This is a genomic window from Prevotella multiformis DSM 16608 (assembly GCF_000191065.1).
In the GTDB taxonomy this organism is placed as follows: domain Bacteria; phylum Bacteroidota; class Bacteroidia; order Bacteroidales; family Bacteroidaceae; genus Prevotella; species Prevotella multiformis.
Genome location: NZ_GL872283.1, coordinates 1,506,484 through 1,587,934, shown reverse-complemented (window position 1 = coordinate 1,587,934; position 81,451 = coordinate 1,506,484). Strand labels below are relative to the sequence as shown.

General features: G+C 53.8%; 57 protein-coding genes and 1 tRNA gene. 39 read left to right on the top strand and 19 right to left on the bottom strand.

Translation table 11 applies throughout. The annotated features are described in order from the left end of the window. Nucleotides 1-82: 82 nt before the first annotated feature. A tRNA-Asn gene (locus HMPREF9141_RS11915) sits at nucleotides 83-156 on the bottom strand. Nucleotides 157-347: 191 nt separating this feature from the next. On the opposite strand from HMPREF9141_RS11915, the gene HMPREF9141_RS11910 reads away from it, so the two are divergent. From HMPREF9141_RS11910 to rnhB, 10 genes are all read left to right on the top strand, one after another. After that, nucleotides 348-2,096 (top strand): S41 family peptidase, encoded by a 1,749-nt coding sequence (locus tag HMPREF9141_RS11910; RefSeq protein ID WP_007369023.1) that lies wholly within the window; start codon nucleotides 348-350, stop codon nucleotides 2,094-2,096. Nucleotides 2,097-3,425: 1,329 nt separating this feature from the next. Beyond that, nucleotides 3,426-3,893, top strand: a complete 468-nt coding sequence (rimP, locus tag HMPREF9141_RS11900; RefSeq protein WP_040554896.1) for a ribosome assembly cofactor RimP — start codon at nucleotides 3,426-3,428, stop codon at nucleotides 3,891-3,893. Nucleotides 3,894-3,897: 4 nt separating this feature from the next. Further along, nucleotides 3,898-5,163, top strand: coding sequence for a transcription termination factor NusA (gene nusA / locus HMPREF9141_RS11895; protein WP_007369019.1), 1,266 nt, complete (start codon nucleotides 3,898-3,900; stop codon nucleotides 5,161-5,163). A 143-nt stretch (nucleotides 5,164-5,306) separates the two neighbouring features. Beyond that, nucleotides 5,307-8,189, top strand: coding sequence for a translation initiation factor IF-2 (gene infB, locus HMPREF9141_RS11890; protein WP_040554894.1), 2,883 nt, complete (start codon nucleotides 5,307-5,309; stop codon nucleotides 8,187-8,189). Nucleotides 8,190-8,321: 132 nt separating this feature from the next. Beyond that, a complete protein-coding gene (gene sufB / locus HMPREF9141_RS11885) occupies nucleotides 8,322-9,767 on the top strand; it encodes a Fe-S cluster assembly protein SufB (RefSeq protein ID WP_040554893.1) in 1,446 nt (481 codons plus the stop codon). An 18-nt stretch (nucleotides 9,768-9,785) separates the two neighbouring features. Then, complete coding sequence (locus tag HMPREF9141_RS11880) at nucleotides 9,786-10,190, top strand: hypothetical protein (protein ID WP_007369016.1); 405 nt, start codon at nucleotides 9,786-9,788, stop codon at nucleotides 10,188-10,190. Between the two features lie 12 nt (nucleotides 10,191-10,202). Further along, entirely contained in the window at nucleotides 10,203-10,961 is a 759-nt protein-coding gene (gene sufC, locus HMPREF9141_RS11875) for a Fe-S cluster assembly ATPase SufC (RefSeq protein ID WP_007369015.1), read from the top strand. Nucleotides 10,962-11,070: 109 nt separating this feature from the next. Then, nucleotides 11,071-12,414, top strand: coding sequence for a Fe-S cluster assembly protein SufD (gene sufD / locus HMPREF9141_RS11870; protein WP_007369014.1), 1,344 nt, complete (start codon nucleotides 11,071-11,073; stop codon nucleotides 12,412-12,414). Between the two features lie 81 nt (nucleotides 12,415-12,495). Beyond that, nucleotides 12,496-13,713, top strand: coding sequence for a cysteine desulfurase (locus HMPREF9141_RS11865; protein ID WP_007369013.1), 1,218 nt, complete (start codon nucleotides 12,496-12,498; stop codon nucleotides 13,711-13,713). Nucleotides 13,714-13,817: 104 nt separating this feature from the next. Further along, nucleotides 13,818-14,420 carry a ribonuclease HII gene (gene rnhB, locus HMPREF9141_RS11860; protein ID WP_007369012.1) on the top strand — a complete coding sequence of 201 codons (603 nt, stop codon included), beginning with the start codon at nucleotides 13,818-13,820 and terminating at the stop codon, nucleotides 14,418-14,420. A 60-nt stretch (nucleotides 14,421-14,480) separates the two neighbouring features. Here rnhB and HMPREF9141_RS11855 read toward each other — a convergent pair whose 3' ends face one another. Next, nucleotides 14,481-14,711 (bottom strand): hypothetical protein, encoded by a 231-nt coding sequence (locus HMPREF9141_RS11855; RefSeq protein ID WP_007369011.1) that lies wholly within the window; start codon nucleotides 14,709-14,711, stop codon nucleotides 14,481-14,483. Nucleotides 14,712-15,077: 366 nt separating this feature from the next. On the opposite strand from HMPREF9141_RS11855, the gene HMPREF9141_RS11850 reads away from it, so the two are divergent. The 5 genes from HMPREF9141_RS11850 (at nucleotide 15,078) to HMPREF9141_RS11830 (ending at nucleotide 23,352) form a co-directional block, all read left to right on the top strand. Beyond that, nucleotides 15,078-18,353 (top strand): SusC/RagA family TonB-linked outer membrane protein, encoded by a 3,276-nt coding sequence (locus tag HMPREF9141_RS11850; protein ID WP_007369010.1) that lies wholly within the window; start codon nucleotides 15,078-15,080, stop codon nucleotides 18,351-18,353. A 20-nt stretch (nucleotides 18,354-18,373) separates the two neighbouring features. Further along, on the top strand, nucleotides 18,374-20,044 hold the full coding sequence (locus HMPREF9141_RS11845) for a RagB/SusD family nutrient uptake outer membrane protein (protein ID WP_040554891.1): 1,671 nt from the start codon (nucleotides 18,374-18,376) through the stop codon (nucleotides 20,042-20,044). 29 nt (nucleotides 20,045-20,073) lie between these two features. Next, nucleotides 20,074-20,829 carry a hypothetical protein gene (locus HMPREF9141_RS11840; protein WP_007369008.1) on the top strand — a complete coding sequence of 252 codons (756 nt, stop codon included), beginning with the start codon at nucleotides 20,074-20,076 and terminating at the stop codon, nucleotides 20,827-20,829. A gap of 123 nt (nucleotides 20,830-20,952) precedes the next feature. Continuing rightward, nucleotides 20,953-21,885: a helix-turn-helix transcriptional regulator gene (locus HMPREF9141_RS11835; protein ID WP_007369007.1), complete on the top strand. Its 933-nt coding sequence runs from the start codon at nucleotides 20,953-20,955 to the stop codon at nucleotides 21,883-21,885. A 264-nt stretch (nucleotides 21,886-22,149) separates the two neighbouring features. Next, a complete protein-coding gene (locus HMPREF9141_RS11830) occupies nucleotides 22,150-23,352 on the top strand; it encodes an SGNH/GDSL hydrolase family protein (protein ID WP_007369006.1) in 1,203 nt (400 codons plus the stop codon). Between the two features lie 344 nt (nucleotides 23,353-23,696). On the opposite strand, the gene glsB is transcribed toward HMPREF9141_RS11830, so the two are convergent. Together glsB and glsA are read right to left on the bottom strand one after the other, a co-directional pair. Continuing rightward, on the bottom strand, nucleotides 23,697-24,689 hold the full coding sequence (gene glsB / locus HMPREF9141_RS11825; protein WP_040555117.1) for a glycine N(alpha)-acyltransferase GlsB: 993 nt from the start codon (nucleotides 24,687-24,689) through the stop codon (nucleotides 23,697-23,699). A 70-nt stretch (nucleotides 24,690-24,759) separates the two neighbouring features. Further along, nucleotides 24,760-25,608 carry a lyso-glycine lipid O-acyltransferase GlsA gene (gene glsA / locus HMPREF9141_RS11820; RefSeq protein ID WP_007369004.1) on the bottom strand — a complete coding sequence of 283 codons (849 nt, stop codon included), beginning with the start codon at nucleotides 25,606-25,608 and terminating at the stop codon, nucleotides 24,760-24,762. Nucleotides 25,609-25,861: 253 nt separating this feature from the next. On the opposite strand from glsA, the gene mraZ reads away from it, so the two are divergent. From mraZ to ftsZ, 13 genes are all read left to right on the top strand, one after another. After that, nucleotides 25,862-26,374: a division/cell wall cluster transcriptional repressor MraZ gene (mraZ, locus tag HMPREF9141_RS11815; protein WP_007369003.1), complete on the top strand. Its 513-nt coding sequence runs from the start codon at nucleotides 25,862-25,864 to the stop codon at nucleotides 26,372-26,374. Beyond that, nucleotides 26,371-27,315 carry a 16S rRNA (cytosine(1402)-N(4))-methyltransferase RsmH gene (gene rsmH, locus HMPREF9141_RS11810; RefSeq protein WP_007369002.1) on the top strand — a complete coding sequence of 315 codons (945 nt, stop codon included), beginning with the start codon at nucleotides 26,371-26,373 and terminating at the stop codon, nucleotides 27,313-27,315. The genes mraZ and rsmH overlap by 4 nt, the downstream gene beginning before the upstream one ends. Continuing rightward, complete coding sequence (locus tag HMPREF9141_RS11805) at nucleotides 27,308-27,946, top strand: FtsL-like putative cell division protein (protein WP_007369001.1); 639 nt, start codon at nucleotides 27,308-27,310, stop codon at nucleotides 27,944-27,946. Before rsmH ends, HMPREF9141_RS11805 begins: the two co-directional genes overlap by 8 nt. 3 nt (nucleotides 27,947-27,949) lie before the next feature. Next, on the top strand, nucleotides 27,950-30,109 hold the full coding sequence (locus HMPREF9141_RS11800; RefSeq protein WP_007369000.1) for a PASTA domain-containing penicillin-binding protein: 2,160 nt from the start codon (nucleotides 27,950-27,952) through the stop codon (nucleotides 30,107-30,109). 86 nt (nucleotides 30,110-30,195) lie between these two features. Next, complete coding sequence (locus HMPREF9141_RS11795; RefSeq protein WP_040555116.1) at nucleotides 30,196-31,650, top strand: UDP-N-acetylmuramoyl-L-alanyl-D-glutamate--2,6-diaminopimelate ligase; 1,455 nt, start codon at nucleotides 30,196-30,198, stop codon at nucleotides 31,648-31,650. Between the two features lie 176 nt (nucleotides 31,651-31,826). Beyond that, complete coding sequence (locus tag HMPREF9141_RS11790) at nucleotides 31,827-33,098, top strand: phospho-N-acetylmuramoyl-pentapeptide-transferase (RefSeq protein WP_007368998.1); 1,272 nt, start codon at nucleotides 31,827-31,829, stop codon at nucleotides 33,096-33,098. A gap of 195 nt (nucleotides 33,099-33,293) precedes the next feature. Continuing rightward, a complete protein-coding gene (gene murD, locus HMPREF9141_RS11785) occupies nucleotides 33,294-34,625 on the top strand; it encodes a UDP-N-acetylmuramoyl-L-alanine--D-glutamate ligase (RefSeq protein ID WP_040555115.1) in 1,332 nt (443 codons plus the stop codon). Nucleotides 34,626-34,682: 57 nt separating this feature from the next. Further along, complete coding sequence (locus HMPREF9141_RS11780) at nucleotides 34,683-35,972, top strand: FtsW/RodA/SpoVE family cell cycle protein (protein ID WP_007368996.1); 1,290 nt, start codon at nucleotides 34,683-34,685, stop codon at nucleotides 35,970-35,972. A gap of 85 nt (nucleotides 35,973-36,057) precedes the next feature. After that, nucleotides 36,058-37,164, top strand: coding sequence for an undecaprenyldiphospho-muramoylpentapeptide beta-N-acetylglucosaminyltransferase (gene murG, locus HMPREF9141_RS11775; protein WP_007368995.1), 1,107 nt, complete (start codon nucleotides 36,058-36,060; stop codon nucleotides 37,162-37,164). A 122-nt stretch (nucleotides 37,165-37,286) separates the two neighbouring features. Further along, nucleotides 37,287-38,663 carry a UDP-N-acetylmuramate--L-alanine ligase gene (murC, locus tag HMPREF9141_RS11770; RefSeq protein WP_007368994.1) on the top strand — a complete coding sequence of 459 codons (1,377 nt, stop codon included), beginning with the start codon at nucleotides 37,287-37,289 and terminating at the stop codon, nucleotides 38,661-38,663. 66 nt (nucleotides 38,664-38,729) lie between these two features. Then, nucleotides 38,730-39,668 (top strand): cell division protein FtsQ/DivIB, encoded by a 939-nt coding sequence (locus HMPREF9141_RS11765; protein WP_007368993.1) that lies wholly within the window; start codon nucleotides 38,730-38,732, stop codon nucleotides 39,666-39,668. A 52-nt stretch (nucleotides 39,669-39,720) separates the two neighbouring features. Then, nucleotides 39,721-41,169: a cell division protein FtsA gene (gene ftsA / locus HMPREF9141_RS11760; RefSeq protein ID WP_007368992.1), complete on the top strand. Its 1,449-nt coding sequence runs from the start codon at nucleotides 39,721-39,723 to the stop codon at nucleotides 41,167-41,169. Nucleotides 41,170-41,224: 55 nt separating this feature from the next. Then, nucleotides 41,225-42,550 carry a cell division protein FtsZ gene (gene ftsZ, locus HMPREF9141_RS11755; RefSeq protein ID WP_007368991.1) on the top strand — a complete coding sequence of 442 codons (1,326 nt, stop codon included), beginning with the start codon at nucleotides 41,225-41,227 and terminating at the stop codon, nucleotides 42,548-42,550. Nucleotides 42,551-42,714: 164 nt separating this feature from the next. On the opposite strand, the gene HMPREF9141_RS11750 is transcribed toward ftsZ, so the two are convergent. After that, nucleotides 42,715-43,749 carry a YeiH family protein gene (locus HMPREF9141_RS11750; protein WP_007368990.1) on the bottom strand — a complete coding sequence of 345 codons (1,035 nt, stop codon included), beginning with the start codon at nucleotides 43,747-43,749 and terminating at the stop codon, nucleotides 42,715-42,717. A 495-nt stretch (nucleotides 43,750-44,244) separates the two neighbouring features. After that, nucleotides 44,245-44,973 (bottom strand): DNA repair protein RecO, encoded by a 729-nt coding sequence (gene recO / locus HMPREF9141_RS11745; RefSeq protein ID WP_007368989.1) that lies wholly within the window; start codon nucleotides 44,971-44,973, stop codon nucleotides 44,245-44,247. Nucleotides 44,974-45,181: 208 nt separating this feature from the next. Here recO and rpsT point away from each other — a divergent pair, with 208 nt between their 5' ends. The 3 genes from rpsT to HMPREF9141_RS11730 all read left to right on the top strand — a co-directional run bounded on the left by rpsT (nucleotide 45,182) and on the right by HMPREF9141_RS11730 (nucleotide 49,013). Continuing rightward, nucleotides 45,182-45,436: a 30S ribosomal protein S20 gene (rpsT, locus tag HMPREF9141_RS11740; protein WP_007368988.1), complete on the top strand. Its 255-nt coding sequence runs from the start codon at nucleotides 45,182-45,184 to the stop codon at nucleotides 45,434-45,436. A gap of 372 nt (nucleotides 45,437-45,808) precedes the next feature. Then, nucleotides 45,809-47,782, top strand: a complete 1,974-nt coding sequence (gyrB, locus tag HMPREF9141_RS11735; protein ID WP_007368987.1) for a DNA topoisomerase (ATP-hydrolyzing) subunit B — start codon at nucleotides 45,809-45,811, stop codon at nucleotides 47,780-47,782. Between the two features lie 346 nt (nucleotides 47,783-48,128). Beyond that, nucleotides 48,129-49,013 (top strand): helix-turn-helix domain-containing protein, encoded by an 885-nt coding sequence (locus tag HMPREF9141_RS11730; protein ID WP_007368986.1) that lies wholly within the window; start codon nucleotides 48,129-48,131, stop codon nucleotides 49,011-49,013. 213 nt (nucleotides 49,014-49,226) lie between these two features. Here the strand turns inward: HMPREF9141_RS11730 and HMPREF9141_RS11725 are convergent, their stop codons facing one another. From HMPREF9141_RS11725 to HMPREF9141_RS11700, 6 genes are all read right to left on the bottom strand, one after another. After that, nucleotides 49,227-49,832, bottom strand: coding sequence for a DUF3109 family protein (locus HMPREF9141_RS11725; protein WP_007368985.1), 606 nt, complete (start codon nucleotides 49,830-49,832; stop codon nucleotides 49,227-49,229). 27 nt (nucleotides 49,833-49,859) lie between these two features. Continuing rightward, nucleotides 49,860-50,525 (bottom strand): uracil-DNA glycosylase, encoded by a 666-nt coding sequence (gene ung / locus HMPREF9141_RS11720; protein ID WP_007368984.1) that lies wholly within the window; start codon nucleotides 50,523-50,525, stop codon nucleotides 49,860-49,862. Between the two features lie 99 nt (nucleotides 50,526-50,624). Then, nucleotides 50,625-50,927: a hypothetical protein gene (locus HMPREF9141_RS11715; protein ID WP_007368983.1), complete on the bottom strand. Its 303-nt coding sequence runs from the start codon at nucleotides 50,925-50,927 to the stop codon at nucleotides 50,625-50,627. A gap of 580 nt (nucleotides 50,928-51,507) precedes the next feature. After that, nucleotides 51,508-52,089 (bottom strand): hypothetical protein, encoded by a 582-nt coding sequence (locus tag HMPREF9141_RS11710; RefSeq protein ID WP_007368981.1) that lies wholly within the window; start codon nucleotides 52,087-52,089, stop codon nucleotides 51,508-51,510. Between the two features lie 141 nt (nucleotides 52,090-52,230). Further along, a complete protein-coding gene (gpmI, locus tag HMPREF9141_RS11705; RefSeq protein WP_040554890.1) occupies nucleotides 52,231-53,748 on the bottom strand; it encodes a 2,3-bisphosphoglycerate-independent phosphoglycerate mutase in 1,518 nt (505 codons plus the stop codon). Between the two features lie 205 nt (nucleotides 53,749-53,953). Further along, nucleotides 53,954-54,481, bottom strand: a complete 528-nt coding sequence (locus HMPREF9141_RS11700; protein WP_007368979.1) for an energy transducer TonB — start codon at nucleotides 54,479-54,481, stop codon at nucleotides 53,954-53,956. A 318-nt stretch (nucleotides 54,482-54,799) separates the two neighbouring features. On the opposite strand from HMPREF9141_RS11700, the gene HMPREF9141_RS11695 reads away from it, so the two are divergent. Next, nucleotides 54,800-55,981 (top strand): hypothetical protein, encoded by a 1,182-nt coding sequence (locus tag HMPREF9141_RS11695; protein WP_007368976.1) that lies wholly within the window; start codon nucleotides 54,800-54,802, stop codon nucleotides 55,979-55,981. A gap of 448 nt (nucleotides 55,982-56,429) precedes the next feature. Here the strand turns inward: HMPREF9141_RS11695 and HMPREF9141_RS11690 are convergent, their stop codons facing one another. From HMPREF9141_RS11690 to bcp, 3 genes are all read right to left on the bottom strand, one after another. Beyond that, a complete protein-coding gene (locus tag HMPREF9141_RS11690; RefSeq protein ID WP_007368974.1) occupies nucleotides 56,430-58,619 on the bottom strand; it encodes a glutamine synthetase III family protein in 2,190 nt (729 codons plus the stop codon). A 667-nt stretch (nucleotides 58,620-59,286) separates the two neighbouring features. Then, complete coding sequence (locus HMPREF9141_RS11685; protein WP_040554888.1) at nucleotides 59,287-61,440, bottom strand: helix-turn-helix domain-containing protein; 2,154 nt, start codon at nucleotides 61,438-61,440, stop codon at nucleotides 59,287-59,289. Nucleotides 61,441-62,016: 576 nt separating this feature from the next. Continuing rightward, entirely contained in the window at nucleotides 62,017-62,475 is a 459-nt protein-coding gene (gene bcp / locus HMPREF9141_RS11675; protein WP_007368969.1) for a thioredoxin-dependent thiol peroxidase, read from the bottom strand. A gap of 1,170 nt (nucleotides 62,476-63,645) precedes the next feature. On the opposite strand from bcp, the gene HMPREF9141_RS11670 reads away from it, so the two are divergent. The 3 genes from HMPREF9141_RS11670 to HMPREF9141_RS11660 are packed head-to-tail and all read left to right on the top strand — an operon-like array spanning nucleotide 63,646 to nucleotide 67,813. Further along, a complete protein-coding gene (locus HMPREF9141_RS11670) occupies nucleotides 63,646-65,004 on the top strand; it encodes a DUF6080 domain-containing protein (RefSeq protein WP_007368965.1) in 1,359 nt (452 codons plus the stop codon). Then, nucleotides 64,998-66,431 (top strand): DUF6080 domain-containing protein, encoded by a 1,434-nt coding sequence (locus HMPREF9141_RS11665; RefSeq protein ID WP_007368964.1) that lies wholly within the window; start codon nucleotides 64,998-65,000, stop codon nucleotides 66,429-66,431. Before HMPREF9141_RS11670 ends, HMPREF9141_RS11665 begins: the two co-directional genes overlap by 7 nt. A gap of 17 nt (nucleotides 66,432-66,448) precedes the next feature. Next, entirely contained in the window at nucleotides 66,449-67,813 is a 1,365-nt protein-coding gene (locus HMPREF9141_RS11660; protein WP_007368963.1) for a DUF6080 domain-containing protein, read from the top strand. 173 nt (nucleotides 67,814-67,986) lie between these two features. Here the strand turns inward: HMPREF9141_RS11660 and HMPREF9141_RS11655 are convergent, their stop codons facing one another. Genes HMPREF9141_RS11655 through HMPREF9141_RS11645 form a run of 3 tightly spaced genes read right to left on the bottom strand, consistent with a single transcriptional unit; the run spans nucleotide 67,987 to nucleotide 70,899 of the window. Continuing rightward, the gene (locus tag HMPREF9141_RS11655) at nucleotides 67,987-68,814 is read right to left on the bottom strand and encodes a glycosyltransferase family 2 protein (protein ID WP_257009607.1); all 828 of its coding nucleotides are present in this window, start codon (nucleotides 68,812-68,814) and stop codon (nucleotides 67,987-67,989) included. Between the two features lie 18 nt (nucleotides 68,815-68,832). Beyond that, the gene (locus HMPREF9141_RS11650) at nucleotides 68,833-69,396 is read right to left on the bottom strand and encodes a serine acetyltransferase (RefSeq protein WP_007368961.1); all 564 of its coding nucleotides are present in this window, start codon (nucleotides 69,394-69,396) and stop codon (nucleotides 68,833-68,835) included. A gap of 60 nt (nucleotides 69,397-69,456) precedes the next feature. Then, complete coding sequence (locus HMPREF9141_RS11645; protein WP_040555110.1) at nucleotides 69,457-70,899, bottom strand: lipopolysaccharide biosynthesis protein; 1,443 nt, start codon at nucleotides 70,897-70,899, stop codon at nucleotides 69,457-69,459. A 717-nt stretch (nucleotides 70,900-71,616) separates the two neighbouring features. Between HMPREF9141_RS11645 and HMPREF9141_RS11640 the strand changes: the two genes are divergently transcribed. Beyond that, nucleotides 71,617-72,903 carry an AAA family ATPase gene (locus HMPREF9141_RS11640; protein WP_007368958.1) on the top strand — a complete coding sequence of 429 codons (1,287 nt, stop codon included), beginning with the start codon at nucleotides 71,617-71,619 and terminating at the stop codon, nucleotides 72,901-72,903. Nucleotide 72,904: 1 nt separating this feature from the next. Further along, nucleotides 72,905-73,564: an RloB family protein gene (locus HMPREF9141_RS11635; RefSeq protein WP_007368957.1), complete on the top strand. Its 660-nt coding sequence runs from the start codon at nucleotides 72,905-72,907 to the stop codon at nucleotides 73,562-73,564. A gap of 231 nt (nucleotides 73,565-73,795) precedes the next feature. Here the strand turns inward: HMPREF9141_RS11635 and HMPREF9141_RS11630 are convergent, their stop codons facing one another. Next, entirely contained in the window at nucleotides 73,796-75,823 is a 2,028-nt protein-coding gene (locus tag HMPREF9141_RS11630) for a M13 family metallopeptidase (RefSeq protein WP_007368956.1), read from the bottom strand. Between the two features lie 1,273 nt (nucleotides 75,824-77,096). On the opposite strand from HMPREF9141_RS11630, the gene HMPREF9141_RS11625 reads away from it, so the two are divergent. After that, nucleotides 77,097-80,462: a leucine-rich repeat domain-containing protein gene (locus HMPREF9141_RS11625; RefSeq protein WP_007368953.1), complete on the top strand. Its 3,366-nt coding sequence runs from the start codon at nucleotides 77,097-77,099 to the stop codon at nucleotides 80,460-80,462. A 25-nt stretch (nucleotides 80,463-80,487) separates the two neighbouring features. Then, entirely contained in the window at nucleotides 80,488-80,703 is a 216-nt protein-coding gene (locus HMPREF9141_RS11620) for a hypothetical protein (protein ID WP_040554884.1), read from the top strand. Nucleotides 80,704-81,451 lie beyond the last annotated feature (748 nt).

Genomic DNA, 81,451 nt, shown 5'->3' with positions numbered 1-81,451 from the left:
TTCTTTTCTACTGAGCCGGTATCTGCTGCTGTTGTGTCTGGAAACAAAAAAGAAGGAATCACTCTCGTAATTCCTTCTTGTGCGCTCCAGGATGGGCTTGAACCAACGACCCCCTGATTAACAGTCAGGTGCTCTAACCAACTGAGCTACTGAAGCATTTTCTGCTTGTTTCTTGTAAGCGGTTGCAAAGGTACTATGTTTCTCCGAACCTACCAAATGTTTTTGAAGAAAAATTCAATGAAACCGTATTTTTCTGTATTTTCCTGCCTCGCACGCAGTGTTTTCCATTATAATAGTGTACTTTTGCCGCATTGTAACCGCATTAAGTAACAAACAAACGACAAGCAATGAAAAAATTCTTCCTGGCATTCGGGCTCTGGCTTTGCGCTTGGGGCAGTACCGTGATGGCACAGAACCCTGCAGACAAGGAACATAACTTCAAGGTGGCGAAGAATCTCGAGACCTTTTCAGCCATCTATAAGTATCTTGACATGATGTATGTCGACACGCTGGATGCCGATGAGGTGGTCGGTAACGGCATCAATTATATGCTGCACTCACTCGACCCCTACACGGTCTATTACCCGGAGGAGAAGGTCAAGGACCTGGACCTGATGATTTCCGGGAAGTATGCCGGCATCGGTGCGCTGATCCGCTATAACTTCGCCCTGAAGAACGTCGTCATCGACGAGCCGTATGAGCACATGCCTGCTGCGGAAGTGGGGCTGAAGAAGGGAGACATTGTCCTTGCCATCGGCGACTCGACGATGGCGGGGAAGGATGTGGCTTACGTCAGCAGCCATCTGCGGGGTGATGCCGGGACGACATTCCTCCTGACCATTCGCCGGCCCTCCACGAACAAGAAGATGAAAATCAGGATTACACGCCGTGCCATCCAGCTCCCTGCCGTGCCCTATTATGGGGTGCAGGAAGGAGGGGTAGGGTATCTCGACCTGAACTCCTTTACGACCGACTGTTCGAAGGATGTCCGCCGCGCCTTCCTCGACATGAAGAAGCAGGGGATGACTTCGCTGGTCTTCGACCTGCGCAACAACGGCGGCGGCAGTCTGCAGGAGGCCATCAACATCGTCAATATGTTCGTGCCGAAAGGCCTTACCCTGGTGAAGACCGTGGGCAAGATGGAACGTGCGAACAAGGAATACAAGACGACCGTAGAACCCATCGACACCGTCATGCCTATCGTCGTGCTGGTCAACGGCGAGACGGCAAGCGCCAGCGAGATTACCAGCGGCAGCCTGCAGGATCTGGACCGTGCCGTCGTCCTCGGTACGCGCACCTATGGGAAGGGACTCGTGCAGGCCTCGATGAATCTCCCGTACAATGCCAGCCTCAAGCTGACGACCAGCAAGTATTACATTCCCAGCGGGCGGTGCATACAGGCCATCAACTACAAACACGCCAACGGCGGCTATACCGAGCATATACCCGACTCGCTGACGCACGTCTTCCATACGGCTGACGGGCGGGAGGTGCGCGACGGCGGCGGCATCAAGCCCGATGTGGAGGTGCTCCCCGACTCGCTGCCGAACATCGCTTTCTACCTCGCTTCGTCCGGACGCGACTCTACGGAGGTGATGTGGAACTGGGAACTGCAATACCTGAAGAAGCATCCTTCCATCGGGCCGGCAAAGACATTCGTCCTCTCCGATGCCGACTATGAGGACTTCAAGCAGACGGTGCTGAAGAGCGGATTCAAGTACGACCGTGAAAGCCGGAAATACCTGGAGAATCTCGTCAAGCTGGCCAGGTTCGAGGGATATTACGAAGATGCGAAACCCGAGTTTGACGCATTGGAAAAGAAGCTGAGTCACAACCTTGCCAAAGACCTCGACTACAACAGACAGACGCTGAAGAAACTGCTGACAAGCGACCTCGTATCGGCCTATTACTACCAACGCGGCTCGCTGGAGAACAGTCTGCAGTTTGACAAGCAGTGGAAAAAGGCTGTGGAGATTCTGCAGAACCCGGCGGAATACAGAAAGCTGCTGCAGCCGTCTGCGGACCGTCCGGTCGTGAAGGCGGAAACGGCAGCGGGGGCAACTGTCGACGCCAAGGCGAAGACCAAGGTGAAGTAAGGAGAAATCTCTTGGCGACCGGATGAGGCTTACAGGACTGTCAGGGCTTGTAAGCCTCATTTTTTCATTGTACCTTCTGGATTGCCATGGCGTACAGCCGCAGTCTTGCAGCCGTTGTCCTTTGTGACGGCAGGGAGGAGATGCCTGGGTGGCCGGCCCTCCTGCGAGGAGGATGCGACTTGCTTTCCTTCCGTTTCCGCCGTGCGGATGTTCAAGGCGGTATCGCCGCAGATTTTTCACGTGAAGAAGGGTGTGTCTTGTTGCTGTCCGGTAAACATCTGCCGTATAAACGGGTCATGCTCTCTTGCAATCCGTATGACTGTGACAGGAACGAGCCTGGCTTCCTGCCGATGTGCTGATACCTGACACCAGCCGTGTCAAGGGTCTGCACGGTTGCGGTCTGTCGCCCGGATGGAGACGGCTTGCAAGTAAAGACCAAAGGGCAGGGCGCTTTGTTGGATGAGGGGGGCTTGCTTTTCCGAAGCCAATGAGGGTGGAGCGGTGGAAAGGGGCCGCATGGCGAAATCATCAAAGGCATACTTCCACGGCTGTCCCTCTCCATGCCGAAGTCCTGTCTGGATCCCGTCTAAATCGCTTGTCAGCTGATAAAAAAGGTTCTTCCGTTGAATGCGTGGATTGGAAATAGGATAAAAGCTTATGCACTTGCATGGGATGACTGTCCAAAATCAGAGGGGCTTCAAAGGAGGCTAAACTGCAAAGTAAGATGCAGTAAAGGCGAATGGATACGAAGCCTGTCCATCAGCAGGTCTTTCCGTCTTCTACAAACAACTGATTCCCCTGTCATCGGTATTTGTAAACTGTTTTCATGCAGTCCAAAGCAACACATGCTCTTCTGGCTTCTGAAAGATGCCTGATTGACTTACAATCGGTGCTCTTTTAGAGCGTTACCAACGCCCTTTTGAGGTCCAATCAGGCACCTTTTTGAAACGGCTTGACAACCAATTGATTTACTGCTGGTTGCAGACTTGTTTTTTTGCACGTGTTTCCTATATCTGCTGATGATTTATCTGAAATTATGTAATGGTTTTTCAAAAGCCTGTCTGTGTTTTCAACCTGTTAAAATGAAAAGGCTCTTGTATCGGAGGAGGATAACAGGATAGACAGCTGACGGTCTTGGCTATGTTTTTGTTTAGTGATTAACTTCGGTTCTTCCGTTAAAGCTATGCGGAAAGCATCCACGCATTTAACGGAAGAACCATAAAAAAGCCGTAAAACATTTGGTGTATGACGAAAATAGTCGTAACTTTGCACACGTTCAGAGGAATGAGGGGCTTTCAACAGTCCCTCATTTTTCATATTAAAACGCTTATGATAGACAAAAACGTTGTAAAAAGTCTCGTTGACGAGTGGCTGGAAGGCAAGGAATACTTCCTGGTCGACATTCAAATCAGTCCCGACGACAAAATCGTCGTGGAGATCGACCATGCCGATGGGGTGTGGATTGAGGATTGCGTGGAGCTGAGCAGGTACATCGAGGACCGTCTCTCCCGGGATGAAGAGGACTACGAACTGGAGGTCGGCTCCGCCGGTCTGGGGCAGCCTTTCAAAGTGCCGCAGCAGTATCAGAACTTCATCGGAAAGGAAGTCGAGGTGCTGGATAAAGACGGAAAGAAAGTCAAAGGCGTATTGAAGAGCGTCGACGGCAACGACTTCGTTGTGGCCGTCAACGAAAAGGTACACGTGGAAGGCAAGAAGCGTCCGGTGAAGATGGACGTGGACCATGCGTACAAGATGGATGAAGTAAAATACACAAAATACATAATAAGTTTCAAGTAAAGCTATGGCAGCAAGAAAAACAGAAGAAGAGCGTCCGAACATGATCGAGACCTTCAAGGAGTTCAAGGACACCAAGAGCATCGATCGTACCACTCTGGTGAGCGTGCTGGAAGAGAGCTTCCGCAACGTGCTCGCCAAGATCTTCGGCAGCGACGAAAACTTCGACGTGATTGTGAACCCGGACAAGGGCGACTTCGAGATACACCGCAACCGTGTGGTCGTGGCTGACGGAGAGGTGGAAGACGAGAACAAGCAGATCAGCCTGACGGATGCACGCAAGATAGAAGACGACTACGAGGTAGGAGAGGACGTGAGCGAGGAGGTGGACTTCAACAAGTTCGGCCGCCGTGCCATTCTGAACCTGCGCCAGACACTGGCTTCCAAGATTCTTGAACTGGAGCACGACTCCTTGTACAATAAGTACAAGGACCGTGTCGGCCAGATCATCTCGGGCGAGGTCTACCAGACCTGGAAGCGTGAGGTGCTGCTCGTCGACGACGAGAACAACGAGCTGATCCTGCCCAAGGGCGAGCAGATCCCGCGCGACCAGTACCGCAAGGGCGAGACAGTCCGTGCGGTCATCCTGCGTGTGGACAACGAGAACAACAACCCGAAGATCATCCTCTCGCGCACGGCTCCGGAGTTCCTGGAGCGGCTGCTCGAGGCGGAAGTGCCGGAGATCAGCGACGGTCTGATTGCCATCCGCAAGATCGCCCGTATGCCGGGCGAGCGTGCCAAGATTGCCGTAGAGAGCTTCGACGACCGCATCGACCCGGTAGGAGCCTGTGTCGGTGTGCGCGGCAGTCGTGTCCACGGCATTGTCCGGGAACTCTGCAACGAGAATCTGGATGTCATCAACTGGACTGCCAATACGAAGCTGTTCATCCAGCGTGCCCTGTCTCCGGCAAAGGTCAGCAGCCTGAACGTCGACGAAGAGAACAAGAAGGCAGAAGTCTACCTGCAGCCGGAGGAGGTCAGTCTTGCCATCGGCCGCGGCGGCATGAACATCAAGCTGGCAAGCATGCTGACAGGTTATACCATCGATGTCTTCCGTGAACTGGACGAACAGAACGCCGAAGAGGATATCTATCTGGATGAGTTCTCTGACGAGATCGACCAGTGGGTCATCGATGCCATCAAGGGTATCGGGCTGGATACGGCACGGCAGGTGCTCAATGCCCCTCGGGAAATGCTGATAGAGAAGGCGGATCTGGAGGAAGAGACCGTAGACAACGTGTTGAGAGTATTGAAGTCAGAGTTTGAACAGTAAAAAGGTGATTGGTTGGTGGGTGATGGCTGTTGACTGAAAGCTAACGGGTGTGACTATTCAGCAACTCCATGTTCGGAACCCCTCTCTACCAAAAGGCATATCAACAATCAACAACCAACACCCAGCACCGTAAGATAAAGTTAATGAGCATCAGATTAAACAAAGCAATTCGAGAATTGAACATAGGACTCCAGACGGCAGTGGAGTTCCTGGAGAAGAAACAGGAGTTAGGCGAGGTGAAGAGCGACCTGAACTTCAAGCTGAGTGATGAGCAGTATCATGCACTCGTAGGAGCCTTCAAGAAGGACAAGGAGGTGAAGAAGGACGCTGCCAAGCTTTTCCAGAAGAAGCCGAAGGAGAAGAAGACTGCTGCGGACCACAGGGGCGAGACGCTTCTGAAGTCGGACAGACAGCAGTACACGCCAGTCGGAAAGATAGATCTCGACCAGCTGAACAGGCCGGCCGCCAAGTCATCTGCTGCTCCTGCTGAGAAGAAGGAAAGTCCTGCCCCGGCTGCTGCCGTAAGCCCTGTGCAGGAGAAGAAAGAGACTGCCGCCCCTGCTGCCGGTGATAAACCGGCGGAGAAGAAAGAGGAAACGAAAGCCGTTGCTGCGGAGAAGGAGCAACCAGCCGAGACCTCTCGGACAGGGAAACCGGCTGTCCCCCAGAATGATGATGCAAAGACGGTCGCCCCGGCTGCAAAGGTGGAGGGGAAGACAGAACCGGAGAAGGCGGCCGCTGATGCACCGGTTAATTCAGCGGCTGTGGAAGAGAAGAAGGAGAACGGCCTTTTCCTGACCAAGAACGAGAAGAAGATTCTGAATACGCCGAAGGTAAACGTCCTGGGCAAGATCGACCTCAGCACGCTCAACCAGAGCACCCGTCCGAAGAAGAAGAGCAAGGAAGAGCGGCGCAAGGAACGTGAAGAGAAGTCCGGTCAGGGCGGCGGCCAGGGCAAGAAGAAGCGTGTCCGTATCAGCAAGGAACGTGTCGACATCAATGCCGCAGCCAATCAGCAGCAGAACCAGAACGGCAAGAAGGGCGGGAACAAGAACGGCGGAAACACCGGCGGAAAGAACAGCGGCAAGAAGAGCCGCAACCGTAATCAGAAACCGTTGGAGGTGGATGACGAGGCGGTAGCACGCCAGGTAAAGGAGACACTCGCCCGGCTGACAAGCAAGAGCCAGAACAAGAAGGGGGCGAAATACCGCAAGGAAAAGCGTGATGCCGTCCAGGAACGCCTGAGTGCCGAGGCCAAGGCCGAGCGCAAGGAAAGCAAGACGCTGAAGCTGACAGAGTTCGTTACCGTTTCCGAACTGGCGACGATGATGAATGTCCCGGTGACGAAGGTCATCTCCACCTTGATGTCTGTCGGCATCATGGTTTCCATCAACCAGCGGCTGGATGCCGAGACCATCAACCTTGTTGCCGACGAGTTCGGCTTCAAGACGGAGTATGTCAGTGCCGAAGTGCAGGAGGCGGTCAGCGAAGAGGAGGATGATGAGAACGACCTCGTTCCGCGTGCTCCTATCGTGACTGTCATGGGCCATGTCGACCACGGCAAGACCTCTCTGCTCGACCATATCCGCAACACCAACGTGATAGCCGGTGAGGCCGGCGGCATTACCCAGCACATCGGTGCGTACAGCGTGACGCTGGAGAACGGCCGCAAGGTGACCTTCCTCGACACGCCGGGTCATGAGGCGTTCACAGCCATGCGTGCCCGCGGCGCACAGGTGACGGATATCGTGATTATCATCATCGCTGCCGACGACTCGGTCATGCCTACCACCAAGGAGGCGATCGCCCACGCACAGGCTGCCGGCGTGCCGATGGTGTTCGCCATCAACAAGATTGACAAGCCGGGAGCGAACCCGGACAAGATACGCGAGGACCTGTCGCAGATGAACCTGCTCGTGGAAGAGTGGGGCGGCAAGTACCAGTGCCAGGAGATCAGTGCCAAGAAGGGACTGGGCGTGAACGACCTGCTCGACAAGGTGCTGCTCGAGGCGGATATGCTCGACCTCAAGGCCAATCCTAACCGCAAGGCGACGGGTACGATCATCGAGTCGTCCCTCGACAAGGGGCGCGGCTATGTCAGTACGGTGCTCGTGTCAAACGGTACGCTGAAAGTGGGCGACAATGTCATCGCCGGCACTTCCTGGGGCCGCATCAAGGCCATGTTCAACGAGCGCAACCAGCGCATTGAGAGTGCCGGACCGGCGGAGCCGGCCATCATCCTCGGTCTGAACGGTGCGCCTACGGCCGGTGACACGTTCCACGTGATGGAGACCGAGCAGGAAGCACGCGAGATAGCCAACAAGCGTGAGCAGCTGCAGCGTGAGCAGGGCCTGCGTACACAGACCCGTCTTACTCTGTCGGATATTTCCCACCGCATCGCACGTGGAGAGTTCCATGAGATGAACATCATCGTGAAAGGTGATACGGACGGTTCTATCGAGGCTCTGTCTGATTCGTTCATCAAGCTGTCTACGGAGAAAGTCAAGGTAAATGTCATCAACAAGGCTGTCGGCCAGATTTCCGAAAACGATGTGATGCTGGCATCGGCTTCTGATGCGGTCATCGTCGGCTTCCAGGTACGCCCTTCGGCCGATGCACGCCGACTGGCCGACCGTGAGGGTGTCGAAATCAACACCTACTCCGTCATCTACGATGCGATCGATGATGTGAAGTCAGCCATGGTCGGTATGCTCGACAAGGTGAAGAAGGAGATTGTCACCGGTCAGGTGGAAGTCAAGCAGGTATTCAAGATTTCCAAAGTCGGGACTGTCGCCGGCGGTATGGTTACCGAGGGCAAGGTCCACAGCAAGGACAAGGGTCGTGTGGTCCGTGACGGTATTGTCGTCCACACTGCTCCGATCGATGCCCTGAAACGTTACAAAGACGATGTGAAGGAAGTCGCCACAGGACTTGAGTGCGGTATATCTCTTGTCAACTACAACGACCTGCAAGTAGGAGACATCATCGAGACCTTCACGGAGATTGAGGTTGAACAGAAACTGTAAGAATAAAGAAAGCCGTCTTTTCTCCATCCGAGGAGTGAAGACGGTTTTTTCTTTGCGGTAACAAATGTTGCTGCCGGGAAGGTGGCATACAATTTGTCTGCCCATACCATATATATTAGCATTGAATTACAAATGGATGAAAACAAGAATAATGAATTTGTAAAGAAGGTCGCAGAGCAGAAGTACGAGTTCGGCTTTACAACCGATGTACATACAGAGGTCATCCCGAAAGGACTGAACGAGGAGATTGTCCGGCTCATTTCGCAGAAGAAAGGGGAGCCGGAGTGGCTCCTCGATTTTCGTTTGAAGGCTTTCCACTACTGGGAGACGCTGCCCGTCCCTACATGGGGGCATCTGCATCTGCCCGAGCTGCACCTGCAGGACATCTCCTATTACGCCGACCCCTTGGCGAAGAAACCCAAGAACAAGGAGATGGATCCGGAGCTGGCAAAGACCTTCGACAAGCTGGGGATTCCGCTGGAGGAACGGCTCGCATTGAGCGGCACGGCAGTCGATGCCATCATGGACTCCGTGTCTGTAAAGACAACCTTCAAGAAGCAGCTGGCAGAGAAAGGAATCATCTTCTGCTCTATCGGCGAGGCCGTCAAGGAACATCCCGATCTGGTACGGCAGTACCTCGGAAGCGTCGTCCCCTATCGAGACAACTATTCCGCCGCACTGAACTCCGCCGTATTCAGCGACGGCTCCTTCGTGTATATTCCCAAGGGGGTCCGCTGTCCGATGGAACTCAGTTCGTACTTCCGCATCAATGCCATCAACACGGGGCAGTTTGAGCGCACGCTGATCGTAGCCGATGATGATGCCTATGTCAGCTATCTTGAGGGCTGTACGGCTCCGATGCGCGATGAAAACCAGCTGCATGCGGCGGTGGTGGAAATCGTCGTGAACAACAATGCCGAAGTGAAATACTCGACCGTCCAGAACTGGTATCCGGGCGATGAGAACGGAAAGGGAGGCGTTTTGAACCTCGTGACAAAGCGCGGCGAGCTGCGCGGCGTGAACTCCAAGCTGTCATGGACACAGGTTGAGACAGGCTCTGCCATCACCTGGAAATATCCGTCCTGCGTGCTGAAGGGCGACAACTCACAGGCCGAGTTCTATTCTGTCGCCGTGACGAACAACTATCAGGAAGCTGACACCGGTACGAAGATGATTCACATCGGCAAGAACACCAAGAGCACCATCATCTCGAAAGGCATCTCTGCCGGACACAGCCAGAACTCTTACCGCGGACTGGTCCGTGCGACGGCAAATGCAGAGAATGCCCGCAACTACTCGAGCTGTGACTCGCTTCTCCTGGGTTCAGACTGCGGTGCACATACCTTCCCTTACATGGATATCCACAACGATACGGCCATTGTGGAACATGAAGCGACAACATCAAAAATCAGTGAAGACCAGCTCTTCTACTGCAACCAGCGCGGCATTCCTACGGAGGATGCCGTCGGGCTGATTGTCAACGGCTATGCGAAGGATGTCCTCAACAAGCTCCCGATGGAGTTCGCCGTAGAGGCACAGAAACTCCTCTCCGTGACATTGGAAGGAACAGTAGGGTGATATAACAGAACGGACAATATGCGAAAAGTCATTCTCATCACGTCTGGCTTGCTGCTCGCGACAATGCTCCAGGCTCAGTCATGGCAGTTGAAGCCATGGCGGAAGTTTCTTATAGATGAACAGGTGAAGCGAGATACGACAAGTACTTGTCGGTCGGTAATGGGTAACGCCGTTGCACCGATGCCTTATGACCGTCGTCTTTTTCACACGGTAACGGGTTCAGGATTTATAAAGGATCCGCCTCCTTACAAGAAGAAGCCTAAGTCTTTCTTTGGTGGCAACGATACATCACCGTCGCTTTTCGATGAACAACGCGAGCGGGAGAGATCAGAGAGAATGGCTCGTGGCGACTATCACACATCCGACTTTTTAGCTGGTATGGTGTGTGACATCATTGACATTTTTATTTTGAAAAGTAAATAAAACAAAAACAATATGTTAGAAGTAAGAAACCTGCACGCAACGATTGCAGGTAAAGAAATATTAAAGGGCATCAACCTCACGGTGAAAGACGGTGAAGTGCATGCCATCATGGGACCTAACGGCTCGGGTAAGTCTACGCTCAGTGCCGTACTTACAGGTAATCCACTCTATGAAGTAACCGACGGCATGGCCGTCTTCAATGGAAAGAATCTCTTGGAGATGAAGCCGGAGGACCGTTCTCATGAAGGGCTCTTCCTCTCTTTCCAGTATCCGGTGGAGATTCCGGGAGTGAGCATGACCAACTTCATGAAGGCGGCCGTCAATGCCAAGCGTGCTTATCAGGGACTCGAACCGCTGAAGGCGGCCGAGTTCATGGTCCTTATGCGGGAGAAACGCCGGCTGGTGGGCATGGACTCCAACCTGTCCCGCCGCAGCGTGAACGAAGGCTTCTCAGGTGGTGAGAAGAAACGCAATGAAATCTTCCAGATGGCGATGCTCGAACCGAAGCTGAGCATCCTCGACGAGACCGACTCCGGCCTTGATGTTGACGCCATGCGTATCGTAGCGGAAGGGGTGAACAAGATGCATACAGATGAGACGTCCACCATCGTCATCACCCACTATGAGCGTCTGCTCGACATGATCAAACCGGATGTCGTCCATGTACTTTACAAGGGTCGTATTGTCAAGACGGCAGGTCCGGAGCTTGCCAAGGAAATTGAACAACGGGGCTACGACTGGATCAAGGAAGAGGTGGATGCCGGAGACTGAAAGGCTGCCGTTTATCTTGATTGTCCAGTCCGGCTGGAGTCCCTGTGAGTCATGGGGATTGTCTTATCCGCTATATCCAGCCGGCTGAAACGCCTAAAAAGAAACAACAATGCAAAGCGAAAAACAATATATAGACCTCTACAACGAGGCGCAGCAGATGATCAAGGATCACGCTGCACCCGTTCTCAATGAGGTGCGCGACAAGGCTTTCGAGGACTTCCGCCGGCTTGGCTTCCCTGACAGGAAAGTGGAACGCTACAAGTACACGGATATGCAGAAGCTCTTTGAACCGGACTATGGCCTGAATCTCAACCGCCTTGAGATTCCTGTCAATCCCTACGAGACTTTCAAGTGCGATGTTCCCAACCTCAGCACTTCCCTTTATTTCATTGTCAACGACCAGTTCTATGCCAAGGCGTTGCCGAAGACAAAACTCAATGACGGCATCATCGTCGACAGTCTGAACCGCATGGCGACAGAACATCCGGAACTGGTGCGGAAGTACTATGGCCGTATTGCCCACACAGAAGCCGATGCCGTAACGGCACTGAACACGATGCTGGCACAGGACGGACTCTTCATCTATGTGCCGAAGAACGTACAGATGGAACGCACCGTGCAGGTGGTCAACATCCTCCGTTCGGATGTCGACCTGATGGTCAACCGCCGTGTGCTCATTGTCCTCGAGGAAGGTGCGAAAGCACAGTTCCTCTTCTGCGACCATGCTGCCGACAACCGGAACTTCCTCGCCACACAGGTCATCGAGGCTTTCGTAGGCGACAATGCACGCCTGGAACTGAACTGTCTGGAAGAGACTCATGCGAAGAACACGCGGGTTTCCAACGTTTATATAGAGCAGCAGCGCAACTCCCGTGTCAGCCACAACGTCATCACGCTGCACAACGGTGTGACCCGCAACATGCTCGACCTTGTCTTCAAGGGTGAGGGCAGCGAGTGCTTCTGCAACGGCTGTGTGGTCGCAGACAAAAGCCAGCACGTGGACAACAACACGCTCATCGACCATCAAGTTCCCCACTGCACGAGCAACGAACTTTACAAATACGTTCTTGACGGAAATGCCGTCGGTGCCTTCGCCGGCCGTGTGCTTGTCCGCAAAGGCGCGCAGAAGACGCTCTCGCAGGAGAACAACCGTAACCTCTGCGCCAGCAGGACAAGCCGTATGTTCACCCAGCCGATGCTCGAAATCTATGCGGATGATGTACAGTGCAACCACGGATCGACCGTCGGACAGCTCAACGATGCCGCCCTCTTCTATATGCAGCAGCGCGGTATCGACCGCAAGGAAGCCAAGCTCCTTCTTGAGTTCGCCTTCGTCAACGAGGTCATTGACAAGATGGAGCTTGAGCCGTTGCGCGACCGCCTCCACCACCTGGTGGAGAAACGCTTCCGGGGCGAGCTGGACAAGTGCGAGGGCTGCACGATGTGTAAATAGTATGACATCGGGCTTATGGGGATATTTTGCCCCATAAGCCCGATTTGCCTGATAAGGCAGACAAGTCCAATACAAGAAAATATGTACGATATCAACAAAGTCCGGGATTCTTTCCCGATTCTCTCCCGCACGGTTTACGGCAAGCCGCTGGTTTATCTTGACAACGGCGCCACCACGCAGAAACCGCTCTGCGTGCTGGATGCCATGCGCGAGGAATACCTCAATGTGAATGCCAACGTACACCGTGGTGTACACTGGCTGTCGCAACAGGCAACCGACTTGCATGAGGCTGCACGTGAGACGGTACGGAAGTTCATCAACGCGCGTTCCGCAAATGAGGTCGTCTTTACCCGCGGGACGACGGAGAGCCTGAACCTCGTTGCCTCCAGCTTCACAGAGGGCTGCATGAAGGAAGGCGACGAGGTGATTGTCTCCACGATGGAACACCACTCCAACATCGTCCCCTGGCAGCTGCAGGCACAGCGCAGGGGGATTGTCCTGAAGGTGATCCCGATGACAGAAGAAGGCGTGCTGGACCTGGACGCATACCGAAAGCTCTTTACAGAGCGCACACGGCTTGTGAGCATTACCCATGTCAGCAATGTCCTCGGAACGGTCAATCCCGTCAAGGAGATGACACGCATTGCCCATGAACATGGCGTATCGGTCATGGTGGACGGCGCGCAGAGCGTACCCCATTTCGCCGTCGACGTACAGGAACTCGACTGCGACTTCCTCGCCTTCAGCGGGCACAAGGTCTACGGCCCGACGGGTGTCGGTGTGCTTTACGGCAAGGAGGCGTGGCTCGACAGGCTGCCGCCTTATCAGGGCGGCGGCGAGATGATCGGACACGTGAGCTTCGAGAAGACCACCTTTGAGCGGCCACCTTTGAAGTTCGAGGCCGGGACTCCTGACTATGTCGCCACACACGGACTAGCCAAAGCTCTCGACTATGTTTCTTCGCTGGGCATGGACAATATCCTTTCCCACGAACAGGATCTCACCCGGTATGCCCTCCGGCAGCTGCGTACCGTTGAGGGCATACACATCTACGGACACAGTAACGGCAGCGGTGATGCCGTCATCAGCTTCAATGTCGGCAATATCCATCCCATGGACCTCGGCACACTGCTCGACCAGCTCGGCATCGCCGTCCGCACGGGTCACCATTGTGCTCAGCCGCTGATGGACCGGCTTGGCGTCCTCGGTACTGTCCGGGCATCGTTCGGACTTTACAACACACGTGAGGAGGTCGATGCTTTGGTAGCCGGCATCAAGCGGGTTTCTGTAATGTTTTAGGGGGGGTAAGCGGTGATAGGCGATGATAGGCGTTTATAGGTTCTCATTAACGCTTATCATCGCCTATCACCGCCTACCCCTATCCCCCTTTATTCTTATCCTTTATGCTGAAAAATCATCATTATCAAGATCTTGTTGAAGCCGGCTGCGACGAAGCCGGGAGGGGCTGCCTTGCCGGAAGCGTTTATGCAGCAGCGGTCATCCTGCCGCCCGGCTACCGGAACTGCGAGCTGGACGACTCCAAGAAGCTGACCCCCGGAAAGCGTTATGCCCTCCGTGAAACCATTGAGCACGATGCCCTTGCCTGGGCTGTGGGAATCGTCACACCCGAGGAAATCGACAGGATCAACATCCTCAATGCTTCTTTCCTCGCCATGCACCGTGCGCTGGACCAGCTCAAAGTACGGCCGGAGGCAGTCATCGTGGACGGCAACCGCTTCACTCCCTACCGGAAGCTGCCCTTTGCCACCATCGTCAAGGGCGACGGTAAATATCTTTCCATAGCGGCGGCTTCCATCCTCGCCAAGACTTACCGGGATGATTATATGTGCTCACTGGCAGAAGAATATCCACAATACGACTGGCAGAAGAATATGGGCTATCCCACGAAGAAGCACCGGCAGGCGATCCGGGAGTACGGCATCACCCCTTATCACCGGAAAAGCTACAACCTGCTGGGCGACACGCAGCTGTCTTTCGACTTCTGATGCCGGAGGGAGAAAAAAGCCTCCTGCCGGGAGTGCCGTCCTTCAGGTCTGTACTTCTTGTCAGAACCCGGCGGCAGCCGGAATGGTCGGCAGCCGTCGGGAATGCGGTTCCCAGCCGTTGGGAATACGAGTCCCGGCCGCTGGGAATGCGATTCCCACACGGTTGGGAATGTCATTCCCGACGGCCGGATGCGGCAGGTCGGCCTGCGGGCAAGGACGGCGACCGTTGCCGCTCCTTCCCGATACTGTCGCCGGCCTCCCCCCTCTTCCGTCGTCCGCCTGTCTGTGCATGTTCCGTTCAGTGTGCCGCCTTCCGACTGTAAAGCGGATGGTGGCATTTGGTAGATGTCAGGTGGATTTATCTGTCAGATTGTACGGATGTGTATTACATACAATATAAAATGTTCGTGTTCACTTTTGAATGCGAACATTTTGCTTTCTGTGACGTTTCTTGTCTTTTTTCACGGCTGAACACTTAATTAATGTGAAAAAACAAAACTTATGTTTACATTCGTTTGGATGTTAAAAAAAACTATGTTAGCTTTGTAACCTGACGAGAATACCCTTCTTGCCGGAACCTGACGATTGGTTTTGTGAATTTTACCAGTTGCAATGAGACAAACAGAGTATATTTATTGTTAACAAAAAAGCGATTTTATGAAAAAAAGACTAACCATGTTTTTAGCCGTGTTCTTCCTCTGTATGGGAACAGCACTGGCGCAAACAGAGATTAGCGGAACCGTAATCTCTTCGGATGACGGGCAGCCCGTAGTCGGTGCGTCTATCCTCGTGGTAGGGACGCAGACGGGAACCGCGACGAACATAGACGGGCATTTCTCGTTGCCTGTCAAGGCTGGTTCTAAGATTACAGTGTCCTACATCGGCATGAAGACGCAGACGCTGACGGGTAAGGCACACATGAAAATCACGCTTGATCCGGACGGGAAGGTGATGGACGAGGTGATGGTCGTTGCCTTCGGTACGCAGTCCAAGGCCTCATTTGCCGGTTCTGCAGCCGTTGTCAATTCCGGTGACTTGAAAAAGAAGATTACTACCAATGTGGCTGATGCGCTCATCGGGTCGGTCCCGGGCTTGCAGCTGACAGGCGGATCCGGTGCTCCCGGTGCTGGAAATGCGAACATCCATATCCGTGGTATCGCTTCTCTTTATGCTTCTACAGATCCGTTGATCATCGTCGACGGTGCTCCTTATCCTGCTTCTCTGAGCAACATTCCGCAGGACGACATCGAGAGCGTTACCGTTCTGAAGGATGCCTCCTCTGCTGCTCTTTATGGTGCACGCGGTGCGGCAGGTGTCATACTGATTACAACGAAGAAAGGCAAAGGCAAGGCAAACATCAATGCTGAGATGAAGTGGGGTGCGACGAGCCGCAGTATTCAGGACTATGACGTGTTCACGGATCCCGGCGAGTTCATGGAGGCTTACTATTCACAGTTCTTCAACTATGCTTTCTACAAGCAGGGTATGACACGTGAACAGGCTAATAAGTGGGCGAATGATAACATGATCACCAATCGCAGCTTCGGATTGCAGTATAATCCATATACACTTCCCGCCGGTGAGAATCTTATCGGGCTTGATGGTAAGTTGAATCCGAAGGCGACCCTCGGACGCGCTTACGAATATAATGGTACAAAGTACTACCTCCAGCCGGATGACTGGAAGGATGAGGCATACCGCCATGGATTCCGTCAGGAGTATAACATCAATGTAAGTGGTGGTGATTCCAAGATGAGCTATTACTCGAGTGTAGGTTACCTGAAAGAGAAAGGTGTACTGGAGAACTCCGGATATGAGCGGTTTACGGCTCGGTTGAAGGCGGACTATCAGGCTACCAACTGGCTGCACCTCTTGGCAAATGCCGGATATGTGCATTCTGACCGTGAGTCGAATCCTAATCTGAGCGATACCAAGACCGATGCGGCTAACCTGGGTTATTTCACTCAGTATATTGCTCCTATCTATCCTGTCTACGTCCGTACACTGGATGCAAACGGTAATCCGGTGATTGCTACAGATCAATACGGTCACCCGAAATATGACTTCGGTGTGCCGGCAACAAACTATCCGGGCATCGGGGCCCGGCCTTTCCTCAGTACAGGTAACCCGCTGGGCGCGAACAGGTACAACAAGCAGAATACCATACTCGATCAGTTGCAGGGACAGTTCAACTTTGATGTTACGCTGACTCCGTGGCTGAAGTTCAATTCGATGAACTCCATCACCCTTTTACTGACGCGTTATTCTTTCTATGAGAATCCTTTTATCGGCGGTGCAGCTGCGGACAAGGGGCGCATTAATAAGGATGCCGGGGTCAGCTACCGTTGGAACTATGTCCAGACGTTGACGGGGCATAAGGCCTTCGGCCTGCATGATGTCCAGCTGATGGTAGGACATGAGTGGTATAAGTCTAATTATAACTATCTGGAAGCATTGGCTCGTGGTGGCTTCTCACCGGATATCAAGGAAATCAATGCGTTTGCAGATCGTTATGACAGCTATTCTTATCGTTCCATCTATAATGTGGAAGGATATTTTGCCAATTTGCTTTACAACTATGACCAGAAGTATTTCGCACAGGCTTCTTTCCGTCGTGATGCTTCCAGCCGCTTCGCAAAGAAAAACCGTTGGGGTAACTTCTGGAGCATTGGAGGAGCGTGGATTCTCAGCAAAGAAAAGTTCTTCCAGGATCTGAATGCCAAGTGGGTTGACAATCTGAAGTTTAAAGTCTCTATCGGACAGCAGGGTAACGATGGTATTCCTGATTTCAACTATGTCGACCGTTACAGCCTGGTACGTGGTGAGAAGTCGATGTTGCCTTCGTTCACTTCCATTGGCAATCCTGACATTACCTGGGAGACGACTACCAACTTCAACCTCGGTCTTGAATTTGCACTCTTCCAGAATCGTTTGAATGGTGAGTTCAACTGCTATACCAAGAAGACAACGGATATGCTTTTCTGGCTGGGTGTTCCGGAGAGTGTAGGTGTACGGGGTTACTATGGTAACATTGGAGACATCCGCAACTCAGGTGTCGAGTTTACGCTCGGCGGAGACATCATCCGTACGAAGAATATTGTATGGAGTGCTTCGGCGAATATTTCTCACAACCGTGCAAAGGCTTTGAAGCTCGACCCTACCAAGATTGCACAGTATGGCGGATTCTCACAGACGGATGTCAGTGCAGGATTCAATATCCCGATGTGGTACGCAGAAGGTCAACCACTCTACAATGGAATGATGGCTGATTATGCCGGTGTGAATGAAAAGGGACAGCCGCTTTACTGGGTTGACGAGGACATCTACAAGGAGTTCAAAGCCGGCAGGCTGTCAAACAGTAACAAGCCGGGAACGAAGCATTCTTTCACAACGACGGATTGGAGTGAGGCTACGAATTATACCCATGAGATGTTACCGGCTGCCAATGGCGGCTTCACTACGACACTGAGAGTTTACGATTTTGACCTCAATGCTACATTTGACTATCAGATCGGCGGTAAGATCTATGATTTCGGCTATGCTTCGCTGATGAATAATGTCAGGACAAAGGGAGACGGATCAAATCTGTCCAAGGATATATTGAAGTCTTGGACTCCAAACAATACTTCCACCGATATTCCACGTTTCATGTACACGGATCCTGACTTGAATGCACAGTCCACGCGTTTCCTTACGAGTGCGCGGTTCCTCAATTTCCAGTCGTTTACGGTCGGTTATACTGTTCCGGCAAAACTGGTCCGTAAGTTGATGCTGAGCAAAATCCGTCTTTATGTACAAGGACAGAACCTTTGCTTCTGGTCTGCCCGCAAGGGACTTGATCCCCGCTTCAGCTTCCAGGGAACATCTCACTCGGGTGTCAATTCCTATGCGCCTGTACGTACAGTCATGGGCGGTCTGCAGGTTTCTTTCTAATTAACAAAAAGAATATGACAATGAATAAGATTTTTTCAACAATACTCCTGGCGGCTTTAGGCACTTCTGTGCTTACGGGTTGTATCGAAGAGGTAGAGCCGCAGAGCAATGTCGCTTCACTGGATCAGGTGGCGAGAGCTCCGGGTGCCTTTGATAACATGGTCAGCGCACTGACAACGAACCTCAGCGGAAAGAGAACGTATTCTCCCCGCAGAAACAACGTGTGGGATTTCGGCTATACGGCGTTCTTCCTTACCCGTGATGTTGAAGGACAGGATGTCGTGCCGGCAGGTGCCAATAATCATATTACTGCCTGGTACAACAACGTCAAGTACCTGGCATCTGGTTATGCCGTTACCCAGTTCCCATGGACCTGCTACTATTCGTGGATTACTGACTGTAACAACGCCATTAAAAGTGCCGGTGCTTCGGGATATAAAGAACCCGAAAACGCAAAAAAGGCTGGTACAGGTATTGCTTATGCGATGCGCGCCATGTTCTATCTGGACTTGGTACGTATGTATGCGGCAAAACCTTATTCGGTTGATCCGAAAGCCTTGACAACGATTAAGGCTGATGAGTTGCGTACATTGCAGGAGGCTACTCATAGTGAGCGTATGACTTGGGAGGAAGCTTTCGATTTCATTCTGAAGGATCTTGACGCAGCAGAGAAGTATCTTGCGAACTATAAGAGATCGGACAAGTATACTCCTGATATCAGTGTCGTTTACGGCCTCAAGGCACGTACCTATCTTGAGAAGCAGGACTGGGCGAATGCCGAGAAGTATGCCAAGCTGGCACAGCAGGGCTACACGATGATGAGTGAAAGCGAGTTTTTGAGCCGTGACAATGGTTTCAACAAACCTAACAGTTCCTGGATGTTCGCTACACAGTTCCTTCCTACCGACCCCAATATCAAAGGGAATGACGGTGACGACTCCTGGGGATCTGTAATGATGATGGAAGGCGGATTCGACGGCGGATATGCCTCTTCATACGGTGGTGTGATGGTGATTGACCGTCATCTCTATTCTACGATTCCCAGTACGGATTTCCGTCGCAAGTGCTGGGTGGACTTCTCTTTGGACGGCATGAGCAAAGCGGCTGCCATCAACAAGCTGGGAGACTACTCTAATTATCCCGATCGCGTCTACAAGTCAGGGATGGAATACTCCAAATACGGTCTTGGCGGTTTGTCTTTGAAGTTCCGCAATGCAGCGGGGAAAGCTGATGTCAAGTACGATGCCTGGTGTGTATCAGTCCCTTTGATGCGTGTTGAGGAAATGAAGCTTATCGAGGCTGAAGCCGCAGGGATGCAGGATGAAGCACGTGGTAAGGCGTTGTTGGAAGCATTTGCCAAGACGCGAGACCCGCAGTATGTGTATGGCAAGCATACAGATGCTTATTACAATGTCAGTACGTCTCTTTTCCAGAACGAAGTCTGGTGGCAGCGCCGTGTAGAGCTTTGGGGTGAAGGTTTTGCTACTTTTGATATCAAACGTCTGAACAAGGGCATTATCCGCAGTTATGCTGGAACCAATCATCTTGAAAATGCGCGCTGGAATACGAAGGAACTGCCTAACTGGATGGTCTGGGCATTCGTGGGAACAGAGTCTGACAACAATGGAGGTATGACTCGTAATCCTGATCCGGTTCAGCCTGCCGCCGACTCTGATCCGTATGTTTTCTAAGCAATTGACGAATATAAAAGCAAAAGATTATGAAGAAATACATTAAGAGTTTACTGTTACTTGCCCTTGCCGCCGTTGTTTTTACGGGCTGTAAGGAAGAGTATGGCACAGAGCCGGGCAATGACGGCACACCCGTTGGAACGGTTTATCAATACAAAGTCGGAGATGGGTACAATGCCGATAACGACTGTCTCTTCCGTGTAGCGACCAATGCTGCTGTCAGTGAAGTATATTATCTGGCTGAACTGAAGTCGGCTAAGGAAGCACGTAAGATGACAGAAGGTGAATATGCCGACTATGTCGTTGCCAATGGAAAGAAAGTTGACGTGAAGCCTTCTGATTACAAGGATGTCTATGTTACGGACCTGCACGGACTTTATTCCATAACCGTTGTTGCGGTGAATGGTGGCACGAAGACTTCGCAGAGTATCGACTTCGAGGGGCTTGACTACAAGGCTTTTGGTACAGGAACATATACCTCGGAAATGTTCGGCAATATCGGTACCGTCAATGTCGAGTATTCAGAAGTGGGCAATCGCTACCGTATCAAGGATCTGTGGAAACAGGGACATGGCTTCTCTTTCAGCCCGAACGGAAGTAAGGTGACAGTCTATCCTTCTTCCATGGAGACGGGGGTTACTCATTCGAAGTATGGAATGATCAGTGCAACAGACCAGGGAAGTACTTATGACGAAGGGACAAAGACATTCACTTTCAATTTCAATTTCACGGTTGCTGCAGGCTCTTTCGGCCCAATGCAGGAGGTTCTGGTCTTGAACAAGTAAGGTTTGAAGACGAATGATATTGACTCTCTGTACAGGCTATATGCCTGTACAGAGAGTTTTTTCATGTTAAGACAATTAATGGCCTTCCGGTACGTTTAGTACTATACAGGATAAGTGTTATTTATGAGATTTGACAAACTAAAGAAGCAGTTAGGGCTGTTGATACTCTTGTCGGACGGTCGCAATTATACGGTGGACGAACTGTGCGAGAGGATGGAACTGTCACGGAGGAACTTCTATTATCTGCTTGACTTCATCAAGCACGCCGGCTTCATCGTCTTCAAGCATGAGGGGTTTTATCATATCGACCGCCGTTCGCCCTTCTTCACCCAGCTGCTGCAGGCCATCCAGTTCACGGACAATGATGTCAGGACGATCCATAGCCTGCTGACGATGGCTGGCGACAACAGCATGATGGTGAACCGGCTGCGGCGGAAGATAGAGAGTGCCTATGCCCTTTCCGTGTCTACCCACTCTTCCATCCGGCGGCAGGTGGACAGCAAGCTGAAAGTTCTCAGGAAAGCCATGGAACATAAGCGGATGGTGCGCCTGGTCGGCTATTCCAGTCCGCACAGCCATACCGTGAAGGACCGTATCGTCGAACCTTTCCTCCTGCTGCATGATGATCAGGATGTGCGGTGCTACGAACTGCTGTCCCATGAGAACAAGACCTTCAAGCTCTCCCGGATGGAGAGGGTGGAAGAGGTGGATGTCCCATGGCTGCATGAGGACCAGCACCGTCAGGTGTTTACCGATATATTCATGTTCTGCGGCGAGGACCGCCATCGGGTGAAGCTTCGGCTGGGACAGTTGTCGCACAATCTTTTCATAGAGGAGTATCCGCAGGGGGAATATCTTGTGACGCCTGACGGCGACGATACCTGGCTGCTGGACATAGAGGTCTGTGACTATCGGGGGCTGGGACGGTTTGTCCTTGGCCTGTTCAAGGATATTGAAATCGTAGAGGATGACGGGTTCAGGGAGTATATGAGAGAAGAGATAAGAAGCCTCACCCCCGGCCCCTCTCCGAATGGAGAGGGGAGTGGTCAGCGGTGAGGGAATGCTTAGCTGTTTTACATCACAGCCTATCCTCGTTTATCCTCGCTGATTGCCCATCTTCGCCTATCCCTGCTTATGCTCGCTTATCTCCGCCCATCCCTGCTTATGCTCGCTTATCTCCGCTTATCCCTATCTTCGTTTATCCACGTTTATCATCGCTTATCATCGCTTATGCCATTCCCGCTTATCCTCGCTTATGTCCATCCTCGCCTGCCACATCCCCTCCTTTGTAGGGGTTTGGGGAGGCCTTAGCCCTATTTAATGATTTATATGACAAAGAGACTTTTACAGCTACTGTTTTTGATTATCGGCCTGTCCGTCCATGCACAGCAACCGTGCTGGGTGGGGACATGGGCCTGTGCTCCGCAGACTGTCGACAAGACATTCATGCCTTACAACAACCAGATGAGCGACCGGTCAGTACGACAGATCGTGAAAGTCAGTATCGGCGGCAGTGTCATCCGTCTGCAGCTGAGCAACGAGCTTTCTTCGGAACCGCTTGAAATCACGAGCGTCTATATCGCAAGGGCTGGAGTCGGATCTGTCATCCGGCAACATTCGGCAAAGTACCTCCTGTTCGGCAAGAAGCGGCGAGTGACGGTTCCTGCCGGGAAGGCGGTCTTCTCGGATGCGTTGAAGTTTGCCCTGCATCCCTTGGAACGTGTCGCCATCACGGTCAACTACCTTAAAGCTCCGAAAGAGCCTACCGTCCACATGGGGTCGCGTACCACCTCCTATGTACTGAGAGGTGTGACGAATGCTCATACCGACTTTTCGACTGCTTTCAAGGAAGACCATTGGTTCAATATCACTGCCCTCGATGTACTGGATGCTACGGCCTCCAGCATAGCCATCCTTGGCAACAGCATCACGGACGGCAAGGGGAGCACCACCAATGCCCAGAACCGCTGGCCCGACTTCCTGTCGGCTGCATGGAACGGCAATGCCGCTTCCGGCAGTTCCAGGACCGGCAGGACGGGAGTCCTGAACCTCGGCATCGGAAACAACCGTATCCTCACCGTAGGTTTAGGGCAGCCCGGAAAGGATCGGTTCGACCGGGACATACTGGGACAGCGGGGACTTCGTGCAGTCGTCATCTTCGAGGCGATCAACGACATCGGCACATCGATGAATCCCGACGAGACGGCACGCCAGCTGATAGAGGCCTACCGCCAGATGGCAAGAAAGGCTCGTCTGCGCGGACTGAAGGTCTATATGGGGACGATAACACCGTTCAGAGGCTGTAAAGTCTATTTTACGGAAGCACGTGAGAAAGCACGGAAAACGGTGAATGAATGGATCAGAACAACACGTGAAATCGACGGTTTCATCGATTTTGATGCCCTCATGCGTGACCCTGCCGCCCCGGATCAGTTGCGGCGTGAATGGCATATCGGCGACTGGCTGCATCCCAATCCGGCCGGTTACAAGGAGATGGGGGAGTATGCGGCGAAGAAAATGTAAAGAAAGGACTGTACGGTGAAACCTGAGGGCATGCCCCCTTTGTGCGTCATTCCCCTTCAACGGGAGGTGGCGCATTGTCTTTGAAAGGCAAGTCTCCCTTTCCCCTCAATAAGTTATGCTGGTATTGGACAGTATAATCCCCTTTCTTCCGCAAAAGAAACATTTACCATCACGCTTTTGGGCAGCATAACGCCTCCCTCTGCACGTTTCCCTTTTCCGGCAACAGACGGTATGCTGTACCCTCACCGCACAACCGGGAAAAGGGCAGACCCATCCATCCGCAATGGATCAGTCTGCCCTTTCCGATTTCCTCAAAGCCTGCTGACGGCCTGCGCCGTCTGCCGCTATTGTTTTTCCTTGTAGATGACGTTGTTGGCTCCGCTGGTAAAGTTCAGTGCCTCAGGATGCTCGGCGACGAAACTCTCGATGTGCCGGATACGCTTCTCCTCAAAGATTTCATCGACGGCAATGAGGATGCCTGTCTCCTCCACATCGCCGAAACCATAATTGATGGCTGTTCCAAAGAGCTTCATCGTCGGCGAGAGATTCATGTAAGCGTTGACCAGAGGCGGGATGTTGTACCCCAGCTCACGGATTTCACGGTTCAGTATCTTGTAGTCTTCCTTGAAGTCCCTGCCTTTGAACAATGCGTCCAGTTCCGCCTCGGGAGTGTCGATTTTCAGCGGTTTGATCGGTAGAATGAGGTTGTCCTTGTCATCAAAATACTTCTTCAGGAAATAAAGGATCATGTCTCTTCCACGACGGATATAAGACGGGTACATCGTCATCTTCCCAAAGAAATACTTACAGTCAGGATTCAGGACCGTCAGTGCGCCGAGACCGTCCCAGAGGTTGTCGAGTGCGAAGATGCTCTTCGAGTTCCGCCTCACGTTCTGATATTCCAACGAGACGAACGAGCGTCCCAGCTCGACCGTGTAGGGAGCATATTCCTTCATGAACCTGTCAGAGAAACGGAACATGTGGCTCGTCGCCAGCACAGGCTGCCCGTCCGGTCCGGTTTCCCAGTCGCTTCCGAAAATGTAACGGTAGCCTCCGATGATTTCTTCCGCTTCCGGATTCCATACAATCAGCTGCCGGCAGCAGTTTTCCATCGTGTCGAACTCATCGATATCCATCGCCTTGCCCGTACCGCCCCCTGCCGTGCGGAACGCGATCTCACGCAGCCGGCCGATTTCCTTCATCACGTCGGGAGCGTTCTTTGCCGTCACTACGTAAATCTCGTTATGGCTCTTGTTGGTCATACGGAGCATCCTTTCAGGAGTCAGTTCCTTCTTGAGCAGCTCCTTACTGATGGGTTGGATGATTTCTTCTTCCATATTCTCTATCTGTTCTTTATGCTTTCTCTCTGTCGCTTCCGTCCGTCCGTCCTCCTCCAGTGTGCGGAGTCTATTTCCCCGCACCGGAACCTGCCATTTCGTACACCTTGTCCTCGACGAATTTCGCCCATTCCATCGGCGTCCGGCTTCTGTCGAAAGTCTGCCAGGGAATGGGTTTGCCGATCACGACCCGGAATGTTTTCCCAACGTTCCTGTACATTTCATCGACAAGGAAGAGCATGGCGATATTGATTTTCCGGACATACCGGTCGCTGAAATGCGCGATGCGGTAGAACCGTTCGGAGTTACGTCCTCCGAAGAAGATCGGCACCACGTCCCGATGATACTCCACGCTCTTGGTGATGAACGTCTTTTTCCATGCTATGTCGTGAATCCGTCCGTTGATTTTCCGGCTGTTCAGTCCGGCAGGAAACATCAGCATGTGGTTGTCGCTCCGGAAGCCTGCCTCCACCATGCGTGGGAAATCGCGGCTCTGCTTCCCAGTCTTGTTGATGCCGATGCACACCGGTTTCAGCCCTGGAAGATTCAGCAGCAGGTCGTTGACAAGATAGCGGAACTTGCCGTCGTAATGCCTGCCGATGATGGAGCCGAGCGCAACCCCGTCCTGTCCGCCGAGCGGATGGTTGGAGACGAAGGTGTAAAGCCTGCCGTCATCCTTGTCAGGGAGGTTCTCCAGCCCTTCCAGCTGCAGTGTCATGTCCAGATAGCGTACGCAGGCTTCCAGCCATTCCGTGCCCGACAGTCTGCGGTTCTCCCACAGAAACAGGTTCACCTCGTCCTCGTGGATGATGTGCTTCAGCCAGTTCACGGCAAAGCGGGGTACGAATTTCGCCTTCGCACCCATTTTGTCTTCCAGAATCCTGTCGATGTCTATGGTCTTTTCTGCTTCGCCGCCCATCTTCTCAAATGTCTTCTAATAATCTGCAAAAATAACGAAACGATTTGGAATAGCCCTCCTTTTTGCTGAAAAATATGTATCTGAACGGAAAAAAAGCAAGTAGCAGCTGCTTTAAAGAAGCATGACTTGGGAAATGAACCGTTAATTTTCACAAAAAAGGAGAGCACTCCTAAAAGTATGTGGGGAACGGTGGGGATATGTGGGGAAAAATGTGTAACTTTGAAGCCTGTTAGTGTTTTACAGAGAAGTACGCATGAGGTTTCTGGGAAATATCGAGGCAAAAACAGATGCAAAGGGCAGGGCTTTCCTGCCTGCGGTCTTCCGCAAGGTGCTGAACGCATCGGGCGAGGATTCGCTCGTCCTGCGCAAAGACATCTTCGAACCTTGTCTCGTGCTTTATCCCGAGTCGGTATGGAACGAGCGCATGGACACGCTCCGCAGGCGGCTGAGCCGCTGGAACCGGCGCGACCAGATGATTTACCGCCAGTACGTGACCGACGTGGAAATGATTACGCTGGACGGCAACGGGCGGTTCCTCATACCGAAACGCTACCTGAAACTGGCGAACATCGACCAGCAGGTCCGGTTCACGGGAATGGACGATTGCATTGAAATCTGGTCGAACAGCGAAGGCGGCACGCCGTTCATGCCGGCTGAAGAGTTCAGCAAAGCCATGGAGGAGGCCATGGGAGCAGACGGCTTTCCCTTCTCCGGCAGCCACCTGCCGGACGGCCGCCCAGACACCACAAACGAACCCGCCGCATGATCAGAACAGCAGAGGCTTATCACGTACCGGTACTCCTCGACGAAAGCATAGAGGGACTGAACCTGCACCGGGGGGGCATCTATGTGGATGTCACCTTCGGAGGCGGTGGGCACAGCCGGGAGATCCTGTCACGGCTTGACGGCGGCAGCCACCTGTACAGTTTCGATCAGGATGCCGATGCCGAACAGAATACCGGCAGGATGGGGCTAAGCGGCGAGCAGGTCTCCCGCTTTACGTTCGTCCGCTCCAATTTCAGGTATCTCAAGAACTGGATGCGTTATTACGGCGTAGACAAGATAGACGGGCTGCTTGCCGACCTCGGAGTCAGCAGTCATCACTTCGACGACGAGACACGGGGCTTCTCCTTCCGCTTTGAGGCTCCGCTCGACATGAGAATGAACAAGCGGGCAGGACAGACGGCTGCCGACATCCTCAACGAATACGACGAGGGGCGGCTGGCGGACATATTCTATCTCTACGGAGAGCTGAAACAGTCGCGCCGCATCGCCGCCGCCATCGTCAAGGCGCGGGGGCAGCAGCCGTTCAAGACGACACACGACCTGCTCGCCGCCGCAGAGCCGTTCTTTCCACGGGCACGTGAGAAGAAAGACCTGGCAAGGATGTTCCAGGCTCTCCGCATCGAAGTGAACCACGAGATGGATGCCCTCCGGGAGATGCTGCTGGCCGCCACCGAACTGCTGAAGCCCGGCGGGAGACTGTCCGTCATCACTTACCACTCACTGGAGGACCGGATGGTAAAGAATATCATGAAGTCCGGCAACATTGAAGGAAAGGTGAAGCAGGACTTCTTCGGACGCATTGAGACCCCTTTCCGGCTGGTCAACAACAAGGTTATCACTGCCACTGACGATGAACAGGAACGCAACCCACGGAGCCGAAGTGCAAAACTTAGAATTGCAGAAAAGAAAGCAAATGAATGACGAGAACGACAAGAAAGAACCGGATGTAACGGCGCGTCCCCTCCCGGAAGGACAGCCGACAGCCGCCGGCGAGCACATAAGCGTCACAGAGCCACTCATGGAAACGGAGATGACGGAAGAGGTCCTGCAGGCTTCTTTCAGTGAGGAAGATGGTCGGCCACAGACCGGATCCGCAGGCCGGAGAAAGAAAAAGGAAGAGGAAAAGAAACAGAAAGAAGAAGAGAAGAGAAAAGAGGAAGAGGAAGAAGTAAGGGAACTGAAAGCCGCCATTGCCGAACAGGCCCGCGAAGACGAACAGCCGCAGTCGTCGAATTTCACGCTGAGGAAGATCTTGGGCGGCGACATCCTTTCCGCACGGCTGTTCCGCAACAATATCTGGCTGATCATCACAATCGTCCTGTTTGTGATTGTCTACATATCCAACCGGTACAGCGTACAGAAGTATCTGATAGAAATCGACAGGCTCAATACCGAGCTGGAAGATGCCAAATACCGTGCGCTGTCAAGCAGCAGCCAGCTTACGGAGAAGACACGGGAGAGCCACATCCTGGAATTGCTGAAGGACAGGAAAGACAGCGTGCTGAAGATGTCCGACCGTCCACCTTATATAATAAACGTTCCCGAGAAATAAGATATGAGCAAGTTCAATAATAGCAAAATCATGCCCCGTTACAGTGCCATAGCCATCGTTATGTCACTCGTCGCAGTCGCAGTGATAGGCAAGACCGTCTACACCATGACCGCCGGCAGATCCTATTGGATGGAGGTGGCCGCCTCGCAGAAGAAAGACAGCGTGACGGTGAAGCCTACCCGGGGCAACATCCTCAGCTGTGACGGACAGCTCATGGCCAGTTCGCTGCCCGAGTTCAAGGTATACATGGATTTCAATGCCCTCAAGGAGGCGGGCAACGATACGGCCTTTGTCGACAGCATCAATTACATCAGCAAGGGACTGAACAACATCTTCCCCGAGAAGTCGCCGGCTTACTTCAAGCAGCGCCTCATGGAAGGTTTCCACAAGATGAGCAAGCACTGGCCCGTCTGGGATGAGCGCATCGACTATAACACCTTCAAGGAAATACAGAACCTGCCGATATTCCACCTGTCCAAGTACCAGAGCGGTTTCCACTGGGATGAGTTCAATGCCCGCCGCCGTCCCTTCGGCTCGCTGGCCCAGCGTACGGTAGGCGATATGTTCGGTGCGAAGGACACGGCACGCTGCGGACTGGAACTGTCCTACGACTCTATCCTCCGCGGTACGAACGGCATCATCCACCGCCGCAAGGTACGCAACAAGTATCTGAACATCACCGACACGCCTCCGGTCGACGGTGCCGACATTGTGACGACGATCGACGTCAGTATGCAGGACCTGGCCGAGCGTGCCCTGCTCGACGAGCTGCGGGAGCCCAATGTAAACGGAAATGTCGGTGTCGCCATCGTCATGGAGGTGGGCACGGGAGACATCAAGGCCATTGTCAACATGGACAAATGCAGTGACGGCAAATACCGGGAGGTGAAGAACCATGCCGTAAGCGACCTGCTGGAGCCAGGATCCGTCTTCAAGACCGCCTCCATCATGACCATCCTCGACGACGGTCTCGTCGATACCACCTATACGGTCGAGACCGGCCCGGGCGTATGGAACATGTACGGACGTGACATGAAGGACCACAACTGGACACGGGGCGGCTATGGCACACTGACGCTGCCCTGGACGCTGAAATACAGTTCCAACATCGGGGTCAGCCGCATCATCGACCTGCATTATCACAAGAACCCGGAGAAGTTCGTCCAGGGAATCTACGACTTAGGTCTGGCGACCGACTTCCATGTGCCGATCGTGGGCTATTCCCCTGCAAAGATCCGCATGCCCCACAAGAACCGCCACGGGCAGTACGACAACTGGAGCGCCACCGCCCTGCCCTGGATGAGCATCGGTTACGAGACACAGATTCCGCCCATCTCCACCCTCACGTTCTACAATGCCATCGCCAACGGCGGAAAGATGATGCGTCCGCGCTTCGTCAAGCAGATCGTCAAGAACGGAGAAGTCCTCTATGACAATCCGCCGCAGGTCGTAAAAGAGCACATCGCCAAGGAGAGCACCATCAAGGAGATTACCCGCATCCTGACCGAGGTCGTCTCGGAAGGGCTCGGCAAGAAGGCCGGTTCAGACAAGTTCCTTGTTGCTGGAAAGACGGGTACGGCGCAGATGTCGAAGGGCGCGCTGGGCTACAAGAGCGGCGGCACCAGCTACCTGCTCAGCTTCGCAGGGTTCTTCCCTGCCGACAATCCCCGTTACAGCTGCATCGTCTGTATTCAGAAGACAGGGCTTCCGGCCTCCGGCGGCGGCATGAGCGGTGTCGTCTTCCATCATATAGCCGAAGGCATCATGGCGCAGAGCCTGAAGCTGAATGTGACGGATGCACGCGATTCCTCGTCCATTCTGATTCCCTCGGCGAAGACCGGCAACCTCCTTGCGACAGACTATGTGCTGAACTGTCTCGGTTTCAACGTCACCAACGGCTGGAACGGTGCTTATCCGTTCGGCAACCCTGTATGGGGGACGGCGACGGAGAACGGCAAGTCGATCACTTTCCACAAGGAGGCTTCCCTCAAAGGCGGCCGTGTCCCCAATGTCCGTGGCATGGGCGCCCGCGATGCCGTCTATCTCATGGAGAAACACGGAATCAGGGTGAGCCTCACGGGGAGGGGCAGGGTCATAGAACAGAGCCTTGCACCGGGAGACAGGTTGGCAAGGGGCATGAAATGTTCCCTCAGACTGGGTTGACGGATTGCAAGGAGCATGGAATGATCCCCGGACAGGACAAAGAAGAAGACACTGTACAGAACATCAAGAAAGAACAGAACGAAGATATGAAACTAAGCGAATTACTCAGGAACGTCAAGCCCATCGCCATCCATGGCAATGCGGACGTTGAAATCAAAGGCGTGAACATTGACAGCCGAAGGATTGAAGACGGTCATCTGTTCGTCGCCATGAGGGGAACACAGGTGGACGGACACCGGTTCATCGGCAAAGCCGTCGCACAGGGGGCGGTAGCCGTCCTGCTCGAGGACATGCCTGCTGTGATGGACGAGAAGGTCACCTACGTGCAGGTCGCCTCCACCGAGGAGGATGCCGGCAAGGTCGCCACGGTGTTCTACGGCAATCCGTCACGCAGGCTGAAGCTCGTCGGAGTAACGGGAACGAACGGAAAGACGACCGTCGCCACCTTATTATATAATATGTTCCGCAAATTCGGGTACAAGACAGGTCTGCTTTCCACCGTCTGCAACTACATTGACGACAAGGAAGTTCCTGCCGACCACACCACGCCCGACCCCATCGAACTGAACTGTCTGCTCTCCAGAATGGTGGATGCCGGCTGCGAGTATGCCTTCATGGAATGTTCCAGTCATGCTATCCACCAGCGGCGCATCAGCGGACTGGAGTTCGCCGGGGGCATCTTCACCAATCTCACGCGCGACCATCTCGATTACCACAAGACCTTCGAGAATTACCGGAATGCCAAGAAGATGTTTTTTGACGGACTGCCGAAGAACGCCTTTGCTCTCACCAATGCCGATGACAAGAACGGCCTGTTCATGGTCCAGAACACCAAGGCCGCCGTCAAAACCTATTCCATCAAGCGCATGGCCGACTTCCGTGCGAAGATCTTAGAGTGCCACTTCGAGGGAATGTACCTCGAAATCGAGGGGAAAGAAGTGGGAGTGCAGTTCATCGGGAAGTTCAATGTCAGCAACCTGCTTGCTGTCTATGGGGCGGCGATCCTGCTGGGCAGGCAGCCGGAAGAGATCCTCGTTGCCATGAGCACCCTGAAGAGTGTCAACGGCCGTCTCGAACCCATCCAGTCGCCGGAGGGCTTCACAGCCGTCGTCGACTATGCGCATACACCTGATGCGCTGGCGAATGTTCTTGCCGCCATACACGACGTACTCGACACCAAGGGCGGGCACGTCATCACCGTCTGCGGAGCCGGCGGCCATCGTGACAAGGGCAAGCGTCCGCTGATGGCACAGGAGGCTGTCAAGCAGAGCGACACGGTCATCCTCACAAGTGACAATCCGCGTGATGAGGATCCGCAGGCGATCATCGACGACATGCTCTCAGGCCTCGACGCCGCCCAAAGAAAGAAAGTGCTCACCATCGTCGACCGTAAAGAGGCGATCCGCACAGCTGCCATGATGGCGAAGAAAGGAGATGTCATCCTTGTTGCGGGAAAAGGGCACGAGAACTACCAGGAAATCAACGGGGTGAAGCACCACTTCGATGACCATGAGGTTATCCGTGAGATTTTCGGGATATGACAGGGGAGCATCGGCTCTGGCAGTACTGGCAGCCCTGACGAGACCAGCGACTCTAACAGAGATAGATAGGCTGGATTCGCCAGGAAAGATAGAAAGGCCGGATTAGCCTGGACGGGCGGCAGGGCCAGAGCAGGAAATCCTCCCTCTTCCTACAAAGAACAAAAAACAGAAGCAAAATGCTATACTACATCTTTCGCTGGTTAGACCAGTTCGGCATCAGCGGCTCCCATCTTTGGGGTTACATCAGTTTCCGTGCCATTCTGGCGATGATTCTGGCACTGGTTGTCTCCGCATGGTTCGGAGAACGCTTCATCAAGTACCTCAAGAGCAAGCAGATCACCGAGACGCAGCGCGATGCCGCCATCGACCCGTTCGGTGTCAAGAAAATCGGCGTGCCGTCCATGGGCGGCATCATCATCATCGTAGCGCTGCTGATTCCTGTCCTCCTGTTGGGCAGACTGCGCAACACCTATCTCCTGCTGATGGTAGGCACGACCCTCTGGCTGGGCTTCCTCGGCGGGATGGACGACTTCATCAAGATTTTCAGACACGACAAGGAAGGGCTGAAAGGGAAATACAAGATCGTAGGACAGGTGACCATCGGTCTTATCGTGGGGCTTGTCCTCTGGGCATCGCCTGACGTGAAAGCCAACCTCAACCTGGAAGTCGCCAACCAGAACGGGCAGGAGGTCGTCGTCAAGCACGAGACAAAGGCAGAGAAGACCTTGAAGACGACCATTCCCTTCGTCAAATCCCACAATCTCGATTATTCTGAGATCGTAGGGTTCTTAGGGAAGTACAAGACGGCGGGCGGATGGATCCTCTTCGTCATCATGACCATCTTCGTCGTCACGGCTGTTTCCAACGGCGCCAACCTCAACGACGGCATGGACGGTATGTGCGCCGGCAACTCGGCGGTGATCGGTGTCGTGCTGGGCATTCTGGCGTATGTCAGCAGTCACATACAGTTCGCCGCCTACCTGAACATCATGTACATTCCCGGTTCAGAGGAGCTGGTGGTCTTCTTCATGGCATTCATCGGTGCGCTGATCGGATTCCTCTGGTACAATGCCTATCCGGCACAGGTGTTCATGGGCGATACGGGCAGCCTGACCATCGGCGGCATCATCGCCGTCGGCGCCATCATCATCCACAAGGAACTGCTGCTCCCGATTCTCTGCGGAATCTTCTTCGTCGAGAGCCTGAGCGTCATCGTCCAGGTATGGTATTACAAGCTGGGAAAGCGGAAGGGGGTAAAACAGCGCATCTTCAAGCGCACGCCGATCCACGACAACTTCCGCACGCAGGACAGCCAGCTCGACCCTGAGTGCAAGTACCTGGTGAAGGTGCCGCACGGTGCTGTACACGAGAGCAAGATCACCCTGCGTTTCATCATCGTGACCATCCTCCTCGCCGCATTGACCATCATCACATTGAAGATAAGATAAACCTTCCGTTCGGACAGCTCCGGTGGAAGATTGTCGGCGTACACTGGGAATGGGATTCCCGATCGGTTGGGAACAGGATTCCCGACGGCTGGGAATGTGATTCCCGACGGCCGGGAACAGGAGTACCGACGACGGGGGACATTCTCCGGGAGAACGGAAGGCAGGCAAAACAAGTGTAAGGAAAGGAAAAGAGATATGAAAAGAATCGTAATACTGGGTGCCGGAGAGAGCGGAGCCGGTGCCGCCGTACTGGCTAAAAAAGAGGGCTTCGACGTCTTCGTGTCGGATATGTCGGCCATCAAGGACAAGTACAAGAAACTGCTCGACGACCACGGCATCGAATGGGAAGAGAAGCATCACACGGAAGAGAAAATCCTCAATGCCGACGAGATCATCAAGAGTCCGGGCATCCCCAAGGAAGCTCCGATGATCCAGAAGCTCATGGCAAAGGGCACGCACATCATCAGCGAGATAGAGTTTGCCGGCCGTTACACGGACTCGAAGATGATCTGTATCACGGGAAGTAACGGAAAGACGACGACGACGAGCCTCATCTATCACATCTTCAAGGATGCCGGATACGATGCCGGGCTGGCAGGCAACATCGGCAACAGCCTCGCCCTGCAGGTCGCCGAAGATCCGCACGCATACTACATCATCGAGCTGAGCAGTTTCCAGCTGGACAACATGTACGACTTCCGCGCCAACATCGCCATTCTGCTCAACATCACGCCGGACCATCTGGACCGCTACGACTTCAAGTTCGAGAACTATGCCGATGCCAAGATGCGCATCATCCAGAACCAGACCAAGGACGACAGCTTCATTTACTGGAACGACGACCCGGTCATCAAGAAGGAACTGGAGAAATTCGACGTGCATGCCGTGTGCTATCCCTTCTCCGAACTGAAGGAGAACGGCAGCATCGGTTACATCGAAGAAGGACAGTACAAGATAGAGAAGCCCGAACCGTTCAACATGGAACAGGAAGACCTCTCGCTGACAGGCCGGCACAATATCTACAACTCGCTGGCAGCCGGCATCGCCTCCGGTATCAGCGGCATCAGGAAAGAGAATATCCGCAAGAGCCTGAGCGACTTCCCCGGCGTAGAGCACCGGTTGGAGAAGGTGTGCAAGGTGGCCGGCGTGCAGTATATCAACGACTCCAAGGCGACCAATGTCGATGCCTGCTGGTATGCGCTGGAGAGCATGCGCACACCGACCATCCTCATTCTCGGCGGCAAGGACAAGGGGAATGACTACGATCCCATCAAGGAACTGGTAAGGGAGAAGTGTGCCGGTCTCGTCTATCTGGGTGCCGACAACAAGAAGCTGCACGACAATTTCGACAGCCTCGGCATTCCCGTATGCGACACCCACTCCATGAAGGACTGCGTGGCGGCCTGTGCCTCAATGGCGAAGCCGGGCGACACGGTACTGCTGAGCCCCTGCTGCGCCAGCTTCGACCTCTTCAAGAACATGGAGGACCGCGGCGACCAGTTCAAGAGCCTCGTAAGGGCTTTATAAGACAGGGGAAACAAGATCTGGCAGGCTTTCAAAGCATTTCAAAGTGACAAAGAAGAAATGAAGAATAAATCTCTCGGCAATCTTTTCAAAGGCGACAAGGTCATCTGGATGGTCTTTTTCTTCCTGTGTATCATCAGCATCATCGAGGTATACTCGGCTTCAAGCTCGCTGTCCTATACAGGAGGAAAGTACTGGGATCCCATCATCTACCACTGCGGCATCCTCCTGGCCGGCGTGGTGCTGATGGTGGTAGTGCTGAATATCAAATGCCGTTATTTCAAGCTGTTCACGCCTTTTGCCCTCGCCATCTCCGTCCTGATGCTCGTATGGGTACTCGTCGCCGGGCAGAGCACCAACGGTGCCAGCCGCTGGATCAACCTTCTCGGCATCCAGTTCCAGCCTTCCGAGCTGGCGAAGGGAGCACTTGTACTGGCCGTGGCGCAGGTGCTCAGCGCCATGCAGACCGACAAGGGCGCAGACCGCAAGGCTTTCAAATACATTCTGGGGCTCTCCGGCGTCATCATCGGACTGATTCTCTTTGAGAACCTGTCTACTGCCATGCTCATCGGACTGACCGTGATTCTCATGATGTTCGTGGGCGGAGTGCCTTTCAACCAGTTGGGAAGGCTGCTCGGGGTCATCGTCCTGTCAGGAGTCTTTCTCCTGTCCATGGTGATGCTGGTCGGCGACGACAAGAAGGCCGACGATGAGCTGCCCGCAAAACAGAACCTCACCGAGCAGTCTGCTGCCGCCCGGCAGGAGGAACGGTCGCCGGGCTTCTTCGGCAAGACGCTGCACCGCGCCGATACGTGGAAGGCCCGTATCAAGAAATTCTTTGACAATGAGTACGTAGCGCCGAAAGATTACGACCTCGACAAGGATGCACAGGTGGCACACGCCAATATCGCCATCGCCTCGTCCGATTTCGTGGGCAGAGGGCCGGGCAACTCCAACGAGCGCGACTTCCTGTCGCAGGCGTTCTCCGATTTCATCTATGCCATCATCATCGAGGAGATGGGGATTCTCGGTGCTGTCGGCGTGGCATTTCTCTACATCATCCTTCTTTTCCGGACGGGAATCATTGCCAACCGGTGCGAAAACTCTTTCCCGGCATTCCTCGCCATGGGCATCGCTTTCCTGCTGGTCACGCAGGCGCTGTTCAATATGCTGGTAGCCGTCGGCCTCGCCCCCGTGACAGGCCAGCCGCTGCCTCTCATCAGCAAGGGCGGTACCTCCACCATCATCAACTGCGTTTACATTGGCGTGATACTGAGTGTCAGCCGTTCGGCAAGGAAGAAGAAAGAGGGAAGGACGATGCCGGGAGAACTTTCCAAGACGGCCGCCTGAAGTGTTGAGAAGTCTAAAAAGAAAACTGAAAGTTGGAGGAAGACGAAAAAATTGATTACCTTTGTAGGTTATAAAGAAGAAGCAAATGGACAAGGACTTGAGAATTATCATCAGCGGCGGCGGGACGGGAGGACATATCTTCCCGGCCGTGTCGATTGCCAATGCCATCAAGGCGAAACACCCGGAGGCGAAGATACTCTTTGTCGGTGCGGAGGGACGCATGGAGATGCAACGCGTGCCGGCCGCCGGCTACGAGATAAAGGGGCTGCCCATCAAGGGATTCGACCGTGCACACAAGCTGAAGAACATTGAAGTGCTGTGCAAGCTCTGGAAGAGCCTGCGCATGGCGCGGCAGATCGTCAAAGACTTCCGGCCGCAGGCGGCCGTAGGAGTAGGGGGCTATGCCAGCGGTGCGACCCTCTACGAGTGTGCCAGGATGGGGATTCCCTGTCTTATCCAGGAGCAGAACTCCTATGCCGGTGTCACCAACAAACTGCTGGCGAAACGGGTGAAGAAGATCTGTGTGGCATACGAGGGGATGGAACGTTTCTTCCCCGCCGGGAAAATCATCATGACGGGGAACCCCGTCCGTCAGAATGTCCTCTCTACACCCCTCTCCGTCGGAGAAGCCCGCAAGAGCTTCGGGCTGGCACCGGACCGGAAGACCATCCTCCTTGTCGGCGGCAGCCTCGGTGCGCGTACCGTCAACCGGTCCGTCATGGAGCATCTGGATCTTGTCGCCGGTACGGACGTGCAGTTCATCTGGCAGACCGGAAAGTTCTACAACCGGCAGATCATGGACTTCATGAAAGGCAAGGAACTGCCGAACCTGAAAATCATGGATTTCATCAGTGACATGGGAGCCGCCTACAAAGCCGCCGATCTGGTGATCAGCCGTGCCGGGGCAAGCTCCATCAGCGAGTTCCAGCTTATCGGAAAGCCGGTCATTCTCGTCCCCAGTCCGAATGTGGCGGAAGACCATCAGACGAAGAACGCCATGGCGCTTGTCGACAGGGAGGCGGCTCTCTGCGTAAAAGACAGTGAAGCTCCTGGCACACTGCTGAGACTCGCCCTCGGCACCGTCGCCGACGACAGGAAGCTGGCGCACCTCAGCGAGAATGTAAAGAAGATGGCACTCCGCAATGCTGCCGATGTGATTGCAGACGAAGTCCTCGGTCTCATCAAGGACTGACCGGTCCCCACGCTTCTCCCTGTTCCGTCCGGGACACGGTCGTATTCTGCAATCAGGATGCCCTCTTCGGGTAAACATCTCCCCGACAACACACAAACAAAAGAAAAAGAAACAGATAACACATGGAACTCAAAGATATCAAATCGGTTTATTTCGTCGGTGCAGGCGGCATCGGCATGAGTGCGCTTGCCCGCTATTTCCTTCATAAGGGAATGCCGGTGGCCGGGTACGACAAGACACCATCCGAACTGACCCGTAACCTGGAGAAAGAGGGCATGGACATCCACTACGAGGAGAATGTCCGGCTCATCCCCGAGGAATGCAGAAAGCCGGCATCTACGCTGGTGGTCTTCACGCCGGCCATCCCTGCAAGCCATGCGGAACTGGTTTACTTCCGGGAGAACGGCTTTGACATCCAGAAACGCGCACAGGTGCTCGGCACGCTCACCCGTACACACAAGGGGCTGTGCTTCGCCGGCACGCACGGAAAGACGACCACCTCGACGATGTGCGCGCACATCATGCACCAGAGCCATCTGGACTGCAACGCCTTTCTGGGCGGCATCTCCAAGAACTACGGCACCAATTACATCCTCTCCGCACACAGCGACTTCGTCGTCATCGAGGCCGATGAGTTCGACCGTTCCTTCCACTGGCTGCGTCCCTGGATGAGCGTCATCACCTCTACTGACCCGGATCATCTGGATATTTACGGAACCAAAGAGGCTTACCTCGAGAGCTTCCGCCACTATACGGAACTCATCCAGAAAGGCGGCGCGCTGATCATCCACAAGGGGCTGGAAATGAAACAGCATGTGCAGGAAGGTGTGAAAGTGTACGAGTACAGCCGGGACGGAGGTGACTTCCATGCCGGGAACGTCCGTATAGCGGACGGCACCATCACCTTCGACTTCCTCTCTCCTATAGAGAATGTCAGGGATGTAGAGCTGGGGCAGCCCATACCCATCAACATCGAGAACGGCATTGCCGCCATGGCCATGGCACAGCTCAACGGCTGTACGGCAGAAGAACTGCGCAACGGCATGAAGACCTACGGGGGTGTCGACCGCCGTTTCGACTTCAAGATCAAGGACAGCCGGCACGTGTTCCTGTCTGACTACGCACATCACCCGAAGGAAATCCTCCAGAGTGCGAAGAGCCTCAAGGAACTCTATGCGGACCGGAAGGTCACCGTGATTTTCCAGCCGCACCTTTACTCCCGTACACGCGACTTCTACAAGGACTTTGCCGAGGCGCTCAGCCATTTCGACGAGGTGATCCTTACGGAGATCTATCCGGCACGTGAGCAGCCGATTCCCGGCGTGACGAGCAGACTCATCTACGACAACCTCCGCCCGGACATCGAGAAGCAGATGATCAGGAAAGAGGATGTGCTCGACTTCGTCAGGTCACGCGACTTTGACGTGCTGGTCGTCCTGGGGGCAGGCAACCTTGACAACTATGTGCCCCGGATTACGGAAATACTCAACGGGAAGTAGGAGAGGGAAGGGAAAGAGACACCTGTCCCGGAACGGGGAACGGCTCTTCAGAACAAAGAAGAAAGTATGTATATTCAGTGGAAAAAGATCATCATTACCGTGCTGGACATCGTGCTGGCCGTGTATCTTTTCATGGCTGTCACCTCATGGAACAGTCCGGATGAGAGCGGGATGGTGTGCTCTAAGGTGAATATCAGCATATCCGATTCCAACAATGCAGGCTTCCTGACCGCCGGGGAGATAAAACGGATTCTGGAGAAAGCCCGCCTTTATCCCCTCGACAGGAAGATGGACGGGGTCAATCCGCGTGCCATCGAGGAGGCGCTGAAGGTAGGACCGTTCGTCAAGACGGCTGAATGCTATAAGACCAAGGACGGCCATGTCAACATCAGCATCACACAGCGGATGCCGATCATCCGTATCAAAAGCAACAGCGGGGCCGACTTCTACCTTGACGACAATGGCGGGATACTTCCCAATTCCAAGTACACCAGTGACCTGATCATTGCGACAGGCAACATCGACAATAACTTCGCGCGCTTCTACATTGCACCTCTCGCCAAGGCGATCAGCGCCTCGCCGCTATGGCTGAACCAGATCGAGCAGATCAATGTCCTGCCCGACAAAGGGATAGAATTGGTCCCGCGGGTCGGCGACCATATCATCTTCATCGGCTATCTGCCGCAGAACAAGGGGTCGTGGACACGGAAGCACGAAATCAACCTCTTCGTGACGAAGAAGCTGTCACGGCTGGAGAAGTTCTACCGGTATGGCCTTTCACAGGCCGGGTGGAACAAATACGCCTACATCGACATCGAGTTCGACAACCAGATTATCTGCAGACGGCGGGATGCGAATGCTGAAAGGGCCGAAGAGCAGGCGCTGGAGAAGGAAGAAAAGGCCGGCCGCACTGCAGACCGGAAGCGGACGGAAGAAGAAGAGAGGGAGAAGGCCCGGAAAGAAGTGGAACGGCAGGAGACCGCCGCGGACGGACCGACAGAGTAGGGCGGCAATCAAAAGGAAAATCAAAACAAGGAATACATAATACTTAACGAATATGGCAGAGTTCATAGTAGCCATTGAATTAGGCTCATCAAAGATTACGGGAATCGCTGGCAAAAAGAATCTTGACGGCAGCATCTCCGTGCTTGCCGTGGTAAAGGAAGACGCTTCGCAGTGTATCCGGAAAGGAGTCGTCTACAACATCGACAAGACGGGGCAGTGCCTTACCGGCATCATCAACAAACTGAGGAAACAGCTGAAGTACGAGATCTCTCAGGTCTACGTGGGCGTAGGCGGACAGTCCATACGGAGTGTACGCAACGTCATCGTAAAGGATCTGCCTGCGGATACCATCATCACGTCGGACATGATCAACGAACTGATGGATGCCAACCGCAATATGACGTATCCGGACCAGGAAATCCTCGATGCCGCCACACAGGAATACAAGGTCGACAACCAGTACTCTCTCGACCCGGTGGGTATCAAGGCGACCCGGCTGGAAGGAAACTTCCTCAACATCCTCTGGCGCAAGGCTTTCTATGACAACCTGAACAACTGCTTTGAGAAGGCCGGCATCTCCATTGCCGAGATGTATCTTGCCCCGTTGGCACTGGCGGATTCCGTGCTGAGCGAAGCCGAGAAGAGAGGAGGCTGTGTGCTGGTAGACTTCGGGGCCGACACGACGACGGTCTCCGTCTACCACAAGAACATCCTCCGCCATCTGGCAGTCATCCCGCTGGGCGGCAACAACATCACAAAGGACATTGCCAGCCTGCAGATGGAAGAGAAGGATGCGGAGGCGATGAAACTCAAGTATGCTTCCGCCTACACGGAAAACAACGACATAGACAACAGTCTGAAATACTCCATCGATGCGGAACGTACCGTGGACAGCCGCAAGTTCATCGAGATTGTGGAAGCCCGTGTGGAGGAAATCGTCGAGAATGTGTGGTGTCAGGTTCCGCCGGACTATACCGACAAGCTCCTTGGCGGATTCATCCTTACAGGTGGCGGCATGAACCTGAAGAACATCGAACGCAGCATCCGCAACTGCACCCACATCGACAAGATCCGCAAGGCGAACTTCGTCACACAGACCATCACCTCCGGCAATGCCGACATCACCGCCAAGCATGGCGACATGAACACGGTTCTCGGACTGCTTGCCAAGGGCGACATGAACTGTGCCGGTCCTGCTTACAACCCGTCACAGAACACTCTTTTCAACAACGACGACGTGGCGGTCGGGACTCCGGCAGACAGCTATGCCCCGTCGGCTGCCAGCCGGCAGGGACAGGGCATCGTCCCTACACCAGAGGAGAAGAAGAAAGCCGAAGCGGAACGGCGCAGGCGGGAGGAGGAAGAACGGAAGCTGCGGGAGGAAGAAGAAGCAAGGGCGAGAGAGATAGAAGAAGAGAAACGCCGCAACAGCTTCTGGCACAAGTTTACGCGCAAGGCGAAGGAGTTCGGCAAGAAGATCATCGACGAAGAAGAGGAATAGCCGTTTCCTATACGTACAAGAAAGAACATTGTTAAAATAATATACAGATACCGTTATGGCAGACAACAATAACAGATTAGATATATTAGACTTCGATGACAACGATGTTGCCGACAGCATCATAAAGGTCATTGGTGTCGGCGGAGGCGGCGGGAATGCCGTCAATCACATGTACCGCGAGGGAATCCACGATGTGACCTTCGTCCTATGCAATACGGATGCACAGGCACTCAACGACTCTCCCGTGCCGGTTCATCTCCAGTTGGGCAAGGAAGGACTTGGTGCAGGAAACCGGCCGGAACGTGCGCGCCAGGCTGCTGAAGACACCATTGAAGACATCAAGCACATGCTGGACGACGGGACGAAGATGGCGTTTATTACCGCTGGGATGGGCGGTGGAACCGGTACGGGTGCTGCACCGGTCATTGCACGTGTGAGCAAGGAACTGGGGATTCTTACCGTGGGCATCGTCACCATCCCCTTCCGTTTCGAGGGAGCCAAGAAGATTGACCAGGCGCTGGACGGTGTGGAAGAGATGGCCCGGCACGTTGATGCCCTGCTCGTCATCAACAACGAACGGCTGCGTGAGATTTACCCGGAACTGAGCCTGCTCAATGGTTTCCGTAAGGCTGACGACACATTGAGTGTGGCGGCCAAGAGCATTGCCGAAATCATCACGGTTCACGGTATTATGAACCTCGACTTCAACGATGTCAAGACAGTCCTCAAGGATGGCGGCGTTGCCATCATGTCGACCGGTTACGGTGAAGGCGAGGGACGTGTGAAGCAGGCGATAGAGGATGCCCTCAACTCACCGTTGCTCAACGACAACGATGTCTACAAGTCGAAGAAGATTCTGCTTTCCATCAACTTCAACAGCGACGACAAGGACAACCCGGGGCTTACCATGGAAGAGATGGGCGATGTCACCGAGTTCATGAACCATTTCAGCGCTGACTTCGAACTGAAATGGGGACTTGCCATCGATCCTGAGCTTGACAAGAAGGTCAAGGTTACGATCCTTGCGACAGGCTTCGGCATCGAGAATGTTGACGGTATGGGCGGTCATATCAAGAAGCAGACACAGGAGGATGCCGCACGCCTTGCGGAAGAAGAGGAGAAGGCTGCCGAGCGTCGTGACCGTCGTGACCGTTTCTACACAGACAACAGCAGCTCTCAGTACAAGCACCGTCCTCATATCTATCGCTTCACAGCCGACGAGCTCGACAATGAGGATGTGATCCTTGCCGTTGAGAATACGCCTACCTACAAGCGTACCAAGCAGATGGTCAAGGACATCAAGCGCATCGGCGCTCCCGAACAGAATGTGCAGGAGAACGAAAACAGGGATACGGTCAAGGGAGTCATCAGCTTTGTCTGATGAAGCCCGGTGCTCCAGGAATGGATGATAGGCGGTGAACGGAAATGGACTTCATTATCGTTCACCGCCTATCATCGTTTATCCAGCCAGCCATGCCATCATAGCCTGTCTTGCCATCATGGTCTGTCTTGTCATCCTCGCCTGTCCCCACTTACATCCGCAAGTTACAGCACCGGAGCCAGGAACCTGGCAAGGCAATAGCCGCCTCCTATCAGCCAGCACCACAGAATCGCAGCCAAGAGGAAAGGCTTGAGGCCGGCCTTCTTGAATTTCTCGATGCTCGTCTCGGCACCCAGTGCCGACATGGCCATTGTAAGCAGGAACGTATCAAGCGTATTGATGAAAGACACGACACTGTCGGGAAGCAGGGACAGGGAGTTGAACCCGATCACGACAAGGAACAGTACGGCAAACCAGGGGATTGTGACCTTGCTGTGCCCGTTTCCGGCGTTCTCACGCTCCGCCACGTCCTTTGCCACGAAAAACGCAATGACCAGCAAAACAGGTACCAGCATCATCACCCGGATCATCTTCACGATAATCGCCGAATTGCTGACGGCTGCCCCCATGGCATTGCCGGCGCCGACCACGTGGGCCACCTCATGAATCGTAGAGCCTGCAAAGATGCCCATCTCATCCGGAGACAGCCCCAAGGCTCCCGTCCGGTAAAGGACGGGATAGAGGAACATCGATAGCGTTCCGAAAATGACCACTGTCGCCACGGCCACAGCCGTCTTGTAAGGCTTCGGACGGATTGCGCCGTCCACGCCCAATACGGCCGCCGCTCCGCAGATGGCGCTTCCGCAGGCGGTCAGCAGTGCGATGCTTCTGTCCATCTTCAGCAGCTTTCCTGCCGCAACCCCCAGCAGGATGGTTCCTGCCACAATCACTGCATCAATGAGGATGGCCGGCAAACCCACCGCTGCGACATCCTGGAATGTCAGCCGGAAACCATAAAGGATAATGCCGAAGCGCAGCACCCGTTTCCCGCAAAAGGCAATGCCGGGCACCCACGTGTCAGGAAGATTGTTGCGGAGGCTGTTCGCATACAGCATGCCCAGCACGATTCCCACCACCATCGGGCTCAGGGACAGGGCCTTCACCCAGTTCATGTCGCCGATGTAGAAAGCCGCACAGGCAAACAAAGTAATCAGCAGTACCCCGTGAAGCATACTGCTTCGCTGTTCTGTTAGTTTCATGTTTTCTTATTGTATGAAAGATTAGAAATGTACGATTGATGAAACGGAATGATGTTACAGAACTGCAAAAATACAAAAATAAACCGACTCCACCGGCTTCCTCCACAAGGATTCTTCTCGCTTTTGTTCTGTTGTCGTCCTGCGAAACATATAAAGTCATGTTTCTCTTTGTGTGATATCCTTTTGCCGGACAATCCCTCATCGTCTTTGGAAAAGCAGGCTTTCCCTCGTCAGACCCGGCACGTCCCCCCCCTTGGCTTCTACTGCAAGTCGTCTCCATACGGACAAGCAGAATGTCTGCGTGCATGCCCCCGTCACGGGTGGTGTCTGCCGTCAGCACGGGTGGTGTCGGACATCCGTACGCCGGCAGGAGGCCGGGTCGGTTTCTGTCGATGATGTATAGGGCAAGAGGAAATGGCAGGCTTATGCGGGAAATGTCTGCCGGGCGGTGATGCCTTCCGTATCGTCTGTTTCTCTCCACAGGCCGGATGCCGGCTACTGCCCGAACAGTTCCTGCAGCACCAGAAAGCTCTTCAGTTCCGGCATGTCGGGGACATGGATCCGGTAATACCGGAGGATAATGTCCGAGATGTGGTTGCGGTCGGTATGTGAAAGCCGGAAGAGGTGCATGTTCTCATAGTCCATGCGCATAAGCAGGCCGATGTTCGCCGCCTCGGCAGGCAGAAGATAGTCGGGGTGGGAGGGGACGCAGTCGGTAAAGGTCGCATTGCGCAGGTCGAAGCAGGCTCCCTTCCGGTAGTCCTCAAGATTGGGGAAGAACCCGATGAAGCGGCTCAGGCGCATCATGAAGACAAGATGGAAATTGGCATAACCCTGTACGGCCTCGTCCAGCCATTCCATGCTGGTCTGCACATAGTGATACAGATGGACATTCTGCTGCTCCCCCCGCGTGACATACGACAGGAACTCTGAAAGGAAAAGAAGGACCGCCGACTTTGCCGGATCAAAGGGGATCGAACCGTAAGGGCGCAGAATCCGCACATCTCTTATCCGCTGCAGGGTCACACGCTGGCGGTAGTCGAATGACAGCTCGAGGAGGGTCAGCGGCTGGAAGAACTGCTTCTTGACCTTTCCCTTGGCCGATTTTGCGACATGGGTGATGAAAGAGATGCGGCCTTCCTGCTCGGTAAACATATCGACGATCAGCGATGTGTCGCCGAACTTCAGAGACCGCAGAACAATGGCTTTTGACTTCTGTATCATATCAAGACCCTGCAAAAGTACAAAAATACAGTATCTTACAGAAATTATTTCGGCAAAAGTTTGGCTGATTGAAATAAAAGGAGTACCTTTGCACCCGCAATTTGACCACGGTCCCTTCGTCTATCGGTTAGGACGAGAGATTTTCATTCTCTAAAGAGCAGTTCGACTCTGCTAGGGACTACAAGTAAAATAAAAGAAGGAAACAAAGATGGCAAATCACAAATCATCATTGAAGAGAATCCGTCAGGACAAAGTCAAGACGCTGCACAACAGATACTATGCTAAGACCATGCGTAATGCTGTTCGCAAGCTGCGCAATCTGACGGACAAGGAAGAGGCTGTAAAGCTCTATCCTACCGTACAGAAGATGCTGGACAAATTGGCTAAGACCAATATCATCCACAAGAACAAGGCAGCCAACCTGAAAGCTTCTCTCTGCAGGCACGTTGCAGCATTGGGATAATGCCTTCAAGTCATAGCTGAAAAAGAATAACAGAGCCGCAATCCGGGAAAGGATTGCGGCTCTTCTCGTATCGGCGCCCGTCGCTGCCGGCCTCTCTGTCAGGCGGTCTGCCGGATGCGGTCGGGGCGGCTCGGGAGAATCGCCCCCGTCCGGACCGACGTTCATTCCCCTGAGGTACAGGCTGTAAGCCTCTGGTCGTACACCCTCCGTCAGGTTCCTGCAGCAGCCGCTTCGGGAGGCTCCCGGCATCCTCCGGAAGTCCCCTCCGCACGGACTTTACAGAACAAACCTTAAGCGTTTTTTGCAAGTTTTTATTTCCTTATCTGAAGGAAAAAGTGTATCTTTGCATACCATAAGACAATCTAACGAAAAATGGCAGAAAATCAAGAAAACGAGAATAATTACTCCGCCAGTAACATCCAGGTCCTCGAGGGGCTGGAGGCCGTACGCAAGCGTCCTGCCATGTATATTGGCGACATCAGTGAAAAGGGACTCCACCACTTGATCAACGAGACCGTCGACAACTCCATCGACGAGGCGATGGCCGGCTACTGCAAGAACATTGAGGTAAGCATCAACGAGGACAACTCCGTCACGGTCGAGGATGACGGCCGAGGCATCCCTGTAGACGAGCACAAGAAGCTCCACAAGAGTGCCCTTGAGGTCGTGATGACCGTCCTGCATGCCGGCGGCAAGTTCGACAAGGGCTCGTACAAGGTCAGCGGCGGTCTGCACGGTGTGGGTGTCAGCTGTGTGAATGCCCTCTCGTCTCATATGAAGTCGCAGGTGTTCCGCGACGGAAAGATCTACCAGCAGGAGTATGAGAAGGGGAAGCCGCTCTATCCGGTAAAGGTCGTGGGCGAGACCGACAAGACCGGTACACGCCAGCAGTTCTGGCCGGATGCCGGCATCTTCACGACGACCGTTTTCCAGTGGGACATTGTGGCGCGCCGTATGCGGGAGCTGGCATATCTGAATGCCGGCATCAAGATCACGCTTTCCGACCTGCGCCCTGACCCCGAGACCGGCAAGACCCGTACCGAGGTATTCCATGCCAAGGACGGTCTGAAGGAGTTTGTACGCTATGTGGACCGCCACCGCCAGCATCTCTTCGACGATGTCATCTACCTCAAGACCGAGAAGCAGAACATCCCTATCGAGGTGGCTGTGATGTATAACACGGACTACACGGAGAATATTCATTCCTACGTCAACAATATCAACACCATCGAAGGCGGTACGCACCTGCAGGGATTCCGCACGGCACTGACCCGTACGCTGAAGGCATACGCCGACAACGACCCGCAGATCTCCAAGCAGATAGAAAAGGCTAAGATCGAGATTGCCGGCGAGGACTTCCGTGAGGGACTGACTGCCGTTATCTCCATCAAGGTGGCAGAACCACAGTTCGAGGGACAGACAAAGACCAAGCTGGGCAACAGCGAGGTTTCCGGAGCCGTACAGCAGGCGGTCGGCGAAGCGCTGTCAAACTATCTGGAGGAGCATCCGAACGAGGCGAAGTTGATCTGCAACAAGGTCATCCTTGCCGCCACGGCACGTGTAGCGGCACGCAAGGCACGTGAGAGCGTCCAGCGCAAGAACGTGATGAGCGGCGGCGGTCTGCCCGGCAAGCTGGCCGACTGTTCCAACAAGGATCCGAAGGACTGTGAGATATTCCTCGTCGAGGGTGATTCCGCCGGCGGTTCTGCCAAGCAGGGGCGCGACCGTTACACACAGGCCATCCTCCCTCTCCGCGGTAAGATACTGAATGTGGAGAAGGTGCAGCGTCACCGTGTGTTCGAGGCCGAATCCGTCATGAACATCATTCAGTCCATCGGTGTCCGTTTCGGTGTAGAGGATGAAGGCGACTTCGAGGCGAATACCGACAAACTCCGCTACGACAAGATCATCATCATGACCGATGCCGATGTCGATGGCTCGCACATCGACACCCTGATCATGACCCTCTTCTATCGCTATATGCCGAAGGTCATCGAGCAAGGACATCTGTACATCGCCACCCCGCCGCTCTACAAGTGTACCTACAAGAAGGTGAGCGAATACTGCTACACAGACCAGCAGCGACAGGCTTTCCTCGACAAGTACGGAAACGGGGTCGAAGACGGAAAGACCATCCACACCCAGCGTTACAAGGGTCTCGGTGAGATGAATCCGGAACAGCTGTGGGAGACGACCATGGATCCCAAGACCCGTCTGCTGAAACAGGTAACGATCGAGAATGCCGCTGATGCCGACGAGATCTTCTCCATGCTGATGGGAGACGACGTAGAACCCCGCCGCGAGTTCATAGAGAAGAATGCCACCTACGCCAACATCGACGCATAGACCAAGGCTGAATCCCATGTGGCAGCAGGTCTGGCAAGTAAATGTGTGTAGCCTGACGGTGTGTAAGGCGGCCCGCTGACAAAGACAGGTGCAGAGCCGACCGGCATATAACGGGAGACGGACGAAGATGGGCACAAGGCTGACCGGTATATCCACCGGAGAGTGACAAGGGAGCATGACAGCAGAACTTGTCACAAAAGGCTCTCCTCCTCACGAAACAGGGAGGAGAGCTTTTGTTTGAGGTGTTTTCTCATTGCCTGCCATTGTCTTGTCATCGCTTGTCACTGCCTATCCCCGCTTGTTATTGCCTATCCCCGCCTATCACATCCTATTTCAACAAAGAAAAATGAACAGAAACATAAGACTCACCGAAGTGGATGTCGCCCATGCAAAGCGTATCTACCCGGAAGGTGAATACATTGACAACGACCTGATACTCTTCGAGGACATCGCGAAGGTATCGCTTCCGGAAAATTCCTCCCGGATGAAGTCGCTCTTCCTTGCGCTCTGCACCGGCGGAAAGGCGCAATACACCGTAGATACGAAAGCGCATGAGGTAGGGGCCGGAGACGTGATCATCATCAGTGAGGGACAGGTCGTCGGCGACTACAGACTGTCATGCGACTGCAGGGGGATTGCGCTCATCCTGTCGTATGACTTCTTCCAGAATATTGTCAGCGGCATCCACGAGCTGTCGGCTCTCTTCCTCTTCGCACGAACCCATCCCGTCTTCCACCTCAATCCGGACCAGACAAAGGCGTTGGAAGACGACATCCGCCACATCCGGCAGAAGGTCACAGACACGGGACACCGCTTCCGCCGCGAACTGGTGATGACGATGCTCAAGGCTCTGATCATCGACATGAGTAATGTCATCTACCGCTTCCAGCAGACAGGTGACGAAAGCCAGATGCGTTCCGAGGTCATCTTCCGCAATTTCATCCAGGCTGTTGAGAAGAATTACCGTACGGAACGCCGTGTCAGCTGGTATGCCAAGCACCTGTGCATCACATCGAAATACCTCTCAGAAACGGTACGTACCGTCAGCAGGCGGACACCCAGCGAATGGATTGACTCTTACGTCACACGTGAACTGCGCGTCATGCTGAAAAACAGCACGATGAGCATCAAGCAGATTGCCGATGAGATGAATTTCGCCAATCAGAGTTTCATGGGGAAATACTTTAAGGAACACGTAGGGATGAGTCCGTCGCAGTTCAGGAAAAGTTGACAGGCCGGCAGGTGGACAAGTGGACGGGTTGTGGCTGAAACAGAACCGAAAAGCATAGGTCTCGAGGGGTAATTGCGGTAAAAACGCATCTCCTGAATGGCTTTGTGGCAGCATGAAGGGCACACGCAAGGGATGGTTTCCCACGCTTCAGGCCGATATCTTCATGCCATTTCCGGAATGGACCAAATGCGATTTTTTAAACGGACAACTGGTTTACCTGTCAATTTGTAAACGCGTCAACTCGTCTGCCACTTCACACAGTTCTTCATACCACTCTCTGCCGAATCTGCGGATGAGCGGTTCCTTCAAGAACTTATAAAGGGGAAGATCCAGTTCTTCTCCTTTTTTTCGTGCATCAGCACAGATGCGCCATCGATGGTAATTGATTCCACAGGTGCCGTTGCCGAAGTCCTTCACACGGATCGGATACAACGAGCAGGAAATGGGCTTTACGAAGCCGGTCTTCCCGTTGCGGTAGGAACGTTCCAGCGCACAAAGGCAGCAGTCATGCTCATAACAGGTGAAAACACAGTCCTTACCACTGACGATGCTCGTCACCAACTCGCCCTCCTCATCGGTATAAGCCACCCCCTGCCGATCGATAACAGACTGGCCGGAGGCAGACAGGTCGCCCCAGACAGCATCCAGGACGTTCTCGATTTCCATCGTCTCATCTAATGTCACAGGTGCCCCGGCATCTCCTTCGACGCAGCACTGTCCATGACACTTGTCGAGGTCGCAGCAGAACTTCACCGTAAGAATGTCCGGAGAGACAAGGACATTGCCTACCATGAATATGTGATCGTACGTGTTACCCATCTTTTTCGCCTTACCTTGAAACGATTGTCACCATGCAATGGGAACTGTTCCATGAGCCTCCAAATACTGGTTGCACCGTGAAAACTGGTGCTGTCCGAACCAGCCTCCCCGGTTGGCAGAGAGCGGTGAAGGGTGTACACTCTCGAGAATACAATGCCGCTGTGGGTCGATCAGCGCCTTCTTGCTGCGGGCGAAGCCACCCCACAGCATGAATACAAGATGATCCCGCCCGTCACTGAGCGCCTTGATGGTGCCATCGGTAAATATGCCCCACCCTAACCGCTGGTGGCTGTTTGCAACGTGGGCACGGACAGTCAGCGTGGCATTGAGCAGCAGCACACCCTGTTCGGCCCATCGTGTCAGGTCGCCCGACCGGCTGGCCGGTACGCCGAGGTCGTCTTCAATCTCCTTGTAGATGTTCACCAGCGAGGGAGGAATCCTTACACCGTCTGGCACGGAGAAGCTCAGTCCCATTGCCTGACCGGGTTCGTGATAGGGATCCTGCCCGATGATGACGACTTTCACCTTGTCGAAAGGACACAGGTTGAAAGCGTTGAAGATGAGTCGTCCAGGCGGATAACAGGGGAATTGTGCATACTCCTGTCTCACCTGTTCTGTTAACTGCCGGAAGTAAGGTTTCTCAAATTCCCCGGCCAGCCGCTGTTCCCATGACGGTTCGATCTTTACATTCATCGCCTCGTTTCTTTTTCCTGCAAAAGTACGATAAAGTTCCGACAATAACAAAAAAGTCGTGCCCGAAAGGCACGACTTTTATCTGTTCACGCTATCTGTTTACTTCTTGCTGGGCTTGCACTGCTTCCTGCACGGCTTCTGTGCCTTTTTCGACTTGTCGTTGCGACAGTCTTTCTTGCAGTTCTGCTTGTCCTGCCTGCAGCATTTCTCGTCCTTCTTGCAGCAGGGTTTTGCCGGCTGCTTGTCGCAGCAGGCCTTTGCATGCTTCGGACATTTCTTTGTCTGCTGACATGCCTGCTCCTGCTGGGCTTTGTCACACTTGACTGCATCCTGTGCCTGTGCGGTTACTGTACAAAGACTGAATGCTACTGCGAAAGATAATGCTATTTTCTTGAATTCCATAACCTTTTGCTGTTTTAAAATTATACATTAATAACTGATTAACTCATAAAAGGGGAAAACCCTTATGCTTGCAAAGGTAATAAAAAAAACAATTCCCGCCGCCCTCTTAGACCGCTTGCATTGTGCTTTTTTGCTTTATTATAATATTTTCATTAATTTACAAGATCCTTTTCTGTCACGCCTAAGTCTTTACCGTATTCACCCTGCGTGAAGGGCATATCCTTGTGTTGCAATAAAAAAGGTTCTTCCGTTCAATGCGTGGATACTTTTCGTATAGCTAACGGAAGAGCCGAAGTGGTTCATTCAACAAAAACATAGCCAAGACCGTCGACTCTCTATCCTGTTACCTCCTCCGATACAAAGACCTTTTCATTTTGATGCGTTGAAAAGACAGATAAGGTTTTGAAAAGTCATTACATAATTTCAGACAAATCTTCTGCAAATAAAAAGAATACATGCAAAAAAGCTGGTTTGCAACCAGCAGTCAATCAACTGGTTATTAATTCATTTTTAAATGGTGCTTGATTGGACTTCAAAAGGGCGTTGGTAACACGCTAAGAGAGCACCTGTTGCAAGTCAATCAGGCATCTTTCATGAGCCAGAAGAGCATGTGTCGGCTTTGAACTGCATAAAAATATTTACAAACGCCGTTGATATAGGAATAAGCTGTCTGCAGGAGACGGAAAGACATCTGAAGTTCTGTTACTTTTTTTGCTTTTCTTGCTTTCTCCAAAGCCTTGATCTTTGCTTTGTCTTTAAGACAGGCGCGCTTTACTTTCTGTTCGGTTTTAGCGACTCCTTTCTTGACTTTCTTTACATCAGACTTCAACTTGGCTTTGTCGGCCTTTTCGGCATGCTTTACTTTGCAATTGATCTTCTTTGCATCAGCGCAGACCTTTTCCTTGCCGATTTTCTCTGCATGCTTTACCTCGCTGCCGACCTTTTTCGCATCTGCTTCAAGTTTCTTTTCGTCAGCGTTGAGCTTCTCTTTGCCGGCTTTCTCTGCTTTCTTCACGGCAGAGCCTACTTTCTTTGCCAGTGTATCGATACGCTGCCCAATCGTTTCATGACTTGTCACTTTCTTGCCTTTCTGTGCCTGTGTGTTAAGAGAACAGAGTCCTGCAAGTACTGCCAGTGATAATGCGAATTTACGAATCTCCATTGCTTTTCAATCTTAAAATAATAACTGAAACCTAATGATAAGTCGTGAAAATAACTCTCGACGACAAAGGAGACAAAAACAAATCCCAAAAGCCAAAAACAGCCTTTGGGATTTATTTGTTTTTAGATTGTCGGCGATCTCTTAGTCTGTAATCAGGTTCTCACCTGTCATGTCTGCCGGCTGTTCCAGTCCCATGATATGGAGGATAGAAGGAGCGACATCGGCCAGCCGCCCGTCTTTGACGGTCGCTGAATTGTTGTCGGTCACGTAGATGAACGGAACCGGATTCAGCGAGTGTGCGGTGTTCGGCGTACCGTCATCATTGATGGCGTGGTCGGCATTGCCGTGGTCGGCGATGATGATAGCCTCGTAATCATTGGCCTTGGCAGCCTCAATCACCTCCTTGACACAGTGGTCGACAGCCCATACTGCCTTGGCGATGGCATGGTAGACACCTGTATGCCCTACCATGTCGCCGTTGGCGAAGTTCACCACGATGAAGTCGTACTGCTGTGTGTTGATGGCGCCGACGAGTTTGTCCTTCACTTCAAAGGCGCTCATCTCCGGCTGCAGGTCGTAGGTCGCCACCTTCGGAGAGTGGACCAGGATGCGGTCTTCGCCCTCGTAAGGCTGCTCGCGTCCGCCGTTGAAGAAGAAGGTCACGTGTGCGTACTTCTCTGTCTCTGCGGTGTGGAGCTGCCGTTTGCCGAGCCGGCTGAGGTATTCGCCCAAGGTGTCTACTACATTCTCCTTGGGGAAGAGAATGTGTACTCCTTTGAAGTTGGCATCGTAAGGTGTCATGCAGTAGTACTGCAGGTCCTTGATGGTGTGCATGCCTTCATCCGGCATATCCTGCTGGGTCAGCACATACGTCAGCTCCCGGGCACGGTCGTTGCGGAAATTGATGAAGATGACCACGTCGCCTTCCTGAATCGTACCGTCTACCGAAGAGTTGTTGATCGGTTTGATGAACTCGTCCGTCACGCCGTCGGCATAGCTTGCCTCGACAGCCTTCACCATGTCGGTGGCCTGGTTGCCCTTGCCCTCGACGAGCAGGTCGTAAGCCTCCTTCACACGGTTCCAACGCTTGTCGCGGTCCATTGCATAGAAGCGGCCGACGATGGAAGCAACGTGTGCTCCGTTGGCATCACAGACCTTCTGGATGTCGGCGATGAAGCCGGCGCCGCTCTTCGGGTCGGTGTCACGGCCGTCCATGAAGCAGTGTACGTAGACATCCTTCAGATTGTATTCCTTGCCGATTTCAATCAGTTTGAAGAGATGATCCAGTGAAGAGTGGACGCCTCCCGTAGACGTCAGTCCCATCAAGTGGAGCTTCTTGCCTGTCTTCTGTGCATAGCTGTATGCGTCGACAATGCCCTGGTTCTTCAGAATGTCCCCTGTCTGACAGGCTTTGTTGATTTTCACGAGGTCCTGATAGACGATACGGCCGGCGCCGATATTCAGGTGTCCCACCTCCGAGTTGCCCATCTGGCCGGCCGGCAGACCGACATCTTCCCCCGAAGCCTGCAACTGCGAATGTGCGCTGACCGCATTCAAATAATCCAGAAAAGGTGTCGGTGTGTTGTAAATCACATCGCCTCTGTCATGTTTTCCGTTACCCCATCCGTCAAGGATCATCAATAAAGCTTTCTTTGCCATAATTTTACCTTTATATTTTGTTGTTGTCTTCGTTTCTGCAAAGATACGACAAAAGAATAAGACTATGGCAAAAAGGCATTGGATTTTTACGGCAGAAAATACGGCGGGTTTCCGCGAAAGCGACAGGTGTCTGCCGCTCATCGTGGTTGAACGTGTTTCCGCTGTTTTCAGCAGGGCAGGGCGCTCTTCGCCTATGGGGGGCGGACTATTGCAGCCGGAACGTTATGGGGACGACGGCCCATGTCCCTTTCTTGGGCTTGCGTTTCCATTTCCAGGCCGGCATCGTCTTTAAGACACGGAGTGCTTCCTGATCTAACGCCGGGTCAACAGAACGCACAACCGTAAACCGACTGCACCTGCCCTTGGGGTTGACAAAGAACTTCACGATGATCCTTCCTTGGCAGCATGTCTCCTGCAATGTGGGAGGGTAACGGAGATTGGCTGCAATGAAAGCCTTGAAGTCACCGGGAAAGCAAGGGTGTTCTTCGAAGAGACATACCGCTTCCATCTCCCGTTCCCGCTCCGTCTTTGCGGTGTCTTCCTTCTCCATGGGTGCGACCGAGGACACCGTATCACGGTGGGGGACAGAAGCCGGTTCGGCGCAGAACATGGGCAGAGAGGAACTGTCGCACCTTGTTTTCCCCGGTTCCATCGGTTTTTTCTGGTGCTGTGCAGCGGATTCCCCGACGACAACGAAACACATCAGCAACGTACAGAATAATTTTTCCTTCATAATCAAGACCGTTTAATATTCAATTCAGTATGTTTGCTTCATTCCGAAATCCAAGCTCTTTCTTTTCTGCAAGAACCAGGGTGGAGGATGAAAACCTGCGCCAGCGCTTAAACGCAATCACGCCGCCGCAGGTTTATGAAAAGCAGATGACATATATTGGAACTTAATGTCAATGCAAAGGTAAAGAAGAAGAGAATACCCTGCAATACCCCGTTCTTCCTTGACACATTTCCGGTCATTAGCCTGCTGATTATCATTCGTTTATCTCTCCCTTTCCATAGATTCTGACACAACTGTGATTTGGCGGTCATGCATAGAATGTGTATCTTTGCATATATGAAAACGAGAATGTGCCTGCTGCTGACGGTCCTTGCCGCTTTGCTCTCATGTCAGCAGAAGAGACTGCCTGCCTATCCTGCTACCGACGACGGAATCGCACGGATGCGGCTCGACAGTGCGGCGTTGTTTGCCGGGAGACATGACGCCCGTAATGCGATGTATCAGCTGAAGGCAGCTGAGAAACATCTATTCAATGTAACGGAGGACTCTCTGAAGTTCACGACTTACTACCGTATCGCACTGTTGAATGCGCAGAGCGGTGCCTACAGGCTGGCTCTCGACTACCTCAGCCATGCCGCCGGGCACGCCGACGACAGCAAACGAAGCCACCGGCTGACGGATGTTTACCTCGAAAAGGCTTCCGTCTTCAACCAAATGGGACTGCGTGATTCGGCCTTGCTGTATATAAAACGGGCGGAAACATTCAGACCCCGCATCCGGAAAGATCAGGAAAAGACGCTGCAGGAGATACGTACACGGATAGAGAAGCATCAGGTTCTTTCGGTTTCACCGGAGAAAGACATTGAGATGGTACAGATACAGGACCGTTATGAAGTGGCGGTCGCACAGCGGAAAGCCCTGCAGTTGCAGCTGTACATTGCTTATCTGCTCCTGCTTCTCGTTGCCGTGACCATCGGCGTCGTCGTATGGTTCCGCCGTCGTCTGCGCCAGCAGACCCGCTCCTACAGGAAGCTGCAGCAGGAAACGGAGCAGAACATCCAGCAGACCTTGCAGCGGAAGGATGCGACCATCGATGAGATGAAGACGGAGATTGACAACAGGCTCAACGAACTGAAACAGCTGAAAGCTTCACTTCCCGCACCGGTAGAAGATGCGAAAACCATCGATTCCATCGAGCAGATGAAGCTGGGTATAGACACGCTCTATACGATTATGAAAGGCGGAAATCTCTCCCAGATGGGCAAACGGGAGCAACTGGCGGTCAACGTCATCATGCCCAGCTTCGACTATGACCTGTCGTATGTGATCAACAACCCGCATTATGCCTTCACGCCCAAGGAAACATTTTATTACATCATGGAGCACAACGGCATGACGGATGAACAGAAAGCTGAGGCCTTCTGTTGTACGGCGCAGGCTGTGAGGTCGATAAAGAGCCGGATGAAGCGGAAGATGGAGAACAGGACGAAACCTTCCTGAGCAGGGGCGGCTTTAGTCGGCCGTCAGCTCGCCTGCTGTATGTATGATAGTGAAGGAAACGGGCCCGTGTTCCCCGTACAGGGTGTACATCGTCTGTTGGAAGGCGTCTGAGCATAGGCATCCGGGCTGTTTCAAGTCTGATGGGACAGCCGTCTTGTTGATTATGGAAAACCATGGAAGACATTGCCTTTCATGTCGAGATTCTCCTTTTCCTGCAAAGAACATCTGCTGGTTTGCATATGCCTTTGAATTCGGAAGGTCTGTTTGGAATCATAGAAAAAGGCCGTTTCAAAAAGCAGACACACATGTCCTGTGCGTTTCCCGTAGGGTTCTGTTGATGGATGCTGAGATGCCGCACACCCTCTCCATCCACCCGTGGGTACTTTTTTGAAACAGCCTTTTTCTGTCGGGCTTTTACGGGTCTTTACGACGATGGAACCGTCTGTTTTTATCTGATGAAAAGCAGCTCCCGGTATTTGGGAAGTGTCCACAACTCATCGCTGACAACCAGTTCCAGTTTGTCGATCTGGTAGCGGATGGCCTCCATCTTCGGTGCGACCGTGTCGTGATAGGCCACTGCTTTCTCCCGCTGGCTTCCGATCTTGTTGGCATTTTTCCGGGCATTGACCAGTTCCTCGACTCCCGATTCGATGATGTTGGTGCGCTCGGCGATCTCCCGGATGATCTTGATGTTGCGTTCGCTGAGCTGCTTCCCCTCTACATCGCCGAAGATGTCGACCATGTTCTGGACGTTCTTCGCCAGCTGGCTCTGGTAGTGTGTGGCTACGGGGATGATATGGTTCATGGCGAGGTCGCCCATCACACGTGCTTCGATCTGTATCTTCTTCGTGTACGTCTCCCATTTCACCTCGTTGCGGGCTTCCAGTTCGTTGTGGCTCATGACGTTCATCTGCTCGAACATCCGGATGGATTCCCTGTCAAGGTAGCGGTCGAAACAGACCGGACAGCTCGGCTCGCAGTCGAGTCCCCGGCGGGCGGCCTCTTCCTTCCATTCGTCAGAATAGCCGTTTCCGTCGAACCGGATGGGCTTGCAGGCCTTGATGTCCTCGCGGAGGATGTCGATGATGGCTGATGTCTGCTCTTCCCCTTTCGCTGTCAGTGTGTCGACACGTTCGGCAAAGTCGGTCAGGGCTTCGGCGACGGCGGTGTTGAGCACGATCATGGCCGCGGCGCAGTTGGCTTCAGAGCCGACAGCACGGAATTCGAAGCGGTTGCCGGTGAAGGCGAAGGGTGAAGTGCGGTTGCGGTCGGTATTGTCGATGAAGAGTTCCGGAATCTCCGGGATGTCAAGCTGCATGCCGGTTTTCCCGCTGAGGTTGAAGAGATTGTCTTTGTCGGCCTTCTCTATGTGGTCGAGCAGGTCGCTGATCTGTCTGCCGAGGAAGGAGGAGATGATGGCCGGCGGAGCCTCGTTTGCACCGAGGCGGTGGTCGTTGGTGGCACTCATCACGGAGGCTTTGAGCAGTCCGTTGTGTCGGTAGACGGCCATCAGCGTCTCGACGATGAAGACGACGAAGCGGAGATTGTCCGCCGGTGTCTTCCCCGCAGCATGGAGGAGGATGCCGTTGTCGGTACACAGGCTCCAGTTGTTGTGCTTGCCCGATCCGTTGATGCCGTCGAACGGCTTTTCGTGCAGGAGGACACGGAAGCTGTGCTTGTGGGCGATTTTCTTCATGAGCGACATCAACAGCATGTTGTGGTCTACCGCCAGGTTGCATTCCTCGAAGATAGGTGCCAGCTCGAACTGGCCGGGTGCCACCTCGTTGTGGCGGGTCTTGCAGGGGATACCCAGTTCGAGAGCCTGTATCTCCAGGTCTTTCATGAACGCCTGTACACGTTCTGGAATCGTGCCGAAGTAGTGGTCGTCCATCTGCTGGTTCTTGGCGGAGTCATGTCCCATGAGCGTACGGCCGGTCAGCATGAGGTCGGGGCGTGCGAAGTAAAGGTCTTCGTCGACGAGGAAATACTCCTGCTCCCAGCCGAGGTTGCTGTGTACTTGTCTGACCTCCGGGTAGAAATAGTGGCAGACCTTGGTTGCGGCCACGTTTACGGCATGCAGTGCCTTCAGCAGCGGGGCCTTGTAGTCGAGCGCCTCCCCTGTATAGGAGATGAAAATGGTCGGAATGCAAAGTGTGTCGTCGATGATGAAGACCGGGCTGGTCGGATCCCAGGCCGAGTAGCCGCGTGCCTCGAAGGTGTTGCGGATGCCGCCGTTGGGAAACGAACTGGCATCAGGTTCCTGCTGTACGAGCAGCTTGCCGGAAAATTCCTCCATCATGCCGCCCTTTCCGTCGTGCTCGACAAAGGCGTCGTGCTTCTCTGCCGTTCCCTCTGTAAGGGGCTGGAACCAGTGCGTGTAGTGGGTCGCGCCGTGTTCCTCCGCCCATTTCTTCATTCCCTGTGCTACGGCATCGGCGATCGACCGGTCCAGGCGTGTCCCGTTGTCGATGACATCCACCAGCTTCTGATAAACGTCAACGGGAAGGTACTTGTACATCTTTGCGCGGTTGAACACATACTTTGCGTAGAAGTCTCCCGGCCGTTCTTTAGGGGTGTTGACCTCGAGGGGGCGTTTCTTGAAGGCTTCCTCGACAGCTTCAAATCTTAAGTTAGCCATATCTCTTACCTTTTAAATGGAACTTTCTGCTGCAAAATTAAGTATTTTCCTATGATCCTGCAAAGGATTCCGGCAGATTAGTCGCCGTTCTTTTCTGATGGGATGACTGATGGGATGGCTGTGTCTTTCCGGACAGGGGGAACTTCTATGGGCGGGAAGACGGCAGTGAAAGAAGAGCATGGAGGCGTGAAAGAAAAGAGTGTACACCTGCTCGCGCAGACATACACTCAGCCACTTAACTAAATAACTTAAAAATTATCTGATTCAAAGTTTTGCCGGATACCCTTCATCACGAGGAGCGGTCTGGCTACTTAAAATGACTATTAACTAACTAATAACTATGTAAACGTAATTTGATTGCTACTCAATAATAGCCTTGAATTGGACTGCAAAGATAAAACTTTTCCTGCAAAGGAAAGGCATTCTGTCCCTTTTTTATTCATCATGTATGTGAAATTTGTTGTACGTAGGACGTTTTGTTACTTCGCTTGTTCGTTTTTTCCGTTCCATTGCACGTCCTGTTGTCCTCAGCCAGCTCGTTCTGGTTGTTGCGGAGGGCTGTCGGACTGTCCTTTTCCGGGCAGACAATCAGGGGGCGGATCGGGCGGGGGGATGGAGATGGAGAGCTGGGGAGCCGTGCGGACAGCTGCTGCCGGCTGCCCGTCCTCTAAGGCATTGCCGTCTTCATGACCATCAGGATGTCGTTATAGGTGATGTCAGACGGGCACAGCTCCTTGATGGGTCTCATGCCGCCATCCGTCCCTACACCTTTTATAATCCGCCTGATGAGGTTGACTTTCGAACTGTCCATCACCTCCTCAATCTTTATGTCGCCCTTCCGGATATAGGGAAAGAGATGCCCCTGGACAGTCCCCGGGGTGAGGCCGCGCTCCTTTGCGATTTCCTTTATCCGCTTCCCCTCCTTGAAGAGCCTGAAGGTTATCTCGCCGGTACTCGGTCTGGGTGCAGACTTGGGAGCGTCCGGCTCTTTCTTCCTGCGTTTTCTTCCCTTTCCATCGTCGAGACTGTTCAGGATGGCCTCCTGCTTTGCTGTCAGATAGGCGACCGTGGAGAATCCCTCCTCCATGATGTGTTCCAGCAGTTCGCATTTGACCTGATACGACTGCTGCAGTTCCGCATAAGTGTTCTCAAAGCGTCTGGCGGCAGTCTTGTTGCTCGTCTGCAGTTCCTTTGTCATGCCGAGCACGTGGCTGAACAGTTCCGTCAGCTGGCTGTGGAAGTAACGTGTACTGCTCTTCACCCTCTCCATAAATTCGGCTTCATGCAGCTGTCCGGCGGTCATCCTTCTGATGATGTTCCCCCATTTCATCGATACTTTCAGGATGCGTGTGTCAAGGTCGGAAAGTGCCATCCTGTGGAGTGCCGTAATCTTCGGGAACTTGAAGAAGAACTCTGTCAGTACCCTGAAAAGTGCCGTTTCGGAGGCTTTTATCTCGTCGAAGTTGAACAGTTCCATGAGCAGCTGACGGTAGTATTCTTCTTTCAGGGCAGGCAGGGCGGAGATACTTTGCGCCGCCTGTTCGGTCTGATGGGAGATGTAGTCGCTCACGCGCCGGTCATTGATGATTGCCGTGCTGCGGATGGGCGTAGCCAGTACAAGTCCTTCCAGGGTCTTGCAGCGGCTCAGGGCGACGTAGACCTGTCCCGAGGCGAACGCCTGCTGTGCATCGATGATGGCGTGTTCGAAGGTCAGCCCCTGGCTTTTGTGTATGGTGATGGCCCATGCAAGTCGCAGCGGATACTGCCTGAAGGTGCCCTGCACCTCGGCTTCAATCTGTTTTGTCCGTTCGTTCAAGGTGTATTTCGTATTCTCCCAGGTCTCCGCTTCCACCTCGATGGCTTCGTCGTCACCGGGGCAGAGGACGAGGATCTTGCTGTGGTCAACGTATGTGACGTGTCCGATGCGGCCGTTGTAATAGCGGCCGCCGTTGTCGTTGCGGATGAACATCACCTGCGCCCCCGTCTTCAGGGTCAGATGGAAGTCGGCAGGGTAGTTGTATTCGGGGAAGTTGCCCTCGGTCTCCGCCCTGAATGTACAGGCTCTTGTCGGGAGATTGCGCAGCTGGTCTTCGTTGCAGCTCTCTGCGATCCTGTTGTGTGTCGTCAGTCGGATGTAGTCGCTCTCCGCCGCCGGCCGGAAGGCCGGTTGGTACCGCTCGTTGAGCCGTTGCAGGTCGGCCGCCGTGGTCTGTCCTTCTCTTACATGATTAAGTAAGGTGATGAAGGAACTGTCCTGCTGCCGGTAGACGTGTGTCAGTTCGATGGTCACGTAATTGATGCTGCGCAATGCCTTCGATCCGAAGAAGTAGGGCGTGTCATAGTACTGCTGCAACAGCTTCTCTTCTTCCGGTGTCACGACCGGCGTAAGCTGCTGCAGGTCGCCGATCATGAGCAGCTGCACTCCCCCGAAGGGTCTGTCGTGTTCGCGGAACCGGCGCAGGACGGAGTCGATGGCATCCAGCACGTCGGACCGGACCATGCTGATCTCGTCGATGATCAGCAGGTCGAGGGTGCGCATGATCTTGCGTTTTTCCTTGCTGTAGTCAAACCGGTTCTTGATGCTGGCATTGGGTACGAAGGGCGACAGAGGCAGCTGGAAGAACGAATGGATGGTCATGCCGCCGGCATTGATGGCCGCCACGCCGGTCGGTGCCACGATGATGCTCCGTTTCCTGCTCCGATCCCTGAGGGTACGGAGGAATGTCGTCTTGCCTGTGCCGGCCTTTCCGGTCAGGAAGATGCTGATTCCCGTATGTTCTACAAAGTCCCATGCGTTGCGCAGCTCCTGGTTCTTCTCCATGCTTCTGTCCGTTTGTCTGTTTGAGAGAACAAAGGTAATGGAAATGTCCGAGAAAAGCAAACTTTGCGTGCTTGATGAAAGTCAAGCAGCTTGACGCAAGGTAATTAAATAGCGGAAAACAGGATCCGGGGCAGATAAAACTTGCTTTCTGTCCCGTTTCTCTCTACCTTTGCACCCGTAAAGATTAAGGATAACATATTTGAGAACAGGAGGCGGAGAGCGTCTCCATTAAAAGGAAAGAAGATTATGATTTCAATAGTATTAGCCGCTGTAGTAGTTGCAGCATTGGTAGCAAAGGCAGTGAACGTCAACAACCACATTGCTGCCTGAGCCTGAAAGCGTGATTTGGAAATTTGAGAGTAAAGACTGTGTCCCGGCTTCATCTGGTGTGAGGCCGGGACTTTCTTTTTCCGTACCTTGCAGGGATGCCCGCAAGGATGAAAGCCCCGGGATTCTGCCGGCAGGGGGCGGACGGGAGCGGACAAGGCCTGTCTGCAACCGTGCCGGACGGTCGCCCGGCTCTGTTCTCTTCTCCCTTTTTCTGATAGGCGGGCGGGGAACCGTCTGCCCTTCCGCCTATTCCTCCCCGGCAAGAATCTGTGCCGCATGGTCCTTGGTCTTGATCTGTTTCGGGCCGAGGATGCGCTCGACGATGCCGTCTTCGTTGATGATGAAGGTGGTGCGGAAAGTGCCCATGTAGGTGCGTCCGTACATCTTCTTCTCGCCGTACACGCCGAAGGCTTCCACCAGCTTCAGGTCGGTGTCGGCGATGAGCGGGAAGGGCAGGCTGTTCTTCTCGATGAATTTCCGGTGCGATTTCTCGTCCTGTATGCTGGCGCCGATGACGGCATACCCCTTCGCCTTCAGGGCATCATAGTTGTCGCGCAGGTTGCAGGCCTGTGCCGTGCAGCCCGATGTCAGGTCTTTCGGATAGAAGTAGAGTACGATCTTCTTTCCTTTATAGTCACTCAGTCTGATTTCTTTCCCGTCCTGGTCTATGCCCAGGATTTCGGGTGCTTTGTCTCCTACGTTCATGTTCTTTTCCTGTTTGGTGAATGTTGTGTTCTGTCCGCAAAGATACGGAAAAGAAACGGTTTTTCACCGGGATTCGGGCGGAATTGTTGTATGGGTGAGGCCGGAAACCGCCGTGCAGCCGTTTCCTGCATTCGGCTGCTTACTTCTATGAAAAGATGTGGGACCTCATCTCACGATGAAGTCCCACTGGTAACTAAAAATATCCCATAAATAATAGGATTTTGGTAGTTATTTTCTTATTTTCATTTAACTAAGACCTTTCTGTCCTGTCGTTCACGCCCTCTGGGGACGTGTCTTTTTCGCCGTCTGTGCCCTGTCGGGGTGTACGGGAGACGAACGTGCGGAGCCTCCGCCGGTCTGCTGCACAGCTCTTGCCGGTTTGTCTCCGGCCGTCTTTCCGATGTCTGCGGGGGAGAAGTTGCAGGACAACGGCAGGAAGTGCTCAGATCAAGAATGTCGTATGTGTGTGATATGTCAATATAAATGTAGTCATTGTCGGTATCCTGTGTCTTGTCCTCACCGCCATTTGCCTTAATGTGCAATTATTTTGATGAACGGGCAGGAATGTTAGCGTCTTTTCGGATGCAAATATACGATATTTTGTTGAATTAATAGATAAATAACACTATTTCTTATCAAAAAAATGTGTTTTGAGTAATTTGACATAATTACGGATGTGGCTCTAAATACCTGACAAGTGCGGATGGAAACATTGCTGGAAACCCTTTGGGAGAATCGGAAACGGCAAGGCTCAAGACCTTTCTTTTTGTAAATGAAATGTCCCGGAAGAAAGGAGAATGCCTTTCGGGTAGGAGCTTCAGAAGGACGGTCCGGACTCACCGTGCCGGGTGGAGGCGCCGGAAACGGGTAAGCCGGAAGTTTTCTTCCTTCATTCTCCATGGGTGGCAGGGACAGCTCATCTGTTTCTTTCACCCGGTGCTGTCCGGTTGTCTCCACGCTCTCACATCCCAGCAAAGGGGGCGAATGACGGTCCTGTGCGGAATCCTGCCTGCCCGACAGCTGCCGTCCAGGGCATGCCGTCGTGCTTCCCTGCCGGGGGACGATTTCCCCTTTGCTGTCTGCCCGCTGCATGGGGCGACTTCTTCCGCCTGTTATTTTGTACAGTCTGCTTTAATTTGTATCTTTGCAGCCGTCAATCAATGCGGTTCAATGCAGCTATTCAATATCTTCAAGGTAAAGAGAGAGGAACGCTGGCTGGCACTTGCCATGCTTGCGGTCTTCGTCATGTTCAACGCCCTCGTCATTGCCGGCCACTATCACGCCTATACGATGGGGGCACACGGTGGCTTCTGGAGCATTTTCACCAAGAACTTCCGGATGTCGGGATATGACAACTGGTCGTGGATAACCATCTCGGGAATGCGCATCCATTTCGAGACGGTGCGCCATCCGCTTTATCTTACCTTTCTCTATCCGCTTTACCTGCTCGACAGCTGGCTCATTGATGCCGTCGGCTATAACTTCGCCGTCTATTTCATGGCCGCCATCCTCGTCTTCTCTGCCTTCTATGCTGTCGTCTTCATGTATCGTGTCTTCCGTGAGGTACTCGGAGTGACCCGCTTCGATGCCACGCTCCTGACCCTGTTCCTCTTCTCTTTCGGCCATGTGCTGGTGCCGTCGATGGTCCCCGACCACTTCATCATCTCCATGATGTTCCTCACCATGACGCTGTACATCACCGGCATGAAAATGAAGAAAGGACGACTGCTCACGGCATGGCAGGGATGTGTCCTCACGTTCTTCACGGCAGGCATGGCGACCTCCAACGGGGTGAAGACGCTTCTGGCGGGGCTGTTCACCAATGGCAGGCGGTTCTTTTCATGGAAGAATGTCTCTCTGGGGGCCGTGCTTCCGTTCCTGCTGCTGCTCGGCATACAGCAGTCACAGTATTATCTGCTGGAAGTGCCGCAGGAGGCGGTCATCCGGAACATCGTGCATGTCAACAGGGAGAAGGATGCCCGGAAGGTGGAACAGCACATCAACGAGCGTGAGAGCTGGCTGAAGTCGCATACCGGCAGGAGTGCCGGCGACGGTGCTGTCGGCAAGCTGATGGATATTTCCACGCCGAGGGGCGAGACGCTGGTCGAGAACTTCTTCGGCGAGTCCGTCCAGCTGCACCAGCAGTACCTTTTGAAGGACGTCTCCTGGGACCGCCCCGTATTCGTCGCCTACAGCTGGGCTGCCAACTATGTCGTCGAGGCTGTCGTCGTCCTGCTCTTCGTGGCAGGAATCGTCTCCGGCTGCAGAGAACGGTTCTTCCGGATGCTGTTCGCATGGTTCGCCTGTGATGTGACCCTGCACCTTGTTCTGGGCTTCGCCATCAACGAGGTGTACATCATGACGGCAGGCTGGGCCTTCATCATTCCCGTTGCCTGCGGTTACCTTCTCCGGCGGCTGCCACAGCGGCTGCGGCGCCCGTATCGCTGGCTGCTGGCTGCGCTCACCGCCTTTCTGTGGATGTACAATGCCGGGCAGACCGCCTTCTATTTATGTTCCCGAATATGCTGAGTCAGATTTTCAAGATAAGAAAGGAGGAACGGTTCGTCACCGGACTGTTCCTTCTCTGCCAGCTGCTGATGCAGGCTGTCGTCATCGGCTGTTATTATCCCCGGTTCTCGGTCATCACCGGGAACTACAGGAAGGTGTTCCTGGATGTGTTCCATATTTCCGGCTTCGACCCTCTGACCTATTGTGTGGTGACCGACTGGTCCACTGCTTACAATGTGTATCGCCATCCGCTGCTGGCGTTCTTCTATTATCCGGTCTATCTTGTCAACCGGGTCTTGATGGCGCTGACAGGCATCAACTGTGCCCAGTTTCTCGTGGCCGCCGTCCTGCTTTTCTGCTCGCTGTACGCCTTCCTGCTGATGGTCCGGATCGGGCGGGATCTGATCGGCCTCTCCCTGAAAGAGGCGGCCGTGCTGGGATTCCTGCTCTTTTCCTTCGCCCATGTCCTGCTGGCATCCCTGTCTCCTGACCATTTCATGCTGTCGCTGTTCCTGCTGCTGCTCGTCATCTACACGACAGGGAGGCGGATGCAGGAAGGGCGGGGACTGACGAAAGGGCAGACCGTCGTGCTCTTCCTGCTCACGGCAGGCGTATCGCTCAACAACGGACTGAAAGTAGTCCTGGCAAATCTCTTCAGCAGAGGCCGCCGTTTCTTCCGTCCCGCCAACCTCCTCCTGGCGCTTCTCCTGCCTGCCGCTGCTCTCTGGGGATTCAGCGAGTGGGAATACCGCACGTTCATGGCGGACAGCGTCCATGCCCGGCAGGTGAAACGCACCCGGATGATGGAAAGGGAGAAGGTCGGGATGCTGGCTGCTTTCCGTGATACGACGCAGCTGACGGACAGTGCCGCACGGCAGGCCGCATTCGACAGAATCTGGCGGGCGCACCGGCAGGCGCAGATCCGCCGGCAGGCCGGTGAGCCGCAGGTCGCCCATGCCGGGAAGCCTGTCAGCCGGCAGAAGTTCCTGAACTGGACGGATATGACGACCTCACGCAGTGCGACCCTCGTGGAGAATCTCTTCGGCGAGTCCCTGCAGCTGCACAGCAGGAACACCCTGGGCGATGTCATGCGCGACCGCCCCGTAATCGTACGTTACAGCTGGGCTTTCAACTATTTCGTGGAAGTTCTCCTACTGCTGCTCTTCTCCGCCGGGCTGTGGGCAGGCAGGCGGAGCCGTCTGATGTGGCTCGCCTTCTCCTGCTTCTGCCTCGACCTGTTTCTCCACATCGGTCTGGGCTTCGGTATCAACGAGGTGTACATCATGGCTGCCCACTGGGCATACGTCATCCCGATGGCCTGTGGCTGTCTTCTGAAGGGACTGTCGCACAAGCCCCGGCGGCTGCTGTATGGCCTGCTGCTGGCACTTACCCTCTGTCTCTGGATCTACAACGGAGGCCTGACGGTTTACCATCTACTGAATTTCTGAATCAATAAGAGAGAATCATGCGGAATATCTTTGCGGTCAAACGGAGTGAAAGGCTTCTCTGCCTGGTGGCTGTTCTTGCTTTCATGGCCTTGAACGGACTGATGGTGGCCTATAACTTCCGGCTGTTCACGAAGGGCGGAAACCTGGGCTTCTGGGGACTGTTCTTCGACCATTATACAGTATCGGGCTTTGACGACCTGTCTTATATGACGATGTCACGCTGGAAGGTCTATTATCAGCTCTATCGCCATCCGCTGCTGCCCACGTTCTTCTATCCTTTTTATGTTCTCAACCACTGGCTGATGGCGGAGACCGGTGTCAATTTCGCCGTTTTCATCGAGGCTTTCCTGAATGTGGCCGCATCCACATACAGCTGTCTTTTCATCTGCCGGATCTTCAAGGAGGTGCTGGAGCTGTCAGGAAAGGACGCGGTCTTGCTGACCGCATTCTTCTTTTCTTTTGCCTCCATCCTGCTTACCTGCTTCGTTCCCGACCACTTTGTCTTCTCGCTTTTCTTCCTGACAATGACACTGTATATTGCCGGAAAAGCGATGAAACGGGAGAAAAAACGTATGAAGACGTGGCAGACGATGCTCCTGGCGTTCTTCGCGACAGGTGTCACCTCGACCAATATCGCAAAGATCGGATTGGCCGACCTGTTCGTCAACGGCAGGCGTACCTTCCGTATCAGGCACCTCTTTCTGGGCTTTATCGTACCCCTTGCCGCCTTGTCTGCCGTTTATGCATACCAGCAGGCGGCCTTTGTGGAGCCGGATGCCAGGCTTCAGGAAAAGGTGAAAGAAAGGAAATTGAAGAATGACCGCAGGTTTGCCGCCAGATATGAAAAGCAGCACGAGTTCATGAAGAGCCGTACCGGGACGCAGGTGGCGGACAGCAGGTTCTTTGAATGGACCGACCTGTCCAGTTCACGGACCGATGCCGTCGTCGAAAACCTCTTCGGCGAGAGCATCCTGCTGCACCGGGATCACGTGTTGGAAGACGTGAACAAGTCGCGGCCCGTCATTGTCAGGTACGGCAGCGTATTCAATTACATCGCTGAAGCACTCGTCTTCCTGCTGTTTTCAGGCGGAATCATCGTGGGATGGAAGGACAGGTTCCTGCGGCTGTGCATGCTGTGGTTTGCTACGGACATGGTGCTCCACATTGTTCTCGGCTTTGGGATCATCGAGGTGTATATTATGGGCGCACACTGGCTGTTCGTCATTCCTGTCGCCGTGGCGTTCCTTTTCAGGCACATGAGAACGAGGCTGGCGATGATAGGCGCAAGGTTGCTCGTGGCATTTCTCACAATTGGCTTGATGGTTTACAACCTCAGTCTTGTCATTCCTTTCATGCTCCGGGGCTTCGTAGCACCGCAATAAAGAAACGGCTTCCTTGCCGCATGAGGAAGCCGTTTCTTTATGTCTGGAATCTTGTAGATGCCTGCCTGAGACCGTCTGGGGCGTTCGGGGGAATCCTGCTCGGAAGTGACTGCTTTCCTGTGCCGGGGACTTTCCGGTCTTGTCCCGCCCGGTTCGGGGCGGGCGGGGGAGTGTCAGAGATTCTCTTTGTAATCCGTGACCGGCTTTCCGCAATACTGCCATTTCCGGATCGCATTCCGGAATTTGCACCCGTCCAGGAACTTGTACAGCTTGAAGAACGGCCGGTAGAACCGGCCGTTTTCAGGCAGGTATCTGCCGTGATACCTCTCACGGAGCGCATCTGTGTCACGCTTCCAGATCGCACCCCCTTGCGCTGTCTTGGTCTCCGGATAGATGCGGATGGCGCCAAGGTTGCGGTTGATGCGTCTTACCTTCAGTCCTGCCTCGTACACTCTTATCAGCCATTCCACGTCCATCTTGGCGTGGAAGGATTCATCAATATAGCCGATTTTATCGAAGATCTCGCGTCTCCAGAACATCCCCGGCTGTGAAATGTTGTAGCAGCCATGGCGGAAGAAGAAGCGGCTCATCACGATATGCGTGAAGTTGATGATCTTCCCGTCCCTGTCCATTTCGACCGTATAGCCATTGGCGAAGTCTGTGTCGGGATGGTCGTGGTAGAACTTTGCGACCGTATGCAGCGTTCCCGGCAGCAGGACATCATCGCTGTTGATCCAGCAGACAATGTCGCCCGTCGCCCTGCGCATGCCCTTGTTGATGGCATCGCTTTGTCCTTTGTCCTTCTCACTGCACCACCAGGTGATCCTGTCGGTGTACTTCTTCAGTATTTCCACGGTTTCATCGGTCGATCCACCGTCACAGACAATGTACTCCAGGTTGGGATATTGCTGTCCGATGACCGACTTCAGGGTCGCTTCTATGAACCGTCCCTGATTGTAGGATGGTGTCACGACTGTTATCTTGGGATATTCCATCATCATTGTCATTGCGGTCTCCGTTCATGCTTGTTTTACGATCCGGGCCGGGTTGCCGGCCACGGTACAGCCGGCGGGGACATCCTTGAAGACCACGGCTCCGGCCCCGATCGTCACGTTGTCGCCTATGCGGACAGGCCCGAAGATCGTCGCACCGGTCATTATCTTCACGTTGTCGCCTATCACAGGCCGCCCTTCACGGCCTTCGTGGTGCCCTGTCCCCAGGGTCACGAGCTGAAGACAATAGAAGTTCCTGCCGATGCTTTCGGCATTCAGGTAGGTCGCATAATTGTGCTCAAAGTGGGCGCCTCTCCCGATGGAAGGGCACCAGATGTTCAGTGTCCGTTCAGCGGGACACAGCCATCTGACGGGTGCGGCCTTGTATTCTCCGATCCTGTAATAGAACAGGTTGCGGAAGGTACGCTCACGGGTCATCGCCTTCACGAAGTTGCGCACCCCTCGCTTGCGGTCCTGTACCTGCAGCAGGTCGTCGTCGACCAGCCCGCTGTGCAGCCTGTACAGCAGGAGATGAGGTATCAGCCTCAGGGAGGATGCGGCGAGTATTGCGCCTTGGACGAATGGGTTCATCTTCTCTTTTTTATGCAAATGTACAACTTATTCCTGAATCTCCCAAGCCCTCTTTCTCCGCTATCGCCTGCGTCTGTGCAGATAGTTCATGCACTCCGCGAGGATCTGCGAGCCTGCACGCTTCATGATGAGGAAGTAAAGTACGGCCGCCGTCAGGATTCTGACGGTCAGCAGCAGCAGCAGGTTATGGATGGCGGAGGTGGCGAAGTAGGTTGTGCCCATCACCGCCGCCGATGCCAGCAGGTAGGGGCTGATGTCCTTCAGGACGTCCACGAGCCGCAGACCGGTCTCCCTGCCGGCAAAGAACTGCCATACGAAGAGCCACAAGACGGTTACGGCCGTGTAGGCGGTCACCATGAACACCACGCCCTCCTGGCAAGAGGCGACGACGAAGGCGATCTGTGCGACGATCAGGGTCACCGTACACCACATATAGACCACGGACTTGCCGCGGCTGATGATCAGGTTCTGATACATCGTATAGAACGGCAGGAAGGCCCCGCTGATGCAGAGGATACGCAGCAGAGGGATACTCTCTGTCCATTTCTCTGATATAAGCAGAATGATGAATTCGTGCGCTGTCATCGCCAGACCGAACATGGCCGGGAAGACCAGGAAAGCCGTGAAACGGAGCATCTTGCGGAAGACTTTCACCTGTCGTTCAGGGTCATTGTTCACTTCGACCAGCACGGGCTGCGCCACCTGCGCCACCGTGCCGGACACGAAGGTGCTTGCCATCGTGTCCCACTTGAAGGCCTGGGAGAAGTTGCCCACGGCCTTTGCAGAATACAGACGGCCGAAGATGAAGGTGAGAATATTCTGACTGATGGTATTGACGATTGTCGTCAGGAGGATCTTGTAACTGAAGGAGAACATCTGTCTTACAGGGGTGAAGTCGATGTGGAGGGACGGGCGCCACGGAATGATGAAGAACCGCCACAGGCTGGTCAGACTGATGTAAAGCACCTGCTGCCAGGCCAGACTCCAGTAGGCGTAGCCCCGCAATGCCAGCAGGATGCCCGCCACCCCCGAAACAAACAGGCAGGTGATGCGCAGCAGGGCGGTTTCCCTGACCATCATGTTCTTGAAGAGGTAAGCGGCGGGAGCTGTCCCCAGCGACGAGAACAGCAGTGAGGCAAAGACGAAACGTGACAGGTCGACCAGCTCGGGGTGACGGAAGAAAGCGGCGATCAGAGGGGCTGAAAAGAAGAGCACCGTGTAGGAAATCCAGCCCATGAAGGCGCTGAACCAGAACACGGAGTTGTAGTCGTTGTCCGTAGGGTGGTCCCTGTTGGCGAGTGCCGCGGTGAATCCGCTCTCCTGCAAGGCGCCGGCAATAGCCGTGAACACGGCCAGCATGCCCACCAGTCCGTAGTCGGCCGGTGAGAGCAGACGTGCCAGAAAGACGCCGATGACGATATTCAGCAGCTGCATGGTCCCGTTGTTCAGTGCGCCCCAGAAAAGCCCCTTGGCGGTCTTCTCCTTCAGTGTCTCGCTTTTCATCTGTTCTTGTTCTTTCATCTGCCGTTCGAGGGATGTATATGAATAAGGTGGGCTTCTTCAGACCGGCCGGTGTCCCTTCTGCCTGCAAAAGTAGTGTTTTTCCGTTGAACTCACAAACTTTAGGCCGATTCCCGAGCTTCCCTTGGAAGGATTCCTGTCTTTGCCCACCGGATGCGGTCTTCCTCCCGTGGAGGCAGGGAAGAGCCATGCGGATGAAATCGGAAACCGGCAATGCTGTGTAAAATGAAAGCGTAAAGGGCCTTGTAAGGATCTGACAAGGGGCGGCTCTTTGTGTCAGAAGACGGGAAAGGAGCTGCCGGTACTCCTGCTCCCGGCCGTCGGTACTCCTGTTCCCGGCCATCGGGAATCCGATTCCCAATGGGTTGGGAACAGGATTCCCAGGCAGCAGCAGGCATGCACGGTGTAAACAACTACTCTCTGAAATACAATGAGGGGTGTACCGGATATGCCGATGGCAGCATATCCGGTACACCCTTTCTGTTTTTGTTCCTCTTTCTTTTTGTATCTTCCCTGTCGCTTTGACTCCCCCTCTCCTCTCACTGTGTCTCTGCACACAGGGAGAAACGATAATGATAGTCGATGGGCTTAATAAACCCTATTTTCGTAGTTTTTTTACGATAATCAAAGAAATGTTTGTAAGATTGGTCTTTTATACTTACTTTTGCAGAAAAGAAGTGGTTTCAAGAAATCCATATTATGATTCGAGACTTTTGGGTCAGGAACTTCCTTTCTATTGATGACCGGCAGCAATTGAGTTTTGTCGCCAAAGGGCCTGCTTCCGAACTTGTGGTGGAAGTGGCAGACCATGTGTTCCTCTATAAGTTGGGAATACTGTATGGAGCGAATGCATCCGGCAAATCAAATATGCTGCTTGCCATGAACGAGATTTTCCGGCTTATGACACGTCCAAAGTTCAAGGCGGACAAGCGTATTTCCGGCTATATTCCCTTTGCGTTGCACAGGGGAGACCCAACGGAAATGCATGTTTCGTTTTATGCCGAATCGATAAGATACGACTATGATGTATCATTCGATAGCAGACATATCATTCATGAAACGTTGAATTATTATCCCAAAGGAGCGAAGTCGCTGTTCTATGAGCGCCGTTTTGTGGCAGACGATGTACAGGCTGACATAAAGTTCGGACCCAGTCTGAAAATACAGGCCAGGACCCAGGAGCGCATACGTGAGAACACGCTCAACAACCACAGCGTCCTCGCTGTCTGTGCGAAAACAGCCTTCAAGGCGGACGTAGGACCTCTCAACAGATTGCACCGATGGGTTATGGCATGCTGCCATGAAGTTGACGGTGACGGAGAAAAGGAGAAGGGAATCGTCGAGATACTGAAGGATGCCTATGCTGACAGCAAACGCCGTAAGTTCTTTTATCAGATGCTTCAGAAAGCCGACTTGAACATCCTGGAGTACAGACCTGTCGTGGAAGACCGGGTGATTTTTCCGGAAATGCGCAGGCAGATAGAGCAGGGAGACCTTCCCGAGAAAGTGAAAGAAGCCCTGTTGAGCCCCACGGTAGATTCAGTTACGTTCGTGAATGCGACGGCCCAGGGCAATTTCGACATTCCTATCAGATGGCAGTCAAAGGGCACATTGAAATATATACGCATTCTGAACGTCCTGTACGACCTGGTTACCGGTCTCCATGTTTACTTTCTTGACGAACTCGGAGAGGATCTGCACTACGACCTGCTGTTTTATTATCTGAGTGTGTTTCTCTACAATTCAACGCAGTCCCAGCTTGTCATCAGCAGTCAGGAGACGACCTTGCTCTCACAGGAACTGATCAACGAGAATCGGGGAGCAGTGTGGTTCGTAGAGAAAAGGAAGGAAAGTGCCTCGTCCGAATATGCCCGCGGCGACTCTTTCGGTCTGCATAAGAACCTGTCCCTTTACAATTCCTACCGTATAGGAAAGTTAGGATCCAAGCCGGAACTGGGAAGTATATTCATTGATTTGGAGGACTGATATGGGAATCTTGCATAAGACGGTGCTGGTAGTGGGGGAAGGACCGACGGAGTTCTACTATTTCAAGTCGCTGAATGACGTGTTCAAGGGTTTGACAATACAGCCGGACTATCCCAAACATACGAACCTGAAAGAGCTGGAACGGAAAATAAGGGAAGGAGTGGAGATGGGCTACGATGAGGTCTGTTGTGTGATAGACATGGACAACAAACACTGTGAACCCGAACGGTCGCTTTATGCAAAGTTGAAGCGGAAATACGGGAAAACCATAGACAAGCCCAAGAAAGGTATCCACTGTAAGGTCAGGTTCTATGAGACCCACCGCTGTACGGAACTGTTTTTCCTCTATTATTTCTGTTACACCTCCCGGGAGTACACAGCCCAGGAACAGCTTCTGAAAGATCTGGGCAGACACTGTGAGTACCGCAAGACAGACAGGTTCTTTGTCAGGAGCGGAGGACTTCATTCTTACTTTGAAAGAAACGGTGGCAGCCTGACCGATGCCATCGGACGTGCTGAACAGTCCGTACAGGAGAGGAGGGCAGAGGGCCGCGACTATACTTATTCGGAACTGGGAAGAATGATGAAGGAACTTTCTGACAACAGGAAGCAGCCACTGCCCAGTACTTCTTTTCCAAAGAAAGAAGCTGGACATAATTGAACGAACCAAAGAAAGAGAAGGTGTATCAAAACACGAATACTTTTCTTGAAAGTCTTACAGTTTAACACGATACAATAAGGAAAGCCCATTTCAGTACTCCTTTGTGAGTAGAGAAATGGGCTTTTCCTTTTTTTTAAAAGATTTCAGCTTGCCGGTTGAAGTTGTCAGACCACCGGTTTCTATTTTGACACATCCTCTTTCTTATTGCTATGGATGTGCCGTCAGTCTCAATTACCAGATATGCGCACGCTTCTCCTGCGGTACGAAGAGCTTGTCGCCCTCCTTGACGTTGAAGGCCTTGTACCAGCTGTCGATCATCGGCAGGGCAGCGTTCACACGGCTGACGTTCGGCGAATGTACATCAGAGTTGACGATGTAGGCGACGAACTGCGGTGCGACGTTGCTTGCCCACACACGTCCCCAGGCGAGGAAGAACCGCTGTGCCGGAGTAAAGCCGTCCTTGTCGGCCAGCGGGTTCTGCTCCATGCTGTTCTCCAGCGCACGGTAAGCGATGTTCAGGCCGCCGTTGTCACCGATGTTCTCTCCGAGGGTCTTCTCTCCGTTCACTTTCAGACCGGGGATGACCTCCTGCTGGCTGAACCAGTCGACAAGCACCTTCGTACGGGCATCATAGTTTTTCTTGTCCGTTTCGTTCCACCAGTTCTTCATATTGCCCTCCTTGTCGAACTGACAGCCCTGGTCGTCGAAGCCGTGGCTCATCTCATGCCCGATGACAGCACCGATAGCCCCGTAGTTGGCGGCATCGTCCACCTCCGGATCGAAGAACGGCGGCTGCAGGATGGCTGCCGGGAAGTTGATGCTGTTGGTCGTCGGGTCGTAGTAGGCATTGACGGTCTGCGGTGTCATGTGCCATTCTTTCTTGTCGACGGGCTTTCCCCAGCGTTTGGCAATGCGGTATTTCATGGCAGCCTCTTGTACTCCCTTCACATTGTCGAACAGCGACTTTGCATCATCGATAACGAAGACACTGTCCATATTCTGCCACTTGTCCGGATAACCGATCTTGACATCGAATGCCTGCAGTTTTTCCAATGCCTTCTGCTTGGTGTCAGCAGTCATCCAGGTATTCTCCTCAATGCGCTGTGCGAAAGCTGTCTGGAGATTCCTGACCAGTGCTATCATGCGCTGCTTGCTGCTCTCCGGGAAGTACTTCTGCACGTAGAGCTTGCCGACGGCTTCGCCCATGATGCCCTGTACGAACGACAGGGCACGCTTCCAGCGCGGCTGCTGCTGCTGGACGCCGTAGGCCACCTTCGTGTATTCAAACTTGCGGTCGGTGAAGTTGTCGGACAGCATTCCGGCCGCACTCGACACGACAGCCTGCTCCATATAGGCCTTCAGCGATTCCAGCGGAGCGGTGGCGAGGATCTTCTCCACCTCATGCACCGGTTCCGGCTGACCGACATCCACCTTTCCGCCGTTGTCCGGGAAACCTGTCGCCTTGAGCAGATAGTTCCAGTCGATGCCGGGATAATCCTTCAGCAGCTGCTCCCACGTCATCGGGTGGTAGTTGGCCTGCGGGTCACGCGACTTCACCTGGTCGTAGCTGACCTTGGCAATCCGGTCCTCCAGGGCAAAGGCCGCCTCCATTTTCTTCTCGGCAACGGCCGGTGCATTGCCGACCATCTTCAGCAGGTCGTTGTTCAGGCTCTTGTAGGCGGCGACGACGGCTTTCTGCTGTTCGTTGGGATGCGTGTAATACTCCGGATCCAGTCCGATGCCGCTCTGGCCGATGCCGATGATGTAGCGGCTGGAGTTCTTCGCGTCCACCGTCATGCCGAAGCCCACGGGGAAGGTCCCGTAGCCTTTCACGTCGAGGTCGTACATCAGTTTGAGCAGCTCCTTGCGGTTCTTCACGGCACGTACCTTCGCCAGTACCGGCCTGATGGGTGTGTACCCCTCACGGTTGCGGCGTGTGCTGTCCATGTAGAGGTTATAGAGCGAAGCAATCTTCTGGGCAACAGTGCCCTTCGTCTGTGGCTTCCCGGCATAGTCCTCCACCATCTCGCGGATGCGTTTCTTGTTCAGTTCCTCCAGGTCGACGAAGGCTCCGTTCATGGGATGCTCCTTGTCGAGCGGATGGCTCTTCATCCAGTTGCCCGCCGCATACTCGTAGAAATTCTCGCCGGGCTGGACGGTGAGGTCCATGTTCTTCCGGTCGATACCCGACTTCAACCCCTGTGCCATCGCTGAGGAGGCTACGAAGGAGGCCGTCAAAAATAACATTTTTATTTTCATGTTCTGATCGCTTTATGAACCCCTCCTTTCCTCTCCGGGAGGATGCCGGAGGCGTTCTGTGAGTGTTTTCTGTGATGGGCTTTTAGGTATGAGATGTGCCGGCCTGTGCCCCCTCTTATATAGAATAAGGTGTATGAGACCGTTTGTTTCCGACCCTCAGCCTGCATGGGACAGGTTCTGTTCAGCCCTCTGTTCGTGTGGGGACAGGGTTTCCCGGGCTTTCTGCCTGCATGAGACAGGTTCTTCCCATCTCTTTACAAAGGTAAATAAAAAAAGCCAATGCGCTCTGTCTGGTCACTTTATTTGTCGGAAAAATGCGTTTCCGATCCCTTTTTTCATTTCTTTTAACAGGTGTGCGCCGGGTGGCGGCTCTGTCCGGCGGGGTGGAGCGTACATTGTCATCCGGCGGGATCCGGTCAGCTTTGCTGGGGAAAATGCTTGGAAACAAGCCTTCCTTCTTCCGACAGAACCGATGCCGGGAAAGTGCGTTTTCCGGACAGACTGGTTCCCGAACAGGACAATTCTGTCACTGTAAATCTTTTACTTTTTTATATTTCGGAAACCAGACGGGATAAAGGACTACTTGTGAATGAGAAACAGAAACATATTTTCAATATGTACCCTTGCTATGTATCTGTTTTTTCCCGAAATTTGTACAAGAAACCAACAGCCTCTTTCCTGTCAGGGGAGGGAACGAAGTTAACTGCTAAGCGGAGTGTCGCCGTCGTGACGAAGGACATTCCTGAATGCAGACCTGTGTAGACTAAACCATTCTTATCGAAGAAGTAAAAGTCTGTTTTGAAATTGAAAAGGGACGTTTGTCCTGACCACTTGACATACAGGAATCCTTTGCCGCCGGTATGCTGTATGTAAGTCCCATTGAAAGGCGGCGACCGTTGTCGTCCGACAGATGACAGACGGGTATGACATGGCTTGCGGAACAGTCGGAATCCTGTCCATAGCCCTGTCTCTTGCAGACAGCCACCTGTCCGGTATGGCTCTGTGCATAACTTACGAGAGAGAATCATTGTGACAAATCATCATTCCATCAGATGAAAACAGCGTCGTGTCTGTGCATAACTTACGAGAGAGAATCATTGTGACAAATCATCCATTCCGTCAGTGAAAAAGCAAGGCTCTGTCTGTGCGCAGCATACGGGAGAGCCGTTGCGGCAAACCATCCATTCAATCAGATAAAACCCCGTAATAACCAAATTAAAACCCAAATTAACCCCCAATCCGTAAACTCTAAATCTGTAAAAAACTAACGTATATGAGAACTATCAAAATTCTGTTTTTCCTCTTGCCTGCCTTGTTGCAGCTGACGGATGCCGGCGCCGTAGTGACGGGAGACCTGATCAATAGGGACGGCATCACTTATGTCGTGACGTTGAAACGCGATGCCGGCAACGGTCATCCGGCTGCTTACCATGTGGCTTTCGTCGGTTCCGACCTGGCGGAAGTGAAGATTCCCGAGACCGTCAAAGACTCGGCGAACGAGCATACATGGACCGTGACGGCACTGGCCGACAACAGCAAGGTGAAGAATGCCACTTCTGTGACCATCCCGAACACCGTCGAGACCCTGAACGCCCAGTGCCTGCAGGGCAGCCTGCTGACTACGGTCAACATCCCCGCTTCCGCGACCGACATCAAGGACGGCGTGTTCGCTTTCACGATCGGACTCCAGCGCATCACGGTCGATGCGGCCAATCCCAGGTATTATGCCCGGGACGGCGTGCTTTACAGCCGGGACGGCGGCGGCTATCTGGTAGCCTATCCGGTCGCCAGGGCGGGTGTCGCGTTCAGCATCCCGGAGGGTATCGTCGGCATCCGTCCGAATGCACTGCAGCAGAACCGGAACCTGGAGACCATCCGGCTGCCGAAGTCGCTGACGGAGCTTCCCGCAGCCAAGGAATACAACGGCTTCACGAGTGCATTGAAGCTGAGCGCCATCGAAGTGGACCCTGCCAACCCGAAGTTCAGCGGTGTCGGAGGTGTCATCCTCTCGAAGGACGGGGAACAGCTCGTGGTCTACCCGAATGCGAAGACGGGCGACCCTTACACCGTGCCGGCCACGGTGAAGCAGATCCTCGACGGGGCGTTCAGCCATGCGGAAGGCCTCAAGGGCATCGTCATGACCCCGCCGCTGGTGAAAATCGGCAAGGAGTCCTTCAAGGACTGCATCCAGCTGCTCACGGTGGACATCCCGTCGACGGTGACGAAGATCGACGACGGCGCCTTCTCCGGTGCTTACCGGGTGAAGGGGTTTGTCGTCGACCCGTCGAACACCGTCTACAAGACGGACGACAATGGCGTGATCTATTCTGCCGACGGGACGGAACTCGCCGCCTTCCCCGCAGGAATGACGGGTACTTACGCAACGCTGCCGACGACGAAGCGCATCCTCAAGGAGGCCTTCAAGGCCGCACCGGCGGTGGAGAAGGTGATCTTCAACAGCGGGCTGGAGACCATCGGGCAAGATGCCTTCCAGGCGGCCACGGGGTTGAAGAGAATCGAGTTCGCCGCTCCGGCCACCGTCAGGGACATCGGCGACTTCTCCTTCTATGGCTCTGCATTGGAGACACTGTGGCTTCCTGCCTCTGTTGAGACGGTCGGGTGGTCGGCCTTCGCCAACTGTCCCCGGCTGAAGACCGTGTCCGTGGAAGCGCATTCCCGCCTGCAGAGGACCGGTACTTCGTCCTTCGAGAACTGCGGCAGCCTGGAGTCGTTCGTCTTCGAGGGGGCGTGTGCCTTGAAGACAGTGGGAAACCGTACGTTCATGAACGACCCCAAACTGACCGGGTTCAGATTCCCTTCCAAAGTGGAGGAAATCGAGACGGGTGCCTTCAACGGCTGCAAGGCTCTGGTGTCCGTGACGTTCCCGGCCGATGCCGTCATCCGGAAGATCGGAAAGGGGGCTTTCCAGAATGCCCTCACCCTTCCGTCCATCACGCTTCCCGCCTCCGTGGAATCCATTGAGGAGTCGGCTTTCAACAGCTGCCAGAGTCTGGTCGAAATCAAGATCCCGGCCACGACGACGAGCATCGACCCGAGGGCTTTCCAGTTCTGCGGGAAGCTGGCGACCTTCACGGTCGACCCCTCCAATCCCTCCTATTCCAGCGTCGACGGATTCCTGCTGAGCAAGGACAAGAAGACCCTCGCCACTTTCCCTCCTGCCAAGGCGGGCACTTACTACACCCTTCTTCCGCCCGTCATCGAGAAGATCGGCGACTATGCCTTCTATTATGTGCAGAACCTGGAGAACATCACCATCCCCGAGGGCGTGACCGAAATCGGGAACTACGCCTTCGACAACTGTAGCCGGCTGAATACGATAGCGTTCCTGAGCCATACGCCGGTTCCGGCTTCGAAGATCGGCGACAAGGCCTTCAACGAGGACAACGTCAACAAGGGCGACATCGAAATCAGTGTGCGCGTCGATGCTTTCGAGGCTTATAAGAACAATCCTTTCTGGAATGCCTTCCACGACGTGATCCGCTCGTTCAAGGTCGACGACGGGGACGGAGCGACAGAGCTGTTTCCCCTGTCCAAGAACGCGGTGATGGTCGTCGACGTGCAGAGCGACGTCTTCACCTATGTCGTCCCGAAGAAGGTGAAGCATCCCCAGTACCCGGCGCGCACTTACGAGGTGCGCCTGTGGAACGACCGGGCCATGGCGAAGAGCAACACCGACATAAAGGAGGTCGTCTTCAAAGGGCAGCTCGACTATCTCGGCATCGAGGCCTTCCAGCGGCAGGACGGCACATCGACCGTCGAGCGCGTCTTCTTCACCGGCAATCCTCCCAAGGACATGAGCGCCGTGAAGTGGTACCTGGGAGCGGGCTACCGGGAGTTCACCGGCAACATCCAGAAGATCTACGTGAAGAAGAGCAAGGTCGATGCCTACAAGACAGCTGTGGGATGGGACGGCTATGCGGCCCGCGTCGACTATCAGATACGCGACGTGAACATCACGCACAAGTACGGCTCCTTCGCCCGCGAGTTTGACACCGACTTCGGCGAGTACGCCCGCGAGAAAGGCACGCAGGACAAGGTGGCGGCCTTCGTGGCGACCCGCTACGGGGAGGCATCCGTCAGCCCCGGCAAGCCCGACTACGGAACGGCTACCCATGTCGTCTTCATGTCGAGCGTCGATGTCAACGGCGGCGTCGTGGGTGACCCCTGCTATGTGCCGGCCGAGGAGGGAGTTCTCCTGAAGGTGCTCGGCAGCGAATCAATGCCGTCCGACTTCTTCTACACCATCGGCGAGAAGGACGACAAGGAGTACACCGTCGCCGGCAGCATAATGCGGGGCGTGACGGCCAAGGCACGCAAAGTCCCCGCTTCGGGCACTTTCTATGCCGTCTCGGCATCCAAGGGCGTCTTCATGAAGCTGAAGCCCTCGGCCACCGTGCCTGTCCACCGCGCCTACGCCGAGCTGCCGGGCATACCGGCTGCTGCAAAGGTGATGTTCGCCTTCGAGGGCGAGGGCTCCGCTACGGGCATCCTCTCCGTCGGCAGTCCGGAGACGCGAGAGGACGGCGGCCGCGCCTGCTACAACCTCAACGGGCAGCGGGTGGAGAAGCCGCAGCGCGGCGTGTATATCCGCGGAGGAAAGAAGTATGTTGTCAGATAAACCCATGAAATCAATGCTACGCGATATGAACAGAAAAGAAATCATTTTGAAAGAATACATCCGGCCGCAGACCGGGTGTTACAGGCCTGTCCTTGAAAACCTGATGCTCACAGCCAGTCCCGGCATCTCCGATGAGGAGATCGACGAAGACGACATCGGCGCCAAGGAACATCACTTCTTCGGGGATACACCGTCCGGGGACGGCGATCCGTGGAGCCCTGCGGGGGTGTGGGAAGACTGACAGGCGGACGGCCGGGGGAGAGGCGGTGTGCAGGACGCATGGCTGACAGCCCTCCCGTCTTGCCTGTGCGGGAGGGTATGTGCTCTCCACCGCTCCATGCGGGCAATGCCTGGCTTGTGAAGGCCATGGCCGGATCGGGGAATCCGGGCATGGCCTTTCTTCTGCAGCGGGGGAGGGTAGCGAAGCGGCTTCCGGGCCGTGCCGCCGTATGCGTTCGGGGCACCGACACAGCGGGGGCGGGGCATTGACACAGTCGGTGTCGGGTCTCATCACGGCTGCCTCCGGTGCTCCTTTGCCGGCCGGCCGGTGTCCGGAAGATTGTGCAGAGCCGTCCGGATTCTGCAGGACTTCCGGTCATTTCACGGTCTGAGGAGACGGAAAAGGTCTTGAAGAAGCGGGCGGGCAGAATCCAGGGAAAGCGAAAGATCGTGCTGAAAAGTGGAGAATGAACGGAAAACTGACAGATTTCAAGGTGCGAACCCTTCAGATTGTTGCCCGGAGAAAACCTTGTGTCCTGGCGTGATTTTGCGGCTGTCTGTATGTGGAAAAAGGCAGGAAACAGGCACTTTGTGACAAAAATAGAAATAGAATTTATATATAAGAAATAATAGGATGGGAAAAGGAATTAAATCAATTACAGATTGAAATGTTTTTTCACCAAATTATGCTTATCTTTGCAACACTAAAACGAAGATTTCCGGCGGACATCAGTACAGTGGTTGCTGAGCCGGCGGATGACCCTAAAATC

Bases quoted from the DNA above. Each gene is read 5' to 3' on its own strand.
- HMPREF9141_RS11910 (WP_007369023.1), top strand. From the start codon at position 348: ATGAAAAAATTCTTCCTGGCATTCGGGCTCTGGCTTTGCGCTTGGGGC.
- rimP (WP_040554896.1), top strand. From the start codon at position 3,426: ATGATAGACAAAAACGTTGTAAAAAGTCTCGTTGACGAGTGGCTGGAA.
- nusA (WP_007369019.1), top strand. From the start codon at position 3,898: ATGGCAGCAAGAAAAACAGAAGAAGAGCGTCCGAACATGATCGAGACC.
- infB (WP_040554894.1), top strand. From the start codon at position 5,307: ATGAGCATCAGATTAAACAAAGCAATTCGAGAATTGAACATAGGACTC.
- sufB (WP_040554893.1), top strand. From the start codon at position 8,322: ATGGATGAAAACAAGAATAATGAATTTGTAAAGAAGGTCGCAGAGCAG.
- HMPREF9141_RS11880 (WP_007369016.1), top strand. From the start codon at position 9,786: ATGCGAAAAGTCATTCTCATCACGTCTGGCTTGCTGCTCGCGACAATG.
- sufC (WP_007369015.1), top strand. From the start codon at position 10,203: ATGTTAGAAGTAAGAAACCTGCACGCAACGATTGCAGGTAAAGAAATA.
- sufD (WP_007369014.1), top strand. From the start codon at position 11,071: ATGCAAAGCGAAAAACAATATATAGACCTCTACAACGAGGCGCAGCAG.
- HMPREF9141_RS11865 (WP_007369013.1), top strand. From the start codon at position 12,496: ATGTACGATATCAACAAAGTCCGGGATTCTTTCCCGATTCTCTCCCGC.
- rnhB (WP_007369012.1), top strand. From the start codon at position 13,818: ATGCTGAAAAATCATCATTATCAAGATCTTGTTGAAGCCGGCTGCGAC.
- HMPREF9141_RS11855 (WP_007369011.1), bottom strand. From the start codon at position 14,711: ATGCACAGACAGGCGGACGACGGAAGAGGGGGGAGGCCGGCGACAGTA.
- HMPREF9141_RS11850 (WP_007369010.1), top strand. From the start codon at position 15,078: ATGAAAAAAAGACTAACCATGTTTTTAGCCGTGTTCTTCCTCTGTATG.
- HMPREF9141_RS11845 (WP_040554891.1), top strand. From the start codon at position 18,374: ATGAATAAGATTTTTTCAACAATACTCCTGGCGGCTTTAGGCACTTCT.
- HMPREF9141_RS11840 (WP_007369008.1), top strand. From the start codon at position 20,074: ATGAAGAAATACATTAAGAGTTTACTGTTACTTGCCCTTGCCGCCGTT.
- HMPREF9141_RS11835 (WP_007369007.1), top strand. From the start codon at position 20,953: ATGAGATTTGACAAACTAAAGAAGCAGTTAGGGCTGTTGATACTCTTG.
- HMPREF9141_RS11830 (WP_007369006.1), top strand. From the start codon at position 22,150: ATGATTTATATGACAAAGAGACTTTTACAGCTACTGTTTTTGATTATC.
- glsB (WP_040555117.1), bottom strand. From the start codon at position 24,689: ATGGAAGAAGAAATCATCCAACCCATCAGTAAGGAGCTGCTCAAGAAG.
- glsA (WP_007369004.1), bottom strand. From the start codon at position 25,608: ATGGGCGGCGAAGCAGAAAAGACCATAGACATCGACAGGATTCTGGAA.
- mraZ (WP_007369003.1), top strand. From the start codon at position 25,862: ATGAGGTTTCTGGGAAATATCGAGGCAAAAACAGATGCAAAGGGCAGG.
- rsmH (WP_007369002.1), top strand. From the start codon at position 26,371: ATGATCAGAACAGCAGAGGCTTATCACGTACCGGTACTCCTCGACGAA.
- HMPREF9141_RS11805 (WP_007369001.1), top strand. From the start codon at position 27,308: ATGAATGACGAGAACGACAAGAAAGAACCGGATGTAACGGCGCGTCCC.
- HMPREF9141_RS11800 (WP_007369000.1), top strand. From the start codon at position 27,950: ATGAGCAAGTTCAATAATAGCAAAATCATGCCCCGTTACAGTGCCATA.
- HMPREF9141_RS11795 (WP_040555116.1), top strand. From the start codon at position 30,196: ATGAAACTAAGCGAATTACTCAGGAACGTCAAGCCCATCGCCATCCAT.
- HMPREF9141_RS11790 (WP_007368998.1), top strand. From the start codon at position 31,827: ATGCTATACTACATCTTTCGCTGGTTAGACCAGTTCGGCATCAGCGGC.
- murD (WP_040555115.1), top strand. From the start codon at position 33,294: ATGAAAAGAATCGTAATACTGGGTGCCGGAGAGAGCGGAGCCGGTGCC.
- HMPREF9141_RS11780 (WP_007368996.1), top strand. From the start codon at position 34,683: ATGAAGAATAAATCTCTCGGCAATCTTTTCAAAGGCGACAAGGTCATC.
- murG (WP_007368995.1), top strand. From the start codon at position 36,058: ATGGACAAGGACTTGAGAATTATCATCAGCGGCGGCGGGACGGGAGGA.
- murC (WP_007368994.1), top strand. From the start codon at position 37,287: ATGGAACTCAAAGATATCAAATCGGTTTATTTCGTCGGTGCAGGCGGC.
- HMPREF9141_RS11765 (WP_007368993.1), top strand. From the start codon at position 38,730: ATGTATATTCAGTGGAAAAAGATCATCATTACCGTGCTGGACATCGTG.
- ftsA (WP_007368992.1), top strand. From the start codon at position 39,721: ATGGCAGAGTTCATAGTAGCCATTGAATTAGGCTCATCAAAGATTACG.
- ftsZ (WP_007368991.1), top strand. From the start codon at position 41,225: ATGGCAGACAACAATAACAGATTAGATATATTAGACTTCGATGACAAC.
- HMPREF9141_RS11750 (WP_007368990.1), bottom strand. From the start codon at position 43,749: ATGAAACTAACAGAACAGCGAAGCAGTATGCTTCACGGGGTACTGCTG.
- recO (WP_007368989.1), bottom strand. From the start codon at position 44,973: ATGATACAGAAGTCAAAAGCCATTGTTCTGCGGTCTCTGAAGTTCGGC.
- rpsT (WP_007368988.1), top strand. From the start codon at position 45,182: ATGGCAAATCACAAATCATCATTGAAGAGAATCCGTCAGGACAAAGTC.
- gyrB (WP_007368987.1), top strand. From the start codon at position 45,809: ATGGCAGAAAATCAAGAAAACGAGAATAATTACTCCGCCAGTAACATC.
- HMPREF9141_RS11730 (WP_007368986.1), top strand. From the start codon at position 48,129: ATGAACAGAAACATAAGACTCACCGAAGTGGATGTCGCCCATGCAAAG.
- HMPREF9141_RS11725 (WP_007368985.1), bottom strand. From the start codon at position 49,832: ATGGGTAACACGTACGATCACATATTCATGGTAGGCAATGTCCTTGTC.
- ung (WP_007368984.1), bottom strand. From the start codon at position 50,525: ATGAATGTAAAGATCGAACCGTCATGGGAACAGCGGCTGGCCGGGGAA.
- HMPREF9141_RS11715 (WP_007368983.1), bottom strand. From the start codon at position 50,927: ATGGAATTCAAGAAAATAGCATTATCTTTCGCAGTAGCATTCAGTCTT.
- HMPREF9141_RS11710 (WP_007368981.1), bottom strand. From the start codon at position 52,089: ATGGAGATTCGTAAATTCGCATTATCACTGGCAGTACTTGCAGGACTC.
- gpmI (WP_040554890.1), bottom strand. From the start codon at position 53,748: ATGGCAAAGAAAGCTTTATTGATGATCCTTGACGGATGGGGTAACGGA.
- HMPREF9141_RS11700 (WP_007368979.1), bottom strand. From the start codon at position 54,481: ATGAAGGAAAAATTATTCTGTACGTTGCTGATGTGTTTCGTTGTCGTC.
- HMPREF9141_RS11695 (WP_007368976.1), top strand. From the start codon at position 54,800: ATGTGTATCTTTGCATATATGAAAACGAGAATGTGCCTGCTGCTGACG.
- HMPREF9141_RS11690 (WP_007368974.1), bottom strand. From the start codon at position 58,619: ATGGCTAACTTAAGATTTGAAGCTGTCGAGGAAGCCTTCAAGAAACGC.
- HMPREF9141_RS11685 (WP_040554888.1), bottom strand. From the start codon at position 61,440: ATGGAGAAGAACCAGGAGCTGCGCAACGCATGGGACTTTGTAGAACAT.
- bcp (WP_007368969.1), bottom strand. From the start codon at position 62,475: ATGAACGTAGGAGACAAAGCACCCGAAATCCTGGGCATAGACCAGGAC.
- HMPREF9141_RS11670 (WP_007368965.1), top strand. From the start codon at position 63,646: ATGCAGCTATTCAATATCTTCAAGGTAAAGAGAGAGGAACGCTGGCTG.
- HMPREF9141_RS11665 (WP_007368964.1), top strand. From the start codon at position 64,998: ATGCTGAGTCAGATTTTCAAGATAAGAAAGGAGGAACGGTTCGTCACC.
- HMPREF9141_RS11660 (WP_007368963.1), top strand. From the start codon at position 66,449: ATGCGGAATATCTTTGCGGTCAAACGGAGTGAAAGGCTTCTCTGCCTG.
- HMPREF9141_RS11655 (WP_257009607.1), bottom strand. From the start codon at position 68,814: ATGATGATGGAATATCCCAAGATAACAGTCGTGACACCATCCTACAAT.
- HMPREF9141_RS11650 (WP_007368961.1), bottom strand. From the start codon at position 69,396: ATGAACCCATTCGTCCAAGGCGCAATACTCGCCGCATCCTCCCTGAGG.
- HMPREF9141_RS11645 (WP_040555110.1), bottom strand. From the start codon at position 70,899: ATGAAAAGCGAGACACTGAAGGAGAAGACCGCCAAGGGGCTTTTCTGG.
- HMPREF9141_RS11640 (WP_007368958.1), top strand. From the start codon at position 71,617: ATGATTCGAGACTTTTGGGTCAGGAACTTCCTTTCTATTGATGACCGG.
- HMPREF9141_RS11635 (WP_007368957.1), top strand. From the start codon at position 72,905: ATGGGAATCTTGCATAAGACGGTGCTGGTAGTGGGGGAAGGACCGACG.
- HMPREF9141_RS11630 (WP_007368956.1), bottom strand. From the start codon at position 75,823: ATGAAAATAAAAATGTTATTTTTGACGGCCTCCTTCGTAGCCTCCTCA.
- HMPREF9141_RS11625 (WP_007368953.1), top strand. From the start codon at position 77,097: ATGAGAACTATCAAAATTCTGTTTTTCCTCTTGCCTGCCTTGTTGCAG.
- HMPREF9141_RS11620 (WP_040554884.1), top strand. From the start codon at position 80,488: ATGAACAGAAAAGAAATCATTTTGAAAGAATACATCCGGCCGCAGACC.